Source organism: Rhodanobacter humi, from assembly GCF_041107455.1.
Lineage (GTDB): Bacteria > Pseudomonadota > Gammaproteobacteria > Xanthomonadales > Rhodanobacteraceae > Rhodanobacter_A.
Genome location: NZ_JBGBPY010000001.1, coordinates 2,953,198 through 3,065,612, shown reverse-complemented (window position 1 = coordinate 3,065,612; position 112,415 = coordinate 2,953,198). Strand labels below are relative to the sequence as shown.

General features: G+C 67.3%; 109 protein-coding genes, 4 tRNA genes and 1 pseudogene (2 of these 114 only partly in view). 19 read left to right on the top strand and 95 right to left on the bottom strand.

Annotation, left to right across the window (positions count from 1 at the left end; genetic code table 11):
* The 4 genes and pseudogenes from AB7878_RS13655 to AB7878_RS18515 all read left to right on the top strand — a co-directional run.
* Positions 1–449, top strand: partial view of a TrmH family RNA methyltransferase gene (locus AB7878_RS13655; RefSeq protein WP_369494877.1) — the 3' portion only. The gene continues 64 nt to the left of window position 1, outside the view; 449 of the gene's 513 nt are visible here — the last part of the coding sequence; the start codon falls outside the window, past its left edge; it ends in the stop codon at positions 447–449.
* A 71-nt stretch (positions 450–520) separates the two neighbouring features.
* Positions 521–937, top strand: a complete 417-nt coding sequence (locus AB7878_RS13650) for a VOC family protein (RefSeq protein WP_369494876.1) — start codon at positions 521–523, stop codon at positions 935–937.
* 129 nt (positions 938–1,066) lie between these two features.
* Positions 1,067–3,952 carry a valine--tRNA ligase gene (locus tag AB7878_RS13645; RefSeq protein WP_369494875.1) on the top strand — a complete coding sequence of 962 codons (2,886 nt, stop codon included), beginning with the start codon at positions 1,067–1,069 and terminating at the stop codon, positions 3,950–3,952.
* A gap of 109 nt (positions 3,953–4,061) precedes the next feature.
* A pseudogene (locus AB7878_RS18515) lies at positions 4,062–4,199 on the top strand (hypothetical protein); the annotation flags it as partial.
* An 81-nt stretch (positions 4,200–4,280) separates the two neighbouring features.
* Here AB7878_RS18515 and rimI read toward each other — a convergent pair.
* From rimI to AB7878_RS13625, 3 genes are read right to left on the bottom strand one after another with little or no spacing between them, the layout of a single operon-like run.
* A complete protein-coding gene (gene rimI / locus AB7878_RS13635; RefSeq protein ID WP_369494874.1) occupies positions 4,281–4,763 on the bottom strand; it encodes a ribosomal protein S18-alanine N-acetyltransferase in 483 nt (160 codons plus the stop codon).
* 5 nt (positions 4,764–4,768) lie between these two features.
* Entirely contained in the window at positions 4,769–5,260 is a 492-nt protein-coding gene (locus AB7878_RS13630) for a hypothetical protein (protein WP_369494873.1), read from the bottom strand.
* Positions 5,257–6,042: a CDP-alcohol phosphatidyltransferase family protein gene (locus tag AB7878_RS13625; RefSeq protein ID WP_369494872.1), complete on the bottom strand. Its 786-nt coding sequence runs from the start codon at positions 6,040–6,042 to the stop codon at positions 5,257–5,259. The genes AB7878_RS13630 and AB7878_RS13625 overlap by 4 nt, the downstream gene beginning before the upstream one ends.
* 131 nt (positions 6,043–6,173) lie before the next feature.
* On the opposite strand from AB7878_RS13625, the gene AB7878_RS13620 reads away from it, so the two are divergent.
* The 3 genes from AB7878_RS13620 (at position 6,174) to AB7878_RS13610 (ending at position 9,028) form a co-directional block, all read left to right on the top strand.
* The gene (locus AB7878_RS13620; RefSeq protein ID WP_369494871.1) at positions 6,174–6,602 is read left to right on the top strand and encodes a DUF4124 domain-containing protein; all 429 of its coding nucleotides are present in this window, start codon (positions 6,174–6,176) and stop codon (positions 6,600–6,602) included.
* Between the two features lie 158 nt (positions 6,603–6,760).
* A complete protein-coding gene (locus AB7878_RS13615) occupies positions 6,761–8,458 on the top strand; it encodes a proline--tRNA ligase (RefSeq protein ID WP_369494870.1) in 1,698 nt (565 codons plus the stop codon).
* A gap of 249 nt (positions 8,459–8,707) precedes the next feature.
* A complete protein-coding gene (locus AB7878_RS13610) occupies positions 8,708–9,028 on the top strand; it encodes an H-NS histone family protein (RefSeq protein WP_369495772.1) in 321 nt (106 codons plus the stop codon).
* Positions 9,029–9,229: 201 nt separating this feature from the next.
* Here AB7878_RS13610 and AB7878_RS13605 read toward each other — a convergent pair whose 3' ends face one another.
* The 26 genes from AB7878_RS13605 to AB7878_RS13480 form a co-directional block, all read right to left on the bottom strand.
* The gene (locus tag AB7878_RS13605) at positions 9,230–10,507 is read right to left on the bottom strand and encodes a threonine/serine exporter family protein (protein ID WP_369494869.1); all 1,278 of its coding nucleotides are present in this window, start codon (positions 10,505–10,507) and stop codon (positions 9,230–9,232) included.
* Positions 10,504–10,953 carry an NfeD family protein gene (locus AB7878_RS13600; RefSeq protein ID WP_369494868.1) on the bottom strand — a complete coding sequence of 150 codons (450 nt, stop codon included), beginning with the start codon at positions 10,951–10,953 and terminating at the stop codon, positions 10,504–10,506. The genes AB7878_RS13605 and AB7878_RS13600 overlap by 4 nt, the downstream gene beginning before the upstream one ends.
* A 218-nt stretch (positions 10,954–11,171) precedes the next feature.
* On the bottom strand, positions 11,172–12,116 hold the full coding sequence (locus tag AB7878_RS13595; RefSeq protein WP_369494867.1) for an SPFH domain-containing protein: 945 nt from the start codon (positions 12,114–12,116) through the stop codon (positions 11,172–11,174).
* Positions 12,117–12,297: 181 nt separating this feature from the next.
* On the bottom strand, positions 12,298–13,683 hold the full coding sequence (locus AB7878_RS13590; protein WP_369494866.1) for a sensor histidine kinase: 1,386 nt from the start codon (positions 13,681–13,683) through the stop codon (positions 12,298–12,300).
* A 31-nt stretch (positions 13,684–13,714) separates the two neighbouring features.
* Complete coding sequence (locus tag AB7878_RS13585) at positions 13,715–14,023, bottom strand: hypothetical protein (RefSeq protein WP_369494865.1); 309 nt, start codon at positions 14,021–14,023, stop codon at positions 13,715–13,717.
* A 75-nt stretch (positions 14,024–14,098) separates the two neighbouring features.
* The gene (locus tag AB7878_RS13580; RefSeq protein ID WP_369494864.1) at positions 14,099–14,407 is read right to left on the bottom strand and encodes a hypothetical protein; all 309 of its coding nucleotides are present in this window, start codon (positions 14,405–14,407) and stop codon (positions 14,099–14,101) included.
* A gap of 61 nt (positions 14,408–14,468) precedes the next feature.
* Positions 14,469–15,803: a sigma-54-dependent transcriptional regulator gene (locus tag AB7878_RS13575; protein ID WP_369494863.1), complete on the bottom strand. Its 1,335-nt coding sequence runs from the start codon at positions 15,801–15,803 to the stop codon at positions 14,469–14,471.
* An 88-nt stretch (positions 15,804–15,891) separates the two neighbouring features.
* Positions 15,892–17,109, bottom strand: coding sequence for an ABC transporter permease (locus AB7878_RS13570; protein ID WP_369494862.1), 1,218 nt, complete (start codon positions 17,107–17,109; stop codon positions 15,892–15,894).
* Positions 17,106–18,416: an ABC transporter permease gene (locus AB7878_RS13565; RefSeq protein WP_369494861.1), complete on the bottom strand. Its 1,311-nt coding sequence runs from the start codon at positions 18,414–18,416 to the stop codon at positions 17,106–17,108. Before AB7878_RS13565 ends, AB7878_RS13570 begins: the two co-directional genes overlap by 4 nt.
* A gap of 125 nt (positions 18,417–18,541) precedes the next feature.
* Entirely contained in the window at positions 18,542–19,795 is a 1,254-nt protein-coding gene (locus AB7878_RS13560; RefSeq protein ID WP_369494860.1) for an ABC transporter permease, read from the bottom strand.
* Between the two features lie 63 nt (positions 19,796–19,858).
* Positions 19,859–21,172, bottom strand: a complete 1,314-nt coding sequence (locus AB7878_RS13555) for an ABC transporter permease (RefSeq protein ID WP_369494859.1) — start codon at positions 21,170–21,172, stop codon at positions 19,859–19,861.
* A 179-nt stretch (positions 21,173–21,351) separates the two neighbouring features.
* Positions 21,352–22,557, bottom strand: a complete 1,206-nt coding sequence (locus AB7878_RS13550; RefSeq protein ID WP_369494858.1) for an ABC transporter permease — start codon at positions 22,555–22,557, stop codon at positions 21,352–21,354.
* A 10-nt stretch (positions 22,558–22,567) separates the two neighbouring features.
* Complete coding sequence (locus tag AB7878_RS13545; RefSeq protein WP_369494857.1) at positions 22,568–23,875, bottom strand: ABC transporter permease; 1,308 nt, start codon at positions 23,873–23,875, stop codon at positions 22,568–22,570.
* A 163-nt stretch (positions 23,876–24,038) separates the two neighbouring features.
* A complete protein-coding gene (locus AB7878_RS13540; protein ID WP_369494856.1) occupies positions 24,039–25,268 on the bottom strand; it encodes an ABC transporter permease in 1,230 nt (409 codons plus the stop codon).
* 10 nt (positions 25,269–25,278) lie between these two features.
* On the bottom strand, positions 25,279–26,586 hold the full coding sequence (locus AB7878_RS13535) for an ABC transporter permease (protein WP_369494855.1): 1,308 nt from the start codon (positions 26,584–26,586) through the stop codon (positions 25,279–25,281).
* Between the two features lie 131 nt (positions 26,587–26,717).
* Positions 26,718–27,935 (bottom strand): ABC transporter permease, encoded by a 1,218-nt coding sequence (locus tag AB7878_RS13530; protein WP_369494854.1) that lies wholly within the window; start codon positions 27,933–27,935, stop codon positions 26,718–26,720.
* A gap of 11 nt (positions 27,936–27,946) precedes the next feature.
* Positions 27,947–29,248 carry an ABC transporter permease gene (locus AB7878_RS13525; protein ID WP_369494853.1) on the bottom strand — a complete coding sequence of 434 codons (1,302 nt, stop codon included), beginning with the start codon at positions 29,246–29,248 and terminating at the stop codon, positions 27,947–27,949.
* Positions 29,249–29,400: 152 nt separating this feature from the next.
* Positions 29,401–30,660, bottom strand: a complete 1,260-nt coding sequence (locus AB7878_RS13520) for an ABC transporter permease (RefSeq protein ID WP_369494852.1) — start codon at positions 30,658–30,660, stop codon at positions 29,401–29,403.
* 205 nt (positions 30,661–30,865) lie between these two features.
* Positions 30,866–32,182 carry an ABC transporter permease gene (locus AB7878_RS13515; RefSeq protein ID WP_369494851.1) on the bottom strand — a complete coding sequence of 439 codons (1,317 nt, stop codon included), beginning with the start codon at positions 32,180–32,182 and terminating at the stop codon, positions 30,866–30,868.
* Positions 32,183–32,350: 168 nt separating this feature from the next.
* A complete protein-coding gene (locus AB7878_RS13510) occupies positions 32,351–33,589 on the bottom strand; it encodes an ABC transporter permease (RefSeq protein ID WP_369494850.1) in 1,239 nt (412 codons plus the stop codon).
* A 10-nt stretch (positions 33,590–33,599) separates the two neighbouring features.
* A complete protein-coding gene (locus AB7878_RS13505) occupies positions 33,600–34,910 on the bottom strand; it encodes an ABC transporter permease (protein ID WP_369494849.1) in 1,311 nt (436 codons plus the stop codon).
* A 164-nt stretch (positions 34,911–35,074) separates the two neighbouring features.
* Entirely contained in the window at positions 35,075–36,421 is a 1,347-nt protein-coding gene (locus AB7878_RS13500; RefSeq protein WP_369494848.1) for a TolC family outer membrane protein, read from the bottom strand.
* Between the two features lie 49 nt (positions 36,422–36,470).
* A complete protein-coding gene (locus AB7878_RS13495) occupies positions 36,471–37,196 on the bottom strand; it encodes an ABC transporter ATP-binding protein (RefSeq protein ID WP_369494847.1) in 726 nt (241 codons plus the stop codon).
* Between the two features lie 272 nt (positions 37,197–37,468).
* Complete coding sequence (locus tag AB7878_RS13490) at positions 37,469–38,740, bottom strand: efflux RND transporter periplasmic adaptor subunit (RefSeq protein WP_369494846.1); 1,272 nt, start codon at positions 38,738–38,740, stop codon at positions 37,469–37,471.
* Positions 38,741–39,126: 386 nt separating this feature from the next.
* Entirely contained in the window at positions 39,127–41,694 is a 2,568-nt protein-coding gene (locus AB7878_RS13485; protein ID WP_369494845.1) for a TonB-dependent receptor, read from the bottom strand.
* 43 nt (positions 41,695–41,737) lie between these two features.
* Positions 41,738–43,759, bottom strand: coding sequence for a tetratricopeptide repeat-containing sulfotransferase family protein (locus AB7878_RS13480; RefSeq protein WP_369494844.1), 2,022 nt, complete (start codon positions 43,757–43,759; stop codon positions 41,738–41,740).
* A gap of 291 nt (positions 43,760–44,050) precedes the next feature.
* Between AB7878_RS13480 and AB7878_RS13475 the strand changes: the two genes are divergently transcribed.
* From AB7878_RS13475 to AB7878_RS13465, 3 genes are read left to right on the top strand one after another with little or no spacing between them, the layout of a single operon-like run.
* Positions 44,051–45,121, top strand: a complete 1,071-nt coding sequence (locus AB7878_RS13475) for an aromatic ring-hydroxylating oxygenase subunit alpha (protein ID WP_369494843.1) — start codon at positions 44,051–44,053, stop codon at positions 45,119–45,121.
* The gene (locus AB7878_RS13470) at positions 45,118–46,497 is read left to right on the top strand and encodes an APC family permease (protein WP_369494842.1); all 1,380 of its coding nucleotides are present in this window, start codon (positions 45,118–45,120) and stop codon (positions 46,495–46,497) included. Before AB7878_RS13475 ends, AB7878_RS13470 begins: the two co-directional genes overlap by 4 nt.
* Entirely contained in the window at positions 46,494–48,599 is a 2,106-nt protein-coding gene (locus tag AB7878_RS13465; RefSeq protein ID WP_369494841.1) for an oxidoreductase, read from the top strand. Before AB7878_RS13470 ends, AB7878_RS13465 begins: the two co-directional genes overlap by 4 nt.
* Positions 48,600–48,694: 95 nt before the next feature.
* Here AB7878_RS13465 and AB7878_RS13460 read toward each other — a convergent pair whose 3' ends face one another.
* From AB7878_RS13460 to AB7878_RS13450, 3 genes are all read right to left on the bottom strand, one after another.
* On the bottom strand, positions 48,695–49,147 hold the full coding sequence (locus AB7878_RS13460; RefSeq protein ID WP_369494840.1) for a hypothetical protein: 453 nt from the start codon (positions 49,145–49,147) through the stop codon (positions 48,695–48,697).
* Positions 49,148–49,328: 181 nt separating this feature from the next.
* A complete protein-coding gene (gene hemP, locus AB7878_RS13455) occupies positions 49,329–49,556 on the bottom strand; it encodes a hemin uptake protein HemP (RefSeq protein WP_369494839.1) in 228 nt (75 codons plus the stop codon).
* A 91-nt stretch (positions 49,557–49,647) separates the two neighbouring features.
* Complete coding sequence (locus tag AB7878_RS13450; protein WP_369494838.1) at positions 49,648–50,616, bottom strand: potassium channel beta subunit family protein; 969 nt, start codon at positions 50,614–50,616, stop codon at positions 49,648–49,650.
* 222 nt (positions 50,617–50,838) lie between these two features.
* Here AB7878_RS13450 and AB7878_RS13445 point away from each other — a divergent pair, with 222 nt between their 5' ends.
* Complete coding sequence (locus tag AB7878_RS13445; RefSeq protein WP_369494837.1) at positions 50,839–52,317, top strand: alpha-L-fucosidase; 1,479 nt, start codon at positions 50,839–50,841, stop codon at positions 52,315–52,317.
* Positions 52,318–52,367: 50 nt separating this feature from the next.
* Here AB7878_RS13445 and AB7878_RS13440 read toward each other — a convergent pair whose 3' ends face one another.
* Both AB7878_RS13440 and thiL read right to left on the bottom strand, forming a co-directional pair.
* Complete coding sequence (locus AB7878_RS13440) at positions 52,368–52,877, bottom strand: phosphatidylglycerophosphatase A family protein (protein ID WP_369494836.1); 510 nt, start codon at positions 52,875–52,877, stop codon at positions 52,368–52,370.
* 112 nt (positions 52,878–52,989) lie between these two features.
* The gene (gene thiL, locus AB7878_RS13435) at positions 52,990–53,952 is read right to left on the bottom strand and encodes a thiamine-phosphate kinase (protein WP_369494835.1); all 963 of its coding nucleotides are present in this window, start codon (positions 53,950–53,952) and stop codon (positions 52,990–52,992) included.
* A 236-nt stretch (positions 53,953–54,188) separates the two neighbouring features.
* Between thiL and AB7878_RS13430 the strand changes: the two genes are divergently transcribed.
* Positions 54,189–54,548 carry a nuclear transport factor 2 family protein gene (locus AB7878_RS13430; RefSeq protein ID WP_369494834.1) on the top strand — a complete coding sequence of 120 codons (360 nt, stop codon included), beginning with the start codon at positions 54,189–54,191 and terminating at the stop codon, positions 54,546–54,548.
* 3 nt (positions 54,549–54,551) lie between these two features.
* Here the strand turns inward: AB7878_RS13430 and AB7878_RS13425 are convergent, their stop codons facing one another.
* The 8 genes from AB7878_RS13425 to AB7878_RS13390 form a co-directional block, all read right to left on the bottom strand.
* Positions 54,552–55,097: a GNAT family N-acetyltransferase gene (locus tag AB7878_RS13425; RefSeq protein ID WP_369494833.1), complete on the bottom strand. Its 546-nt coding sequence runs from the start codon at positions 55,095–55,097 to the stop codon at positions 54,552–54,554.
* Positions 55,097–55,543, bottom strand: coding sequence for a transcription antitermination factor NusB (gene nusB, locus AB7878_RS13420; protein WP_369494832.1), 447 nt, complete (start codon positions 55,541–55,543; stop codon positions 55,097–55,099). The genes AB7878_RS13425 and nusB overlap by 1 nt, the downstream gene beginning before the upstream one ends.
* A complete protein-coding gene (ribH, locus tag AB7878_RS13415) occupies positions 55,543–56,004 on the bottom strand; it encodes a 6,7-dimethyl-8-ribityllumazine synthase (protein ID WP_369494831.1) in 462 nt (153 codons plus the stop codon). The genes nusB and ribH overlap by 1 nt, the downstream gene beginning before the upstream one ends.
* A gap of 101 nt (positions 56,005–56,105) precedes the next feature.
* Positions 56,106–56,465: an HVO_A0114 family putative DNA-binding protein gene (locus AB7878_RS13410; protein WP_369494830.1), complete on the bottom strand. Its 360-nt coding sequence runs from the start codon at positions 56,463–56,465 to the stop codon at positions 56,106–56,108.
* Between the two features lie 3 nt (positions 56,466–56,468).
* Positions 56,469–56,762, bottom strand: a complete 294-nt coding sequence (locus AB7878_RS13405; protein WP_369494829.1) for a toxin-antitoxin system TumE family protein — start codon at positions 56,760–56,762, stop codon at positions 56,469–56,471.
* Between the two features lie 152 nt (positions 56,763–56,914).
* Positions 56,915–58,354, bottom strand: a complete 1,440-nt coding sequence (tldD, locus tag AB7878_RS13400) for a metalloprotease TldD (protein WP_369494828.1) — start codon at positions 58,352–58,354, stop codon at positions 56,915–56,917.
* A gap of 179 nt (positions 58,355–58,533) precedes the next feature.
* Positions 58,534–58,782, bottom strand: a complete 249-nt coding sequence (locus tag AB7878_RS13395) for a hypothetical protein (protein WP_369494827.1) — start codon at positions 58,780–58,782, stop codon at positions 58,534–58,536.
* 2 nt (positions 58,783–58,784) lie between these two features.
* The gene (locus AB7878_RS13390; protein WP_369494826.1) at positions 58,785–60,989 is read right to left on the bottom strand and encodes a tetratricopeptide repeat protein; all 2,205 of its coding nucleotides are present in this window, start codon (positions 60,987–60,989) and stop codon (positions 58,785–58,787) included.
* A gap of 217 nt (positions 60,990–61,206) precedes the next feature.
* On the opposite strand from AB7878_RS13390, the gene AB7878_RS13385 reads away from it, so the two are divergent.
* Positions 61,207–61,860 (top strand): hypothetical protein, encoded by a 654-nt coding sequence (locus AB7878_RS13385; RefSeq protein ID WP_369494825.1) that lies wholly within the window; start codon positions 61,207–61,209, stop codon positions 61,858–61,860.
* Between the two features lie 85 nt (positions 61,861–61,945).
* Here the strand turns inward: AB7878_RS13385 and AB7878_RS13380 are convergent, their stop codons facing one another.
* Together AB7878_RS13380 and rng are read right to left on the bottom strand one after the other, a co-directional pair.
* Positions 61,946–65,980, bottom strand: a complete 4,035-nt coding sequence (locus tag AB7878_RS13380; RefSeq protein WP_369494824.1) for a YhdP family protein — start codon at positions 65,978–65,980, stop codon at positions 61,946–61,948.
* A gap of 27 nt (positions 65,981–66,007) precedes the next feature.
* Positions 66,008–67,492, bottom strand: coding sequence for a ribonuclease G (gene rng / locus AB7878_RS13375; protein ID WP_369494823.1), 1,485 nt, complete (start codon positions 67,490–67,492; stop codon positions 66,008–66,010).
* Between the two features lie 147 nt (positions 67,493–67,639).
* Between rng and AB7878_RS13370 the strand changes: the two genes are divergently transcribed.
* The 4 genes from AB7878_RS13370 (at position 67,640) to AB7878_RS13355 (ending at position 71,156) form a co-directional block, all read left to right on the top strand.
* On the top strand, positions 67,640–68,305 hold the full coding sequence (locus AB7878_RS13370) for a response regulator transcription factor (RefSeq protein ID WP_369494822.1): 666 nt from the start codon (positions 67,640–67,642) through the stop codon (positions 68,303–68,305).
* Positions 68,306–68,537: 232 nt separating this feature from the next.
* Positions 68,538–69,938: a sensor histidine kinase gene (locus AB7878_RS13365; RefSeq protein ID WP_369494821.1), complete on the top strand. Its 1,401-nt coding sequence runs from the start codon at positions 68,538–68,540 to the stop codon at positions 69,936–69,938.
* Positions 69,935–70,648: a Dph6-related ATP pyrophosphatase gene (locus AB7878_RS13360; protein WP_369494820.1), complete on the top strand. Its 714-nt coding sequence runs from the start codon at positions 69,935–69,937 to the stop codon at positions 70,646–70,648. The genes AB7878_RS13365 and AB7878_RS13360 overlap by 4 nt, the downstream gene beginning before the upstream one ends.
* Complete coding sequence (locus AB7878_RS13355) at positions 70,632–71,156, top strand: mismatch-specific DNA-glycosylase (RefSeq protein ID WP_369494819.1); 525 nt, start codon at positions 70,632–70,634, stop codon at positions 71,154–71,156. The genes AB7878_RS13360 and AB7878_RS13355 overlap by 17 nt, the downstream gene beginning before the upstream one ends.
* Positions 71,157–71,169: 13 nt before the next feature.
* Here AB7878_RS13355 and AB7878_RS13350 read toward each other — a convergent pair whose 3' ends face one another.
* A complete protein-coding gene (locus AB7878_RS13350) occupies positions 71,170–71,868 on the bottom strand; it encodes a c-type cytochrome (protein WP_369495771.1) in 699 nt (232 codons plus the stop codon).
* A gap of 182 nt (positions 71,869–72,050) precedes the next feature.
* Between AB7878_RS13350 and AB7878_RS13345 the strand changes: the two genes are divergently transcribed.
* Together AB7878_RS13345 and AB7878_RS13340 are read left to right on the top strand one after the other, a co-directional pair.
* The gene (locus AB7878_RS13345; protein WP_369494818.1) at positions 72,051–73,652 is read left to right on the top strand and encodes an amidase; all 1,602 of its coding nucleotides are present in this window, start codon (positions 72,051–72,053) and stop codon (positions 73,650–73,652) included.
* 16 nt (positions 73,653–73,668) lie between these two features.
* A complete protein-coding gene (locus tag AB7878_RS13340) occupies positions 73,669–73,956 on the top strand; it encodes a hypothetical protein (RefSeq protein WP_369494817.1) in 288 nt (95 codons plus the stop codon).
* 10 nt (positions 73,957–73,966) lie between these two features.
* On the opposite strand, the gene AB7878_RS13335 is transcribed toward AB7878_RS13340, so the two are convergent.
* From AB7878_RS13335 to ychF, 50 genes are all read right to left on the bottom strand, one after another.
* A complete protein-coding gene (locus tag AB7878_RS13335; protein WP_369494816.1) occupies positions 73,967–74,779 on the bottom strand; it encodes a hypothetical protein in 813 nt (270 codons plus the stop codon).
* A gap of 90 nt (positions 74,780–74,869) precedes the next feature.
* Complete coding sequence (locus tag AB7878_RS13330; RefSeq protein WP_369494815.1) at positions 74,870–76,240, bottom strand: class II 3-deoxy-7-phosphoheptulonate synthase; 1,371 nt, start codon at positions 76,238–76,240, stop codon at positions 74,870–74,872.
* Positions 76,237–76,758: a disulfide bond formation protein B gene (locus AB7878_RS13325; protein ID WP_369494814.1), complete on the bottom strand. Its 522-nt coding sequence runs from the start codon at positions 76,756–76,758 to the stop codon at positions 76,237–76,239. Before AB7878_RS13325 ends, AB7878_RS13330 begins: the two co-directional genes overlap by 4 nt.
* A 154-nt stretch (positions 76,759–76,912) precedes the next feature.
* Positions 76,913–77,299 (bottom strand): 50S ribosomal protein L17, encoded by a 387-nt coding sequence (gene rplQ / locus AB7878_RS13320; RefSeq protein ID WP_077481344.1) that lies wholly within the window; start codon positions 77,297–77,299, stop codon positions 76,913–76,915.
* A gap of 305 nt (positions 77,300–77,604) precedes the next feature.
* The gene (locus AB7878_RS13315; protein ID WP_369494813.1) at positions 77,605–78,603 is read right to left on the bottom strand and encodes a DNA-directed RNA polymerase subunit alpha; all 999 of its coding nucleotides are present in this window, start codon (positions 78,601–78,603) and stop codon (positions 77,605–77,607) included.
* A 15-nt stretch (positions 78,604–78,618) separates the two neighbouring features.
* The gene (rpsD, locus tag AB7878_RS13310; RefSeq protein WP_077481340.1) at positions 78,619–79,245 is read right to left on the bottom strand and encodes a 30S ribosomal protein S4; all 627 of its coding nucleotides are present in this window, start codon (positions 79,243–79,245) and stop codon (positions 78,619–78,621) included.
* A gap of 11 nt (positions 79,246–79,256) precedes the next feature.
* Entirely contained in the window at positions 79,257–79,643 is a 387-nt protein-coding gene (gene rpsK, locus AB7878_RS13305) for a 30S ribosomal protein S11 (protein WP_007513384.1), read from the bottom strand.
* Positions 79,644–79,724: 81 nt separating this feature from the next.
* A complete protein-coding gene (gene rpsM / locus AB7878_RS13300; protein ID WP_369494812.1) occupies positions 79,725–80,081 on the bottom strand; it encodes a 30S ribosomal protein S13 in 357 nt (118 codons plus the stop codon).
* A 137-nt stretch (positions 80,082–80,218) separates the two neighbouring features.
* Positions 80,219–81,541 (bottom strand): preprotein translocase subunit SecY, encoded by a 1,323-nt coding sequence (gene secY, locus AB7878_RS13295; RefSeq protein WP_369494811.1) that lies wholly within the window; start codon positions 81,539–81,541, stop codon positions 80,219–80,221.
* 5 nt (positions 81,542–81,546) lie between these two features.
* Positions 81,547–81,984, bottom strand: coding sequence for a 50S ribosomal protein L15 (rplO, locus tag AB7878_RS13290; protein WP_369495770.1), 438 nt, complete (start codon positions 81,982–81,984; stop codon positions 81,547–81,549).
* Positions 81,984–82,181, bottom strand: a complete 198-nt coding sequence (gene rpmD / locus AB7878_RS13285) for a 50S ribosomal protein L30 (RefSeq protein WP_077481332.1) — start codon at positions 82,179–82,181, stop codon at positions 81,984–81,986. The genes rplO and rpmD overlap by 1 nt, the downstream gene beginning before the upstream one ends.
* Entirely contained in the window at positions 82,174–82,683 is a 510-nt protein-coding gene (gene rpsE, locus AB7878_RS13280) for a 30S ribosomal protein S5 (RefSeq protein ID WP_077481330.1), read from the bottom strand. Before rpsE ends, rpmD begins: the two co-directional genes overlap by 8 nt.
* Positions 82,684–82,821: 138 nt before the next feature.
* Complete coding sequence (rplR, locus tag AB7878_RS13275) at positions 82,822–83,175, bottom strand: 50S ribosomal protein L18 (RefSeq protein WP_369494810.1); 354 nt, start codon at positions 83,173–83,175, stop codon at positions 82,822–82,824.
* A gap of 111 nt (positions 83,176–83,286) precedes the next feature.
* Positions 83,287–83,814 carry a 50S ribosomal protein L6 gene (gene rplF / locus AB7878_RS13270; protein ID WP_369494809.1) on the bottom strand — a complete coding sequence of 176 codons (528 nt, stop codon included), beginning with the start codon at positions 83,812–83,814 and terminating at the stop codon, positions 83,287–83,289.
* Positions 83,815–83,824: 10 nt separating this feature from the next.
* A complete protein-coding gene (gene rpsH / locus AB7878_RS13265) occupies positions 83,825–84,220 on the bottom strand; it encodes a 30S ribosomal protein S8 (protein ID WP_369494808.1) in 396 nt (131 codons plus the stop codon).
* 220 nt (positions 84,221–84,440) lie between these two features.
* Positions 84,441–84,746, bottom strand: a complete 306-nt coding sequence (rpsN, locus tag AB7878_RS13260) for a 30S ribosomal protein S14 (RefSeq protein ID WP_077481324.1) — start codon at positions 84,744–84,746, stop codon at positions 84,441–84,443.
* 17 nt (positions 84,747–84,763) lie between these two features.
* Positions 84,764–85,303, bottom strand: a complete 540-nt coding sequence (rplE, locus tag AB7878_RS13255; protein WP_077481322.1) for a 50S ribosomal protein L5 — start codon at positions 85,301–85,303, stop codon at positions 84,764–84,766.
* A gap of 11 nt (positions 85,304–85,314) precedes the next feature.
* Positions 85,315–85,629: a 50S ribosomal protein L24 gene (gene rplX / locus AB7878_RS13250; RefSeq protein ID WP_077481320.1), complete on the bottom strand. Its 315-nt coding sequence runs from the start codon at positions 85,627–85,629 to the stop codon at positions 85,315–85,317.
* A gap of 14 nt (positions 85,630–85,643) precedes the next feature.
* Positions 85,644–86,012, bottom strand: coding sequence for a 50S ribosomal protein L14 (gene rplN, locus AB7878_RS13245; protein ID WP_007513359.1), 369 nt, complete (start codon positions 86,010–86,012; stop codon positions 85,644–85,646).
* A gap of 15 nt (positions 86,013–86,027) precedes the next feature.
* Positions 86,028–86,303 carry a 30S ribosomal protein S17 gene (gene rpsQ / locus AB7878_RS13240; protein ID WP_369494807.1) on the bottom strand — a complete coding sequence of 92 codons (276 nt, stop codon included), beginning with the start codon at positions 86,301–86,303 and terminating at the stop codon, positions 86,028–86,030.
* A gap of 12 nt (positions 86,304–86,315) precedes the next feature.
* The gene (gene rpmC / locus AB7878_RS13235; protein WP_369494806.1) at positions 86,316–86,501 is read right to left on the bottom strand and encodes a 50S ribosomal protein L29; all 186 of its coding nucleotides are present in this window, start codon (positions 86,499–86,501) and stop codon (positions 86,316–86,318) included.
* Position 86,502: 1 nt separating this feature from the next.
* Positions 86,503–86,916 carry a 50S ribosomal protein L16 gene (gene rplP, locus AB7878_RS13230; RefSeq protein ID WP_077481314.1) on the bottom strand — a complete coding sequence of 138 codons (414 nt, stop codon included), beginning with the start codon at positions 86,914–86,916 and terminating at the stop codon, positions 86,503–86,505.
* An 11-nt stretch (positions 86,917–86,927) separates the two neighbouring features.
* On the bottom strand, positions 86,928–87,689 hold the full coding sequence (gene rpsC, locus AB7878_RS13225; protein WP_369494805.1) for a 30S ribosomal protein S3: 762 nt from the start codon (positions 87,687–87,689) through the stop codon (positions 86,928–86,930).
* Positions 87,690–87,701: 12 nt separating this feature from the next.
* Positions 87,702–88,037, bottom strand: coding sequence for a 50S ribosomal protein L22 (gene rplV / locus AB7878_RS13220; RefSeq protein WP_077481310.1), 336 nt, complete (start codon positions 88,035–88,037; stop codon positions 87,702–87,704).
* The gene (gene rpsS, locus AB7878_RS13215) at positions 88,037–88,309 is read right to left on the bottom strand and encodes a 30S ribosomal protein S19 (RefSeq protein ID WP_077481308.1); all 273 of its coding nucleotides are present in this window, start codon (positions 88,307–88,309) and stop codon (positions 88,037–88,039) included. The genes rplV and rpsS overlap by 1 nt, the downstream gene beginning before the upstream one ends.
* Positions 88,310–88,321: 12 nt before the next feature.
* A complete protein-coding gene (gene rplB / locus AB7878_RS13210; RefSeq protein WP_077481304.1) occupies positions 88,322–89,143 on the bottom strand; it encodes a 50S ribosomal protein L2 in 822 nt (273 codons plus the stop codon).
* A gap of 17 nt (positions 89,144–89,160) precedes the next feature.
* A complete protein-coding gene (gene rplW, locus AB7878_RS13205; RefSeq protein ID WP_077481302.1) occupies positions 89,161–89,454 on the bottom strand; it encodes a 50S ribosomal protein L23 in 294 nt (97 codons plus the stop codon).
* A complete protein-coding gene (gene rplD, locus AB7878_RS13200; protein WP_369494804.1) occupies positions 89,451–90,053 on the bottom strand; it encodes a 50S ribosomal protein L4 in 603 nt (200 codons plus the stop codon). Before rplD ends, rplW begins: the two co-directional genes overlap by 4 nt.
* 11 nt (positions 90,054–90,064) lie before the next feature.
* The gene (gene rplC, locus AB7878_RS13195; protein WP_369494803.1) at positions 90,065–90,706 is read right to left on the bottom strand and encodes a 50S ribosomal protein L3; all 642 of its coding nucleotides are present in this window, start codon (positions 90,704–90,706) and stop codon (positions 90,065–90,067) included.
* A gap of 20 nt (positions 90,707–90,726) precedes the next feature.
* Positions 90,727–91,038, bottom strand: a complete 312-nt coding sequence (gene rpsJ, locus AB7878_RS13190; RefSeq protein WP_014402136.1) for a 30S ribosomal protein S10 — start codon at positions 91,036–91,038, stop codon at positions 90,727–90,729.
* Between the two features lie 437 nt (positions 91,039–91,475).
* Positions 91,476–92,666: an elongation factor Tu gene (tuf, locus tag AB7878_RS13185; protein WP_077481275.1), complete on the bottom strand. Its 1,191-nt coding sequence runs from the start codon at positions 92,664–92,666 to the stop codon at positions 91,476–91,478.
* Between the two features lie 120 nt (positions 92,667–92,786).
* Positions 92,787–94,916, bottom strand: coding sequence for an elongation factor G (fusA, locus tag AB7878_RS13180; RefSeq protein ID WP_369494802.1), 2,130 nt, complete (start codon positions 94,914–94,916; stop codon positions 92,787–92,789).
* A 135-nt stretch (positions 94,917–95,051) separates the two neighbouring features.
* Positions 95,052–95,519: a 30S ribosomal protein S7 gene (gene rpsG, locus AB7878_RS13175; RefSeq protein ID WP_192105773.1), complete on the bottom strand. Its 468-nt coding sequence runs from the start codon at positions 95,517–95,519 to the stop codon at positions 95,052–95,054.
* Positions 95,520–95,586: 67 nt separating this feature from the next.
* Positions 95,587–95,961 (bottom strand): 30S ribosomal protein S12, encoded by a 375-nt coding sequence (gene rpsL, locus AB7878_RS13170; protein WP_077481292.1) that lies wholly within the window; start codon positions 95,959–95,961, stop codon positions 95,587–95,589.
* A 178-nt stretch (positions 95,962–96,139) separates the two neighbouring features.
* Positions 96,140–100,354 carry a DNA-directed RNA polymerase subunit beta' gene (gene rpoC / locus AB7878_RS13165; RefSeq protein WP_369494801.1) on the bottom strand — a complete coding sequence of 1,405 codons (4,215 nt, stop codon included), beginning with the start codon at positions 100,352–100,354 and terminating at the stop codon, positions 96,140–96,142.
* 89 nt (positions 100,355–100,443) lie between these two features.
* Positions 100,444–104,604: a DNA-directed RNA polymerase subunit beta gene (gene rpoB, locus AB7878_RS13160; RefSeq protein ID WP_369494800.1), complete on the bottom strand. Its 4,161-nt coding sequence runs from the start codon at positions 104,602–104,604 to the stop codon at positions 100,444–100,446.
* A gap of 349 nt (positions 104,605–104,953) precedes the next feature.
* Complete coding sequence (gene rplL, locus AB7878_RS13155; protein WP_369494799.1) at positions 104,954–105,325, bottom strand: 50S ribosomal protein L7/L12; 372 nt, start codon at positions 105,323–105,325, stop codon at positions 104,954–104,956.
* A 47-nt stretch (positions 105,326–105,372) separates the two neighbouring features.
* Entirely contained in the window at positions 105,373–105,894 is a 522-nt protein-coding gene (gene rplJ, locus AB7878_RS13150) for a 50S ribosomal protein L10 (RefSeq protein ID WP_077481284.1), read from the bottom strand.
* 342 nt (positions 105,895–106,236) lie between these two features.
* Positions 106,237–106,944 (bottom strand): 50S ribosomal protein L1, encoded by a 708-nt coding sequence (rplA, locus tag AB7878_RS13145; RefSeq protein WP_369494798.1) that lies wholly within the window; start codon positions 106,942–106,944, stop codon positions 106,237–106,239.
* A 3-nt stretch (positions 106,945–106,947) separates the two neighbouring features.
* On the bottom strand, positions 106,948–107,376 hold the full coding sequence (rplK, locus tag AB7878_RS13140) for a 50S ribosomal protein L11 (protein WP_077481280.1): 429 nt from the start codon (positions 107,374–107,376) through the stop codon (positions 106,948–106,950).
* Positions 107,377–107,751: 375 nt separating this feature from the next.
* The gene (gene nusG, locus AB7878_RS13135; RefSeq protein ID WP_369494797.1) at positions 107,752–108,312 is read right to left on the bottom strand and encodes a transcription termination/antitermination protein NusG; all 561 of its coding nucleotides are present in this window, start codon (positions 108,310–108,312) and stop codon (positions 107,752–107,754) included.
* A 10-nt stretch (positions 108,313–108,322) separates the two neighbouring features.
* The gene (secE, locus tag AB7878_RS13130) at positions 108,323–108,712 is read right to left on the bottom strand and encodes a preprotein translocase subunit SecE (protein WP_369494796.1); all 390 of its coding nucleotides are present in this window, start codon (positions 108,710–108,712) and stop codon (positions 108,323–108,325) included.
* Positions 108,713–108,793: 81 nt separating this feature from the next.
* Positions 108,794–108,869 (bottom strand) — tRNA-Trp (locus AB7878_RS13125).
* 88 nt (positions 108,870–108,957) lie between these two features.
* Positions 108,958–110,148, bottom strand: coding sequence for an elongation factor Tu (tuf, locus tag AB7878_RS13120; RefSeq protein WP_077481275.1), 1,191 nt, complete (start codon positions 110,146–110,148; stop codon positions 108,958–108,960).
* Positions 110,149–110,209: 61 nt separating this feature from the next.
* A tRNA-Thr gene (locus tag AB7878_RS13115) sits at positions 110,210–110,285 on the bottom strand.
* 23 nt (positions 110,286–110,308) lie between these two features.
* A tRNA-Gly gene (locus AB7878_RS13110) sits at positions 110,309–110,382 on the bottom strand.
* A 76-nt stretch (positions 110,383–110,458) separates the two neighbouring features.
* Positions 110,459–110,544 (bottom strand) — tRNA-Tyr (locus AB7878_RS13105).
* A gap of 82 nt (positions 110,545–110,626) precedes the next feature.
* A complete protein-coding gene (locus AB7878_RS13100; RefSeq protein ID WP_369494795.1) occupies positions 110,627–111,127 on the bottom strand; it encodes an acyl-CoA thioesterase in 501 nt (166 codons plus the stop codon).
* A gap of 34 nt (positions 111,128–111,161) precedes the next feature.
* Positions 111,162–111,659: a GNAT family N-acetyltransferase gene (locus AB7878_RS13095; RefSeq protein ID WP_369494794.1), complete on the bottom strand. Its 498-nt coding sequence runs from the start codon at positions 111,657–111,659 to the stop codon at positions 111,162–111,164.
* 81 nt (positions 111,660–111,740) lie between these two features.
* Positions 111,741–112,415, bottom strand: the 3' portion of a protein-coding gene (ychF, locus tag AB7878_RS13090) for a redox-regulated ATPase YchF (RefSeq protein WP_077481269.1). It continues 417 nt past the right edge of the window; 675 of the gene's 1,092 nt are visible here — the last part of the coding sequence; its start codon lies off the right edge, out of view; it ends in the stop codon at positions 111,741–111,743.

Sequence of the window (112,415 nt, the reverse complement as noted above, 5' to 3'; positions counted from 1 at the left end):
TGCTGGCGCACAACGTGCGGCGACCAGCGAACGTGGGCAGCCTGTTCCGCCTTGCGGATGCGCTGGGCGTGGAAAAGCTCCTCCTCGCCGGCACGACCTGCACGCCGCCGCATCCCAAGCTGCACACCGCCGCCCGCCACACCGAGCAGCACGTGCCCTGGGAGTACGCCAGCGATCCCCTGCCCGTGGTGGTCGCGCTGAAGGCTGCCGGCTACCGCATCGTCGGCCTCGAACTCACCTCCGCCAGCATCGCATTGGGGCAACTGCGGGTTGCCCCGGGCGACCGGATCTGCCTGGTGCTCGGCAACGAGAGCGTCGGCATCTGCCAGGCCCTGCTCGACGCCACGGACGCCACCGTGCACATCCCGATGCGGGGCCACAATTCGTCGATGAACGTCGCCAGCGCCTGCGCCATCGCCACTTACGTGATCACGCAGAAGTTGGGATGATCCCCGGGCGGGGCATCAGGCCTCGCCGCCCGCACCCTGCATCGGGCAGGCAGTGGCATGGAGATCCGCTCATGCGCAGCAATCGATCCATCCCGAACGCCACCATCATCCCCGTGCTCGGCTACGCCGACGTGCCCGCGGCGGCCGACTGGCTGTGCCGGGCGTTCGGGTTCCGCCCACGGCTGCGCATCGGCGACCACCGCATCCAGCTCGCCTATGGCGATGGCGCGGTGGTCGTGAGCGATGCCGGCCCGGAAAACGGCGAACATTTGCCGCGTCAGTCCGTGATGGTGCGGGTGGACGATGCCGACGCGCACCATGCGCAAGCCGTTGCCGCGAGAGCACGCATCGTCAGCGAGCCGACCAGTTGGCCCTACGGCGAGCGCCAGTATTCGGCGATGGACCCCGGCGGCCACCTGTGGACGTTCACGCAGACCGTCGCCGACGCCGATCCCGCCAGTTGGGGCGGCGAGCTGGTCGAACCCTGAGCCGCCCGTGGCCGCCTGGCGGCAGGGCTGCCGAGGCGCCCGCGTTTTGTCAGCCCTGCCCCTGCCGTACAATTCCAAGCTTTGACGCCAGATCCCGCACCCGACCGGTGCGCGCCATCGCGAGCCCCCATGGAAAAGAGTTTCGAACCCGCCCAGATCGAGTCGACGTGGTACGCCCGCTGGGAAGCCAGCGGCGCGTTCAAGCCCACGGGCTCGGGCGAGCCCTACTGCATCCTGCTGCCGCCGCCGAACGTCACCGGCACGCTGCACATGGGCCATGCGTTCCAGCAGACCGTGATGGACATGCTGGTGCGCTACCAGCGCATGCGCGGCATGAACGTGCTGTGGCAGGTGGGCACCGACCACGCGGGCATCGCCACCCAGAAGATCGTGGAGAACCAGCTCGCCGCCGAAGGCAAGACCCGCCATGACCTGGGCCGCGAGCCGTTCGTGGAACGCGTGTGGCAGTGGAAGGAGGAATCCGGCTCCACCATCACCAACCAGATGCGCCGCATCGGCGCCGCCGCCGACTGGTCGCGCGAACGCTTCACCATGGACGAGGGCCTCTCCGCCGCGGTACGCAAGGTGTTCGTGGAGTGGTACCGCGCCGGCCTGATCTACCGCGGCAACCGGCTGGTGAACTGGGACCCGGTGCTGGGCACGGCAGTGTCGGACCTCGAGGTGAACAACGTCGAGCGCGACGGCCACATGTGGTCGATCCGCTATCCCGTGACCGGCAGCGACGAATCGCTGGTGGTCGCCACCACGCGCCCGGAAACCATGCTGGGCGACGTCGCCGTGGCCGTGCACCCGGAGGACGAGCGCTATGCCCACCTGGTCGGCAAGACGCTCACCCTGCCGCTGAGCGGCCGGCAGATCCCGGTGATCGCCGACGACTACGTCGACCGCGAGTTCGGCACCGGCTGCGTGAAAATCACCCCGGCGCACGACTTCAACGACTACGCGATCGGCCAGCGCCACAAGCTGGCGCCGATCACCATCTTCACGCTGGACGCGAAGGTCAACGACAACGCGCCGGAAACCTATCGCGGCCTCGACCGCTACGACGCCCGCAAGCGCGTGCTGGCCGACCTCGAAGCCGCCGGCCTGCTGGTCGAAACCAAGGCGCACAAGCTGCAGGTGCCGGTGAGCCAGCGCTCCGATGCGGTGATCGAGCCCATGCTCACCGACCAGTGGTTCGTCGACCTCACTTCGGACGTCCAGACGGATGGTCGTCCGGGCGGCCGCAAGGCGATCACCGAACCCGCGCTGGACGCCGTGCGCTCGGGCGAGATCAGGTTCGTGCCCGAGAACTGGGCGACCACGTACACGCAGTGGCTGGACAACATCCAGGACTGGTGCATCAGCCGCCAGCTCTGGTGGGGCCATCGCATCCCCGCGTGGTACGACGAGGCCGGCAGCATCTTCGTGGGCGAGGACGAAGCCGATGCGCGCGCGCATGCCGCCGTCGCGCCGGTGGGCGCGTTGAAGCAGGACGAGGACGTGCTCGACACCTGGTTCTCCTCCGCGCTGTGGCCGTTCTCCACCCTGGGCTGGCCGCTGGACGGTGCGGTGAAGGACGCGGACGGCAATGTCGTCGCCGACTGGTCGCACGACCGCATCTACCTGCCCAGCGCGGTGCTGGTCACCGGCTTCGACATCATCTTCTTCTGGGTCGCCCGCATGGTGATGGCGACCAAGTACTTCACCGGCCAGGTGCCATTCCGCGAGGTGTACATCAACGCCATCGTGCGCGACGCCGAAGGCCAGAAGATGTCCAAGTCCAAGGGCAACACGCTGGACCCGCTGGACCTGATCGACGGCATCGAGCTGGAACCGCTGGTGGCGAAGTCCACCAGGTCGCTGCTGATCCCGCAGGTGCGCGAGAAGGTGGAGAAGCGCATCCGCAAGGAATACCCCGACGGCATCAAGCCCATCGGCACCGATGCGCTGCGCTTCACCTTCGCCGCGCTGGCCAGCTACAGCCGCACCATCAACTTCGACCTCAAGCGTGCCGAAGGCTACAAGGCGTTCTGCAACAAGCTGTGGAATGCGGCGCGCTTCGTGCTGATGAATGTGGAAGACCCGCCCGCGGATGCGCCTGTAGGAGCGGTTTCAGCCGCGACACCGGCGCTCGAAATCGCGGCTGAAGCCGCTCCTACAAAACCGGCGACCGAGGCGGAACGGTGGATTCTCACCCGCCTCACGCAGACCTTGGCTGAAGTCGAGCAGCACTTCGTCTCGTATCGCTTCGACCATCTCGCACAAGCCTTGTACGAGTTCGTGTGGAACGAGTATTGCGACTGGTTCCTGGAGCTGTCGAAGCCAGCACTCAACGGCGGCGACACGGCCGCCGCGGCGTCCACGCGGCACACGCTGCTGGTGGTGCTGGAAGCGGTGCTGCGTGCGCTGCACCCGGTGATTCCGTTCATCACCGAAGATATCTACCAGGAGGTATCGCCGCGCCTCGGCCTCGCCGAAACCAGCGTATATGCGCGGCCCTATCCGCAGGCGTCGGACTTCCCGGCCGACGATGCGGCCACCGCCGAGATCGAATGGTTCAAGGCCGTGCTTTCCGGCATCCGCAGGATCCGTTCGGAAATGAACATCGCACCGGGCAAGACCATTCCGCTGCTGCTCGCCGGCGGCGAGGCCACCGATCGCGCCCGCGCCGCGAAGTTCGCCGCGCAGATCGCCTTCCTCGCCCGCACCGAGGCGCCGCAATGGATCGAGCCCGGCACCGCGGAACCGGCCGCCGCGGCCGCCGTGGTCGGCTCGCTGCGCGTGTTGATTCCGCTGGCCGGGCTGATCGACCTCGGTGCCGAGCAGGCGCGCCTCGCCAAGGAAATCACCCGTGTCGAAGGCGAGATCAGGAAGTGCGAGGGCAAGCTCGGCAACGCGAACTTCGTGGCCAATGCACCCGCGGAAGTGGTGGCACAGGAACGGCAGCGCATCGTGGACTGGAATACCCAGCTCGCGGCATTGCGGGAGCAGGCGGAAAAGCTGAAAGGCTGAGCTTCTGTTCCCCTCTCCTGCTTGCGGGGGAGGGGCTGGGGAAGAGGGGCTCTCGTCGCAACAAGAGCAGAGCGCCCCTTACCTATTTCTCGATATCGCCTGCGGCGATATCGAGGGCAAGCTTGGCAACGCGAACTTCGTGGCCAACGCCCCCGCCGAGGTGGTGGCGCAGGAACGGCAGCGCATCGTGGACTGGAATACCCAGCTCGCGGCGATGCGCGAGCAGGCGGGGAAGCTGGGAGGCTGAGCAACTTGCTCCCCTCCCCCGCTTGCGGGGGAGGGGTTGGGGGAGAGGGTGCTTGGCAGGAAGAGCCAGAGCGTCCTTTGCCTATTTCTCAATATCGCTTCCAGCGATATTGAGGGCCATCACGATCGCATCCTCGCGCCCGTCCTTCGCCGGGTAATAGCGCGGCCTGCGGCCGATCTCGCGGAAGCCCACTGATTCGTACAAGGCCTTCGCCAGCGGGTTCGACGGCCGCACTTCGAGGAACACGCGCTGCGCGCCGCTCCAGCGCGCCACGTCCAGCAGGCGGCCGAGCAGGTGCCGGCCCAGGCCCTGGCCGCGGTACGCGGGAGCGATGCAGATGTTGAGCACGTGCGCCTCGCCCGCGCCCACCGACAGCACGCCGTAGCCGGCGACATCCTCGTCGACGCACAGCACCCAGCACGGATGCCCGGCCTTGAGGCAGTCGGCGAAGATGCCGCGCGTCCACGGGAAATCGTAGGAGGCCTGTTCCACCGCCGCGACCTCGTCGAGGTCGTCCATGCGCATCAGGCGCATGTGGCTGGCCGGCCGGGCGACCGCGACCATGGCGCTCAGTGCCCCGTCGTGGCCAGGCTGCGGCGCAGAGTGCGCAGGGCGATCCACAACCGCCGCTTGGCGGCCGCATCGCCCAGCAGGCGGCCTGGCTCGTCCACCAGCACGATCTGCGCCTGCGCGGTCGCCTGCATCGGCAGGCTGCGACCCAGCGCGTGCGCCTGCGCCTCGCCGCAGGCCAGGTAGGCGCGCGCCTGCGGCACGGCGATCTCCGCTTCGCCGGGCTGCACCCGCACGCGTCCGGCACGCGCCAGGGCGGCGCCGGCGGAGTTCAGGGCACGGCCCAGCAGATCCAGCTCGCGCGTGCCGCACGTCGCCGGCAACAGCACCACGCAATCGGCGTTGGTGGTGGCCGGCAACGGCTCGTCGTCCAGCGGCGACATCGCGCCGTCCCCCGCCGCCTGCCGGCGCTGCCATGGCGTCAGGCCCAGCGCACGCAGCACGCGGGCACGGTGCGAGGCACCGCCGGGCGCGACAGCCTGCGCGTTCACGCCACGCCCCCGCGCCGTCCACGGCGGCGGTGCGCAGCCAGCCCCCACAGGGTCAGCACCGGGCCCGACAGCAGGTAGACCGTGAACCCGGCCAGCAGCACGCGCGGCGGATCGAGGTAGAGCAGCACGAGGATCAGCAGCGCCGCCACGATCCACACGAAGGGCACGAGCTGGCGGTCGCCCAGCGGCAGCGACTTGAAGCTGAAATAGCGGAAGCGGCTGACCATCAGCAGGCCGGTGATCGCCGCGATCCACGGCGTGATGAAGCACAGCTCGGCGCCGGTGATATCCGACTTGTCCATGCTCCACACGAAGGACATGCACACCGCCGCCGCGGCCGGACTGGCCAGGCCCTGGAAATAGCGCTTGTCCGCCACGCCCACCTGGGTGTTGAAGCGCGCCAGCCGCAGCGCGGCGCAAGCGGCGTAGATGAAGGCCGCAGCCCAGCCCAGCTTGCCCCACAGCGGGCCGAAGTCGCGCAGCGTGGACAGCGACCACGTGTACATCACCAGTGACGGCGCCAGGCCGAAGCTGACCAGGTCGGACAACGAGTCGTACTGCACGCCGAATTCGCTCTGTGTGCCGGTGAGCCGCGCCACCCGGCCGTCCATGCCATCCAGCAGCGCGGCGATGAACACCGCCACCGCCGCGTCGCCGTAACGGCCGCCGATGCTGGCGACGATCGCGTAGAAACCGGCCGCCATCGCCCCAGTGGTGAACAGGTTCGGCAGCAGGTAGATGCCGCGATGCCGGGGCGGGCGTACAGGCAGGGAGTCGCTCATGAATCAATCCGTGACAGGATGCCTGAAGTGTAAACCATCACCCGCTTGTGTCCGGACGATGCGGGCGGTTAACTAATGCGGTGCACCGGGGTGGGGAACTCCGGCCCATCCGCGTTGCCCTGGAGAACTCCATGTCCCGCTCGCTGATCGTCGTGGCGCTGCTGCTGGTCGCCCCGCTGGCCGTCGCCCAGCAAATCTACAAGTGGACGGACGCCAAGGGCACGGTGCACTACTCGCAATCGGCGCCGCCCGAGGGCACCCGTTTCCAGCAGGTGAAGCTGGCCGGCGGCGTGGAGTCCCCCGCCACCCCGGCCGCGCAACCGGCCGCCGAAACCGCGCCGGCGCCCGCCACCGCACCGACCCCGGCGGGTCCGGTGGCCGACACCCCGGACAACCGCGCCAAGCTGTGCGCCACGCTGAAATCCAACCTCGCCACCCTGCAGGGCAGCGGCCCGGTGGTGATGCAGGAGAACGGCAAGCCCGCGCTGCTGGACGACGCCCAGCGCAAGCAGCAGGTCGAAAGCGCCAATGCGCAATACCAGCAGTTCTGCGCGGGGTAGTAACGGGGCGTTTCGAGGCTGTAGCTCGTTTCCCGCAAGAACAGCTTCTGTCGTTAGCTTGATGACCAGAGCCAGAGCAAGCCATGCCTGTTTGCGGAACCGTCGAGACGGTTCCGCGCGGCTATAATCCGGATTCTTTCAGTCCGGAATCGCCCTGCATGCGCCTCAGCCAATTCCATCTGGCCACCGTCAAGGAAGTGCCCGCCGACGCCGAGATCGCCAGCCACCAGTTGATGCTGCGCGCCGGCATGATCCGCAAGCTCGCGTCCGGCCTGTACACCTGGTCGCCGCTGGGCCTGCGCGTGCTGCGCAAGGTGGAAAACGTGGTGCGCGAGGAAATGAATCGCGCCGGCGCCGTCGAAATGCTGATGCCCACGATCCAGCCGCGGGAACTGTGGGAGGAAACCGGCCGCTGGCAGAAATTCGGCCCCCAGCTGTTGAAGATCAAGGACCGCAAGGAGCAGGAATTCTGCTATGCACCCACCGCCGAGGAAGTGATCACCGATTACGCGCGCAACGAGCTCAACAGCTACAAGCAGCTGCCGGTGAATTTCTACCAGATCCAGACCAAGTTCCGCGATGAGATCCGCCCGCGTTTCGGCGTGATGCGCGCGCGCGAATTCCTGATGAAGGACGCTTATTCCTTCCACCTCGGCCAGGATTCGCTGGCGGAAACCTACCAGGCGATGTACGACGCCTACGCGCGCATTTTCACCCGGCTGGGCCTGAAATTCCGCGCAGTGCAGGCCGACACCGGCGCGATCGGCGGCAATGCCAGCCACGAATTCCAGGTGCTCGCCGATTCGGGCGAGGATGCCATCGTGTTTTCCGACGGCTCCGATTACGCCGCGAATGTGGAAAAGGCCGAGGCATTGGCGCCGATCACGCCGCGCCCCGCTCCCGCCGCCGCCCTGCAGCGTGTGGATACGCCCACCCAGAAAACCATAGCTGAAGTCAGCGCGCTTCTTGGCGTTTCACCCACGCAATGCGTGAAGACCCTGCTGGTGAAAGGCCGCGACGGACTGGTGGCGCTGTGCCTGCGCGGCGACCACGAACTCAACGAGGTGAAGGCCGGCAAGCTGGCGGAATTGCCCGATGAATTCGCACTCGCCGACGAGGCGGAAATCCTCGCCGCCACCGGCACGCGCCCCGGCTTCATCGGGCCGGCCGGCCTGCCCGACACCATCCCGGTGATCGTGGACCGCAGCGCTGCCGTGCTGGCCGACTTCGTCTGCGGCGGCAACCGTGACGGCACCCACCACACCGGCGCCAACTGGGAGCGCGATGCGCGCATCACCCGCGTCGAGGACATCCGTCAGGTGGTCGAGGGCGACCCCTCGCCCGACGGCAAGGGGATGCTGCACCTCGCCCGCGGCATCGAGGTGGGCCATGTATTCCAGCTCGGCCTCAAGTACGCCGAGGCGCTGGGCGCCACCGTGCTCGACGACCAGGGCAAGGCCCAGGTGATGCTGATGGGCTGCTACGGCATCGGCATCAGCCGCATCGTGGCGGCCGCGATCGAGCAGCGCCACGACGAGGCCGGCATCGTCTGGCCGGAGGCGATGGCGCCGTGGCGCGTGTCGGTCTGCATGATCAATCCGAAGGGCAATCCGGAGGTCGCCGCCGCCGCCGAATCGCTCTACCAGGAACTCGCCGCACGCGGCATCGAGACCGTGCTGGACAACCGCGGCCTGCGCCCCGGTGCGATGTTCGCCGACATGGAACTGATCGGCATTCCGCACCGCGTGGTGGTCAGCGAACGCGGCCTCGCCGCCGGCACGCTGGAATACCGCGCCCGCGTTGATGCGGAAAGCCGCGCCGTGACCCGCGACGAACTGCTCGGTCTGCTCGATTAAAACCGGTCGCCAATGCCACGACAAACGGCCGCCATGCGCGGCCGTTTGTTTTCACGGCCGGGGCGTTTCTCCGGGCGATTATCCCGGTTAATGGCCAGGCGCAATACCACCACGCCACCATGGTTTTTTTGTGAAACCGCTCGCTTTGCAAAGGCGGTTTATTTGCGCAAGAATGGCCATCGCGCCGGCAATGCCATTTGTCCTGCATTGATCCGAGCCACCACCATTTCATCGTTCCGGGAGCCTCCGATGGCCGTCGATATCAAGAATCTCAACCACAATCAGCTCAATGACCTGATCAGCAAGGCGCAATCGCGCCAGCATGAATTGCGCAAGGAAAAGGTGGTCAAGCTGCGCGAAAAGGTCCACGCCTTGATCAAGGCCGAAGGTTACAGCTTCGACGACATCTTCGGTGGCGCCCGCGGCAAGCGCCGCAGCGGCGGCACCGTGCCCCCGAAATACCGCAACCCTGCGAATGCCGAGCAGACCTGGTCCGGCCGTGGCAAGCGCCCGCGCTGGTTCAATGAGGCGCTGAAGGCCGGCAAGAAGGAAAAGGATTTGCTGATCTGATTGGGTGGTATCCGCCTGGAATGAAAACGCCGACCTGCGGGTCGGCGCTTTTTTGTGGGGGGTTCACAAGCGGGTTTCGCGAGCGTGCCCCCTCTCCCCAACCCTCTCCCGCAAGCGGGAGAGGGGGCGAACGTGCCGAGCGGGCTCGCCATCTTCCAGGGCCCTGCGATCTGAAGTCCGGGACTTCGGCAATCACCTTTTTCAAAGGGAGCGGCGGGGGGATACCAGCAGTTCGCCGAACAGCAGGCCGGCCACCAGCGACACCAGCAGGGTGAGCAGCAGCAGGGCGGTATCCATGCCCAGGCTGGTGTCGCGCTCCAGCAGGAAGGAGACGCTGCGGAAGCCCACGCTGCCCGGCACCAGCAGCAGGATGCCCGGCTCGCGGATCACCGCGCCCGGCCGCTTTGCCACGCGCGCGTAGAGGTTGGCCAACGCGCTGACCAGCAGGCCGCCCACGAACACGCCAAACGGCGCGCTGGGCAGGCGCCCGGAGAACTCGCCGCCCCAGCGCGTGGCGAGGTAACCGGCGATCACCGCCACGACCACTGCCGGCCAGTCGCGCCGCGCGGCGCGGAACAGCATCGCGAACGCCATCGCCGCCACCAGCAGTGCCGGCCAGTCGGTCCAGCCCGGCAACGGCGGCAGCGCGAAATCGCGCGCATGGATGCCGAACGCGGCGCAGACCTCAGTGGCCGCCACCGTGCCGAAGACCAGCTTGAGCAGGGTCGCCATGGCGCCGCCCAGGCGCGCCATGCCGGAGACCAGGTGCCCGCTGGACACCTCACGCACCGCGGTGGTGAGCGACATGCCCGGCACCAGGATGATCAGCGCCGCCAGCACCACCGACTTGATCGCCAGCGGCACCACGAACGCGCTGACCAGGATCGCCACCGCGGTCGCCACCACCGCGCTGATCGCATCGCTGGCCACCGCCAGCCGCGGCCGCGTGGCGGACAGGAGAGTGATGCAGCCGATCAGCGAACCGATCACCCCGGCGACCACCAGATCGACCCAGGAGCTGTGCAGGAACAGCGCCGCGAGGCTGGCGGCGGACAGGCCGTAACTGGCGACGGTGTTGATCTTCGCCTTGCGCGTGTCCGGCGCGCCCAGCGCACGCAGCAGGCGAGAACCCTCGCGCAGGCCCAGCTCGCCCGCGATCACCCGGTCGGCGATGGCGTCCGCCTCGCACAGGCGTGCCAGGTTCACGTCGCCGGGGGCCAGCCGCATCACCTGGGTAGTCTGTGCCACGCCCTCGTCGCCCTGCCCCAGGTCGGCGAAGGAAATGATGATCGCGGTGGGGCTGGACCACACGTCGGCCTGCAGGCCCAGCCGCCGCGCCGAGAGATCGATCGCCATCTCCAGCCGCGGCGCCGAGGTGCCGTACTGGTGCAACCGCCGTGCCAGCTCCAGCAGGAAGGCGATGCGCGTGTTCAGCGCGGCGGTGACGGAAGGCTGGCTGCCCGCGGCGGGTGCACTCATGCGGCGGCGCGCACCTTGAGCGTGGTGCCGTCCACCGCGACCACTTCCACCGTGCTGCCCAGCGGCAGGTCCGGACCGCTCACCAGCCACTGGCCGTCGCCCACGCGCACCTTGCCGCGACCATTGACGATGGACTCGATCAGCTCGTAGCGCTGGCCGATCATCTGCTCGGCACGACGGTTCAGGCGCTCGTCGCCGGGCGCGCGCCGCTCGATCCGCGGCCGCAGCCAGCGCGCGTAGGCGAAGCAGGCAGCCAGCGCCAGCAACGCGAACAACACCGCCTGCACCAGCAGGCCCATGCCGGGAATCAGCCACAGCAGCACGCCCATCGCGGCCGCGGCGATACCGATCCACAGCAGGAAATAGCCAGGCATCATCACCTCGCCCGCGATCAACAGCAGGGCGAGAATCCACCACAGGTAATGCGTTGCGATCTGTCCGAGCATGGGAGATTCCTTGTCCAGTACCTGTCTCAAAATCGAAACCCGTTCGTGTCGAGCCTAGCGGAACGAAGTTCCGCGAAGTCGGAACAGTTCATTGGCCGGATTCCCTGCCCTTCGACTTCGCGCCTTCGGCGCTACGCTCAGGGTGAACGGATGTCGAGATGGCTTCCACGAACGCCCACTTCTGCACCTTTCAAAGCATTGAAGAGGCGAGCAAGGCGTCAGCGCGGCGGCGGCACGGCCTTGACTGACGCCTGCTGCTGGCCCAGCGACTCCTTGGCCAGCTCCGCGATGCCGGCCATCGCGCCGATCACGCCGGTGGCCTCGATCGGCAGCAGCAGCATCTTCTGGTTCGGCGAGGCGGCCATCGCCTTCAGCGCATCGATGTAGTTGTTGGCGACGAAGTAGTTCAGCGCGTTGACGTTGCCGCTGGCGATCGCGTCGGACACCATGGTGGTGGCCTTGGCTTCGGCCTCTGCGGTGCGCTCGCGCGCCTCGGCGGCGCGGAACGCGGCCTCTTTCTCACCCTCGGCGGCGAGGATCACCGACTGCTTCTCGCCCTCGGCCTTGAGGATCGCCGCCTGGCGGAAGCCCTCGGCGTCGAGAATGTTCGCGCGCTTCTCGCGCTCGGCCTTCATCTGCCGCGCCATCGCGTCGATCAGGTCGCGCGGCGGGGCGATGTCCTTGATCTCGATGCGGTTGGCCTTGACGCCCCAGGGGTGGGTGGCCTCGTCCACCACGCGGAGCAGCTTGGCGTTGATCGCGTCGCGCTGGCTCAGGCTTTCATCCAGGTCCAGCGAGCCGAGCACGGTGCGGATATTGGTCATGATCAGCGCCAGCGTGGCCTGTTCCAGCTGGGCTACTTCATACGCCGCCTTCGCCGCATCCAGCACCTGGTAGAACACCACGCCATCCACGCGCACCACGGCGTTGTCCTTGGTGATGACGTCCTGCGAGGGCACGTCCAGCACCTGCTCCATCATGTTCATCTTGCGGCCGACGCCCTGGTAGACCGGGATCAACAGATGCAGGCCCGGCGTGAGCGTGCGGGTGTACTTGCCGAAGGTCTCCACCGTCCATTCGTAGCCCTGCGGCACGATGCGCACCATCTTGAGCAGGGTGACCACCACCAGCACCACGATGACCAATGCAAGAAACTGTCCCATGACCCGCTCCATTCCCCAGTGAGAGCTTCAGTATAGGCGAGCGCATCGGTTGTCGTAGGAGCGGCTTCAGCCGCGACCGGCGTGGTGAGGATCGCGGCTGAAGCCGCTCCTACTGCCGCTCCTACTGCCGCTCCTACTGCCGCTCCTACAGCCGCTCCTGCGGCCGCTCCGGCAACCGCATCTAGCGCGAACCGATCTGCGGCAGGCGCAGGCTCACGCGCAGGCCGCCGCCTTCGCGGTTGGCCAGCAGCACGCGGCCGCCATGCGCCTCGGCGATCTCGCGCGCCAACGCAAGGCCGAGGCCGGTGCCGGAGCGTTTGGTGGAATAGAACGGCAGCAGCGCCTGTGCCAGCACGGTCTCGCTCATGCCGGGGCCGCGGTCGGCCACCTCGATGCGCAGCTCGCTGCCGGCATCGAGGAGGGTCAGACTTACCTCGTCCTCCGCGCCACCGGATTCGTGCGCGTTCTTGATCAGGTTGATCAGCACCTGCTCGATCTGCACCGGGTCGAAACGGCCGGGATGCGCAGGTGCCGGCGCGGCAAGCCGGTAATGGCAATGCAACGCCAGTGAGGCAAGGAACGGTTCCCACTCCACCGTCTGCAGCTGCGGTGCCGGCAGCTTGGCGAAGCTGGCGTAGCCGGCGATGAAGCCGTGCAGATGCTTGGCGCGCTCGCCGATGGTGGCGAACACGCCGGGCAGGCGCTCCAGGTTGCCGCGCCGCGCCAGCTCGGCGCCGGAATGCGCCAGCGAAGAGATCGGCGCCAGCGAGTTGTTGAGCTCATGGCTGATCACCCGGATCACCCGCTTCCAGGTCGCCACTTCCTGCCGCGACAGCTCGCGCGTCATGCGCCGGAACAGGTGCAGCCGGTGCGGCCGTCCCTGCAGGCGGAACGCGCGCTGCGACAGGTGGAAGGTTTCCTCGCTGCCGTCCATCTCCACGCTGAGCAGCGCGTCCTCGCCGCCCTGCACCGCGCGCGACAACGCCTCCGGCGCCTCGGTCAGCAACTCGGCGAAGTCCAGCCCGTTGAGGCTCTTGCCCTCGTTGAACAAGTGGCGCGAGGCAATGTTGGAATAGACCACGCGGCCGTTGCCGTCGGTGAGCACCAGCGCCACCGGCGTGTTCTGCACCACCGTCTCCAGCAGCAGCTCGCGCTGCACCAGGTGCTGACGCTGCTCGCGCAAGGTCTGGCCCAGCGCGTTGTGCATGCGGATCAGCTCGCCCAACTCGTCGCTGCGGCGTGCCGCGATGGAGAAACTGAAATCGCCGTCGCGGTAGCTCGCCACCGCGCCTTCCAGCGCGCGCAGCAGGCGGCTCAGCGGCGACATCACCAGATATGCCAGCCACCAGGCCAGCGGCAGCAGTACCAACGCGCTGACCACGAGGCCACCGTACATGCCCAGTTGCGCCGGCGTGCGCAACGACACCGACAAATCCTTGTGCAGCCAGTCGAACAACTGCGGCAGCGGCCACTGGGTGAGGCCCACGTAGACCAGCGCGCCGGCCACCGCGGCCACCGCCAGCAGCAGGGTCAGCCGAAACTGCAGCGAATTCAGGCGGCGCCACATCAGCGGCGACCCTGCTTGGGCGTGGCGAGGCTCAACGGCATGCCGGATCGTGCGGCGTCTGCGCGCAGCTCACCGGCGGCTGGCCGTTCTGCCAGGCGCGCCCGGTGCCCATCACCGCGTTCTGGTCGTTCGCGCGCGGCGGCGGCGGCTCCTTCTCCCAGGTCTTGCGCGATTCCTTGAACTTGAACGGCGAGGGCTTGTCCGCGTGCACGGCATAGTCGTGCGGAGCGGCGGCACTGGCGGAAGGCGCGACGCGCGCCCACTGGTCGGGCGCCGTCTGCGCCACGGCTGCGAAGGCCAGCAGGCACAGCGGCAGGGCAACGAGGCGTGAAGTTCGCATGCGGGCTCCTGGGCGACCGGTTCGAGTCAAAGTGACGCTATGGCTATCGCTGTTACGGTGCGTACCGCCGGACGCCTACGGGCACTCCGGCTTCATGGCCGAGACCTTGCACTCCACGCCGGGGCGTCCGTACTGCACCAGCGTGTGGTTCGTCATCTTGTGATCCTGCGCCACGACGCGCGCCGCGCCCTGCCCCATCTGCCTTGCCCAACGCATGCCGGGGCTGTCGCCGTCCTTGAAGTGGAACTGGACCTTGTCGGCCACCGCGCCCGCCGTGGCTCCCGGCAGGCGCGGATGCTGCGCAACCGGCGCAACTGCCGATTGCGCGCATGCACCCGCGCAAAACAGGGAAAGGAGCAACGCCGGCAACGTTCGATGATCCATGTCTGTTCCTTGTGGCGACCTGCGAATGACCCGCATCCGATCGCCCGCAGTTATACCGTAACTACGCCGTCAGCCCGTAACGCTCCATGCGCCGGTACAGCGCCTGGCGCGACAGGCCCAGCACCTGCGCGGCGCGACTGACCACGCCTTCGGCCTGGTGCAGCGCGCCCTCCACCGCCTCGCGGCTGGGTTCGTCGAGGTTGCGCACGACGGCCGGTGCGACTTGCGGCAGGTTGAGCAGCTCCGGCGTGATCGGCTTGCCGCCAGTCAGCAGCGCGGCGCGCTCGATCGCGTTCTTCAGCTCACGCACGTTGCCCGGCCACGGATAAGTCATCAGCGCCTCGCGCGCCGCGTCGCCCAGCGTGGCGCGCCCGGCGAGGAAGTGCTCGGCCAGCGGCAGGATGTCGTCCGTGCGCTCGGCCAGCGGCGGCAGGTTCACCTCGATCACGTTGAGGCGGTAGTACAGGTCCTCGCGGAACGTGCCGGCGCGGATCATCGCCTTGAGATCGGCGTTCGTCGCGGACAGCACGCGCACCTTCGCCTGCCGCGTCTTGCCCGAACCGAGGCGCTCGAACTGGCCGGTCTCCAGCACGCGCAGCAGCTTCATCTGGCCCGGCAGCGGCAGGTTGCCGATCTCGTCGAGGAACAGCGTGCCGCCGTCGGCCAGCTCGAAGCGGCCCTCGCGCGCCTTGTTCGCGCCGGTGTACGCGCCGGCGTCGGCGCCGAACAGCTCGGCCTCGATCAGCTCGCCCGGCAGCGCGCCGCAGTTCACCGCCACGAACGGGCCCTTCTTCACCAGCGAGTTCGCGTGCACGATCGCCGCGATGCGCTCCTTGCCCGCGCCGTTCGGCCCGGTGATGAGGATCGGCACCTCGGCGCGCGCCACCTGGCAGGCCAGCTCCAGCGTGCGCGCCATCGCCTCGGAGGCGAACACCAGGCTGTCCAGGTCGTAGGTGCTCTGCAGCACCTCGCGACGGCGACGGCGCTCGCGCCGCGCGCGGCTCACCTCGCGGGTGGACTCGGAGAGTTCCAGCAGGTTCTCCACCGTGGCCAGCAGCTTGTGATCGTCCCAGGGCTTGGCGAGATAGTCGGCGGCGCCGGCCTTCACCAGCTCCACCGCGGTCTCCAGGTGGGTCCAGGCGGTCAGCAGGATCACCGGCAGGTCGGGGTGGCTCTCGCGGATCGCGCGGAACAGCTCCACGCCCTCCTCGCCCGAGGTGGTGTCGGCGGTGAAGTTCATGTCCTGGATCACCACGTCCACCCGCTCGCGCTCCAGCGTGGCCAGCCCTTCGGCCTGGTTCAGCGCCACCAGCGGGCGGATGTCGTGCAGCGACAGCAGCAGCGACAGCGCCTCGCCCACGGCAGGGTTGTCGTCGACGATCAGTACGGTACGCATGGGTTTCCTGCACATGTCCGCATGGATGCGGCTCCGGTTGAAAAGGTTGCCATGACCACTGGCCTACGTACATGAAAATTTCCGCGCATCACACGCTGCGCGTCGCCACCACCGGCGGCACCGCCGCTGCGCGCAACGCGGGTCCGAGCACGGCGAGCTGGCCGAGCAGCCACAGTGCCAGTGCGCCGACCACGAGGTAATGCGACGGCAAATGCGCCAGCTCGAAGCGGTGCATCAGGAACAGGTTCAGCGCATAGGCGAACAGCGCACCCAGCAGCACGCCACCGCTGACGATGAGCAGGTTTTCCATCTGGAAGTAGTGCAGGATGTCGCCGCGGGTGGCGCCCAGCGCGCGGCGCATGCCGATCTGCCTTCTCCGCTGCTGCACCCAGAAGCTGGCCAGCCCGCTCACGCCCAATGCGGTGACCACCAGCAGAATGAAGATGATCGCCACCAGCATGCGGCCGGCGGCGAGGTCGCTCTTGAAATAGTTTGCACGCAGCTCGGCCATGGTGAACAGCTTGCTCTGCACATGGCCGGGGTTGGCCTTCTGCAGGGCGGCGGCGGCGGCACGCAGCACTCGCGGCAGCTGCGCGGGATCCTTGACGCGTATCATGAAACCTCCGCCAAGGTTCTGCGCACCCACCAAGTATTCGGCCACGATGGAATAGTCGTCGTTGGTGCGCCCGGTGATGCCGCCTCGCAGGTGATCCACGATGCCAACGATGCGCATGGGATTGCTGCCACCGTCGTAGATCAAGTGGCCGAGCGCGCCGCCAGAGGGAAACAGATGCGCGGCCAGCGCTTGGGTCACCAACACCGGAAACTCCGTGCTGTCGGTAATTTTGGCCGCTACCGGCAATTGGTCTTGCTGCAGCAACTGCCCACGGATTACGCGCAGGCCCAGCGTGCTGACCAAACCCTGGCTACCTTGGAACTCGTAGGCCTGCGCCGCCGCCTGCTTGCGCGCGGGGTCGAGGAAAATCGGATTGGCGCCCGCGTACCAAAGCGGTGGTCCGCCATAGGCCGCCTCCATCACGCCGGGAACGGCACGCAGCACGGCTATATTGCCGGCGGCCGTGCCGGGATTGTCCTGGCCGATCACGCCAATGCTCTGGATGACGCCGATCTGACTTTCCGCCACACCCGTCGGCGTATGCGAGCGCTGCATGGTGCCGTACACGATGAACACCAGGTTGCCGAGCACCGCCATGGTCAGCGCGATCTCCAGCACCAGCAACAGCACCGCCGTCTTGTGGCTGCGCAGCGCGGCAAGAATGGGGCGGATCTGGAAGAGGATCCTCATAGCGATTTCACCTGCAGGGCGGGGGCCACGCGCGAGGCGCGCAGGGCGGGCCACACGCCGGCGGCGAGTGCCGACAACACGGCCAGCGCCAGCGCAATGCCCAGCATGGAAGGATCGAAATGCGCGGACGCGGCAAAGCTCACCGGCTGCTGGCGCACCATCCACAGGCCCAGCCAAGCCAGCGGCAGACCGAGCAAGCCGCCGGCCACACCCACCACGCCGGCCTCGACCAGGCACTGCAGGAACACCGCGCGACGCGAGGCGCCCAAGGCGCGGCGCACGCCGATCTCACCCGACTTGCGCAGGAACTTCGCCACCATCAGGCCCACCGTGTTGACCATGCAGATCAGCAGCACGCCGAAGGCGATCCAGGTCTGCATCCGCACGGTCACCGGGATCACGTGCTTGACGTCCAGCCAATCGAGCAGGCTGTGCAGGCGCACGTTGGGTTCGCGCTGGTAGCGGCCCAGCTGGTGCTGCTGCGCGCTGTACTGGGTGAGCGCCGCGCGGTAGTCGGCCACCTGCGCCGGCGTGTCCAGTTGCACCCAGAACTGCGCCCAGGTGCATTGCTTGGCCTTGGGGTCGTGCGTGCCCGCGTTCGGATCGTTGCCCCAGCAGCGCATGGGACCGTAGCCGTAATCCTGCGGCAGATCGAGCCAGGTAAAGAACGGCAGATACATCTGCTCGGCGTCGGCGAAGGGACCGTCATTGATGTCGTAGAAGCGCGGCTGCGGGTTCCAGTCGTCGATCACGCCCGCCACGCGGAAAGTCTTGGTGGCGATCACCAGGATCTTGCCCACGCTGTTCTCGCCGCCGAACAGCTTCTGGTTCATCGCCCGCGACAGCACCACCAGCTGCGCGTGGTTCGCATCGTCCTGCGCCGACCAGGCCGAACCGTAAAGGAAGGGCACGCCGAACATCGCGAAGAAGTCGGCGGTGGTGGCGCGATCGGTGAACATCGCCAGCGGGCTGTCCGGCGCATCCTTGCGCACCGGCAGCCAGTTGCTGCTCATCACCGCGCGACGTGGCGCGATGCCGAGCTGGTAGAGGTTCACCGCATCGACATAGGTGAGATCGTCCAGCGGCTCCTCCGTCGCACCCGGCAGGTCCGCCGGCCGCGGATCGACCTGCGGGTGGAACAGCACGTCGCTGCGCCCCGGCAGCGGGTTGCCCGACAGGTTGTGCAACACCGCCAGCATGGTGACCGATGCACCGATACCCAGCGCGATCGCCAGCATCATCAGGCCGGCGAGGATGGGCGTGCGCTTCAGGCTGCGCAGCGCGAGGTCGAGGTAATAGCCGAACATTCCACGTACTCCTTATTCAATGCCTCATTCCTGTAGGAGCGGCTTCAGCCGCGATGCTTCTTGCCTTTTCGCAGTGCCGTACAAGAGCATCGCGGCTGAAGCCGCTCCTACAGAGCCTCCGTTCGTCATATTGACCGTGTGGCCACCACCGGCGGCACCTGCGCGGCGCGCAGCGCCGGCGACAGCACCGAGAGCTGCCCCAGCGCCCACAGCACCAGCGCACCAACCGGCAGGTACCACAGCGGCAGGCGCGGCAACTCGTAGTGCGTCATCAGCAGCAGATTGAGCAGCACCGCTAGCAACACGCCCAGCACGATGCCGGCGGTGACGATCAGCAAGTTCTCGGTCTGGAAATAGCGCAGGATGTCACTGCGCGTGGCGCCGATGGCACGGCGGATGCCGATGCTGCGCGTGCGCTGCTGCACCCAGAAATTCGCCAGCCCCGCGATGCCCAGCGCGGTGACGAACAGCAGGCCCAGCGCGGAGGCGATCAGCAGGCCGATCATGGTGGTGTCGCGCTGGAAGTAGTCGTGGCGGATCTGGGTGTAGGTGCGCACGCCATCCGGCGGTATCAAGCGATTGGGATCGAGCCGCGTCAACGTTTCAACCGCCGACGCGAGCACGCGCTCGCGATCCTGCGGCGCGCTGCGCAGCACGTAGGCCACCGCATGATCGCCGGGAACCGAGGGCAGCAACACGCTGTATTGATTGACACCGGGCTCGCGCAGGCGCGGGCGCAACAAGTTTTCCACCACACCGACGATGCGCATTGGCGAGCGCCCGCCCATGTAGAGGCTCTGCCCCAGCGCGTCCCGTCCGGGGTACAACTTCGTCGCCAGACTGCGGGTGATGATGGCGCTGGGTACGTTGGCTGCGACGTAGCCGGGTTTTGCCTGTGCGTATTCGTCCGGTAGGAAATCGCGCCCGGCGGCCAGTCGCAGGCCCAACGCACTCAACTCGCCCGGCGAGCCGCTGTAGACGCTTGGATTCACGCAGCCGTCCACGCCATTGAGCGAGCGCACCGCCATCGCGTGGTTCCACGCCTGCTGGCTGCCACAGGTGCCATAGGTGGAATCGTCGCGGCCGAGCGGCAGGCTGTCCACCGCCACCGCCGTTTGCACGCCGGGAATCGCACGCAGGACCGCCAGATCCATCGCATGTCGCGCCTGCGGATTCTCCCCCTGGTCGATCCCGGCAACTTTCAACACCGACAGCTCGCTCTCGGCGAGTCCACTCGGCAGGCTTACCTGGCGCACCCGATTCACCACCATGAAGGCCACGTTGCAGACGATGGCGCAGGTGAAGGCCACCTGCAGCGTCAGCAGGCTGGCAGTGAGCTTGTGGTGACGCAGGGTGGAAAGAATCGGTCCGATTTGCATGATCGTGCCTGTCTCCAAAGCAGAAGCCGGCGACGCCGGCTCCATCGCGCGCAGGGCGCGCTCCTACATGGCTTTCAACTGCAGCGCCGGCGGCACCCTGCAGGCACGCCACGCTGGCAGCAGGCCGGCCAGCACGCCGGCGAGCACAGCCAGCACCAGCGTGCCAAGCAACATTGATGCGTCCATCTGCGCCAACTTCGCGTAGTCGTCCGGGCGCTGGCGGATGCTCCACAGACCCAGCTGGGCGATGGCAAGTCCCAAGGCGCCACCAGCCACGCCGATCAGCGCGGACTCGATGCCGAGCTGCAGGAAGATGTCGCGCCGCTTCGCCCCCAACGCGCGGCGCACGCTGATCTCGCCGCTGCGGCGCAGAAACTTCGCCAGCAGCAAGGCCACGATGTTGAGCATGCAAACGAACAGGAAGCCCAGCGCCAGCCACAGTTGCAGGCGCACATCGTTCGGCACCAGGTTCTCGTGCGCCAGCCAGCCCATCAGGCCATACAGCTTCGCGCTCGTCGGCGGGCGCTGGAAGCTGCCCAGCGCCTTCTGCTGCGCGGAATAGTCGATCAGGTATTGGTGATAGGCCGCCACCTGCGCAGGGGTGTCCAATTGCACCCAGAACTGCAGCCAGCTGGTGGTCGGGCTGACCATGCGCGTTTCGGCATGATCCTCGCCCCAGCCGCTGAAGTTGCCGTTGACATCCAGCTTCTGGGCCACGGCGGTCGACAGCGGCAGGAAGAACTTGTCGCCATCGCTGTAGCGCTTGGCCGAGGCATCCGCGTAAAACATGGGCGATGGCTGCCAATCCTGCGTCACTCCGATCACGCGGTAGTCGTGCTCGCCCAGCCGCACCATGCGCCCCACCGCATTCGCTGCGCCGAACAACTTGCGTGCCAGCGTGTCGGCCAGCACCACCACCGGCGCACTGGCCGCATCGTCCGCCGCGCTCCAGCCGCTGCCGCGTTCGAACGGCACGCCGAACAGCGCGAAAAAATCCGCCGTCGCATAGCGGCCATCCACATTAAACGGTCGCAGTCCTGCGCCTGCCGGGCGCAGCAGCAGCGAGCCGCCCGCCATCGCCGCCTGCCGCACGGCGCGATGCGCCTTGAGCAGCGCCATCGCATCGGGCCAAGTGAGGTTGTCGCTGGCATCGGGGCCGTCGCCGCCCTGTTTGTAGTCGAGCGGCAAGGGATCGAGATGCGGCGTGTACAGCTGCGCGCTGCGCCCCGGCAGCGGATCATCCGTCATCACATGCAGCACGGTCAGCATCGTCATCGACGCGCCGATGCCCAGGCCGATCGCCAGCACCATCAGGCCGGTGAGGATCGGCGTGCGCTTGAGGCTGCGCAGCGCGAGGTCGAGGTAGTAGCCGAACATCCCATCTCTCCTTGATTGAACTCCCCTCTCCCGCTCGCGGGAGAGGCCATGCCTTGCTCCCCCCTCCCGCCCGCGGGAGAGGGGTTGGGGGAGAGGGTTCGGCCAGCGCGCAACGCCACGCTCCGCCCGTACCCTCTCCCGCCCTTGCGGGCACCCTCCCCCGGAGGGGGAGGGGAAAATCAAACCGACCGCGTCGCCACCACGGGCGGCACCGCCGCGGCGCGGCGAGCGGGGCCGAGCACGGCGAGTTGGCCGAGCAGCCACAGTGCGACGGCGCTGACCGGCAGGTAGTACCAGGGCATGCGGCTCATCTCGTAGCGGCTCATCAGGTACAGGTTGATGCCGAACGCCAGCAGCATGCCGAGCACCACGCCGGCGGTGCTTAGCAGGAAGTTCTCGGTCTGGAAGTACTGCATGATGTGGCCGCGGGTGGCGCCCACCGCGCGGCGGATGCCGATCTGCTGCCGCCGTTGGCCGACCCAGAAACTGGTGAGGCCGACGATGCCGAACGCAGTGACCGCCAGCATCACCACGCACACCAGCATCAGCATCCACACCATGCTGCGGGTGTCGGCGAAATAGTCGCCGCGCATGCCGGCATAAGTCGCACCCTGCAGCACCGCGCCCGGTTCCAGCTTGCTCAGCGTGTCCATCGCCTCGCGCAGAACGCGCGCGCGATCCTGCGGCGCGCTGCGCAGCACATAGTCACCCATCGCCCCATCCGGTTGCAGCGGGAAGAACACGGTGGAATAGCGCCCGCCCGGCCCGCTGAACTTCGGATCCTGCGCCAGCACGTCGGCGACCACGCCAACCACCGTCCAGCTGCGACCATTGGTGTACAGGACCTTGCCCAATGCGTTCTGGTTCGGCCACAGGCGTTGCGAGTCGCTTTGCGTGACCAGCAGCACGTGGCCGGTGGAGTTGAAGCCCTTGAAGCCGCTGTCGGCATATTCGTCGTCGTTGAAGAAGCGCCCTTCCAGCAGATGCAGGCCGAGCGCCTGCGGGCCGCCGCGGCCGAGGAAGTAGATCGAGCTGTTCACCGTGGTCTTGCCGTCCGGCGTGGTGGTGAAGCCTGACAGCGCCGGATTCTGGTCGAGCGGCATGCTGGTGCCCGCCGCCACCGCCGTGACCCCGGCGATGCCGCGCAGGGCGGTGAGGTCGCGCGGAATGTCGCTGGCGGCGTGCCCGGGGTCGGTGCCGTTCACCGTAATCACCGAGATGCCCTGCTCGTCGATCGCGTTCGGCCAGTGGATGTCGGCCATGCGTTGGCCGATCATGAACACCGCGTTGCACAGCACCGCGCAGGCCAGCGCGATCTCCAGCACGATCAGGGTGGCCGGGATGCGGTGCTTGCGCAGGCTGGCGAGTATCGGTCGGATTTCCATGCTCATCTCCTCAACTCGCTTTCAACTGCGGAGCCGGCGCCACCACGCAGGCGCGCCATGCAGGCAGCAGGCCAGCGACCAGGCTGGCTGCCAGCGCCACCACGAAGGTGAACGCGAACATCGACAGGTCCAGGTGCGCGAGGCTGGCGTACTGCGCCGGCTGATGGCGGATGCCCCACAGCCCCAACTCGGCGAAGACGAGGCCCAACACGCCGCCTGCCACGCCCACGATGGCGGCCTCGACCATGAACTGGGCGAAGATCGCACCGCGCGAGGCGCCCAGCGCGCGGCGCACGCCAATCTCGCGCGAGCGGCGCAGGCACTTGGCCAGCAGCAGGCCCACCGTGTTCACCACGCAGATCAGCAGGAAGCCGAACGCCAGCCCCGCCTGCAGACGCGCGTCGTCCGGCACCACGTGCTCGCTACGCAGCCACTCCATCAAGCCCGACAGCGCCGTATCGGATTTCTGGAAGCGACCCAGCGCCACCTGCTGCTTCGCGTAGTGGCCCAGGTACTCGCGGTAGGCCTCCGCCTCCGCCGCCGTGGGCAGTTGCACCCACAGGCCCAGCCAGATGGCCTGCGCGCTTTCCAGGTGCTGCATATCGATCGACGACCCATAGCCCATCATGGTGCTCGGTGAAATGCCGTCGGCACGCGCACCCTGCAGCGGCATGAACACCCCCTCGCCCTTGCCGTAATCGCGCCCGCCCAGATGCAGCGCGTAGAAGCGCGGCTGCGGCGCCCAGGGCCGGAGCACGCCGATGATGCGGAAGTCGTGGTCCTCGATGCGGATCATGCGGCCCACACTGTTGGCGCCGCCGAACAGCTTGTCGTTGAGGTAGCTCGCGATCACCACCACCTGCGCACGGCTGTCGTCGTCCGCCGCGGACCAGCCCGCGCCGTACTGGAACGGCGCGTCGAACATCGGAAAAAAGTCCGCCGTGGTCATCACGCCGTCCGCATAGAACGGTTTGCCCTGCTGCGTCTGCGGCGTCAGCTTGACCTGCGACAGCGCCACCGCCGCCTGATGCGGCGCCTTGCCGGCATGCAGCAGGTTCATGGCGTCGACGTAGCTCAACAGGAACGGTACCCGCTTGCCGCTGCGCGAGAACGGGCGGTTCGCGGGATAGGGATCCAGCTGCGGGTAGAACAGCTGCGCGCTCTTCTGCGGCAGCGGGTCGCCGGACAGCAACCGCAACACGGCCAGCGTGGTGATCGTGGCGCCGATGCCCAGCGCGAGCGCCAGCACCATCAGCAGCGTGAGCACCTTGTTGCGCTTCAGGCTGCGCAAGGCGAGGTCGAGGTAGTACGCGAACATTCCATGCCTCCTTGGTTGGACTCCCCCTGCGGGAGAGGCCTTTCATCACTCCCCTCGCCCGCTTGCGGGAGAGGGGTTGGGGGAGAGGGCACTTCCGGCACCGAGGCCAGCCCGTACCCTCTCCCGCCCTGCGGGCACCCTCCCCCGATGGGGGAGGGGAAAATCAAACCGCCCTCGTCGCCACCACCGGCGGCACTCTGGATGCACGCAGCGCGGGCCCCAGCACGGCGAGCTGGCCGATCGCCCACAGCGCCAGCGCGCCGACCGGGAAATAGATCGCCGGCAACCTTGGCAATTCGTAATGCAGCATCAGAAACAGGTTGATGCCGTAGGCCAGCACCATGCCCAGCACGATGCCGAAGGTGGCGAGCAAAAAATTCTCGGTCTGGAAGTAGCGCAGGATGTCGCCGCGGGTGGCACCCAGAGCGCGGCGAACGCCAATGGTGCGGCGGCGTTGCCCCACCCAGAAGCTGGCCAGGCCCACGATGCCCAGCGCGGTCACCGTGAGCAGCGCCACGATCACGCCGATCAGGATGCCGGCCATCGCGCGGTCGTTCTCGAAGAATTTCTCGCGCAGCTCGTCGTAGGTGCGCTGCTTGGTCACCACCCGTTCCGGATCGGCCTTCTTCAGCGCGGCCACCGCGGCCTTGAGCACGGCTTCGCGATCCTGCGGGCGGGTGCGGATGACGTAGCTCTGGTCCTTGTCCGCTCCGAAGAACAGCGGCAGGATCATCGAGTAGTGCGCGGTGGCGTCGTCGTAGGCATTGGCGCGCGCCAGATCCGCCAGCACGCCGACCACCCGCACCGGGACCGGGCCGATATAGAAGCTCTTGCCCAGCGGATTCTGCCCTGGCCACAGGCGCTGCCCCATGGCTTGCGTGATCACCGTCACCGCCGGCAGCCGTTTCGTGTCGCCGGTGGCCAGCGCCTTCAACACGATGTCCGCATGCATGAACTCGTCGGGTTGCAGGTAACGCCCCGCCACCAGCCGCGCACCCATGGTCTGCGGCAGGTTCTCGCCGAAATAGGTGCCGGCGCTGAGCGTGGGCTGGCGTTGCGCGATATCCAGCTTGATCCCGGCGTTCGACGAGGAACCCTGCAGCGGCAACTGGTTGGTCAACGCCACCGCCTGCACGCCCGGTATCTGGCGCAGCACGGCGAGATCCTCCTCGGCCCGCGCGTAGACGTCGGGCGAGGGCACGATCTCCGCCAGTTGGACCTGCACCAGATCGTGCTCGGCGATGCCGGTGGACATGTGCATGTGCTGCAGCCGGTGGCCGATCATGAATACCGCATTGCAGACGATCGCGCAGGTCAGCGCGATTTCCAGGATCAGCAGCCAGGCGGTGGTCTTGTGCCGGCGCAGCGTGGAAAGTATCGGTCGCAGTTCCATGGCTGTCCCCTCAATTACTTTTCAATTGCAGGGCGGGTGCGATCTGGCAGGCACGCCACGCTGGCAGCAGGCCGGCCAGCAGGCTCGCACCCACCGCCAGCAGGAAGGTGGTGAACAACATGGTCGGGTCCAGGTGCGCCAGCGCGGCGTAGTCCGAAGGGCGGTGCCGCACCACCCACAGGCCCAGCAGGGCCAGCAGCAGCCCCCCGATGCCGCCCACCAGGCCCACCACCCCGGACTCGACCAGCAACTGCGCGAACAGCGCCCGCTTCGACGCGCCCAGCGCACGGCGCACGCCCAGCTCGCCCGCGCCACGCAGGAACTTCGCCAGCATCAGGCCCACCGTGTTGACCAGGCACACCAGCAGGAAGCCGAACGCCAGCCCGGTCTGCAGGCGCACGTCGTCGGGCACCACCATTTCGTAGGAAAGCCACTGCATCACGTTGCGCAGGCGCACGTTCGGCGCCTTCACGAAACGCCCCAGCGCCTTCTGCTGCTCCGAGTAATGGATCAGGAATTCCTGGTACTCAGCCGCCTTGGCCGGGGTATCCAGCTGCACCCAGAACTGCATCCACACGCAACTTGCCGCCGGATAGATATGGCCCGCGCCGCCAGCGCCGTTGCCCCAGCAGTCGGTGGAACCGTTGTGATCCATGTGCAGGTCCAGCGCGGTCAGCAGCGGCATGAACACTTGTTCCGCGTAGCCGTACGAACCGGTGTTGAGATCGTAGAAGTGCGGACTGGGCGCCCAGTCGTCGAGCACGCCCGCGATGCGGAACGTGGTGTCCCCGATGCGCAGCGTGCGACCCACGCTGTTGGCGCCCCCGAACAGGCGTTCGTTCAGCTCGCTGTTGATCACCACTTCGCGCGCCTTCGCCTCGTCGTCCGCCGCGTTCCAGCCCTGGCCGTAGCGGAAGCGCGTGCCGAACATCGGGAAGAAGTCGGCGGTGGTGTAGCGCGCCTCCACGTAGAACGGATCGAGCTCGGCCGAGTCGGGCTGGATCGGCACCGCACCGCCGGTCATCAGCGCCTGGCGATCCGCCCGCTTCGCATGCAGCAGGTTGAGGCCGTCGATGTAAGTGAGCTGCTCCGGCGGCTCCTTGCCCGGCAGCAAGCCGCCGTTGTCGCGCGGATCGATCTGCGGGTAATACAGCGTGCCGCTGCGCCCCGGCAGCGGGTCGCCGGACAGCACGTGCAGCACGGTGAGCGTGGTCATCGACGCACCGATGCCCAGCGCGATCGCCAGCACCATCAGGGCGGTGAGCGCCTTGTTGCGCTTCAGGCTGTGCAAGGCGAGATCGAGGTAATAGCCGAACATGTCATGCCTCCCTGATTGCACTCCCCTCTCCCTTCGGGAGAGGGGTTGGGGGAGAGGGCGCTTTCGGCACTGAGGCCAGCCCGTACCCTCTCCCCCGGCCCCTCTCCCGGAGGGAGAGGGGAGCAAGCACCTCACACGCTCCGCGTCGCCACCACCGGCGGTACCGCCGCGGCGCGCAGCGCGGGGCCAAGCACGGCGAGCTGGCCCAACCCCCACAGCGCCAGCGCGCCCAGCGGCAGGTAATACAAAGGCAAATGCGGCAGCTCGTAGAACTTCATCAGTACCGCGTTGAGCACGAAGGCCAGCAGCATGCCGAGCGCGATGCCGAACGTGACAATCAGGAAGTTCTCGGTCTGGAAGTAGCGCAGGATGTCGCCCCGCGTCGCGCCGATCGCACGGCGGATGCCGATCTGCTTGCGCCGCTGCGCCACCCAGAAGCTGGTAAGGCCGACGATGCCCAGCGCGGTGACGCCGAGCATGAGGACCACCACGCCGAGCAGCAGGCCGATCATGATGCGGTCGGTCTTGAAGTAGCTCGCGCGCAGGTCACCCAGGGTCTTGCTGTTGTCTTGGTCCAGCACCACGTCGGGGGCGATCTTCGGCACGGCGGCACGCGCTGCCTGCAGCGCGCGCTGCACATCCTGCGGCGTGGCCCGCAGCAGATAGGTACCGGCCAGCGAGCCGCCCGGCACGACCGGCGTGAACACCGTCCACTCGCCCTGCTGCATGTTGTATTGGCTGGGCTGCGCGCGGGCGAAATGGTCCACCACGCCCATGACGCGGAAGTGCATCTTGTCGCACCAAAAATCCTTGCCCAGCGGGCTTTCGCCCGGCCACGCGTGTTCCGCCAGTGCGCGGGTGACCAGTACCTGCGCATCCTCGGGAGCGAAACTGGTGGCAGGTCGGTAGTCATCGGGCTGAGGCAGCCGCCCTTCGATCAGCTTCAGACCCAGCGCCTTGTACGTGCCCGGCCCGGCCAGCACGAAATCCACCACACCGATCAGGTTCTTGAAACTTTCCGCGTCATGCGAAATGCCTGCTGCACCGGTTTGCGGCCCGAACGGCACCTCGCTGATGAGGGTGGCCGACTGCATACCCGGAATGGCCTGCAGGCCAGCCAGCATTCGTGCGTTTACATCGGCGGCCTGGTTCGGTTCGAAGCCGTTGACCGTCAGTACCGCCAGCGAACTCTCGTCGACACCGCTGTTGATCTCGATCATCGTCCAGCGCCGCGCCACCAGGAAGCAGGCGTTGCACAACACGGCGCAGGCCAGTGCGATTTCCACCGCGATCAGCAAGGTGGCCAGGCGATGGCGGCGCAGCGCCGCAAGTATCGGTTTGATCTGCATGGTCGGCCTCCTCACAGCGCCTTGAGTTGCCAGCCGGGGACCACGCGGCTCGCGCGCAGCGCAGGTACCAGCCCGGCGAGCAGGCTGGTGCCGACCGCCAGCACGAACGTGACGAGGAACATGGCGGTGTCCAGGTGTGCGAGATGGGCGTAGTCCACCGGCTGCTGCCGCACCAGCCACAAGCCGATCAGCGTCAACAGCCAGCCAAAGAAGCCGCCGAGCAGACCAATCAGGCCGGCCTCGACCAGGCACTGCGCGAAGATCGCGCCGCGGCTGGCGCCCAGCGCGCGGCGCACGCCGATCTCACCGCTGCGACGCAGGAACTTCGCCAGCAGCAGGCCCACCGCGTTGAACAGGCAGATGACGAGGAAGGCCGACGCCAGCCACGCCTGCAAGCGCACGTCGCCCGGCACCTGGCCGCGGTAGGTCAGCCAGGTCATCAGGTCGCGCAGCCGCGCATGCTCGCTGCCCACGGCGAAGCGGCCCAGCGACTTCTGCGTGTTCGCGTAATCGTTCACGAAGCGCGCGTAGTCGCGCACCTTGGCCGGGCTATCCAGCTCCACCCACAGCCACACCCACATGCAATCGGCGTTCTGCAGGTCGCCCATGGATGGCGGCACATGCCAGCAGGTATAGGCCTGGAAGTTGCCCTTGTTGATTTCCAGGCTGCTGGTGAACGGGGCAAAGACGTCTTCCGACTTGCTGAAGTTCTGGTTCCACGGGTCGTAGAACAGCGGCGTGGGGCGCCATGGCTTCAGCACGCCGACGATGCGCATGTCGGCATCGCGCACGCGCAGGATACGGCCCACGCTGTTGGCGCCGCCAAACAGTTTCTGGTTGAGGTCTGCCGAGATCACCACCACGCGTGCGTGGTGCGAATCGTCGTCCGCGCTCCAGCCGGAGCCGTACTGGAACGGCACGTCGAACATCGGAAAGAAATCCGCCGAGGTGGAAAGCATGCTCGGCATCAACGGCGGCTGGCCGCTGTTCGGCAGGCGCACCTTCACGGGGCTGCTGGTAATGATCGCCTGGCGGTCGGCGCGATGCGCGCTCCACAGGTCCATGGCCGAGCGGTAATCCATCGCCGGACGCGGCTCGGTGACTCCCTCCATGATGGGATTCTCCGGGTCCACCTGCGGGAAAAACAGCACGCTGCTCTTGCCAGGCAGCGGATCGCCGGAAAGCAGATGCACCACCGTCAGCGTGGTCATGCAGGCGCCGATGCCCACCGCGATCGCCAGCACCATCAGCACGGTGAGCACGCGGTTGCGCTTGAGGCTGCGCAGGGCGAGGTCGAGGTAGTAGCCGAACATTCCCAATCTCCCAATGGCCAGGACTTGCTCCCCTCTCCCGCCGGGAGAGGGGTTGGGGGAGAGGGTTCGGCCAGCGCGTGACGCTGCGCTTCGCCCGTGCCCCCTCCCGCCCATGCGGGCACCTCCCACGCAAGCGGGGGAGGGAAAAAGCGTCACGCCGCGCGCGTGGCCGTCACCGGCGGCACGTTAGAGGCGCGTCGGGCCGGCACGAACACGGCGCACTGGCCCAGCACCAGCACCGCCACCACGCCGATCAGGGTGTAGACCACCGGCAGGCGATCCATCTGGTAGAGGCGCATCAACCACAGGTTCAAACCGATCGCCATGACGATGCCGATCACCGCGCCGCTGCCCGCGATCAGCAGGTTCTCCAGCTGGAAGTAGTGCAGGATGTCGACCTTGCGCGCGCCCAGCGCGCGGCGCACGCCGATCTGCCGGTGGCGCTGGCCGACCCAGAAGCTGGTGAGGCCCACGATGCCCGCCGCGGTGACGCTGAGCAGGACCAGGCAGATCACGCCCATCAGGATCGCCATGCCCACGTCGGCGCGGTAGGCCTCGGCGCGGATGTCGGCGAACGACTTGACGCTGTCGTCGTCGAGCACGCGCAGCGGGTTCACCTTGTACAGCGTGGGCGCCGCCGCCTTCATCGCCGCTTCCAGCTGGCCCGGCTTGGTACGCACCGCGTAACGCGCGAAGCCCGCATTCAGCCGCGTGGGCACCAAGGTGGCATTCCAGGTGAAGCCGTTGACCCAGGTGCCGGTGGAAGGCACCTGCAGGCGCGCCACCACGCCGACGATGGTGCTGGGCGAGCTGCTGCCGTCGACATAGATCGGCTTGCCCACCGCGTCGCCCTGCGGGAACAGCTTGTCCGCCAGTGCCTTGGTGACCATGATGATCGGTCGCGGGGGATTGTCGCGGAAACCCTGATGCTGCACGTCACCGGCGTTGAACGCACGGCCGGCCACCAGCTTCAGGCCCAGCGTCGACATCACCTGCTCGTCGGTGAAGTAGTACGTGGTGCGCACGTTGTCGCCCTTGTCGCTGAACTTCCGGTCCGGCTTGGTCGAAACCGCGCCGTTCCAGGACGAATTGAGCAGCGGCAGCGAGTTGATCGGCGTCACCGAGGCCACGCCGGGCAGGTTGCGCAGCGCGGCGAGATCCTCCTTCTGCATCGCGTCGAGCTTGGCCACGCCGTTGGGCGTGTCGGCGCTCGGTGCGCCCACCCACTGCTGGGTGACCAGGAACAGGTTGCTCTCGTCCAGTCCGGTGGGGCGGTTCACCCGGTCGATGCGCTGGCCGATGATGAAGATGGCATTGCAGACGATCGCCAGGGTCAGCGCGATCTGCAGCGCGATCAGCACCACGCCCGCCTTGTGCTTGCGCAATGCCGCGATCATGGGGTGCAGTTTCATGGCGCGCTCCTCGACAAGGTATGGCCAACACAACGTTCCACCGCCCCCGACCGTTCGCCCTGAGCGTAGCGAAGCGAAGTCGAAGGGCGTGGGGCCATCGGCTGGTATGCAATGCCCTTCGACTTCGGCGCTGCGCGCCTACGCTCAGGGCGAACGGGGAAGTTGTATGGCACGGAATGCGCGACGGAGGACGACATGATTGGCCTCAGTTCGATTTGAGCTGCCACGCGGGTTGCACCCGCGAGGCACGGTAGGTGGGATACAGGCCCGCCAGCATGGTGGCGATCACCGCCACCAGCAGGGTCAGCACCAGCAGCGAGACGTCCAGCCGTGCGAGGGCGGCGATGTCCTTGGGCATCACCCAGCCCACGCTGGCCACGCCGGCGCAGGTGAGCAGCAGGCCGAGCACGCCGCCGGCCGCGCCGACGATGCCGGCCTCGGTGAGGAACTGCGCGTAGATCGCCATGCGCGGCGCGCCCAGCGCGCGGCGCACGCCGATCTCGGCGCTGCGACGCAGGAACTTCGCCAGCAGCAGGCCGATGGTGTTGACCAGGCACACCAGCAGCAGGCCCAGCGCCACCAGCAGCGAGACCTTGGTGTCGCTGGGCACCACATGCTGGTTGTCCAGCCACGCCGGCAGGTTGCGCAGGCGGTTGTTCGGCGCCCAGCCGAAGCGCCCGTTCTGCTGCTGCTCGCGGGCGTAACCCTGCAGGTAGTTGCGGTAGGCCGACACCGCCGAGGCGTCGTCCAGCTCGGCCATGTAGGCGATCCACACGCACTCGGAGTGCTGCAGGCCGACGAAGCCGGATTCCTTGGGCACCGCATTGCAGTTGGTGTTGCCATCGTTCTGCATGTTCGCCTGGATGGCGGTCAGGAACGGCAGGAACACATCGTCGGTCTGGCTGTTGAAGCCGCCCGAATTGACCACGTCGTAGAAGCGCGGCTGCGGGTTCCAGTCGTTCAGCACGCCCACCACGCGGTAATCGTGGCCCTCGATGTTGACGCTCTTGCCCAGGCTGCTGGTGCCGCCGAACAGCTTCTGGTTGAGCTTGCTGCTGATCACCACCACCTGCGCCCGGTTGGCGTCGTCGCTGGCGCTCCAGCCGCTGCCGTACAGGAACGGCACGTCCAGCATCGGGAAGAACTCGCCGTACACCGCATGGCCGCTGACGTTGATCGGATGCTTGGTGGCCTCCGCGGGTACGACCGAGGGCGAGATCTGGTACATCGCCGACTGCAGTTTGGCGCGGTGGTCGCGCATCAGCGCCGTCGCGTCGGTGTAGTCCATCGCGTTCGGCGGATCGCCGTCGGGATCGCGGCCGTTCGGCCCCCAGTTGTCGACCTGCGGCACGAACAGCTGTGCGGATTTCCACGGGATCGGGTCGCCCGACACGGCGCGGAACACCGACCACGAGGTCATCGAGGCGGCCACGCCGAAGCCGATCGCCAGCACCATCAAGGCGGTGAGGCCGGGGCTGCGTTTCAGGCTGCGCAATGCGAGGTCGAGGTAGTAGGCGAACATTTCGTTCTCTCCGTTGTTTGAGCGCCTCTCCCGGCGGGAGAGGCCAATCGCCGCTCCCCTCTCCGCATTGCGGGAGAGGGGTTGGGGGAGAGGGTGCTCGGGCGTTGTTGCAAATCCCGCCCTCTCCCCCGGCCCCTCTCCCACAAGTGGGAGAGGGGAGCAAAGCAGTCACACGCTGCGCGTGGCCTCCACCGGCGACACGCGCGAGGCGCGCAGCGCCGGCGCCAGCACCGCGGCTTGTCCCAGCAGCAGCAGCACGATCACGCCGACGCCCACGTAGGCCAGCGACATGCGATCCAGCGCGAAACGGGTCACCGTCCACAGGTTGAAGGCGAACGCCAGCACGATGCCCAGCGTCACGCCCGCCGCACTGATCAGGAAGTTCTCGGTAAGGAAGTAGGCGAGGATGTCGCGCTGCTTGGCACCCAGCGCCCGGCGCACGCCGATCTGCTTGCGGCGCTGACCGACCCAGAAGCTGGTGAGGCCCACGATGCCCGCGGCGGTGATCGCCAGCAGCACCACACAGATGATGCCCATCAGGATCGCCATGCCGCGATCGCCGTCGTACACCTTGTGGCGGATCGTGGCGTAGTCCTGGATGCCGTCCTTTGCATCGATGATGCGCAGGCGGCTCTGCGCGTACAGCGCCTTCGGCGCCTCGCGCATCGCGGCGGCGAGCTGGCCGGGCTTGGCACGCACGATGTAGTAGAGGCCGCGCGAATCGGCCGACCGTATCGGCCAGATCAGCGACTGCCCGGCATAAGCCTTGTTCCACTGACTCACGCCCTGGCGATGCAGCGGATCGACGATGCCGATGATGGTGCTGGGCGTGGCGCCCATCGCGTAGAAGCTCTTGCCCAATGCGTCGCCACCGGGGAACAGCCGATCGGCCAGCGCCTTGCTCACGATCACCGTCGGTGGGGTGACCGCCTGCTGGGTGCCCATCACCATCACATCGTCGGGGCGGAAGTTGCGTCCCGCGACCAGCTTCACCCCCAGCGTGTCGATGAAATGCTCGTCGCCGGTGTACACCGCGGAATCGGTGGTCGGCTGAGTCTGTTCGGGGGTCAACGTGACGAAGTTGTCCCAACCGCCTCCCTGCAATGGATAACCGTTGGCCGGCGAGGCGTCACGCACGGCGGGCAACTGCCGCAGCGCGAGCAGGTCGGCCTGCACCTGCGCGTCGACCTGCGCCGTCGGCCATTCGGTCGCCCACTGGTTCTTGATGACGAAGACGCTGGATTCGTCCACGCCGCTGACCTCGGACAGGCTGGCCAGTCGCGCGTGGATGATGAACAGCGCGTTGCACACGATGGCCAGGGTCAGCGCGATCTGCAACGTGATCAGCACGGTGCCCGCCTTGTGACGGCGCAGCGCGGTGAGGATGGGGCGGATCTGGATGCTCATCGTCCTCTCCTCAGCTCGACTTCAACTGCCAGGCCGGCTGCACGTGCGCCGCGCGCCACGCCGGGTAGAACGCCGCCAGCACGGTGGCGACGATGGCCACGACCAGGGTAAGCCCCACCAGGGAGACATCGAGCTCCGCCAGCTGCGCGATCTGCGGCGGAAACAGCATGCCCACCCCGGACACGCCCAGCGCGGTGAGCAGCAGACCCAGCACGCCGCCGACCAGGCCCACCGTGGCCGCCTCGATCAGGTATTGGGCGTAGATCTCCCTGCGCGTGGCGCCCAGCGCGCGGCGCACGCCGATCTCGCCGGCGCGGCGCATGAACTTGGCAAGCAGCAGGCCGATGGTGTTGACCAGGCAGATCAGGAAGAAGCCCAGCGCCACCACCAGCGAGATGCGGCTCTCGGGCGGCACCACATGCTCGTGGTCCAGCCACTGCACCACGTCGCGCAGGCGCACGTTGGGCGCCCAGTTGAAGCGGCCGGCGTGCTGCTGGTCGATGGCATAGTTGGTGAGGAAACTGCGATAGCTCGCGACTTCGGCCGGGGTGTCCAGTTCCACCCAGGGCGTGATCCACACGCAATTGCTCTGGGTGTAATCCGTCCAGTTGGTGAAGCTGAGCTGGCCACGGCAGCTGTTGCGACCGCTGGGATACATCTTCAGGTCCATCGCGCGGGTGAACGGCAGGTAGATGTCCGGTTCATCGGCGAAACCGTCAGTGCTGAACAGGTCGTAGAAACGCGGGCGCGGGTTCCAGTGACTGGTGACGCCCACCACGCGGTAGTCGTGGCCGCCAAGGTCGATCGTGCGACCCACGCTGTTCGCGCCACCGAACACCTTCTGGTTGAGCTCGCCGCTGATGACCACGTCGGCGGCGCGCGCCGCATCGTCCTGCTCACTCCACCTGCCGCCATAGCGGAACGGCACCTCGAACATGGCGAAGAAGTCGCTGCCCACGGCATAGCCGTTGACGGCGATGGGCAGTTCGCGGTCGCCGCCCGGCATCACCGACATCAGCACCTGGTACAGCATCGTCTTGCGCTTTGCCTCATGTGCCCGCAGCAGCGCCATCGCGTCGATGTAACTCACCGCTTCCGCCGGCTCGCCCTTGAGGTTCTGCTGCGGGCCCCAGCCGTCGATCTGCGGAATGAACAGCTGCGCCGACTTGTCGGGTATCGGGTTGCCCGACACCGCGCGGAACACGGAGTAAGTGATCATCGATGCGGCCACGCCGAAGCCGATCGCCATCACCATCAACAAGGTGAGGACAGGATTGCGGCGCAGGCTGCGCAGGCCGAGCTGGAAGTAGTAGGCGAACATCGTTCAGCTCTCCGCATTCAAGCCCTTCTCCCTGTGGGAGAGGGGTTGGGGAGAGGGTTCGGTCGAAGTGAGGCGCCACGCTCCGCCCGCACCCTCTCCCGCCCCATGGGCACCCTCTCCCGGAGGGAGAGGGGAAAAAGAACCGGACCTGGTGCGTGCGTCGCTCATTGCAGCAACCCGTTGACCGCTTCCAGGTCGCGCATGTCGATCGTCCCGGCGGCCTGCTTGAGCAGCAGTTTGTTGAGCACGAACTGGTGGCGCACCACGGTGTATTCGCTCTGCATGTTGGCGAGGTACTGGATCGCGAACACCACGTTGGTCAGCGACTGCGTGCCGATGGTGTAGCCCGCCCGCATCGAGGCCACGGTCTTCTGCGCGGCCTCGACCGAATCGCGCGCGCTGTCCACCTGCTCGATGCCGTCCGTCACCAGGTTGAAGTAGTTGGCGGCGTCGCGCGCGGCTTGGCGGCGCTGGGTTTCCAGCACGCCCTGGTCGGCATCGCGCTGGTACAGCGCCTGCTTCACCTGCGCATGCGTGAGCCCGCCGCTGAACAGCGGGATGGTGAGCGTCAGGCCCACCGTGGTAGTGGCCGGCCCGTAGGCGCCCGTGCCCGGCATGGTGTTCGACCACTGGCCGAACTTGTTGTAGCCCACGCCCGCGGTGAGCGTGGGCAAGTGGCCGGCGCGTGCCGCCGTCACTTTGTGCTCGTCGCTGGTCACGGCGTAGCGCGCGGCGAGCACGGTGGGGTTGGTCTTCAGTGCCGCGTCCACCCAGGCCTGCTCGTTGTCCGGCTGCGGCGCCTGCATGGGCAGGTCGTCGCGCAGCTTCTTCAACTCGCCCACCGGCTTGCCGGTGATCTGCTGCAGTGCGCGGCGCGCATCCTTGAGGGCATCTTCAGCACTGATCCGCTGCGCCTTGATGAACAGGTACAACGCCTTGGACTGGCTGACGTCCGCGGCCATCGACAAGCCGTTCTTGAAGCGCGAGGAGGTCTGGTCGTACTCCTGTTTGTAGGCGTCCTCGTAGGCGCGGTTGATGTCCACCATGTCCCGCGACACCAGCACGTTGAAGTACGCGTTGGCCACACGCACGTACAGGTTCTGCAACGCGGCCTGGTAGACCTGCTCCTGCGCGTCGCGGGCGGCGTGCGCCGCGCGCAGGTTGGCGATGGCGGACAGGTCGATGATCGGCTGGCTGAGGTTGCCGGTGAGGCTGCGGTCGCGCACGTGGCCACCGCCGCCGGTCTGCACGATGTTGCCGTTGCCGGACGTGGTCTGGGTGCTGCCGCCGCTGTGGATCTGGTCCATCTCCAGCCCCGCGGACAACTGCGGCAGCAACGCGGCGCGGGCCACCGGGACGCCCTCGGCCACCAGCAGGCGATGCGCGTCGGCGGTGGCCAGCACCGGGTCGTTGGCGACGGCCTGACGGTAGGCATCCATCAGGTCCTCGCCGTGCCCCGGGAACGGGGCAACGGCGAGCAGGAGCAGCACGGGCAGCAGCTTCACACGCATGGACTGGACTCGCAGTGGGCGGGCATGGGGGCGACGGAGGCGGAAGACATCAGGCCGGACTGGCGTTGCCGCGCGCCGCGACCACGCTGTTGTGGAAACGCGGATCCTCGGCGAGATCCACCACCTGGCCATCGATGATGTGCACGTTGCGCTGCGCGCGCGCGGCCAGCTCGGGATCGTGGGTCACCATCACGATGGTGGCGCCTTCGCGGTGGATCTCCTCCAGCAGCTCCAGCACGCCGCGGGCCATCTGCGTGTCCAGGTTGCCGGTGGGTTCGTCGGCGAGCAGCAGGCGGGGCGAACCGGCCAGCGCGCGGGCGATCGCCACGCGCTGCTGCTGGCCGCCGGAGAGTTCGGCCGGGTAATGCTTGAAACGCGAGGCCAGGCCCACGCGCTCCAGCGCGTCCATGATGCGCTGCTTGCGCTCCGGCGCCTTCATGCCGCGGTAGCGCAGCGGCACTTCCACGTTGTCGAACACGTTGAGGTCGGGGATCAGGTTGAACGCCTGGAAGATGAAGCCGATCTTCTCGTTGCGGATCTTCGAGCGCGCGTTGTCGTTGAGGTTGCTCACCTCGATGCCGTCGAGGTGGTACTCGCCGCCGGTGAACGTTTCCAGCAGGCCCGCGATGGTGAGGAAGGTGGTCTTGCCCGAACCGGACGGCCCGGTGACGGCGACGAACTCGCCCTCCTTCACGTCGATGTTGAAGTCGCGCAGCGCGTAGGTCTCCACCACTTCGGTGCGGTAGACCTTGGACAGGTGGGTCATCTTGAGCATGGTTCACGTTCCTCGGTGGTGGTGGATCTGTGGAGCCCCTCTCCCGTCGGGAGAGGGGTTGGGGTGAGGGTTCGGCCAAGGCGAGTGTCTCGCTCCGCCCGGACCCTCTCCCGCCCTTACTCGCGACATCCCTGTCGCTCGCCCCTTCGGGGCCAGCTTTGCTGTTTCGCAGTCGCATCCTGCGCCTGCAGGTCGGGCACCCTCTTCCTCGCTCCTCAAAGCAGGGCCATCCATGGCCCTGCTCCGCGTCCAAAGGGAGAGGGGAAAATCTCTTACCGCGCGATGGCAACTCGCTGCGCACCCTTGAAGCTGTCGGTACCGGAGATCACGATCTGGTCGCCTTCCTTCAGGCCCTGCAGGATCTCCACCTTGTCGATGCTGCTCACGCCCACGCGGATCGGCGTCTTGGTGGCGATGCCGCCCTTGACCACGTAGGCGTAGCTGCCGCCGGATTCGTCGACGAAGGAGCCGCGCTGCACGGTGAGCACGTTGTCGCGCTTGTCGAGCAGGATGCGCACGGACAGGCGCTGGTTCTGGCGCAGCTGCTTCGGCGTGCTGCCCTCGAAGCGCACGCGGGCAGCCACTTCGCCGTTCACCACCTCGGGCGAGATCGCGCTGACCAGGCCCTTCCAGGTGTTGCCGTTGCCGCTGATCTCGCCGGTCATGCCGATCGCGAGGTCGCGGGCGAAGCTCTCGGGCACCTTCACTTCCACTTCCAGCGCGGTGAGGTCGATCACGCTGAGCAGTTGGACATCCTTCGCCACCGTGGCCACCGGCGCGATGAACAGCTGGCCGACCTGGCCGTCCACCGGCGACTTCACGTTGAGGTCGTCCACCTGCCGCTGCAGGTCCTGCACCACCAGCATCTGGTTGTCGTGCGCCAGCTTCTTCGCCTGGATGTTGAAGTTCAGGCTGTCGTTGCTCATGCCGAGATCGGCCTTGGCATGCGCGAGGGTGATCTTCGCCTTCTCCAGGTCGTCCTTGGCCTTGTCGACCGCGACCCCGGTGGAGGCGCCGGCGGCGTAGGCCTTCTGCTCGCGGTCGAGGTTGTTGGCAGCGCTCTTGGCGTCGATCTGCGCGTCGTCGTAGGCCTTCTGCAGGGCGCCGCGCTTGGTGCGCGCATCCACTTGCGCCTGCAGGTAATCCACCTTCATCGCGTCGGCCTTGGACTGCTCCTGCGCCAGCTTGTTGCGCAGCTCGGGGCTGTCGATCACCGCGAGCACCTGGCCCTTCTTCACCGCGTCGCCGGCGCGCACCTTCAGCACCGCCGCGCCGCCGTAGGTGGCATAGAGCGTGGGGCTGTTCGCCGCCACCACCTTGCCCTCGGCGGCGATGTCGCGCACGAACAGCCCGCGCTCGACGGTGGCGAAGGCCAGCCGCGACGCGCTCACCGAGGCGTCGGCGGAGAACAGGCGGAGGATGCCGGGCATGGCGATCGCCAGCACCACCAGCAGCGCCACGCCGCCACCGATGAAGAGCAGGCGGCGCTTGCGGTTGGGTTTGGCTTCGACCAGGCGGTCTTGAGCGGAAGTGTCGCGGATCATCGAGCGTTCCCCGGCCGCGGACAGTGCGGCCCTGCCCTCTGCTCAGCAATCCGCGTGCCAAGCCGACGCGCCGGGAAAACACCATGCCTTTCCGCAACTTGCAATCACCGCATCGCGGGAACCCGGTGTCCGCGGACACTGGGCGGACAGTGGACAGGGCGGCGACGGCGCACATGAAAACTCCGGCGGGTGCCGGGGCGGGGCTCGGGGTGGCGGTGGATCAGGGCAACAGCCGCTTGCCTGATGTCCGGAAAGACTGTCCTGCACTTTCCGGACTCGCTTCACCCGAACGCAGTTCGGGTGAAGCTCCGTCAATCGAGCGCTTGCGCTCGATTGACGCGCGAGCCGTCCGTGGCTCGCCCTGACCGGCGACCTGCGATCGGCGGTCAGAATTCCTGCTTGAAGCGGACACCAATCGTGCGCGGCTGACTGACGCCGGTGTAGACCTGCCCGTTCGGATACTGCGGCGCCACGCCGTGCGCACCGCAGTTCGTCACGCCGCACTCGGTGAACTTGTACTGCACGGCACGTTTGTCGAACGCATTGTCGACGTAGGCGTCCAGCGACCAGTTGCCCTTCTGGAAGCCCGCGGACAGGTCGACCGTGTTGTACGCGGGCAGGTCGCCGAGCAGGCTGCGTTCCTCGAGCCGCAGGTCGGTGGTGCGCCGGCCCACGTGCACCAGCGCCGCCTGGACGAAGCCTTCGTTCCCGCCCATGTCGAAGGTGTAGCGCGCCACCAGGTTGCCCTTGAAGCGCGGAGTGATCGGCAGTTGGGTGCCCTTTGGCGCCTGGGGCCCGCTCACCGCCGCGCCCGTCTGCGGATTGATCGTGCCTGCCGGGCAATAGGCGACCGGGTTGCCGGAGTTGTCCACGAAGCCGCAGTAGGGGGCAGTGAGCTTGGCGTCGTAGAACGCGACGCCGGCGCTCAGATTGAGATTGTAGGTGGCCTGCCATACCAGCTGCGATTCCAGGCCGTCGATGCGCGCCGAATTGGCGTTCTTGATGATGGTCAGTCCGTTCGGACCCAGGATGTTGAACTGGAAGTGGTTCCAGGTTTCGCGGAACACCGCGCCGTTGAACGACAACCGGTTGTCGAGCCAGGAAGTCTTCCAGCCGAACTCCAGGTTGGTCAGGAAGTCCGGCTGGTAGGGCGGGATGTCGCCGGCGCGGTTGATGCCGCCAGGCCGATAGCCTTCCGAACGGGTGACGTAGATCATCTTGGTGGGCGAGATGTTCCAGGTCAGGTTGGCCTTGCCCAGCGTGCCGCTGTCCTTCACCGACCGATTGAAGTCCGAGCACGGCGCACCGAGGAAGGGCGTGGCGTCCATGCAGCCCGCCTCGCCGTAGAGCGAACTGGACGAGTAGCCCTTGCTGTAGCCGTAGTAGCCGTAGAGGTGGTTCTCGTTGCGGTAGTAGCGCCCGCCGACCGTGGCGGTGAGCGTGTCGGGGATGATGTCGTAGGACAGCTCGCCGAACAGCGCCTTGTCGTAGTCGTAGCGCATCTGCCGAGTCAGCCAGATCGTGTTCGGCCAACCGGTGACCGATAGGTCGGTGGCCAGGCCGTTGATCTGGTAGTTCTGCAGGATGTCGTGCCTCTGCTTCTGCCAGAACACGCCGGCGGTGAGCCGCAGCCGGTCGTCGGCGGGCGAGACGATGCGCAGCTCGTGGCTGGTGTTGCTGTAGTGGTCGCGATCGGTGATGTACTCGGACGGGTTGACCTTCGCGCCGTTGTTGTCGACGAAATAGTTGCCATAGGAAAGCAGCGTGTCGTACCAGAACGAGTAGTCGTTGTAGTCGGTCTGCTCCTCCTGGTTGCGCTTGAGATGCGCGTAGGCATAGGTCAGGTCGAAGTTGCCGATCTTGCCCTGCACGGTCAGCGCGCCTTGCCACCAGCGGTCGTCGACGCGCTCGGGGTAGAAGTGGGTCACCGCCAGCGGCCCGACCACGGGGTCGGCGGCAAAGCTGCCGTGGGTGATGGTCTGCTGCCCCATCAGGGTCGGGCTGATCGACCAGTCGTCGTTGAGGTCGACCTTCAGCGCCGCGCGCGCGCCGTTGGTGGTGGCGTCGTTGTAGTGGTTCCGGGCATGCCCGAAGCACTGGAACGACGCCGTCGGCCCGCTGCCGACCGGAGTGCAATTGTCCGCATTGCTGACGGTGATGCCGGACGACGGAAAGGTACGCGAGCCGGCCTTGTTGTCGATGTAGCCCGCATCGTGTTCGTGCCAGCCTACGAACCGCACCGCCGCACTCTTGCTGAGCGGCAGATTGAGCATGCCCTCGAACGTGCTGCCGATGCCGCCATGATTGACCTGGTCGACGCCCAGCGTGTAGTTCGCCGCGAACCCGCTGGGGTCGGGCTTGTTGGTGATGATGCGCAGGGCGCCCGACTCGGCGCTGGCGCCGTACAGCGTGCCTTGCGGCCCGGCCAGCACCTCGATGCGGGCGATGTCGTACATGTGGATGTCGAGCGGACCCTGGATCGTGGTGACCGGCTGGTCGTCGAGGTACACGCCCACACTGGGCTGCGAGCCGGAATGGTTGGTGTTGCCGCCGCTGGCCACGCCGCGCATGTAGATGGTGGCGAAGCCCGGCCCGGTGGCGATGCCGCCGCCGCCCTGCTGGAAGGTGACGCTGGGCAGGTACTTCACGTAGTCGTTGAAGTTCTGCACGTGCAGCGCCTCGAGCTGGTCGTTCTCCAGCACGCCGATGCTGATCGGCACCTTCTGCAGGTTCTCGGTGCGCTTCTGCGCGGTCACCGTCACCACGCCCAGCGTCGTGGTCTTCGGCTTCGTTGCCGGCTTTGTCGCCGGCGTTGCGGTGGTTGCCGCGGCCTGTCCCGCATCCTGCGCCAGCACCGGCGCGGCGATGGCCAGGCAGATCGCCGCCGCCAGCGGCAACCTGGCCAGTCCCCTGCGCGACGTCCCCGCGATCCGTTTCAGCTTATTCGTGTGCATAAACCCTCCCCAGGCAAGTCCACGATCATCGATCGGTATCGAACTACTGATCCCCTTCCGCTGCGCCGGGCCAACTCGCCAGCGCCGGCCCCAATGCCGATGCCAGCGGCTCCAGCCACGCCGCGTAATGCCGCCAGTGATCCAGCCCCTCGCGATAGATCGGCTGGCGCACCTGCTCCGAACTGGCCGTGCGCACCGGCCGCGTGTTCTCGAAGAAGCGCAGGCAGGCCGCTTCGAACGGCAGGCCGCAGTAGTCGAGCAGCCGGCGCACCTCGCCCTCGGTGTCCTCGACCATGCGCTCGTACACCACGCGGTGGACGCGCCCGGGCAGCACGGCGTCGAAATGCGCCATCAGCGCCATGTAGTCGCGGTAGTAGCGGCCGATGTCCTCCAGCCCGTAGCTGAAGCCCTGGCCGCGCGCGAAATGCTGCTTGAACACCGAGAAGCCGCAGGCCAGCGGGTGCCGCCGCGCGTCGATGATCTTCGCGTTCGGCAGCATCAGGTGGATCAGGCCGACGTGCATGAAGTTGTTCGGCATCTTGTCGATGAACAGCGGCGCCGAGGTCTTGCGCTGGATGCGGGTGTGCGCGAGGTAGCGCTCGCCCAGCGCGCGCAGGGCATCGGCATCGAGCGCCGCCAGCGCGTCGTGGTAAGGCATCGCGCCGTCGGCGCCGCCCTGCTCGCGCAGCAGGCGCGCGATCGAGGTGACCTCGGGCAGCTCCATCGTGCCTTCGACCAGGCTGTGGCTGGACAGGATCTGCTCGATCAGGGTGGAACCGGCGCGCGGCAGGCCGACCACGAAGATGGGATCCGGCGCAGTGCTGCCGGCGCCGGCGCGCGCCGCGAAGAACTCGCGCGTGTACTGCGCGCGGATGTGGTGCACGCGCGCGCTGGTGTCGTCGGCGTCGTAGCCCAGCTGCGCGTGGCGGATCGCGTTGCCGCGCGCGTAGTGGCGGAACGAGGGTTCGTACTCGCCGGCATCCTCCAGCGCCTTGCCGACGGCGAACTCCAGGTGCAGGCGGTCGTCCTCGCCCAGGTCGGCGCGTGCCAGCTGCCCGCGCATCGCGGCCAGCTCGTCGGCGCCAAAGCGGAAGGTCTTGAGATTGGCCAGGCTCCACCAGACTTCGCCGAACGAGGGCTCGAGCTCCAGGCTGCGGCGGTACGCGGCGATCGCGCGCCCGGTGTGCCCGGCGGTCTTCAGCGCATGACCCTGGCTCACCCACAGTTTCGGATTGTCCGGGTGTCGCTCCAGCAGCGCGGCGTAGATCCCGATCGCCTGCTCGTAATCGCCCGTGCGGCACAGCACCGCCGCCTTGAGGTTGCGGCTGCCGGCATCCTCCGGATCGGCCGCCAGCAGGCGCTCGATCTCGGTCAGCGCCGGTTCCGGCCGGTTGGCGCGATGCAGGACCAGCGCGTAATTCCGGCGCGCTTCGTGGAAACCGGGCGCCAATTCCAGGCAGCGTTCGAGCAGGTGCAGGGCGTCCTCGTTGCGGCCCAGCCGGGCGGCGACTTCGGCGAACATGCGGATCGCCGCCACGTCGGTCGGCGCCTGCTTCAACTGCTCGCGCAAACGCGCCTCGGCCTCGGGAATGCGGTTCTCGGCCAGCGCGACGGCGGCCGCCATCAGTTGCGGGTCGCGGGTGGCATGGCACACGTGGCTGACGTAGGCCGCGTCGGCCGCCGCCAGCTCGCCCGCCGCCAGCAGGCCGTCGCCCAGCGCGCGCCAGGCCTGCGGCAGGTCGGGTTGCAGCGCCACCGCGCGGCGCAACGCCTCGATGGCCTCCGCCCCGCGCCCGCAGCGCTGCAGGGCCAATCCCAGGTCATGCTGGACCAGCGCCCAGTCCGGGCAGGCCTGTGCCAATGGCACGAGAATGGCGAGTGCGCCGGACAAGTTTCCCTGCAGCGAGTGCGCCGCCGCCAGCAATCGCAGCGCGGTGGGGTGACCCGGAGCCGCCTGCAGGATCTCGGCTAGCTGTTCGATCGCCAGCGCCGGCTCGCGCTCCAGCAGTCGCGCGGCGCGGGCCATGGCCTGTTCCAGCGTGCCGGCGACGGCTGCCTCCGTCATGCGCCGGCCCGCCGCGACGACGCCGCCGATCCGGGCAGGTCGAATTCCGGACGGCACGGCAAGGGCACGGCACGTGGCATGGTTGGCGACGGCTCCTCACGGGGACTCACGGCAATCTAGCACCCGAATCCGGCCGGCAGGTAGTGGGCAGGCTGGCGCAGGCAGGAATGGTGCCCGAGGCGATGGACAAGCGGGCGGCGATCGGACATACACTGCCCGAACGCGCTGGACAGGGGTGTTCACGATGACGACGGCCCGTCGCGCCATGCCAACCGGGGAGCGCATCCTTACATGTCAGCCGACACCAGGGTCGAGGAACTCAACCGCGCACACGCATTGGCGGCGCGCTACTACTTCGGCGACGCGATGCTGGCGATGGAGCAGCGCGCGGTGTTCGCGCGCAGCTGGCAGCTGGTGGCCCAGCAGGGGCAACTGGCCGAACCCGGCGACCACGTGGTCGAGCAGGTCGCCGGCGTGCCCGTGCTGCTGGTGCGCGGACTGGACGGCGTGCTGCGCGCCTTCCCCAACGTCTGCCGCCATCGCGCCGGGCCGCTGGCGCTGTGCGACGGCAAGGGCGTCCGCGCCCTGCACTGCAAGTACCACGGCTGGACCTACACGCTCGAAGGCCAGCTGCGCAGCGCGCCCGAGATGCAGGACGCCTGCGACTTCAAGGTGGAGGACATCCGCCTGCCGCCGCTGCGCGTGCACGAATGGCAGGGCCTGGTGTTCGTGGCGCTCGGTCCCGAAGTACCGGCGTTCGACGAGGTCTACGGCGGCATCGCCGAGCGCATCGCGCCGATCGACCTCGCGGCGATGCGCTACCTGCGCCGCGACGTCTACGACATCGACTGCAACTGGAAGGTCTACGTCGACAACTTCCTCGAGGGCTACCACCTGCCGCACGTGCATCCCGGCCTGTCCCGCGTGCTCGACTACCGCGCCTACGACACCGAGCTGTTCGCGTGGCATTCGCTGCAGTCCTCGCCGCTGCGCGACAGCGACGCGATCTACGGCACGGGCCAGGCGTACTACTACTTCGTCTACCCCAACGTGATGCTCAACATCATGCCGGGGCGGCTGCAGACCAACCGCATCCTGCCGCTGGGGCCGGGTCGCTGCCGCGTGGTGTTCGACTACTACTACGCGCAGGACGAGGGCGCCCAGGCGCGCATCGCCGCCGACCAATCCTTCAGCGACGAAGTGCAGAACGAGGACATCGCGATCTGCGAGGCGGTGCAGAAGGGCCTGGCCTCCGGCCATTACGTGCCCGGCCGCTTGAACCCGAAGCGCGAGAGCGGCGTCTGGCATTTCCAGAACCTGCTGCGCACGGCCTACGCCGGCCCCGCCGGGGAGTCCGCGTGAGCCTGCCCCCGGCCGGCCCTTCCCCCGCCGAACCGGAACCCGCAGCCACCGGCGCGCACGGCATCCAGCGCATCGGTTTCTGGACCTGCACCGCGCTGGTGGTGGGCAACGTCATCGGCATGGGCATCTTCGTGCTGCCGGCGTCACTGGCGCCGTTCGGCTTCAACGCGCTGATCGGCTGGGTCATCGTGCTGGCCGGCTGCCTGGCGCTGGCGCGGGTGTTCTCGCACCTGGCCCACGCGCTGCCCGCCGCGGGCGGGCCATACGGCTACATCCGCCAGACGCTGGGCGAGCCGTCGGCCTACCTCGCGCTGTGGGCCTACTGGGTGTCGATGTGGCTGACCAACGCCGCGCTCGCCACCGGCGTGGTCGGCTACATGGCGGTGGTGTTTCCGCCGCTGGGCGCGCTGCCGCCGGCGCCGTTTGCGCTGGGCTTGCTGGCGGCGATCGTGGTGGTCAACCTGTTCGGCGTGCGCACCGGCGGCGGCGTGCAGATCGTCACCACCGCACTGAAACTGCTGCCGATGCTGGCGATCGCCTTGCTCGGCGGCTGGCTGCTGCTCACCGCGCCGGCGAGCTACACCGCACATCCGCCGACCACGCCGATCACCCTGGGCAGCGTGACGGCGGCCGCCACCATCGCGCTGTTCGCGATGCTCGGCATCGAGTCGGCCAGCCTGCCGGCGGCGCGCGTGGACGATCCCGCGCGCACGATCCCGCGCGCGACCATGACCGGCACCGTGCTGGCCGCGACCGTCTACATCATCGTCTCGGCCGTGCCGCTGCTGCTGATCCGCCAGCACGAACTGGCCGAGGCGAACGCGCCGTTCGCGCTGCTGATGGACCGTTACGCGGTCGCCGGCGCCGGCCGCTGGCTGGCGCTGTTCGTGGTGGTCAGCGGGCTGGGTGCGCTGAACGGCTGGACCCTGCTGTCCGGCGAGCTGACCCGGACGATGGCCGAGCGCGGCGTACTGCCGGCGGTGCTCGCGCGCAACAACCGCCACGGCGCGCCCACGATGGCCTTGCTGGTCACCGGCGCGCTCGCCGCGGCGATGATCGCGATGAGCTACAGCAAGTCGCTGGTGGCGGCATTCACCTTCATCACCCGCGTGGTGACCGCGGCCAACCTGCCGCTGTACCTGTGTTGCGCGCTCGCGCTGCTGGTGCTGTGGCGGCGACGCAGCGCCGGCTGCGCGACGTGGCGGGTGCTGCTGGTCGCCAGCACCAGCCTGCTGTTCGTGCTGCTCGCCTTCGTCGGCATCGGCCGCGAACCGTTCGTGTACGCGCTGGGACTGATCGCGGCGGGCCTGCCGCTGTATGCGCTGATGCGCCTGCGGCGCCGCGCCGATCCATCCGTCCAGGTGCTGCCGCCATGAGGGACCCGCGCTACGACCTCCTGTTCGAACCGCTGAAGATCGGCCCGGTCACCGCGAAGAACCGCTTCTTCCAGGTGCCGCACTGCAACGGCATGGGCCACGCGATGCCGCTGGCGCACGCGGCGATGCGTGAGGTGAAGGCCGAGGGCGGCTGGGCGGTGGTGTCCACCGAGGAATGCGAGATCCACCCCAGCGGCGACCTCACGCCCTACGTCGAGGCGCGGCTGTGGGACGACCGCGACATCCCCGCGCTGGCGCTGATGTGCGACAAGGTGCATGCGCACGGCGCGCTGGCCGCGCTGGAGCTGACCCACAACGGCCCCACCGCATCGAACCTGTACTCGCGCGAGGTGCTGATCGCGCCGTCGGCGCAGCCCACCAAGTACGGCTACCCGCACCAGGCGCGTGCGATGACGCTGCACGACATCCGCGAATATCGACGCTGGCATCGCGAGGCGGCGCTCCGTGGCAAGCGCGCCGGCATGGACATCATCTACGTCTACGCCGCGCACGACCTGTCGCTGGCCATGCACTTCCTGCAGCGCCGGCGCAACCAGCGCAGCGACGACTACGGCGGCCCGTTGGAGAACCGCGTGCGCCTGCTGCGCGAAGTGCTGCAGGACACGAAGGACGCCGTGGGCGACCGCTGCGCGGTGGCGCTGCGCTTCGCCGTCGAGGAAGGGCTGGGCCCCGGCGGCGTGGAGCTGGCCGAGGCGAAGGACATCGTCGGCATGCTGGCCGAGCTGCCGGATCTCTGGGACGTGAACCTGGCCGCCTGGTACAACGACTCGGTGCCTTCGCGCTTCGCCGCCGAGGGCGCGCAGGAGCCGTTCATCGCCTTCGTGAAGAAGACCACCGCGAAGCCGGTGGTGGGCGTGGGCCGCTTCACCTCGCCCGACACCATGGTGTCGCAACTCCGGCGCGGCGTGCTGGACCTGATCGGCTGCGCGCGCCCGTCCATCGCCGACCCGTTCCTGCCGAGGAAGATCGAGCAAGGCCGCGTCGACGACATCCGCGAATGCATCGGCTGCAACGTCTGCGTCTCCGGCGACATGACCATCTCGCCGATCCGCTGCACGCAGAACCCGAGCATGGGCGAGGAATGGCGCAAGAGCTGGCACCCGGAACACATCGCACCGAAGCGCACAGCGGCGCGCGTGCTGGTGGTCGGCGGCGGGCCGGCCGGGCTGGAGGCCGCGCGGGCGCTGGGCCAGCGCGGCTACGACGTCAGCCTGGCCGAAGCGCGCAAGGAGCTGGGCGGCCGCGTCACCCGCGAGGCCCGCCTGCCCGGCCTCGCCGAATGGGCGCGCGTGCGCGACTGGCGCGTCGGTCAGATCCACAAGCTCGCGAACGTGTCCGTCTATCTCGATTCGATGCTGAGCGCGCAGGACGTGCTCGACTTCGGCGCCGAGCACGTGGTGCTGGCGACCGGCTGCCACTGGCGCCGCGACGGCCACGGCCGCAGCCACGGCTTCGACATTCCGGGCTTCGCCGACGGCGCGCGCATCCATACGCCCGACGACCTGATGGATGGCCGGATACCCGAAGGCCGCGTGGTGGTGTACGACGACGACGGCTACTACCACGCCAGCGTCGCCGCCGAACTGCTGCGCCTGCGCGGCTGCGAAGTGATCCACCTCACGCCCGAGGACAGCCTCGCGCCGTGGACGCTGAACACACTTGACTACCGGCATGTGCGCAAGCGCATGGCCGAACTCGGCATCGAGGCGCTGGTGTCGCACGACATCGTCGGCTACGACGGCAGCACGCTGACCGTCGAGGACGTGTGGACCCACCAGCGCCGCGAGCTGGCCTGCGACGCCGTGGTCACCGCCACCGCCCGCCTGCCCGATGACGCCCTGTACCAGTCCCTGCTGCAGCGCGAAGCGGAATGGGCCGATGCCGGCATCCGCACGCTGCGCTGCATCGGCGACGCCGAGGCGCCGGGCCTGATCGCGCATGCGGTCTACGCCGGCCACCGCTACGCACGCGAACTGGAGGAACCGGCCAGCGGCGAGGTGCCGTTCAAGCGGCATTTCCATGGTGACAATGCCGCCGATCCATTGCGCAAGTATGGAAATCGCCTGCAGAACACCGACTAGGTCGGGGCAACGTCAAAGATCAAGGTGATCTGCTTGATCACCGCTCTCGCATTCTCTTGACGGGTTCCGCGATCGGTAGCCCACCCGCCGGCAAATCAGTTCAACCCCAAGCCATCAAGGGCCATGCCATCACGAGCATCATAAGCGGCCGCGGTCTCATGAAATACCTTGGCTGCTCCGTTGAAAAGCTGGTAGTCGAAATGGTGGAAGGGATACATCCGCCCGTTGGTTTCTACCTCGTGAATCATCTGCCCGAGCACTAAGAGCAAGGCGTTGTGTGTTGCTTCATCCATACCTTCCTCCGGCCCGAACTTGACACCGAGCGCAGCGGAAATAGCTGCAGACGCCAATTTATGCGGGCGAGGGCCTGTCTTACCGTCCATCTCGGCCCCACGCGCGGCCCAAACGCGCGCCACCAACTCGTTGCTCAGAGCACGTGGATCGCAATCGAACAATCCTTGCTCACGCTGTTTGGCCAAAAAATCTATGAGCAGCGTGGCAGCTTCCGCCTTGTGCCAAGCACTTCCAATCGAACCAAACAAACCCACAGCGAGCACTCCTTCATAACCTAGGTACAAGTTACTAACCATCATCGCAAGAAAATGCGGATATCGTAAGGGGTGAATTCAACTGAACACCATCCGTCTGTTGCGACGCATACAAGAAATCAGCTATCCCTGCATGGTCGGGTGGCACCGCTGCCCGGCGTACTCGGAACATCAGCACGCCCTACTTGGTGAGGATCAGCTTGTCGTTGCGGGTGAGCCGCAGGTGGTACTCGCTGCCCTGGTGCTGGATCACCAGTTCGCGCTCGCCATCCAGCAGCGACTGGCTGCTGATGCGCCGCGCCGCTGCCGGCGTCGTTTCGGTGGAACGGGGACGCAGCGACGGGCGCGACAGCGGATGGGCAAGCCGGCTGACAGTCGCCGGCAGGCTCAAGGTGGTGGCAATCGACATGGACGACTCCGCGTGGTTTTCAGGCGGAGTTGATGATAATGATTCTCATTAAACTGTCAATCGACGCGATAGCCGGCATCTGTCGCCGCCCTCACTCCACCGCCTCTGCGACGCGCCGGCGCATCGCCTCGTCCAGCTTCGGCAGCACATCGAGCGCGCCGAGGTTGTGTTCCAGTTGCTCCAGCCGGCTCGCACCCAGCATCACCGTGGACACGTGCGGATTGGCCGCGCACCAGGCGATCGCCAACTGCGCGGTGCTGCAGCCCAGCTCGTCGGCGATCGGCTTGAGCTTGCGCGCCTTCGCCACGCGCTCGCCGTGTTCGCCCAGCACCTTGTCCTGCAGCCAGGCGTAGTCGGGATGCGCCAGCCGCGAGTCGGCCGGCACGCCGTCGTCGTACTTGCCGCTGAGCAGGCCCGAGGCCAGTGGCGACCAGATCGTGGTGCCCATGCCGAACTTGTCGTACAGCGGCGCGTACTCCACCTCGACCCGCTCGCGGTGCAGCAGGTTGTATTGCGGCTGCTCCATCACGGGTGCGGCGAGATGGTTTTCCTTCGCCACCCGGTGCGCCTCGACGATGGCATCGGCCGGCCATTCGCTGGTGCCCCAGTACAGCACCTTGCCCTGGCGCACGAGCAGATCCATCGCCGCCACGGTTTCCTCGACCGGCGTGTCCTCGTCGGGACGATGGCAGAAGTAGAGATCGAGGTAATCCACGCGCAACCGCGCGAGCGCCTGGTGGCAGGCCTCGATCACGTGCTTGCGCGACAGGCCGCGCTGGGTCGGTTTCGGATGATCGTAGGGACCGAAGTAGACCTTGCTCGACACGCACCAGCTGTCGCGCGGGAAGCGCAGGTCGGCCAGCACGTCGCCCATCAGCGACTCGGCCACGCCGTTGCCGTAGGTCTCGGCGTTGTCGAAGAAATTCACCCCGCGATCCCAGGCCAGCGCCAGCAGGTCGCGCGCCTGCGAACGACCCACGCTCTTGCCGAACGTGGCCCAGGCGCCGAAGGAAAGGACGGAAAGCGGCAGGCCGGAACGGCCGAGGCGGCGGTATTGCATGGGGAACTCCATCGGCAAGCAGGGGCGATCGGCACGAACCGATCCTTCGCATGCTGCGTCGACGCATCCGGTCGATGCAAGCCTTGCGCATCCGCTCCCCGCCACGCGTGGGCGATGCCATCGGGCAGGCAAGACGTGCGGCCGTGCCGATGACTTCATATTTGAATATAGTGTTCATACCTGACATCAACATCACGACCCCCACCCGCAGAGGTTCGCCCCATGGATCGTCGCCGCTTCCTGCTCGCCGGCTCGGCCACTGCCGCCTTGGGCGCGTTCGGCCTGCCCCGCCTCGGCCGCGCCGATGCCGCGCCCCTGCCTGTCGCCGGGCCGCGCCCTCGCCCCACGCCGCAGCAACTGCGCTGGCAGCGCGACGAGCTGGCGATGTTCGTGCATCTCACGGTGAACACCTTCACCGGCAAGGAATGGGGCGACGGCACCGAATCGCCGACCATCTTCAATCCACGCAAGCTGGACGCGCGGCAATGGGCGCGCACGGCGAAGCAGGCCGGCTTCCGCAGCATGATCCTCACCGCCAAGCACCACGACGGCTTCTGCCTGTGGCCCACCGCCACCACGCAGCACTCGGTGAAAAACAGCCCGTGGAAGAACGGCCACGGCGACGTGGTGCGCGAGTTCACCGACGCCTGCCGCGCCGAGGGCTTGGGTGCGGGCCTCTACCTGTCGCCGTGGGACCGCAACGCGCCTAGCTACGGCAGCGGCGCGGCCTACAACGATTTCTACATCACCCAGCTCACCGAGCTGCTCACGCACTACGGCAAGATCGTGGAAGTGTGGTTCGACGGCGCCAACGGCGAAGGCCCGAACGGCCGCAAGCAGGCCTACGACTGGCCGCGCATCCACGCCACCGTGCGCAAGCTGCAGCCCGACGCCGTGATGTTCTCCGACGCCGGCCCCGACGTGCGCTGGATCGGCGACGAGCAAGGTACGGCCGGCGAAACCTGCTGGTCCAGCGTCGACCCCGCCAGCGTGCCGTACCCCGGTTACGACCGCCCGTGGGCGGGCGACCTGCTCGGCCACGGCGACCCGCACGGCAGCACGTGGCGGCCCGGCGAATCGGACGTCTCGATCCGCCCCGGCTGGTTCTGGCACGCGGAGCAGAACGACCAGGTGCGCACGCCGGACGGCCTGATGGAGCTGTACTTCAGTTCGGTGGGCCGCAACAGCAAGCTGCTGCTCAACGTGCCGCCGAACCGCGACGGCTTGTTCGAGCCCGAAGACATCGCCGCGCTGCAAGGCTTCACCAAGCTGCGCACGCAACGCTTCGCCACCGACCTGCTGCAAGGCGGCACGGTGCGCGCCAGCAGTGGCGATGCCACGCAAGCCGTGCTTGATCCCGATCCCGATACGCACTGGAGCGCCGCGCCCACTGCGCGCAACGGCTGGCTGGAAATCGCCCTGCCCCGCGCGATCGAGTTCGACACGCTGGAACTCGGCGAAGCGATCGCGCTGGGCCAGGGCATCGCGAACTACCGCGTCGAGCACTGGGACGGCAGCGCGTGGCAGCCGCTCACCTGGGGCACCACGATCGGCCACAGGAAACTCGCCCGCTTCGATCCCGTGCGCACGAGCAAGTTGCGCGTGCTGCTGGAGTTCGCCTACGCCACGCCGCGGCTGGCGCGCGTGGCCGCGTATCGTGGCCCGGACCGCAGGTATGGGCCAGGGCACGACGAGAAATAGGCTGCCTGGCTAGTAGAGCCTTCTCCCGAAGGAAGAGGGGAGCGGCTAAATCAGTGCAGGAGGTGCCGCACGACTCCAAGCACCACTGCGGCGAACACGCCAGCGACCACGTCGTCCACCATCACCCCGAGGCCACCCTTGAGCCGGCGATCGAACACGCGGATCGGCCACGGCTTCCACACGTCGAACAGGCGGAACAGCGCGAAGCCGATGACGACCGCCCACCACGGCGCCAGCAGCGCGGGCAGCAACGCGATCCACAGGCCGACGAATTCGTCCCACACCAGCGCGCGGTGATCGTCCACACCCAGCGCGCGGCCAGCCATCCCGCAGGCCCACACGCCCAGGGCGAAGCCCAGCACGATGATGACCAGATTCATGGGCAGCGACACCTCGCGCAGCAGCAGCCACGGCAGGATCGCCGCCAGCGAGCCGAACGTGCCCTGCGCCACCGGCGCGAGGCCCGAGCCTAGGCCGCAGGCGATCCAGCCGGCGGGCGTGGCGAGCAGCGCGCGGCGTTGCGCGGTGGTGAGGGTCTTGCGTTCGACGGAAGCAGTCATGAGGTGTCCCAACAAGGGCGCAACGAAACGTGCATGTGGGCCGAGCGCAGGCCGGGCTTCAGCCCGACTTGGCGGAGTGTCGGGCTGAAGCCCGACCTGCAACCGATCCACGCTACGCCGGGAAATGATCCCAGCCTTGCCGCCCCTGTTCCAGCCAGCTGCCGTCCGCATCGCGCACGCGCACACCCTCGCCCGCCACGATGCGGCCGATGCGCGTGGCGCCGCAGCCCAGCCGCGCCAAGTCGGCCTGCACCTCGGCCACGCGTGCGGCGGGCACGGTGAAACACAGCTCGTAATCGTCGCCGCCGGCCAGCGCGAAATCACGCGCTGCGACTTCGTCGAACAGGCCCAGCAACGCGGACGAGCGCGGCAGCAGCGCCGCGTCGATCTCCGCGCCCACGCCGTTGGCCTCGCAGAGATGGCCGAGGTCGGCGAGCAGGCCGTCGGAAACGTCGAGGCAGGCACTGGCGCGACCGCGCAACGCCAGTCCCGCCGCCAACCGCGGAGTCGGACGATTCAGGCGCTCGACCAGCGCAGCGTGCATGGACGTCTGGACGTCCATCTGCGCTTGCAGGCAGCGCAAACCAGCCGCCGCATCGCCCAGCGTGCCGGTGACCAGCACCGCATCGCCCACGCGCGCGCCGGCGCGGGTCAAGGCCTGCCCCGGCGGCACGAAACCGTGCACGGCCACGCTGAGCGTGAGCGGGCCGCGCGTGGTGTCGCCGCCCACCAGCGCCAGCCGGTGCTGCCGTGCGAGTTGCGCGAAGCCGTCGGCCAGACCGTCGACGAAAGCCGCGTCGGGTCGCGGCAGGGTCAGCGCCAGCAGCGCCCACGCCGGCGTGGCGCCCATCGCGGCAAGGTCGGACAGGTTCACCGCCAGCGCCTTCCAGCCGATGTCGGCCGGCGCGGTGCCCACCGGGAAATGCACGCCCTCGACCAGGGTGTCGATCGCCACCGCCAGCTCCTGCCCCGCGGGCACGGCCAGCAGCGCGGCGTCGTCGCCGATGCCCAGGCGCACGTCGTCGCGCGCCTGCGCGGTGCGCTCGCGGATGCGGTCGATCATGCGGAATTCCATGGCGATCCTGTGGTGCAAGCGGTCCCAGAGCAGAGCATCCGCGCGCGCGCGGCGCAAGCCCATGACCTGCGGCGCATGCGCGGGCGCCGCACGCGTGCAAGGCTGGCGACACTTCCCTTCCGGAGCTTGCCGTCATGCGCCGTGCCCGTTCCCGCTCCGCCGCCTTATCGTTCGCCCTCGTTGCCGCCGCGCCAGTGCTCGCTACACCATCGGCTCCCGCGGCCGGCGACACGGTCGTGCTGGCACCGGTCCAGACCTTCTTCGCGGCGATGTCGCGCTATGACCAGGCCGGCATGCGCGCGCAGGTGTTGCCCACAGGCATGGCCACGCTGATGCGCCAAGGCAAGCCGGTGCAGCTCACGCTGGGCGACTTCGTCGACCACGTGAAGCCCGGCAAGGCCCGCATCGAGGAACGCATCCACGATCCGCAGGTGCGCGTGGACAACAACATCGCGGTGGTATGGGCGCCCTACGTCTTCCTGCTCGACGGCAAGCCGCACCATTGCGGCACCGATGTGTTCAATCTGGCGCGGGTGGACGGACGCTGGCTGATCACCGGCATCGCCGACAACAGCCGCGACTGCCCGGCGAAGTGAATCTCACGCCCCGCGGGCGAACACCAGGGCGGGCTCGCCGTGGTAGGTGGTGCGCCGCCATTCGCGGAAACCGGCCTTTGCGGCCACGCGGATGGAGGCGGCGTTGCGTTCATCGATGAGGCACACCGCGCACATGCCCGGCAGCTGCGCGTCGGCCCAGGCGGTGGCCGCGGCGATCGCTTCGCTCGCGTAGCCGCGCCCATGCACCTCGGGCGACAGCACCCAGCCGAATTCCAGCATGCCCACCAGCGAGGGCTCGATCTCGCGACGGAAATCGCCGAAGCCGACATCGCCGACGTAGCGCCCACTGGCCTTTTCCTCGACGGCCCAGTAGCCGTAGCCGAGCATGCTCCACAGTCCGCGCGAGGCCAGCATGCGGCGCCAGGTTTCCTCGGCGGTGAACGGGCGGCCGCCGATGTAGCGCACCACGGCCGGGTCGGCCCACAGTGCGGCGCAGCCGGCATGATCATCGGGACGATGCGCGCGCAGGCGCAGGCGTGCGGTTTCCAGCACCGGCACCCGTTCTTCCGTCCGGACGCCGGCGTCCATCAACCCCGCTTCTCGGCGCCGCGCAGCTCGCCGGCCAGCTTGTCCAGCACACCGTTGACGTAGCTGTGGCCATGGTCGGCGCCGAAGCGCTTGGTGACCTCGATCGCCTCGTTGATGACCACGCGGTACGGCACGTCGGGGCGGTGCTTCAGCTCATACGCGGCGAGGCGCAACGCGGCGCGCTCGATGGGGTCGACCTCGGCCACTTCGCGATCAAGGTAGGGGCGCAGGGAGGCATCCAGCGCGTCGACGTTTTTTTCGACGCCGTGCAGCAGGTCCTCGAAGTAGTCGAGGTCGGCCACTTCCATGTCCTGCTCGTGGCGGAACTGCTCGATCACCGCGTTCATGTGGCTGCCGGAAAGCTGCCACGCGTACAGCGCCTGCAACGCACGGCGACGGGCACGCGAGCGGGCGGCGAGATCGATGCCCTCGGGCCGAGCGTGCATCACAGCCGGCCGTACAGGTTGACCATCTCCAGCGCGGCGATCGCGGCGTCGGCACCCTTGTTGCCGGCCTTAGTGCCGGCGCGCTCGATCGCTTGCTCGATGCTGTCGGTGGTGAGCACGCCGAACGCCACCGGCACGCCCGAATCCAGCGCGGCCCTGGCCAGGCCCTTGACGCATTCGCCAGCCACATAGTCAAAGTGCGGCGTAGAGCCGCGGATCACCGCGCCCAGCGCGATCACCGCCGCGTACCTGCCGGACGTCGCCAGCTTGTGCGCGGCCAGTGCGATCTCCCACGCACCGGGCACGCGCACCAGGTCGATGCTGTCGTCCTTCACGCCGTGGCGCAGCAGCGCGTCGCGCGCCCCGGCCACCAGCGGCTCCACGACGAAACCGTTGAAACGGGCCGCCACGATGGCAAAACGGCCCTTGGGCGTGGCGAAATCGCCTTCGATGGTGTTCATGCTCGGAGTGTTCCTTGACGGGCCGGGCGGCCGTGCGAGGTGGGTATTTTACGGGTTTGGGGACGGGGACGCTTGGTGTCTTCCGCTTGCAATCTTCCGCATCACGCCGCCCTCGCACCCAGCGGCACGTGGATTTCCAGCTCGTCGAACGGCACCCGCACGCCGTCTTCGTCGCGCTCGACCAGGCCCAACGCCATCAGACGCTGCACATCCTGATGCACATTGCTGTAGTTGCGACCCAGCGCCTTGGCCAGCGCGTAGATGCTCTGCGCTCCCTCGCGCCGCAAGGTTTCCAGCGTGCGCAGCCGTTCGGCGCTGAGTTCGGCAAACACCTGCGCGGCATTCTCGAAACCGATGCGGAAGTCGGTGGCCTTCGCCTTGCCGGCGGCGAGTGCGCGGACCGCATCGACGGCGCGACGGTGCATGTCGGCGTTACTGGCGATTTCGATGATGGCTTTCATGGCTCACTCCTGCGTCAGTCGGATTACGTCGGCCTGAAAGTCTTCGAGCAGGACTTCCAGCGTAGTGAAGGCGTACGGCTCTTCGCGATCGCCGTAGTGGCGATGGTCGCCCTTGCCTGCCTCGTTGTCGTAGCGCACCAGGCAATGCTCGGCGTCGCCGCAGAACAGGCTGTACTTCAGACCGTGCGGACGCTCAGCACCGGCTTCCGGAAGTGCCCAGATCTTGCGCTGGACGATCCAGCGGCCATGAAGCGCCTTGGAGTGGACGATGAGGACTGCCTCGGCCATGTATTGCATGATATGCAATACATGGCTTCATGTGCAATAGCCATCAGGGCAGACATATCGACTGTATTGATGCCGGCCAATTCGCGGCGCCAAGATCAAGAGCCCCTCTCCAGCCCTGCAGGCAGCCTCTCCCACAAGCTGGAGAGGCGAAGGCGCGGGTTTTACGCAGCCGTCCCGCCCACCGTCATCGCATCGATCTTCAGCGTGGGCTGGCCCACGCCCACCGGCACGCTCTGGCCGTCCTTGCCGCAGACGCCCACGCCCTCGTCGAGCTTCATGTCGTTGCCGATCATGGAGACGCGGGTGAGCACTTCAGGACCCGAACCGATCAGCGTGGCGCCCTTCACCGGAGCCGTGATCTTGCCGTCCTCGATCAGGTAGGCCTCGCTGGCGGAGAACACGAACTTGCCGTTGGTGATGTCGACCTGGCCGCCGCCGAAGTTCGGTGCGTAGAGGCCCTTCTTCACCGAGCGGATGATTTCCTCGGGGTCGCAATCGCCGCTGCGCATGTAGGTGTTGGTCATGCGCGGCATCGGCAGCGCGGTGAAGGATTCGCGGCGGCCGTTGCCGGTGGGCGCCATGCCCATCAGGCGCGCGTTGAGCTTGTCCTGCATGTAGCCCTTCAAGATGCCGTCCTCGATCAGCACGGTGCAGTTCGTCGGCGTGCCTTCGTCGTCCACGCTGAGCGAGCCGCGCCGGCCGGGCAGCGTGCCGTCATCGACCACGGTGACACCGGGCGCAGCCACGCGCTGGCCCATGCGGCCGGCGAAGGCGGAACTGCCCTTGCGGTTGAAGTCGCCTTCCAGGCCGTGGCCGATCGCCTCGTGCAGCAGCACGCCGGGCCAGCCGGGGCCGAGCACCACGGTCATCTGGCCGGCGGGCGCGGCTACGGAATCCAGGTTCACCAGCGCCTGGCGCACCGCCTCGTCGGCGAAGGCCAGCGCGCGGCCGTTCGCTATCAGTTCGCGGTAGCCGTAGCGGCCACCGCCGCCGGCGTAACCCTGCTCACGGCGGCCGTTCGCCTCGGCGATCACCTGCACGTTGATCCGCACCAGCGGGCGCACGTCGGCGGCCAGCGTGCCGTCGGAGGCGGCGATCAGCACGGTGTCGATGGTGGCGGCCATGCTCACGATCACCTGGGCGATGCGCGGATCGCGCGAGCGCGCATAGGCGTCCACCTCGCGCAGCAGGGCGATCTTGTCGGGATTGGGCAGGCTCTCCACCGGATCGATGGCGGGATACAAGGCGCGCGTGTTGCCCAGCGCCAGCGGCTGGCCGGCGCCGCGGCCGTCCTGGGCGATCGCGCGCGCGGCCTTCGACGCTTCCAGCAATTGCGGCAGCACGATCTCGTCGGAATAGGCAAAGCCGGTCTTCTCGCCCGAGATCGCGCGCACGCCGACGCCCTGCTCGATCGAGTGGCTGCCGTCCTTGACGATACCCTCTTCCAGCGTCCACGACTCGCTGCGCGAATGTTGGAAATAGAGATCGGCCGCGTCGATGGACGGCCCCATCAGCTGCGAAAACACGCGTTCGAGATCGCCGGGGGCGAGGCCGCCGGGGGTCAGCAGCTTGCTTTCGGCGAGGGTGATCAGGGAATCCATGGAAGAGCTCATGCAATGTGTCGAATCCGTAATGGTGGCATACCGTGCGGTTTCAACGCGCAACCCCACACAAGAAGGCCCGGCAACTGGCCGGGCCCAAGGGGTTTCAAGCTTGTGAACGGGGCGAGCCGCCCAACCGTCGCTTGCAGCCTACACGGAACTCACCCCATGTTTGCTCATCATCCGTTCGAGCGGCCCGGGTTCGGCTTCGGCGGGTTCACCACGATGGTGAAGCAGAGGGGGTCGCGCTCGATGATGATGCTCTGGATGTTGGCGAAGTCGAAACGATAGGTCACTTGTTCGCGTTCGGGCTTGGGAGCTTTCCGCTTGGTTTCGCGAGTTTCGCGCCGCCGTGTTGCAGAGGCCTGCTTGCCCATGGCGGGCGCATTGGCGACACGCAGTTGTTCACGCTTGAGCTTGGTGGCCATGATCATCCTCCGACTGGATGCCCCGCACTCGCGGGCGGGGCGGGTGGTTCCGTGCCCCCGGACGTGCCCGCCGGCGTCGGCGGAGACAACAGGCCCAGGCGACGGAAGGTGTAGTTGCTTGAAATCTGGGTTTCAGCGATGCCGGCGGCACGCGCAGCCCGCAGCCGCTGGCGTGCCGCCCCGAGGTCGCCCAGCAGCGCCAGCGTCTCGGCATCGAGCAGAGCCACTTCGCCGGACTGGCCGCCCAGCGCTTCAGCGCGCGCGACCAGTTGGCGGGCCTCGACCGTGTCGCCCAAGGTCGCCCGATAGCGGCCAAGCTCGGCGACGGTCTGGGCATCATCGGGCTGGACCTGCAGGAAGCGTTCGGCTCGCGAGGCGGCAGCCTCGAACGCCTTGCGCGTGTCGGCGGGGTTCGATGCCGGGTCTGCCTGCAGGGCCACGCCCAGGTTGCCCCAAACCCTGAAATCGTCCGGCCACAGGGTCGTGGCTTGGCGCTCCAGCGCCACCGCCGCAGTGTAGTCGCCGTGCTGGTATCTCAGCATGCCGAGATTGGTCAACGTGTCCATCGACGGACTGATCTCGATGGCGTGCTGGAGCGCCTGCGCCGCTGCGGCGTCGTTGCCCGCCGTCATGTACAGCGCACCCAGCGTGCCCCAATTTTCCGCGTTCCGCGGGTCCAGCTCGACGGCGCGGCGGTACGAAGCCACGGCCTGGGGAATCTTGCCGTCGAGGTACTGCTGGTAGCCGATTGCGGCATGGATGTAGGCGACCTCGGGATGGAGCTTCAGCGCCTGCTGGAACTCCGCCAAGGCGAGGTCGCCGTGCCCCTGCGCCGCATAGACCTTGGCCATGCCCACATGCGCGTTTACCGCCTGGCCCGGTGCCTGCGCGCTTTTGCGATAGTGCAGCAGCGCGCGCTCGGGATCACCGGCGACGCTGTACAGGTCACCCAGCGCCTGGTCCACCTCCGCCATGCCCGGATCCATCTGCTCGGCTCGCTGGCAGGCCGCCTTGGCGTTATCCAGCGCGGCCGGACTGTGCTGGCTCTGGAAGCGCCAGATCTCGGCGCGACAGATGCCCGCCTGGGCCTTGGCGAACCCGCTGTCCTGCTTCAAGGCTTGGCCGAAACGCGCGATCGCCTGGTTGGCGGCATCCGGCTGGTCGGCATGGTGCAGCAACTGCATGCCCTGCAGGTAGGTATCGAAGGCCGCCTCGTTGCGGGTGGTGGTCAGGCGTTTCGACAGCGCGCTTTCCTCACCGGGGATCGCACCCAGCAGCGCATGCACCACCGCTTCGGCGATATCGCTCTGGGTACCGAAGACATCGGAAAGCTCGCGGTCGTAGGTGTGGCTCCACAGGGTGAATCCGGTGACGGTGTCGGTCAGCCGCGCCGTGATGCGCAGGCGCGCGCCTTCGCGGCGCACGCTGGCGTTGAGGATCGAGGCCACGCCCAGCCGGTCGCCCAGCGCCCTGGCGTCGACGGCATCCTTGCTGGCGGCGGAGGACACCGAGGCGGCCACCTTCAGACCCTTCACGCCGGCCAGTGCGTCACGCATTTCCTCGGCCAGCCCTTCGGCGAAGTAGTCGTCGCCGGTCTTGCCGCTGAGGTTGACGAACGGCATCACCGCCACGGAGGCCGCGACATGCCGGGGCGGCGCGCGTGGCTGGATGACCAGCCATGCGACCAGCCCCGCCAGCAACGCGATAGCGCCCAGCGTCAGCCAGCGCACCGGCCCCGCATGGGCAGGCGCGGTTGGCTCCGCGGCGCTCCATACCGGCGGCGACGCTTCCGGCGACGGAGTGGTTGGCGGTGGCGCAAGTTCGGCGGCGGCCTCGGTTGGTCGCGGCAGGATGGCGGCTGGCAGGGTGGCGGCCGGCGATTCGCCGCCCTCCGCCGGTGCCGCGGCCGCAGCGAGGCCCGTGGCGTCCTCCAGCTGCCCGATGAAGCTGTAGCCCAGCGCGTGTCGCGTCTGGATGCAGTGCGGATGCTGGGGGTCCTCGCCCAGCGCATGGCGCAGCTGCACGATGGCGCGGGTCAGCACGCCGGGGGTGACATGGCGGTGGCCCCATACCTGGTCGAGCAGGTCGTCGCGACCGATCAGTTCGCCGGGGTGCTGCAGCAGCACCAGCAGCACGGCGAAGGCCTTCGGCTCCAGTGGCTGCAAAACGCCGGCCCGCACCAAGGTGTGCGCGGCCGGGTCGACCACGACATCACCGAAACGATAAGGCGCAACTCCCCTGCTGCGCGCGCCCGAATCCATCCGGTCCATCGGGAAACCCTCAGGCGGTCACACAAACTTCAGCACTCGCTCGTGCAAACCTCGCCCGTTCATCATGACTCAAAACGACCCTGGGGTGGAATCTGGCCCTGCGCCGCAAGCCGCGTCGCATCACTCAAGCCATCACCCAAGGGAGAAACACACCATGAACGCCCAGCTCGTCATCCTGCCGCCCCTGCCCGCCGCCCTGCAGTCGCCCGTGTGGGCGGCCCCGCACCGCCCCGCCCGGCGGCGTTTCATCGGCCATTTTCCGATCCGGGCCGAGGCGCTGGCCCGCTTCAACCGCCTGCTGGCCCGACTGCAGCATTTCCCGCTGGACCGCGACCAGTTGGCCACGGCCTCGCGCGAACTGGCCGGCCGCTCGCCCGGCAACCCCTGCCCGGCCAGCATCGCGCAGCGCCTGCGGCTGGCCGGCGCGGTCGAGCGGATGCTCCACGACGCGACCTGGCAGCCGGCCAGCGAGGCGATCGCGCCCGCCCGCGTGGTGGTGGACTACGTGCGCGGCGCGCATGAGCTGATCCCGGAGCAGGCGCCCCGCGTCAACCATCTCGACGACGCGATCCTGCTCGACGCCGCGTGGCCGAAGCTGGCCGGCGAGGTGGACAGCTACCTCGACTACTGCCGCCTGCGGAAGATCGAGGCCAGGTTGCGCGGCTGCGCAGTCGGCGACTTCAGTTTCAGCCGCAAGGACTGGGAGCAGGCCCGTTGCGCCGAGGCCGGACTGCTCGCGCATTGCCGCCGGGTAGGCGCCAGCAGCTACCTGCCCGAGCCCGGCCCGGCCTGCTTCCGCGTGTACTGAACGCGTCGTCGCCTCATGCGCCGCACCATCACGGGACCGGGTTCGCTCCGCCATCCGGCGAGCGACCCGGCCCCTGCGGCAGGCCTCAGCGCGACGACGAGCTGGCGCCAGCCGGATAGGACTCGCGCAGCGGTATCGTGACGGCCGGGCTGGACGACGATGCAGCGGGCAGCAACGGCGGCTCGGTGACCGTGGCAGAGGCGACAGGCACTTCGTGCTTCTCCACCAGGGTCATCACCGGTTTGTCCCAGCTGCCGGTGACGTGGTAGCGCGCGCCGATGGTCTTGTTGAGGCCGTGGCCCAGCAGACCCTGCACGGCGAGGCCGGCGGCGGCGCCGACCGGGCCGCCGACCACTGCACCGATCACCGGCAGGCTGTTGCCGACGTGCGGGACCACCAGCACGTACTGGTCGTAATCCTTGGCGCGCAGGCCGGTGCGACCGGTGATGCTGATCTGCGCGGCCGGGCCCTTGATGACGAGGTTGTTCGTGGTGGCGCTGCCGTCGGCGAGGCGGAAATCGCCGTTGATCGAGTCGAAGCCCAGGCCCTTGCCGAACACGTCGCCGAAATCCAGCGTCAGGCGGCGCGGCAACTCGGCCAGCGAGACCAGGCCGAACAAGCGCCCCACACCCGGCCCCATCTCTGGGATGCGGCCGTCGTTGACGTGGATGGCCAGCGTGCCGGTGGCGTTGACGAGGCTGAAGGCGGACGGCGCACCGGGCCAGCTGGCGTCCAGCTGGTCCTCGGTCTTGCCGCCGTTGACGAGGCCGGTGTAGCCGAATGCGGTGAGCATCTTGCCGAGGTCGTCGGCGGCGAAGCCGATGCGCATGCGGGTGTGGCTGTCGGCGGGCGTGCCGGTCCAGTCGCCGCTGCCGGTGACCTGCACGCTGGACGACAGCGCCCGCAACTGGTCGATGTGCATGCCCTGCGCGGTGGGCCAGGTCTCCAGCCGCGCCTCGCCCAGCTTCGCGTCGCCGAAGCTCAGGTCGCCCACCCACAGGTGGAACGGCGGCAGCGAGGCGGGATTGATGCCGGTGTTGGCAGGATTCTCCTCCGGCTGGCTGGCAGCCGCCTTGCCGCTCGGTGCGGGCGGATTGCCGGGCCAGTGCAGGTGCGCGAGGCGCGCGGTGATGCCGCGCTTGTCCAGCTCCTTGTCGGGCACGCTGAAGCGCCCGGCCATCGCCGGACCGTTCACGTCCATCTGCAGGTGGTCGACCGTGGGCGTGGCTTGCAGCGTCATCGCGCCCAGCGGACGGCCGAACCACTCGGCGTGGTCGGTGCCCACGTCCACGCTTTCCAGCGTGGGGCCGCTGCTCGTGCTGCTCGTGCTGCTCGTGCTGCTCGTGCTGCTCGTGCTGCTCGTGCTGCTCGTGCTGCTCGTGTTGCTCGTGTTGTTCGTGTTGCTCGTGCTGCTCGCGTTGTTCGTGTTGCCCGCGGCGCCGTTGCTGCCCGCCGTCAGCGCGATCGCCTGCTGTACCCAGCCGGTGACGTCCAGTTTCGCCGCATGGCCGCGGATGCGCAGTCCTTGCGCGGGCAGTTCCATGGGCATCTGCGTACCGAACGCCAGCGTGCCGGCCAGCGGCTTGCCGCCGTCGGCCAGACGCAGGTGGCCGCGCGCCTCTTCGCCCAGCGCCAGCTTGAGGTCGGCGCCTTGCAGCGGCAGGGTCAGCACGAGGTGCAGCGGCAAGGTCTCGGCGGCGGACTTCTTCAGCGGCACCGGCACGTCCAGCGCGATGCCGGCCAGGGTGGAGTCCAGGGTCAGCGTCTGCACCAGGGCGCCGCCGTTCGCCGGCTCGGTGAGGCTGAAGCCGATGTCGAAGGGGCTGCGCCCGCCGCCCAGCGGAGCCAGCCAGTCCAGCGCGGGGATGCCCTCGGTGAGGTCGGCGAAGCTGTAGCTGCCGCTGAGCCTGGCCGCCAGCACGGTGGCCGGATCGCCGGTGGCGCCGGCGATCGCCAGGTCCAGCGTGGACGGCTGGCCGTGGGCGCTGCCGCCCAGTGGGCCGGCGTGGAAGCCGTGGCCGTCGAACGTGGCCGGACCGCTGAGCTGGTCCAGCTTGAGGTTCCAGTCCGGTTCACTCACGTCCACGTTCTTCAGCTGCGCATTGCCGGCGAGGGTGAAGTTCTCGGCCGCACCCAGCGGCAGCGAGAGATGGAAACCGAAACTGCCGCTGCCACCCAGCTTCAGCTTGGACAGCAGGTCGGCCTGCTTGCTCGCGATCGGGCTCTTCAGTACGAAGCCGAGCAGGCTGGCGCCGCTGCCGCTGCCGTCGACGTTGAGGTCGAGCGTGCCGTCGGCGAACTGGGGAATCAGCGCCACCACCTTGTCCGCCTTCACGCCCAGCGAGGAACCGCCGTCCGCCTGCACCAGCATGCCGCTGTTGATGAAGCTGGCGATGGCATGGATGCCGGTGGCCTCGGGCCAGTCGGGCGAGTAGCGGAACGTGAGGTTGCTGATCTCGGCGCGCGCCTCGAAGCGGCCCTCGTTGTGCTGGAACGGCCAGTCCTTGAGATCGCCGCGCACCACCACCTCGGCGTGGTCGATGTCGCCACCCACCAGCGCGCGATCCAGCCACGCCACGGTGGGCGGCGGCATGGCGTTGATCGGCCAGAACAGCTTGGCGGCGGTGACGTCGCCGTGGCGCAGTGCGGCGTACAGGTCCAGGAACGGCGGGCCGCCGGCGTCGTGCAGGGCGATCTCGCCGCGCAACTGGCCGCCGTAGCCCTGGCCCTCGAAATCCAGTGGATCCAGCCCCAGGTGCCAGTCGCCGTCGGCATGCCAGAACGCCAGCGTGCCGGCCAGCTTCGACATCACGAACGGCTGGCGGAAGCTGTGCGGCGCGCGCACCGTGGTCGTCTGCACGGGCAGTTCCAGCGACACCGCCTCGCCATCGCCGCGCAGCGTGCCCCTGATGCCGTCCACGCCGGGCAGCGCGCCGGCCGGATCGATGCCGAGGTCGCTGAAGTCGGCGGCCAGTCGCTGCAGTCCGCCGGCCTGGGTCCAGGCCAGCGCCACGTCGTCCAGCTTGCCGTGCGGATGACCCGCACCCAGCCACGTCGCCAGCGCGGGCGGCAGCTTCGGCGCGAGGCCCAGCCACGGCAGCAGCGGCGCCAGCTGCAGGTCGCGCGCCGCCGCCTGCACGGCCAGTTGCGGCGTGCCGGGCTGGTGCAGCCAGACCGCCAGCGCGCCCTGGTCATCGCCGGCCCAGCGCAGCTCGTAGCCGTCGACGCTGCGGCTCAACTCGGCCTCGCCATGCAGCGCAGGCACCTCGACCCGTCCGTTCGCGCCAATGACGCGCAGGCCGTCGAGATCCAGCCGGCTGAAGTTGCGCACCACCTTGCCCTGCTTCCAGTCCAGCCATGCCGCCACGCTGCCGTGGCCGCCCTGCACGGCGTAGCCGCCCAAGTCCACGCCGGCGAGCAGGGCACCCAGGTCGAGGTTCTGCCCGGACAGCCACAGCCGCCCGCTGCTGCCGTCGTCGCGGAAGCGTCCCGCGCCGCGCAGCTCGCCCGGTGCGCCTTCGCGGCGCAGCAGCGCGCCCACGCGGATATGGCTGCCCTGCCGGCTCAGGCGCAACTGGTCGGCGATCAGGCTGTAATGCTTGCCGCTGGCCGCATCGGTGATGTTCAGCTGCAGGTTGTCCAGCCACAGCGCCACCGAGAGCTGGCCGAAGCCGGGCTGCTGCTCGGCGCCGCCGCCGGTGCCGAGGCCGTTGACGTGCCAGCGGCCTTCCGCGTCATGGCTCAGGTCCAGTTGCAGGCCGCGCGTGCGCAGGTTCAGCAGGTGCCGCGACGGCAACCAGCCGCCGAAGTCCAGCCGCAGCTCGGATTCGGGGATCTCGATCGGCGTGCCCGTGCCGCCCGGCGGCACGCCCACGGTGACGTCGCGCAGCACGAACAGCGGACCGGAACCGGTCCACTTGCCCTGCAGCGAGGCGAAGCTCACCGGGCGATGCAGCTTCGCGGAAAGCTCTCGCGCCACCCATTCCGGATGCCGCGCCAAGAGCGGCAGCAGCAGCTGCGTCAGCGCCATCAGCACCGCCAGCGCGATCACCGCGATACCGGCTATCCAGCCCAGCGCACGCGCGCCGAGGTGCAGCCGACGCAGCCAACCCGCGTTCATAGGGATGCAACCGGCCGACAGGCCGATTTACAGCAGCACCACATCAAACTGTTCCTGCGAATAATGTTCCTCGGCCTGGAAGCGTATGCTCTTGGAGATGAACTCCTCCAGTTCAGCCACCGCGACGGATTCCTCCTCCAGGATGCGGCCGACCACGGCGGGGCTGGCCATCACCAGCAGCTTCTCGGCGTTGAACTGGCGCACTGCGCGGGTGATCTCGCGGAAGATCTCGTAGGTCACCGTCTCGGCGGTCTTCAGCGTGCCGCGCCCGCCGCAGGCCGGGCACGGTTCGCACAGCTGGCGCTCCAGGCTCTCGGTGGTGCGCTTTCGGGTCATCTCGACCAGGCCCAGCGAGGACATCGGGTACACCGTGGTCTTGGCGTGGTCGCGCGCCAGGCCCTTGGCCAGCATGCGCAGCACCTGGCGCTTGTGCTCCTCGTCGACCATGTCGATGAAGTCGATGATGATGATGCCGCCGAGGTTGCGCAGCCTGAGCTGCCGCGCTGCCGCCTGCGCCGCCTCCAGGTTGGTGCGGTAGACCGTCTCCTCCAGGTTGCGCGTGCCGAGATAGGCGCCGGTGTTCACGTCGATCGTGGTCATCGCCTCGGTCTGGTCGACCACCAGGTAGCCGCCCGACTTCAGCGGCACCTCCTTCCGCAGCGCGTGCTGGATCTCGTCCTCCACGCTGTACAGGTCGAAGATCGGCCGCTCGCCGTCGTAATGCTCCACCCGGTCGTCCAGGCTGGGCATGAACTTGTGCACGAACTTCACCACCTTCTCGAAGGTCTCGCGCGAGTCCACGCGCACCTTCTCGATGTCGTCGGTGAGCATGTCGCGCAGGCTGCGCAGCGGCAGCGAGAGCTCCTCGTACACGCGCTCGCCCACGCGGGACTTGACGATGTTCTCCTGCACCACGCGCCAGACCTTGCCGAGGTAGGTCACGTCGAAGGCCAGCGATTCGGCGCTCTGCCCCTCCGCGTTGGTGCGCACGATGTAGCCCAGCGGGTTCTCGCCGACCAGGCTGCCCATCACCTCGCGCAGGCGCGTGCGCTCGGCCTCGTCCTCGATGCGCGCCGAGATGCCCAGGGTGTGCGCATGCGGCAGCAGCACCAGGTAGCGCGAAGGGATCGACAGGTGCGCCGACAGCCGCGCGCCCTTGCTGCCGATCGGGTCCTTCACCACCTGCACGACGATCTCCTGGCCTTCGTGCACCAGTTCGCTGATCGACGGCGTATGGCCATTGCCGTTGCCATGGACCGCCGGCTCCGCACCCTCGGTGGCGGGCGGGCGCACGATGTCCGAGGCGTGCAGGAAGGCCGCACGGCCCAGCCCGATCTCCACGAACGCGGCCTGCATGCCCGGCATCACCCGCTGCACCCGGCCCTTGTAGATGTTGCCCACGTAGCCGCGCTTCGACGCGCGCTCGACATGCACTTCCTGCAACATGCCGTTCTCGACCACGCCCACCCGCGTCTCGCGCGGGGTCACGTTGATCAGGATTTCTTCACTCACGGCCCACTCCCCGAATAGACGATCTTTATAGCGGTTGCCCGCGCCGACTGTCGATGCGCGGTGCACGGTGCGTAAAGACGAATGTTTTGCTAAGCCGCTCCGGCCACAATAGGCAGGCTCGCCCATGGCTCTGACAAGGGAAACAGCATGAAATTGCTGCTGGTGGAGGATTCCGAACGCTTGCGCCAGACCCTGCGCCACGGCCTCGAGGGCGCCGGCTTCACCGTGGACGCGGCCGGCGACGGCGTGGAGGCCTGCGGCTTCCTGTCCGGCTACGACTACGAACTGGTGGTGCTGGACCTGATGCTGCCCCGGCTGGACGGCATCGGCGTGCTGCGCAGCCTGCCCGCGGGCGGACGCCGGCCGCGGGTGCTGGTGCTGTCCGCCCGCGACCAGGTGCCCGACCGCATCGAGGCGCTGAACGCCGGCGCCGACGACTACCTGGTCAAGCCCTTCTCCTTCGACGAACTGGTGGCCCGCCTGCACGCACTGGCCCGGCGCCCTCAGCAGGCCCAGCCCACCGTGCTGAGCCATGGCGCGCTGTCCTGGGACCCACGCTCGCACAGCGTGAGCGTGGACGGCCAGCCGCTGGCGCTCACCCCGCGCGAATTCGCGGTACTGGGCCTGCTGTTGCGCCACCGCGGCCGCGCGTTCAGCCGGCAGGAAATCCTCGACCGCACCGCCGGCAGCGACAGCGAGGTCTCCGACCGCAGCGTGGAGGTGCTGGTGTTCGGCCTGCGTCGCAAACTGGACGGGGCGGGGGTGCCGGGCCTGATCGAGACGCGGCGCGGGGCGGGGTATTTGATCCCATGACGGCTCCCGCTTTCCCGCTGTCACCGGACTCACTGCGCTGCCGCGCGCCTTGCCGCCCCTCTCCCGCCGGCGGGAGAGGGGGCGGGGGAGAGGGGCCCTTTGTCCGATCATGGCCAGCAACAAAGCAGTTTCGGGCCGCGGCAGCGGCTCGAAACCGCTTTGAAACTGGCAAGAGCAACAGCCCCTCTCCCCCGCCCCTCTCCCGCCAGCGGGAGAGGGGGGGCAGGTGCCCGTGAGGCCCGCTTCCCTCTCCGCCCGCGTCACCGTGCTGCTGGCCATCGTCTGCCTGCTGGTGCTGGGCGGCGGCGCGAAGCTGATGGATTGGCGGATCGACCACGAGATGGCCAGCCGCTTCCGCGCGGACCTGCTGAGCCAGGCCCGTACCCTGGGCAACATGGTCGCGCTGGAGCAGGACGCGCCCACCAGTCGCCTCGCCGCCGGCCTGCCCGGTGGCGACGGCGACAGCTGGTACGAGCTGCGTTGCGACGGCGCCGCGCCCCGGCGCAGCGATCCGCCGCCGCCGGCCGTGCCGAAAGGCTGGCCCGACGACACCGGCCCGCAGCCGCGTTTCGCCCGGCTCGGCCACCACGAGCATCATCTGGATTCGGTGCGGCTGAGCTTCCCCCGCCCGGTCGGCGAGGACGACGAAGGCCACATCGCGGCCAACGCCGCGCCCGCCACCTGCCGCCTGCTGTTCCTGCAGGATCGCCACTCGCTCGACCAGTTGCTGCTGGCGATCGACTGGATCCTCGCACTGGGCCCGCTGCTCGCCGCGGTCTTCGCGCTGATCGTGGTGCCGCTGGTGGTGCGCCGCGGCCTGCGCCCGATCGGCGCACTGGTGGAGCGCATGCGCGGCATCGGCCCCAATGCGCCCGGCCAGCGGCTCGCCGCGATCGGCCTGAAGGAACTCGACCCGCTGGTGGCGCGCTTCAACGACGTGCTCGGCCGCATGGACGACGGCCTCGCGCGCGAGCGCCAGTTCGCCAGCGGCCTCGCCCACGAGACGCGCACCCGGCTCGCCGAACTGCGCGTGCTGGCCGAGGTGGAAGCGCGCTACCCCAGCGGCCGCAGCACGCCCGAACTGCTTGCCGAGATCGGCAGCATCGGCGCCGAGCTGGAAGCCACCGTCACCGCCCTGCTGCTGCTCACCCGCCTGCAATCCGGTCTGGAGCAGCCGCAATGGCAGACGCTGGCGCTGGCGCCGTGGCTGGAACGCCAGTTGCAGCGCCAGCACGCCACCGCCGCGGCGCGCGGCCTCGTGCTGAGCTGCGAAGGCACGCCGCCGGAGGGCTTGCACACCGACCCGGCCCTGCTGGAGGTGATCGTGGGCAACCTGCTGGGCAATGCCTGCGCCTACGCGCCTGTGGGCGACACCGTGCGCCTGCGCGTCGACACGCGGGGGCTTTCCATCGACAACGCCGCGCCCGGCCTCACCGACGCCGATCTCGCCAGCTTCGGCCAGCGCTTCTGGCGCAAGCAGTTGCCGCACGCGGGCCACGCCGGGCTGGGCCTGGCGCTCACCACCGCCGCGGCGCAGGCGCTGGGCCTGGCGCTGGATTTCCGGCTCGATCCGCAGCAGCGTCTGCATGCGACGCTGGACTGGCGCGCCGCCATCACTTCGGAGACGCCATGAGCGACACTCCCACGCCCATCCTGCTCGCCTGGAGCGGCGGCAAGGATTGCCTGATGGCGCTGCAGCGCCTGCGCGCCGACCAACACTGGCAGGTTGTCGGCCTGCTCACCACGATCAACCGCAACTACCAGCGCATCGCCATGCACGGCGTGCGGCAGGACGTGCTGCACGCCCAGTCCACCGCGCTCGGCCTGCCGCTGGTCGAGGTGCTGCTGGACTGGCCCGGCAGCAACGAGGCCTACGAAGCCGCGCACGCGCAGGCGCTGACCGAGGCGCGCAGGCGCTGGCCCGGCATCCGCCACTGCGCGTTCGGCGACCTCTTCCTCGAAGACGTGCGCGACTACCGCGTGCGCCAGCTCGGCCGCGACAACTGGCGCGCGGTGTTCCCGCTGTGGGGCGAGGACACCACCGCACTGTCGCGCCGCTTCGTGGCCGAAGGCCATCGCGCGATGCTGTGCTGCGTGGACACCCAGCAACTCGCCGCGGATTTTTGCGGCCGTGCCTACGATGCCGCCCTGCTCGACGCCCTGCCCACCGGCGTCGATCCCTGTGGCGAGCGCGGCGAGTTCCACACGCTGAGTTACGGTGGTCCGCTGTTCAAGCAAACACTCAAGCTCAAGCGCGGCGAATCGGTGCTGCGCGACAACCGCTTCCAGTTCACCGATTTCCTGCTCGATCACGGCCGGCTGGACGATGGTCCGCAAGCCTGAAGCCCACGTGCTGCCCGACGTGCTCCAGCCCGGCCTCGCCCTGGTGTTCTGCGGCACCGCGGCGGGCAAGCGCTCCGCTGCCGAGCGCGCCTACTACGCCCACCCCGGCAACCTGTTCTGGCGTGCGTTGCACGAAGCCGGTCTCACGCCGCGCCTGCTCGCGCCCGCCGAGTTCCCGCTGCTGCCGCAATTCGGCATCGGCCTCACCGACCTCGCCAAGCGCCACAGCGGCAACGACGACGAACTCCCGCGCGATGCTTTCGACGCGTCTGCGCTGCGCGCGAAGATCGAGCGCTACACGCCGCGCCTGCTCGCCTTCACCAGCAAGAACGCGGCACGCGCTGGACTGGGGCATGCCGTCGCTTATGGCTTGCAGTCGGAACGCATCGGCGCGACGCGCGTGTTCGTGCTGCCGTCGCCGTCGGGGCAGGCGCGCGGGCATTGGGATCTCGCGCCGTGGCGTGCGCTGGGCGCGCTGTATCGCGTCGAACTGCAGACAAGTCCTTAGGCGAGCGACTTCTTCATGTGCCAGCCCCGTCGCCCGCCAGCACACCGCAGCGCAGCGGCGGCTGCACGCTGCCGGCCGCTTGCGCGTGCATGTCGGCCGGCAGTTCGCGACCGGCCAGCCAGGCCGCCACCGCGGTGATGTCGGACTCGCTCAGGTGACCGGCGATCTCGGCCATGCAGTCCGGCGCCACAGTGGCGCGGGTGTGCGTGCGCCAGGCGCCGAGCTGGGCGCTGATGTAGTCATACGGCAGGCCGACCAGGCCGGGGATGTCGGGCTGCACGCCGGTGAGCTGGCTGCCGTGGCAACGCTCGCAGGCAGGAATGCCGCGCGCGGGGTCGCCCGCGCTCACCAGTTGTTCGCCACGCTGCAGTGTCGCGGCGGATACCGCGGGCCGCGGCGAGCGCGCATAAGGCACCTGCTGTGCCGCGAAGTACTCGGCGATCTCGCTGAGGTAGGCCGGGTCGAGCCCGCGCACGGTGTATTCCATCGGCGCGTACTTGCGCAGGCCGTTCTGGAAATCCTGCAGCTGTCGCACGAGGTAGCCGGCCGGCTTGCCGGCGAGGCGCGGGAAGAAGCCGCTGCCGGGCGAACCCTCGCCGCGTTCGCCATGGCAGGCGGTGCAGGCCGCGATGCGCTGCTGCAAGGTGTCGGGCGCCGACGGTGCGGCCGACGACGAAGACGTCGCGGGTGCGGCGGCGAACGCGGGCGCCATCAGCAGCGACAAGGCCAGGGACGACAGGCGCCGGGCGATACGTCCGGCAGCGACACGCGGGGAGCCATGCATGCGTAGATTCATCCGTCGAGTATAGGCAGGTTCACTGCCCAGCCGTGGGGTGGACCGGCGGGCTATGCTCCGCCGGGCACGACACCATGTCGCACCAGCCGGGGGATGCCATGACGCGCCAACTGTTCGCCCGTTCGTTGCTCGCCGCCGCCCTGCTCGCCAGCGCACCACTGGCCGCGCAGGAGCATGACACCGCCCATGCGTCCATCGCCCAGCTGCAGCAACGCATGGATGCCGGCAGCCTGAGCAGCCAGACCCTGACGCAGGATTTCCTCGACCGCATCCAGCACATCGACCGCAGCGGCCCGAACCTGCACGCGGTGCTCGAAACCAATCCCGATGCGCTGAAGATCGCCGGCACGCTCGACAAGAAACGCCGGAAGACGCACGGCCCGCTGTACGGCATCCCGGTGCTGCTGAAGGACAACATCGACACCGGCGACCGCGAACAGACCACCGCCGGTTCGCTGGCGCTGGCCGGCGCGCCGGCGCCGCGCGACGCCACCGTGGCCGCGAAGCTGCGCGCTGCCGGTGCGGTGATCCTCGGCAAGACCAATCTCAGCGAATGGGCCAACTTCCGCTCCAACCACGCCAGCAGCGGCTGGAGCGGCGTGGGTGGGCAGACGAAAAATCCGTATGCACTGGACCGCAACCCCTGCGGCTCCAGCGCCGGTTCCGGCGCCGCCTTGGCGGCCGGCCTCGCCACGGTGACGATCGGCACGGAGACCGACGGCTCGATCATCTGCCCCGCCTCGATGAACGGCCTCGTGGGCATCAAGCCCACCGTGGGTCTGGTGAGCCGCGCCGGCATCGTGCCGATCAGCCACAACCAGGACACCGCCGGCCCGATGGCGCGCGACGTGGCCGATGCGGCCGCCCTGCTCGCGGTGATCGCCGGCAGCGACCCGCGCGACCCGGCCACGGCGGAGGCCGACAAGCACGCCACCGACTACACGAAGTTCCTCGACCCGAACGGCCTCAAGGGCAAGCGCATCGGCGTGGTGCGCCAGCTCGCCGGCGCCGAGCCGAACGCCGACCGCGTGCTCGACGCGGCGATCGCCACGATGAAAGCGCAGGGCGCGATCATCGTCGACCCGGTGAAGCTGCCGCATCTGAACGAACTGGGCGATGCGGAAATGACCGTGCTGCTATACGACTTCAAGCACGACATCAACGCCTACCTCGCCACGCGTACCGGCCTCTCGGTGCACACGCTGGCCGACCTGATCGCGTTCGACACGGCGCACGCCGCCGAGGAGATGACCTGGTTCGGGCAGGAGTTGTTCGAGCAGGCCCAGGCGAAGGGGCCGCTCACCGACAAGGCTTACCTCGACGCGCTGGCCAAGGCGAAGCGGCTGGCCGGCCCGGAAGGCATCGACGCGGCACTCGCTGCGCAGCACCTCGACGCGCTGCTAGCGCCGTCGTGGGGACCGGCCTTCATGACCGACCCTGTGCTGGGCGACCACATCGTCAGCGGCGATCCCACCGTCGGCGGCGCCTCGCAGCCCGCCGCAGTGGCGGGCTATCCATCGATCACCGTGCCCGCCGGCTGGGCGCACGGCCTGCCGGTGGGCATCGTGCTGTTCGGCGCGAAGTGGAGCGAACCAGCGCTGATCTCCATCGCCTACGGCTTCGAGCAGCACACGCAGGCGTGGCAGCCGCCGAAGTTCCTCGACACGGTTGACGGCACGCCGCTGGCACCGGGCCGCTGATACCGGGAACGACGCCATGCCGCCGAAGGAACGCCAGCCGCACATCCACTGCCCGCTCTGCAGTTGGGAGCCGCGGCCGGACAGCCGCTGGAAATGCACCTCGCGCGAGCCGGGCTCCGGCTGCGGCATGGTGTGGAACACGTTCTGGACCGCCGGCTGCTGCCCCGGTTGCGGGCATGACTGGGCAATGACCCAATGTCTGTCGTGCGGGCGGACCTCGCCGCACGAGCAGTGGTACCACTTCCCGCCATCCGAGGATGGCGAGACCCGCGAGACGAAGAAATCGCTGGAAACGACGCGCTGAGCGCCCTCGCTCAGCGCAGATACAACGTGGGCCCCAAGACCATGGCAAACGCCAGCGTCACGATCACGCCCAACACCAGCAGCACAAGATGTCGGCCAACGCGGAACTCCGCCGGCTCCCCGTCCCGCACCGGCCGATAGGCCACGTTGAACAAGCCTGCGGTGCCGCCGAACGTCGAGGCCACCGCGGACAGCAGCACGATCACGAAGCCGTGCGGATTCATCAAGCCCACCAGCAAGGCGCTGGCACCACCCACGAGGTAGACCGTCATCGCCACCTGCCGGCGCGTGCGTGCCGCGGGTTCGCCGCCGCCCAGCATCGCGTCCAGCGTGCGGATCGCCAGCTTCACCACGCCGATGTAGGCGATCAGCCCCACCACGGCGAGCACTATCCGCCACAGCCACGGCGCCGGCAGCGGGCCGATGCCGCCGCCCGCGCCCGGCCCCCAATCGCCGAAACCGCTGACACCGGAGAACAGCCAGTAGCCGGCGGCCACCATGCCCTTCACCACGAACACGATCCACAGCGCGAGCTTCGGCAGCGGTCGCTGCACCCGACGCCAGGCGAGGAAGGCCAGTATCGCCACCAGCACGTCCATGCCGGTGCCGGCCATCGCCACCACGCGCCCGGCCCAGCCGGTCGCGCCGGGACATTCGATGTAGTACGCGCCCAGCTCGGTGGGCCGCTGGCCCAACGCCACGCAGGTCAGCGCATGGCCGCCCAACTCGTGCGCCATGGTCAGCAGCGGCAACAGCAGCAGGCTCAGCCCGACCAGCGTCCAGCGATCGATCGACGGCGACGGCGTGGCATCGTGCGTGGCCATGATGGCTCCCCTTGCGCAAATGGGGATCATCCTGCGCGGTCACGCGCCTGCACACAACGGCGACGCGTCAGGCTTGCCGCATGACGATGGTCACGCGGCTGCGGCGCCCGCCGACTTGCGCACGATCAGCATCGCCAGCTCCAGCGACTGCTCGTAGTTGAGGCGCGGATCGACCATCGACTTGTAGGCGCGCGCGAGGTCGGCCTCGGTGAGGCCGCGCGCACCGCCCACGCATTCGGTGACGTCCTCGCCGGTGAGCTCCAGGTGCACGCCGCCCAGCCGCGTACCCGCGGCGGCATGGATATCGAAGGCCTGTTCCAGCTCACCGCGGATGTTCGCGAAGCGACGCGTCTTGTAGCCGTTCGACGTGCTCTCGGTGTTGCCGTGCATGGGATCGGCCACCCACAGCACGCGCCGCCCTTCGCGCTTCACCGCCTGCAGCAGCGGCGGCAGCGCTTCCGCGATCTTCGCGTGGCCCATGCGATGGACCAGGGTGAGCCGGCCCGGTTCGTCCTGCGGATTCAGCGCGTCGATCAGCGGCAGCAGCTGCCCGGCGGTGACCGAGGGACCGACCTTCACCGCGATCGGATTGCGGATGCCGCGGAAGTACTCCACGTGCGCGCCGTCCAGCGCCGCGGTGCGCATGCCGATCCACGGGAAGTGGGTGGACAGGTTGAACCAGCCCGGATGCCGCGGCACCTGGCGGGTCATCGCCTCCTCGTAATGCAGCAGCAGCGCCTCGTGCGAAGTGAAGAAATCCACCTTGGTGAAGCCGGCGATCGGCCCGGCCAGGGTCTCCATGAAGCGCAGCGAATCGCCGATGCCCGCCACCATGCGGCGGTATTCGGCGGCCAGCGGTGAATGCTCGACCCAGGCCAGGTCCCAGTACTCCGGGTGATGCAGGTCGGCGAAGCCGCCGTCGATCAGCGCGCGCACGAAGTTCATCGTCAGCGCGGAATGCGCATGGGCGCGGATCAGCCGTTGCGGATCAGGCCGACGCGCCGCAGCCGTGAACTCGGGGCCGTTGACCACGTCGCCGCGAAAGCTGGGCAGCGTCACGCCGTCGCGCGTCTCGCTGTCGGCCGAACGCGGCTTGGCGTACTGGCCCGCGAAGCGCCCCACCCGCAGCACCGGCTGCTTCAGTCCGTGCACCAGCACCAGACTCATCTGCAGCAGCACCTTGAGCCGGTTCGAAATGATCGGGCTGCTGCAGTCGGCGAAGCTCTCCGCGCAGTCGCCGCCCTGCAGCAGGAAACGCCGACCCTCCTGCGCCTCGGCCAGCGCCTGCTTCAGTGCCAGCACCTCCCACGAAGTCACCAGCGGCGGCAGTCCGGCCAGCTGCGTGGTGGCCTGCGCCAGTTCGGCGGCATCCTCGTACTGCGGCTGCTGCAGCGCCTTGTGCTGCTGCCACGACGACGGCGCCCAGTCCGCCGCGAACACGCTGGTCGCGGTGCCGTTCATCGCCGCGCCACCGTCGGGCGGCGCGCGCCGGTCAGTGCCGCCCACAGGCCCAGCAGCACGAACCAGATCAGCGACCACCACGGCATCGACAGGCCCAGGATAGTCTGCACCGCGGCGCATTCACCGGAGCCGCTGAGCACCTTGAGCAGCACGCGGACCAGGCCGCCGTTGCTCGCCCGGGTTTCCAGCAGGTAACCCAGCGGCGCGCCACAACTCGGTATCTGGTCGGGCGGCAACGACTGGATCCACAGGTGGCGCGCGGCGATGCCGATGCCGACCAGCGCAACCAGCACCAGCAGCCCCACATAGGCCCAGCGTCCGCCGCCGCGTGGCGCATGCAGGCCGCCGACCAGGAACACCAGGCCCAGCGCGATGAACACCACGCGCTGCAGGATGCACAGCGGGCACGGGTCCATCTGCAGCACGTACTGCGCGTACAGCGCGAAACCGATCAGGCCGGCACAGACGAGGAAGCCGGCGAGCAGGCTGACGCGGAACGACCAACGCAAGGGATTCATGGAGAGTACGGCAGGGAGCGAAGACACGACATTACCCCCTTGCCGGCAGGCTGTCAGCATCGGCTTGCCGACCGCCTGCCGCACAAACGAAAACCCCGGCCTTTGCCCGGCCGGGGTTTCGTTTGGACGTCTGGATGTCCGACTGCGGCGGCGCTTACTCGGCGTCGGCGGCCTCGGCAGCCTGCGGGCGGCCGACCAGTTCGACGTAGGCCATCGGCGCGTTGTCGCCGTCGCGGAAGCCGCACTTCAGGATGCGCAGGTAGCCGCCGGGACGCTCGCGGTAACGCGGGCCCAGTTCGACGAACAGCTTGCCCACCGCTTCCTTGTCGCGCAGGCGCGCGAACGCAAGGCGGCGGTTGGCAACGCCGTCGGTCTTGGCCAGCGTGATCAGCGGCTCGGCGACGCGGCGCAGTTCCTTGGCTTTCGGCAGGGTGGTACGGATCAGCTCGTGCTTGAACAGCGACGAAGCCATGTTCTTGAACATCGCTTCACGATGGGCGCTGGTGCGGTTGAGCTTGCGACCGGATTTCATGTGGCGCATGGCGAATACTCTCTACAGGTCTGTTGTTATGAAAAGCCGGCGATTGTGTCCGGCTTCCCGCGGTTGCCCGCTGATGAAAGCCCTTCTTGGTACGGGCTCTTGTTGAGCATGACGGCCAGCGGCCGTCCGGGGCGTCTGCAAAATCCGAGGCTTGCGCACTCGTCAGATCGCCAAAACCGGGCGCCAAGCATGTCGCCCGAAACAGCGTGCGGCCCCGAAGGGCCGCCTTGCCAACCGGCGCGCGCACCTGAGTGCACTCGCCAGTTTGCCGGTACCGCCGGCGGTCGCGAGCGACCGCCCGAAAATCAACCCAACTGCATGCCGTGGGAGAGGCCGGCCGGCGGCCAGTTCTCCAGCTTCATGCCCAGGGCCAGACCGCGCGAACCAAGCACGTCCTTGATCTCGGTGAGCGACTTCTTGCCCAGGTTCGGCGTCTTCAGCAGCTCGACCTCGGTCTTCTGCACCAGGTCGCCGATGTAGTAGATGCTCTCGGCCTTCAGGCAGTTCGCCGAACGCACGGTGAGCTCCAGATCGTCGATCGGACGCAGCAGCAGCGGGTCGAAACCGCTCTTCTCCGCCTTGTCGGTGGCGCTCTCGCGACGCGAGAAATCGCCGAACACCGACAGCTGGTCGTTGATGATCTCGGCGGCCTTGCGAACCGCGTCCTCGGCGCCGATCGTTCCATTCGTCTCGATATCGAGAACCAATTTATCGAGATTCGTGCGCTGCTCGACGCGAGCGGCATCCACCTCGTAAGCCACACGCAGCACCGGCGCGAACGACGCGTCGAGCTGCAGGCGACCGATCGGGCGTGCCTCATCATCCGGATGCTGGCGCGTGCTGGCCGGCTGGTAGCCCACGCCGCGACGCACCTTCAGGCGCATGTTGAGCGCGATGTCCTTGGTCAGATGGCAGATCACGTGCTCGGGGTTGATGATCTCCACCGAGTGGTCGACGACAATGTCGCCGGCCGTGACCACGCCCTTGCCCTTCTTGGACAGGGTGAGGGTAACCTCGTCGCCGGTGTGCTGGCGGATCGCCACGTCCTTGAGGTTCAGCAGGACTTCGATCACGTCCTCCTGCAGGCCCTCGAGCGTGGTGTATTCGTGCAGCACGCCGTCGATCTCGACCTCGACGATGGCGCTGCCGGGGATCGAGGAAAGCAACACGCGACGCAGCGCGTTGCCCAGGGTATGACCGAAGCCACGCTCGAGCGGCTCGACCACCACCTTGGCGCGATTGGCTCCGAGCTGTTCGACGCTGAGGCCGCGTGGCCGCAGCACGCTAGTTGACGAAACTGCCATGCAGAGCTCCGGTGATTACTTCGAGTAAAGCTCGACGATCAATGCTTCATTGATGTCGGACGGCAGGTCGCCGCGATCCGGCACCGTCTTGAACGTGCCTTCGAATTTCTTGCTGTCGACCTCGACCCAACCCGGACGCAGGTCCATGGTGTCGAACACGGTCGCCGCTTCCTGCACGCGCAGCTGGCTGCGGGCGCGCTCGGTCAACGCAATCGCGTCGCCCGGCTTGACCTGGTAGGAAGGGATGTTGACCTTCTTGCCGTTGACCAGGATCGCCTTGTGGGCGACCAGCTGGCGGGCCTGGGCGCGGGTGACCGCGAAGCCCATGCGGTAGACGACGTTGTCCAGGCGGCTTTCGAGCAGGCGCAGCAGGTTCTCGCCGGTGTTGCCCTTGAGGGTCGACGCCTTCGAGTAGTAGTTGCTGAACTGGCGCTCGAGCACGCCGTAGATGCGCTTGACCTTCTGCTTCTCGCGCAGCTGGACGGCGTAGTCGGACATGCGCATGCGCTTGTTGGCGCCATGCTGGCCGGGCTTGTTCTCCAGCTTGCACTTGGAGTCGATCGCGCGGGCCGGGCTCTTGAGGCTCAGGTCGGCGCCTTCGCGGCGGGCGAGCTTGCAGGTAGCTCCACGATAACGTGCCATGGTTGTGCTCCTTAGACTCGACGCTTCTTGGGGGGACGGCAGCCGTTGTGCGGAATCGGCGTGACGTCGATGATGTTGAGCACCTTGTAACCCAAGGCGTTCAGCGAACGCACGGCCGACTCGCGACCCGGGCCCGGGCCCTTGATGCGCACTTCCACGGTCTTCACGCCGTAGTCGCCGGCGGCACGGCCAGCCTTCTCGGCGGCGACCTGGGCGGCGAACGGGGTCGACTTGCGCGAACCGCGGAAACCCGCGCCGCCGGCAGTCGCCCACGACAGGGCGTTGCCCTGGCGATCGGTGATGGTGACGATGGTGTTGTTGAAGGAGGCCTGCACGTGGGCCACGGCATCCGTGACAACGCGCTTGATCTTCTTCTTTGTCTTGACTGGCTTTGCCATGTTCAAAGGCTCTTTTTAATCGGTGCGGCCACGGAAGGCCGCTTCGTGATCTTCGCGATCAGGGACGATCGCACTGGCAAATCACTTCTTGATGGCGCGACGCGGGCCCTTGCGGGTGCGTGCGTTGGTACGCGTGCGCTGGCCGCGCACCGGCAGGCCGCGACGATGGCGCAAGCCGCGGTAGGTGCCCAGATCCATCAGGCGCTTGATCGCCATGCCCACTTCGCGGCGCAGGTCGCCTTCCACGACGTACTTGGCGATTTCCGCGCGAAGCTTTTCCACTTCGCCTTCACTCAGCGACTTGATCTGGGTGGTGGGAACCACGCCAGCGTCCGCACAGACCTTCCTGGCCCGGCTGCGGCCGATGCCGTAAATGCTCTGCAGGCCAACCCAGACATGCTTCTGGACCGGCAAATTGACACCCGCGATGCGCGCCATGATGTACTTTCTCCGATGCGTTTCGTGCGCGGTAAACGCGCAATTCTAACTTGAATCAACTTGTCAGGAAAGCCCTGCGGCGCCCAACGCCGCCCGGCCCTCCGGGTTTTCGACCCATCTCCCGCGCCCAGCAGCCACTAGTTGCGACGGAGATTGGCCTTCTTGAGCAAACTTTCGTACTGGTGGCTGACCAGGTGCGCCTGGATCTGCGCCGTGAAGTCCATCACCACCACCACCACGATCAGCAGCGACGTACCGCCGAAATAGAACGGCACGTGCCAGAACTTCTGCATGAACGACGGCACCAGGCAGACCAGCACCAGGTACAGCGCACCGACGCCGGTCAAACGGGTCATCACGCCATCGATGTAGCTGGCCGTGGCGCGACCCGGACGGATGCCCGGAATCAGCGCGCCGGAGCGCTTGAGGTTGTCCGCCGTCTCGTCCGCGTTGAACACGATCGCGGTGTAGAAGAACGCGAAACCGATCACCAGCACCGAATAGACGATGTCGTACAGCGGCTCACCCGGGTTCAGCGCCTGGGTCAGATCCTGCAACCAGCGCGCCTGGTGGCCGGTGCCGAACCAGCTCACCGCGGTCGCCGGGAACATCAGCAGGCTGGACGCGAAGATCGGCGGGATCACGCCCGACATGTTGATCTTCAGCGGCAGGTTCGAGCTCTGGTTCTGGTAGGCCCGCTGGCCGCCGGAACGCCGCGCATAGTTGACGGTTATCCGCCGCTGCGCGCGCTCCATGAATACGCAGAACGCGGTGACGCCCAGCACGATCGCGAACACGATCAGCAGCATCAGCACCGACAGCTCGCCGTTGCTGGACATGCCCAGGGTGTGCACCACCGCGCCCGGCAGGCCGGCCACGATGCCGGCGAAGATCAGCAGCGAGATGCCGTTGCCGATGCCGCGCTCGGTCATCTGCTCGCCCAGCCACATCAGGAACATGGTGCCGGCAGTCAGACCCACCACCGAGGCCAGCACGAACCCGAAGCCCGGGGTGTACACCACCGGCGCACCGCCCGCCGCGACCTGCTTCTGCAGCGCCACCGCGATGCCGAAGGACTGGAACAGCGCCAGACCCACGGTGCCGATGCGGGTGTACATCGTCATCTTGCGCTTGCCGGACTCGCCTTCCTTGCGCAGCGCCTGCAGGCTCGGGATCACCGAACCCATCATCTGGATCACGATCGACGCCGAGATGTACGGGATCACGCCCAGCGCGAACACCGAGAAGCGCGCCAGCGCGCCGCCCGAGAACATGTTGAACATGTCCATCAGGCCGTTGCCGTTGACCAGGTTGCTCATCGCGTCGGGGTTCACGCCCGGCACGGGGATGAACGAACCGAGACGGAACACCACCAGCGCACCGATCACGAAGAAGATGCGCTGACGCAGTTCGGTCAATTTGCCGAGCTTGCCGAGTGCGTTGCCCTTGGCTTGAGCCACCGTGATTACTCCACGCTGCCGCCGGCCGCCTCGATGGCTGCCTTGGCGCCAGCCGTGGCCAGCAGACCCGACAGCTTCACCGCACGACCGATTTCACCCTTCAGCACCACCTTCACCTTCTTGGCGCGGCTGTCGATCAGGCCGGCCTGGTGCAGCACGATGGCGTCGATCACGTCGGCCTTGAGGCTGGCCAGCTGGTACAGGAACACCTGCTGGCTCTCGGCCTTCAGCTTGGAGCGGAAGCCGACCTTGGGCAGGCGACGCTGCAGCGGCATCTGGCCGCCTTCGAAGCCGTACTTGTGGGTGCCGCCGGCGCGGGCGTGCTGACCCTTGTGGCCGCGACCGGCCGTCTTGCCGAGGCCCGAGCCGATGCCGCGACCCACGCGCAGCTTGGTCTTGCGCGAACCGGCGGCGGGCTTGATGTCGTTGAGACGCATGATGATTACTCCTCGACCCGGACCAGGTAGTAGACCGTGTTGATCAGGCCACGCACCTGCGGGCTGTCCTTCAGCTCACGGACGTCGTTGGTCTTGTTCAGGCCCAGCGCCTTGACGCTGAGACGATGCCGCGCCTGCACGCCACGCAGGCCCTTCACCAGGCGCACGCGCACGGTGCCGGCGGTTTCGTTCTTCTTAGCCATTGCCAAGCACCTCGTCCACGGTCTTGCCACGCTTGGCGGCGATCTGCTTCGGCGAGGCAACCGCCTGCAGGCCCTTGATGGTGGCGCGCACCAGGTTGATCGGGTTGCGCGAACCGACCGCCTTGGCCAGCACGTTCTTCACGCCCACCACTTCGAGCACCGCGCGCATGGCACCGCCGGCGATCACGCCGGTACCTTCGGAGGCCGGCTGCATGTAGACGCGGGCCGCGCCGTGGTTGGCCTTGATGGCGTACCACAAGGTGCCGTTGTTCAGGTCGATGCTCACCATCTGGCGGCGGGCACGCTCCATCGCCTTGGAGATGGCGACCGGCACTTCACGCGCCTTGCCATAGCCGAAGCCGACCTTGCCCTCGCCGTCGCCGACCACGGTCAGCGCAGTGAAGCTCATCTGGCGGCCACCCTTCACGGTCTTGGCCACGCGGTTGACGGCAATCAGCTTTTCCAGCAGGCCGTCGGAATTTTCGCGATCGTTGGAAGACATTTCTCGATTCCGTGTGCCCGGACCATCCGGGACTTTTGCTTGCGGCTGCGCCGCTTGTAGTTGTGGTGTTGCTGGAAGCGAAGGGCTCGGATCTCGCGAGACAGGATCTCTCGAATCCCGCATCCCCAATCCCTGCTCTTAAAACTTCAAGCCAGCCTCGCGCGCCGCATCGGCCAGTGCCTTGATGCGACCGTGGAAGCGGAAGCCGGAGCGGTCGAACGCCACCGACTCCACGCCGGCAGCCAGTGCACGCTCGGCGACGGCCTTGCCCACCGCGGCGGCGGCGGTCAGGTTCTTGGTGCCCTTCAGGCCCTCGGCCACCGACTTCTGCACGGTGGAGGCAGCCGCCACCACGTTGACGCCGGAGGCATCGAACACCTGGGCGTAGAGGTGCTGACCGGTGCGGTGCACCGACAGGCGCGCCACGCCGAGCTTGCGGATGTGCGAACGCGTGGACTTGGCGCGACGCAGGCGGGATTCGTTCTTGTTCATCTGTCTGTTCCTCGAAAGCGGATCGGCTTGCATGAGCGGACTACCCTGCCTTTTTGAGGAGTGCGGCCACGGATGGCCGCTTCCACACGCAGGGAAAGCGTACTAACTCATTTACGCCTTCTTGGCTTCCTTCAGGGTGATCTTCTCGCCGGCATAGCGCACGCCCTTACCCTTGTAGGGCTCCGGCGGACGGAAGCCGCGGATCTTGGCGGCCACCTGACCCACGGCCTGCTTGTCGGCGCCCTTGATCAGGATCTCGGTCTGCGAAGGGGTTTCCAGCGTGATCCCCGCCGGCGCCTCGAACACCACCGGGTGCGAGAAGCCCAGGCTCAGGTTCAGCGCCTTGCCGGCCATCGACGCGCGGTAACCCACGCCGACCAGCTCCAGCTTGCGCTCGTAACCCTCAGACACGCCCTTGACCATGTTCGCCAGCAGCGCGCGGGCGGTGCCGCCGAACTTGTCGTCGGCGCCTTCGGCCAGCTGGATGTTGACGGCTTCGCCGTTCACCGCGAGCGACACGCCGGGCAGCGCGTGGATCGCCAGCGTGCCCTTCGGGCCCTTCACGGTAACGCTGTCGGCCGCGGCCTTCAGCTCCACGCCCTTCGGCAGGTTGATCGTCTTTTTGGCTACACGTGACATCGTCGGCTCCTTAGGCGACCTGGCCGATGACTTCGCCGCCCAGCCCCTTGGAGCGGGCCTGCGCGTCGGTCAGCAGACCGGCGGACGTCGAGATGATCGAGATGCCCAGACCACCGAGCACCTTCGGCAGTTCATCCTTGCCGCGGTAGATGCGCAGGCCGGAACGGCTGACGCGGGAGATGGCTTCGATGGCCGGGCGGCCTTCGAAATACTTCAGCTTGATCTCGAGCACCGGCTTGCCCTCCGCCTGGGAGGACTGCGCGTCGAGAATGTAGCCTTCGTTCTTGAGAAGGTTGGCGATCGCCACCTTCAGCTTGGACGACGGCATGCTCACCGTCGGCTTGCCCATCAGCTGGGCATTGCGGACACGCGTAAACATGTCGGCGATGGGATCAGTCATGCTCATGAAAACATCCTTCAGAGTGCACCGATATCCGATAAAACCGGAAATCTTCTAGATTGTGATGCCGACAAGGCGTCAGCCTGCGTTGCGCAGACCGCCGACTATAGCAGCTTTTCCCGGCTTTGCGAATATCGGCGCTGGAATTACGCCGACGGCGGCAGCCCTCAAGGTCTGCCGCCGCATCGGGTCGGGCGGATTCGTCCGCCCTGCCCCAGCTTGGGTCTTACCAACTGGCCTTGCGCAAGCCGGGCACGTCGCCACGCATGGTGGCTTCGCGCAGCTTGTTGCGGCCGAGGTTGAACTTGGCGTACACGGCGCGCGGACGGCCGGTCAGCGCGCAACGGGTGCGCTGGCGGGTCGGGCTGGCGTCGCGCGGCAGCTTCTGCAGCTTGCTCTGCGCTTCCATCTTCTCCTCGTAGGAGGCGGTGGGGCTCAGCACGATCGCCTTCAGTTCGGCGCGCTTGGCGGCGTACTTCTGGACGAGCTTGGTCCGCTTGATGTCGCGGTTGACCATCGAGGTCTTTGCCATGTGTTTCTCTCGCGTTATCAGTTACGGAACGGGAAGCTGAAGGCTTCCAGCAGCGCCTTGGCCTCGGCGTCGGTCTTCGCCGTGGTGGTGATGGCGATGTCCATGCCGCGCATCGCGTCGACCGCGTCGAAGTCGATTTCCGGGAAGATGATCTGCTCCTTGATGCCGAAGTTGAAGTTGCCACGGCCATCGAAGGCGCGGCCCGAGACGCCGCGGAAGTCGCGGACGCGGGGCAGCGAGATGTTGATCAGGCGATCCAGGAACTCGAACATCTGCGCGCGGCGCAGGGTGACCTTGCAGCCGATCGGCCAGCCGTCGCGGATTTTGAACGAGGCCACGGAAACGCGCGCCTTGGTCGTGATCGGCTTCTGGCCCGAGATCTTGGCCATGTCGGCCACGGCGTTCTCGAGGATCTTCTTGTTGCCGGCCGCTTCGCCCACGCCCATGTTCAGCGTGATCTTGGTGATGCGGGGAACCTGCATCACGTTCTGGTAGCCGAACTTCTCGGTGAGCTTCGGCACTACCTGCTCTTTGTAAAACGTCTCAAGGCGCGTCATGTCATTAATCCTTACGCGTCCACGACCTCGCCAGTCGAACGGAACACGCGGACCTTGCGCCCATCAGCGAGCGTCTTGGTGCCAACGCGTTCACCCTTGTTCGAGGCGGGGTTGAACAGCTGCACATTGGAGAGATGGATCGAGGCTTCACGCTCGACGATGCCGCCGGCCTGGTTGGCCTGCGGATTCGGCTTGGTGTGGCGCTTGACCAGGTTCACGTTGGAGACGTAAACGCGGTCGTCCGCGACACGCAGCACTTCGCCGCGCTGGCCCTTGTTCTTGCCGGTGATCACGAGGACCTGATCACCCTTGCGGATACGATTCATGTTCTTGACTCCGCTCAGAGCACTTCGGGCGCGAGCGAGACGATCTTCATGAACTTCTCGCTGCGCAGCTCGCGGGTGACCGGCCCGAAGATACGGGTGCCGATCGGCTCGAGCTTGTTGTTGAGGAGCACCGCTGCATTGCCGTCGAAACGGATCAGCGAGCCATCGGGACGGCGCACACCCTTGGCGGTACGGACCACCACGGCGTTGTACACCTCGCCCTTCTTCACCTTGCCGCGGGGGATGGCATCCTTCACGGTGACCTTGATCACGTCACCGATCGCGGCGTAACGGCGCTTGGAGCCGCCGAGCACCTTGATGCACATCAGTTCCTTGGCGCCGCTGTTGTCCGCCGCGGAGAGCGTGCTTTGCATCTGGATCATGTCTGCACCCTCCTTTTAGACGGCCGCGCGGACGACGATTTCGACCACGCGGTGATGCTTGGTCTTGGACAGCGGACGGCACTCGGCGATGCGCACCAGGTCGCCCTCGTTCGCACCGAGGTCGTCCTGCGCGTGCAGCTTGGTCGACCGGCGCACGATCTTGCCCAGCAGGCCGTGTTGCACCTGGCGCTCGATCAGGACGGTGACCGTCTTGTCCATCTTGTTGCTGATGACGCGGCCCTCGAGGGTGCGCGCCCCGCTCTTGACAGCGGTGTTCTGGTTGTCGCTCATCTCGGCGCTCCCTTACTTCTTCGCGCCGAGCACGAACTTCGTGCGGGCGATGTCACGCCGGACGCGGCGCAGCTGATGCGGCTGGCTGAGCTGGCCGGCACCCTTCTGCATGCGCAGGTTGAACTGCTCCTTGCGCAGGTCCAGCAGGTGCTGCTTGAGCTCGTCGGCCGACTTGGTGGTCAGATCTTTGATGGCCATATCACATCACCGCCCGGGTCACGAACTGGGTCTGCACCGAGAGCTTGGCGGCCGCCAGGCGGAACGCCTCGCGCGCCGACGTCTCGTCGATGCCCTCGATTTCATAGAGCATGCGGCCGGGCTGGATCGGAGCCACCCAGAATTCCACGCCGCCCTTGCCGGCGCCCATACGCACTTCGATCGGCTTCTTGGTGATCGGCTTGTCCGGGAACACGCGGATCCACAGCTTGCCGCCGCGCTTCACGAAGCGGGTGATGCAACGACGACCGGCCTCGATCTGGCGCGCGGTGAGCGCGCCGTGGGTGGTCGCCTTCAGGCCGAATTCGCCGAAGCTGACGAGGTTGGCGCACTGCGCCAGCCCGTCGTTGCGGCCCTTGAACTGCTTGCGGAATTTGGTTCGCTTGGGTTGCAACATGGCAACTCTCCTTACTTCGCCGCGCGCTCGCGACGGCCTTCGCCATCACGGTCACGACGCGGTTCACGATCACGACGGCCTTCGCCACCCTCGCGGCGCGACGGCGCCGGGGAGTCGTCCTTCGGCTCCTGGCCGATCTGGGCCACGTCGAAGATCTCGCCCTTGTAGACCCACACCTTGATGCCGATGATGCCGTACTGCGTCTTGGCCTCGGCGGTGCCGTAGTCGATGTCCGCACGCAGGGTGTGCAGCGGCACGCGACCTTCGCGCGCCCACTCGGAGCGAGCGATCTCGGCGCCGTTCAGACGGCCGGAGACGTTGATCTTGATGCCCAGCGCGCCCAGGCGCATCGCATTGCCCACCGAGCGCTTCATCGCGCGGCGGAACATGATGCGACGCTCCAGCTGCTGCGCGATCGACTCGGCCACCAGCTGGGCGTCCAGCTCGGGCTTGCGCACTTCGTTGACGTTGATGTGCGTCGGGACGCCCATCAGGTCGCTGACTTCCTTGCGCAGCTTCTCGATGTCCTCGCCCTTCTTGCCGATCACCACGCCCGGACGGGCGGTGTGGATCGTCACGCGCGCGGTCTTGGCCGGACGCTCGATCTGGATCTTCGAGATGCCGGCGGCAGCCAGCTTCTTCTTCAGCATCTCGCGGACCTTGATGTCCGCCACGAGATACTTCGCGTAGTCGCCCTTGTTGGCGTACCACTTGGCGTTCCAGTCCTTGGCGATGCCGAGGCGGATGCCGGTGGGATGAACTTTATGACCCATCGTCTTCTCCTCTTACTCGCCGACGACCACGGTGATGTGGCTGGTGCGCTTCAGGATGCGGGAACCGCGACCCTTGGCCCGGGCATACATGCGCTTCATCGCGGGACCTTCGTCCACGAAGATGCGCGCGACCTTCAGCTCGTCGACATCGGCGCCGAGGTTGTTCTCGGCGTTGGCGACGGCCGACAGCAGCACCTTGCGGACAAGGGTTGCGGCCTTCTTGTTGGTGAACTGGAGCACGTCGCTGGCTCGGCCGACGGGCATGCCGCGGACCAGGTCAGCCACCAGGCGTGCCTTCTGCGCCGAAATGCGGGCGCTGCGCAGGATCGCTTTGGCTTCGGTGCTCATCACTTGCCCTTCTTGTCGCCGACGTGGCCCTTGAAGGTGCGCGTCACCGCGAACTCGCCGAGCTTGTGCCCGACCATGTTCTCGTTGACGAGCACCGGCACGTGCTGGCGGCCGTTGTGGATGGCGATGGTCAGGCCCACCATTTCGGGCAGGATCATCGAGCGGCGCGACCAGGTCTTGATCGGACGCTTGTTGTTGGCGGAAACCGCGGCTTCCACCTTCTTGGCGAGGTGAAGGTCGACGAACGGACCTTTCTTCAGAGAGCGTGGCATGTCGGGTTCCTGTTACTTGCGGCGACGCACGATGAACTGCTGCGTGCGCTTGTTGTTGCGGGTCTTGTAACCCTTGGTCGGCGTGCCCCACGGGCTGACCGGGTGACGGCCGCCGGAGGTACGGCCTTCACCACCACCGTGCGGATGGTCGACCGGGTTCATCACCACGCCGCGCACGGTCGGGCGGATGCCCAGCCAGCGCTTGGCGCCGGCCTTGCCGAGCTTCTTCAGGCTGTGCTCGCCGTTGCCGACCTCGCCGATCGTGGCGCGGCACTCGACCGGCACGCGGCGCATTTCGCCGGAGCGCAGGCGCAGCGTGGCGTAGCCGGACTCGCGGGCCACCAGTTGCACCGAGGCGCCGGCGGAACGAGCGATCTGCGCACCCTTGCCCGGCTTCATCTCGATGCAGTGGATGGTGGAACCCACCGGGATGCTGCGCAGCTGCAGGCAGTTGCCGGCCTTGATCGGCGCGTCGTGGCCGGACAGCAGGCGGTCGCCCACCTGCACGCCCTTCGGCGCGATGATGTAGCGGCGCTCGCCGTCGGCGTAGCACAGCAGCGCGATGTGCGCGGTGCGATTCGGGTCGTACTCGATGCGCTCGACCTTGGCGGCAATGCCTTCCTTGTCGCGCTTGAAGTCGATGATGCGGTAATGCTGCTTGTGACCGCCGCCGCGATGACGCGTGGTGATGCGACCGAAGTGGTTGCGGCCGCCGGTCTTGGACTGCGCCTCGGTCAACGCCGCGTGCGGCGCGCCCTTGTGCAGGCCTTCCGTGCGGACGCTGACCGCGTCACGGCGACCCGGCGAGGTCGGCTTGTGGGTGATTAGTGCCATCTCGAAGAACTCCTGGCTCAGGCCTTGGCCGACACGTCGATGGACTGGCCATCGGCGAGACGCACATAAGCCTTGCGCTTGCCCTGGCGGCTGCCAGCGCGGAAACGGAAGGACTTGACCTTGCCCTTGCTGTTGACGAGGTTCACCTGCTCGACCTTGACGTCGAACATCTGCTCCACCGCCGCACGGACATCGGCCTTGGTCGCCTCGGGGGCCACCACGAAAACATACTGGTTGTGCTCGCCGACGCGAGCCGACTTCTCGGAGATGTGCGGCGCGCGCAGCGTGTCGAGAATGCGTTCGTTGCTCATGCCAGCCACTCCTCGATCTTCTTCACCGCGTCGACGGTCATGACGATGTGGTCGGAACCGACCAGGCTGACCGGGTTCAGCGCCATCACGTCCAGCACATGCAGGTAGGGGATGTTGCGCGCGGCCAGGTACAGCGCCTCGCTGGCATCCTCGGAAACCAGCAGCACGCGACCGGACACCTCAAGCTCGGCGAGCTTGGCAATCATCGCCTTGGTCTTGGGCTGGTCGACGCCGAAGCTCTCGACCACCTTGATGCGACCCTGGCGGTTCAGTTCGGCCAGGATCGAGCGGATCGCCACGCGATAGGCCTTGCGGTTGACCTTCTGCTCGAAGCTGCGCGGCTTCGCGGCAAACGTCACGCCGCCGCCCACGAAGATCGGGGCGCGGTAGTCGCCGTGACGGGCACCGCCGCCCTTCTGCTTCTTGAACTTCTTGGTGGTGCCCGACATCTCGCCACGCGACAGCTGCGCCTTGGTACCGGCGCGGGCGCCGGCCTGGTACGCAACCACCACCTGGTGGATCAGGGCCTGCTTGAACTCGCCGCCGAACACTTCGTCCGACACGCTGAGCGGCTTGGCGCCAATGACATTCAGTTCCATGGCGTCTCTCCTCAACCCTTGGTGGTCGGACGGATCACGACGTCGCCACCGGTCGCACCGGGGACAGCGCCCTTCACCGCGATCAGATGACGCTCGGCGTCGACCTTGACCACTTCCAGACCCTGCTGGGTACGATTCACGTTACCCATCTGGCCGGACATCTTCTTGCCGGGGAACACGCGGCCCGGCGTCTGGCGCTGGCCGATCGAACCCGGCGCGCGGTGCGACAGCGAGTTGCCGTGCGTTGCATCGCCCATCTTGAAGTTCCAGCGCTTGATGGTGCCCTGGAAGCCCTTGCCCTTCGACACGCCGGCGACGTCGACGATCTGGCCGACCGAGAACAACTCGTCCGCCTTGATCTCCGCGCCCACGCTGTACTTGCCGAGATCCTCGGCGGCCACGCGGAACTCCCACAGGCCGCGGCCCGGCTCCACCTTGGCCTTCGCGTAATGACCCTTCAGCGGCGCCGTCAGCAGGCTGGCGCGCTTCACGCCCGCCGCGACCTGCACGGCGCTGTAGCCATCGTTGTCTTCCGTCTTCAGCTGGGTGACGCGGTTCGGGGTGGCCTCGATGAGGGTCACCGGGATCGAACGCCCGTCTTCAGTGAAGAGCCGGCTCATGCCGCACTTGCGGCCTACCAGTCCGATACTCATGTTCGTATCCTGTCTGTCGCTCAACCGAGCTTGATCTGAACATCGACGCCAGCGGCGAGATCAAGCTTCATGAGCGCGTCCACGGTCTTGTCGTTGGGGTCGACGATGTCGAGCACGCGCTTGTGGGTACGGGTCTCGTACTGGTCGCGGGCATCCTTGTCGACGTGCGGCGACACCAGAATGGTGTAACGCTCGATCTTGGTCGGGAGCGGAATCGGACCGAGTACCGTGGCACCGGTGCGCTTGGCCGTCTCGACGATCTCGCTGGCCGAACGGTCGATCAGACGATGATCGAACGCCTTGAGGCGGATGCGAATCTTCTGGTTCGCCATAAAACCGTGTCCTGTTATCAAAAGAACTTGACTGTGCAACGAGGCGGCTTCTCACCGCATCGCACTGCTCTCTGGAACCATCGGGGCCGCACCTGGCGATCCCGACCTGAAAAACGCCAAGCGAGCACGTAGTGGCTCGCTTGGCGCAAATCCTGCTGCGCAGTGGCGTGGCGGCGGGATTGACCCGAAACTACGCCGAATGCGATGGCCGTCCACGGCCTGCGAACTCGAAGCACTTCCTGCGCCTCATTTCGCTGTGAGCCAGTCGAAGATCATCCGTCTGGCAAGTGAGCTGCAAAGTATAACGGTAAATCTGGATTTAGTGAAGGGGGTCGAGATCGACGCGACCCGCCCTCCTTTCCCCGGCGTGATCCGACCCATCGGGTCGGGTCAACGACGGAAGTTGTCCCGGCAGCAAGCCGCCGGGGCAACGGTACTTACTTGATGACCTTGGCCACCACACCGGCGCCGACGGTGCGGCCGCCTTCGCGGATCGCGAAACGCAGGCCTTCGTCCATCGCGATCGGGTGGATCAGGCTCACCACCATCTTCACGTTGTCGCCCGGCATCACCATCTCCACGCCGTCCGGCAGCTGGCAGGCGCCCGTCACGTCGGTGGTGCGGAAGTAGAACTGCGGGCGGTAGCCCTTGAAGAACGGCGTATGACGGCCGCCTTCGTCCTTCGACAGCACGTACACCTCGGCCTCGAAGTCCGTGTGCGGGGTGATCGTGCCCGGCTTCGCCAGCACCTGGCCACGCTCCACGTCGTCACGCTTCAGGCCGCGCAGCAGCAGACCCGCGTTGTCGCCCGCCTGGCCCTGGTCCAGCAGCTTGCGGAACATTTCCACGCCGGTCACGGTGGTCTTCTGGGTCGGACGGATGCCGACCACTTCGATTTCGTCACCAACCTTGATCACGCCGCGCTCGATACGGCCGGTCACCACGGTGCCGCGGCCCGAGATCGAGAACACGTCTTCCACCGGCATCAGGAACGGCTTGTCGATCGCACGCACCGGCTCCGGGATGTAGCTGTCCAGCGCATCCACCAGCTGGATGATCGCCGGCACGCCGATCTCGCTCTGGTCGCCTTCCAGCGCCTTCAGCGCCGAACCCTTGATGATCGGGGTGTCGTCGCCCGGGAAGTCGTACTTCGACAGCAGCTCGCGCACTTCCATCTCGACGAGCTCCAGCAGCTCGGCGTCGTCCACCATGTCGGCCTTGTTCAGGAACACCACGATGTACGGCACGCCCACCTGGCGCGACAGCAGGATGTGCTCGCGCGTCTGCGGCATCGGGCCATCGGCGGCCGAGCACACCAGGATCGCACCGTCCATCTGCGCCGCACCCGTGATCATGTTCTTCACGTAGTCGGCGTGGCCCGGGCAGTCCACGTGCGCGTAATGGCGCACCGGCGATTCGTATTCCACGTGCGCCGTCGAGATCGTGATGCCGCGCGCCTTCTCTTCCGGCGCCGCGTCGATCGCGTCGTAGGCCTTGAATTCGCCGCCAAAACGTTCCGCACCAACCTTCGTCAGCGCCGCCGTCAGCGTCGTCTTGCCGTGGTCCACGTGACCGATCGTGCCCACGTTCACGTGGGGCTTGGTGCGCTCGAACTTGCCCTTTGCCATGACTTGAGACCTCTAGATAGAACTTGCTGTCAGTGCGGCGATTGCCGCGTCGTTTCAATTACGCGACCTGGGTAGGCCGCACTGTTTTTTCCGAAACACAAAAGCGAAAGACCGCTGCGGTTAAGCCTTCTTGACCACCTGCTCGGCGATGTTGTTCGGCGCCTCGGCGTAGTGGTCGAACTCCATCGTGAAGGTGGCGCGACCCTGGGTCAGCGAACGGATGGTGGTGGCGTAGCCGAACATCTCGCCCAGCGGAACGAACGCGTCGATGGTCTTGCCCGACGGCGTGTCTTCCTGGCCGCGCAGGATGCCGCGGCGACGGCTCATGTCGCCCATCACGTCACCCACGTAATCCTCCGGCGTCACCACCTCGACCTTCATGATCGGCTCGAGCAGCACCGGCGAGGCCTTCGCGAAGCCCTGCTTGAACGCCATCGAGGCGGCCAGCTTGAACGCCATTTCGGACGAGTCGACGTCGTGATAGGAGCCGAACACCAGCTTCACCTTGACGCCCACCACCGGGAAGCCCGCCAGCGGACCGCTGGTGATGGTTTCACGCAGACCCTTCTCGACCGAGGGGATGAACTCCTTCGGGATCACGCCGCCGGTGATGTCGTTGATGAACAGGAAGTCGTCCTTGATCGCCGCGGACAGCTTCTCGTCGGCGCGGTCGGCATCGCTGATCGGCGACATCTCGATCACGACGTGACCGTACTGGCCCTTGCCGCCGGACTGCTTGGCGTGCTTGTAGTCGGACTTGACGTCGCTGGAGCGGATCGTCTCGCGATACGCCACCTGCGGCTTGCCGACATTGGCCTCGACGTTGAACTCGCGCTTCATGCGGTCGACGATGATGTCGAGGTGCAACTCGCCCATGCCCGAGATGATGGTCTGGCCGGATTCCTCGTCGGTACGCACGCGGAAGGACGGATCCTCGGCGGCCAGGCGGCCCAGCGCGACGCCCATCTTTTCCTGGTCGGACTTGGTCTTCGGCTCCACCGCCATCGAGATCACCGGCTCCGGGAACGTCATGCGCTCCAGGGTGATCACGTGATCCTGCGCGCACAGCGTGTCGCCGGTCGTCACGTCCTTCAGGCCGACCGCGGCGGCGATGTCGCCCGCGCGGACTTCCTTCAGTTCGTGGCGATCGTTCGCATGCATCTGCAGGATGCGGCCGATGCGCTCCTTCTTCGACTTCACCGGGTTGTAGACGGCATCGCCGGCATTCAGCACGCCCGAGTAGACGCGGAAGAAGGTCAGCGAACCGACGAACGGGTCGGTCATGATCTTGAACGCGAGCGCGGAGAACGGCGCGGCGTCATCCGCCTTGCGGGTCGCCTCGTGGTCGTTCTCGTCCATGCCGGTCACCGGCGGACGATCCACCGGCGACGGCAGCAAGTGCACCACCGCATCCAGCATCGCCTGCACGCCCTTGTTCTTGAAGGCGGTGCCGCAATAGACCGGAATGATCTCGCTGGACAGGGTGCGCTGGCGCAGGCCCGCGATGATCTCGTCCTCGCTGAGGGAACCCTCCTCGAGGTACTTGTTCATCAGCTCTTCGGTGGCCTCGGCCGCGGACTCGACCATGAAGCCGTGCGCTTCATCCGCCTTGTCCTTGAGGTTCGCCGGGATGTCCGCGTACTCGAACTTCATGCCCTGGGACGCCATGTCCCACACGATCGCCTTCATCTTGAGCAGGTCGACCACGCCCTCGAAGTTGTCCTCGGCACCGATCGGCACCACCATCGGCACCGGGTGCGCGCCCAGGCGCGACTTCAGCTGGCCGACCACCTTGTCGAAGTTCGCACCGGTGCGGTCCATCTTGTTGACGAACGCGAGGCGCGGCACCTTGTACTTGTTGGCCTGGCGCCACACGGTCTCGGACTGCGGCTGCACGCCGCCGACCGCGCACAGCACGAACACCGCGCCGTCGAGCACGCGCAGCGAGCGCTCCACCTCGATGGTGAAGTCGACGTGTCCGGGGGTGTCGATGATGTTGAAGCGGTACTGGTCCATCGAGCCATCCATGCCCTTCCAGAACGCCGTGGTGGCGGCGGAAGTGATGGTGATGCCGCGCTCCTGCTCCTGCTCCATCCAGTCCATCGTGGCCGCACCGTCGTGCACCTCGCCGATCTTGTGCGAGACACCGGTGTAGAACAGGATGCGCTCCGTGGTCGTGGTCTTGCCGGCATCGATGTGAGCCATGATGCCGAAGTTGCGATAGCGCTCGATGGGAGTGGTGCGTGCCATGGTCGTATCCGACGGAGATCCATCCCCGAATGGGCAATGGCGGCCATCCGGGCCGCTCTGGTCATGAAAAAATCCGGCACGTGTGCCGGCTTGTCTGGCGCCGCCCGCATCAGCGGGCGGCGCAACCACCGCCGATTACCAGCGGTAGTGTGAGAAGGCCTTGTTGGCTTCCGCCATGCGATGAGTTTCCTCACGCTTCTTGGCGGCACCACCACGGCTCTCGGAAGCTTCCTGCAACTCGGCGGCCAGCTTGCGCGGCATCGAGGTTTCGCCGCGCTTGCGCGCAGCCTCGATCACCCAGCGCATCGCCAGCGCCATGCGGCGACCCGGACGCACTTCCACCGGCACCTGGTAGGTGGCACCGCCGACGCGACGGGACTTCACCTCGACGGCAGGCGCGACGTTGTTCAGCGCCTTCTCGACCAGAGCCACCGGCTCGGCGTGCTTCTCGCCCAGATGCTCCAGCGCGCCGTAGACGATGCTCTCGGCCACCGACTTCTTGCCGCTCTTCATCACCATGTTGATGAAGCGGGCGATCAGCTGGCTGCCGTGCTTCGGGTCGGGCAGCACCACACGGGCGGGATGGGAACCTTTACGCGACATAGTTATTGTCTCTTTGAATAGGCATCCATGCCCCAAGAAAAGCGGCCGTCCTGACCGCGCTCCTCAATTAGGCCTTCGGACGCTTGGCGCCGTACTTCGAGCGCGACTGGCGACGCTTGGTGACGCCGGCGCAATCAAGGCTGCCGCGCACCGTGTGGTAGCGCACGCCCGGCAGATCCTTGACGCGACCGCCGCGGATCAGCACCACCGAGTGCTCCTGCAGATTGTGGCCTTCGCCACCGATGTAGCTGATCACCTCGTAGCCGTTGGTCAGGCGCACCTTGGCGACCTTGCGCAGGGCCGAGTTCGGCTTTTTCGGGGTGGTCGTGTAAACGCGCGTGCAGACGCCGCGACGCTGCGGGCTGTTCTGCAGAGCAGGCGAATCGCTCTTGTAGCTCTTCGGGCTGCGGGATTTGCGCACCAACTGGTTGATAGTCGCCATGCGAAGCCTTTCCTGAAAACATAAAGGCAGCCCGAACAAGCTCGGTCTGCCAAGAAGCGGGAATATAACACGGACGGCCTGTCACAGACAAGCCAGCGTCCCGCCTTCCATGACCCGAACACGAGGTGCGTCCGTGCACCTCATTTCGTATGTCTAGCGAGCAGCGCCCGGAACGGGCTTACTCGGCACCACTTTCACTGCCGGCCGGCGCCTCGGCAAACGAGACGGCGGAAGCGGTACCGGAGAGCGTCTCCAGTTCCGAGGCGGTCAGGCCGCCCTGGCTGCGACGCGAGGCGTGATACGCCAAGCCGGTACCCGCGGGAATCAGACGGCCGACGATAACATTTTCCTTCAGACCCCGCAAGGTATCGCGCGTGCCGCGGACCGCCGCCTCGGTGAGGACGCGGGTGGTTTCCTGGAACGAGGCCGCCGAGATGAACGACTCGGTGGCCAGCGAGGCCTTGGTGATGCCCAGCAGCACCGACTGGTACTCTGCCGGACGCTCGCCCTTGCCTTCCGCCCGCTCGTTCTCGGCGTTGATGCGCACGCGCTCCACCTGTTCGCCGCGCAGGTAGTGGCTGTCGCCAGCGTCGATGATCTCGACCTTGCGCAGCATCTGGCGAATGATCGCCTCGATGTGCTTGTCGTTGATCTTCACGCCCTGCAGACGGTAGACGTCCTGAATTTCCTTGACCAGGTACGAGGCCAGCGGCTCCACGCCCAGCAGGCGCAGGATGTCGTGCGGGCTGGGCTCGCCGTCCACCACGGTCTCGCCCTTCTCCACGTGCTCACCTTCGAACACGATGACCTGGCGCCACTTCGGAATCAGCTCCTCGTGCTCGTTGCCGTCGACGTCCTTGATGATCAGGCGCTGCTTGCCCTTGGTGTCCTTGCCGAAGCTGATCACGCCCGAACGCTCGGCCAGCACCGCCGGTTCCTTCGGCTTGCGCGCCTCGAACAGGTCGGCCACGCGGGGCAGACCGCCGGTGATGTCGCGGGTCTTGGAGGTTTCCTGCGGGATACGTGCGACCACGTCGCCCACGCCCACCGCGGCGCCATTCTGGATCGACACGATCGCGCCGGCCGGCAGGAAGTATTGCGCGGCGATGTCGGTGCCCGGCAGTTTGAGCTCGCGGCCCTTGGCATCTTCCAGGCGCACGATCGGGCGCAGATCCTTGGCCTGAGTGCCGCGGCGCTTCGGATCGGTGACCACCGCCGACTCCAGGCCGGTCAGTTCGTCGGTCTGGCTCTGCACGGTGACGCCATCGAGGAAGTCGATGAAGCGCACCACGCCGGCCACCTCGGTGACGATCGGGTGGGTGTGCGGATCCCAGTTCGACACGGTCTGGCCGGCCTTCACCGGTGCGCCGTCCTTCACCGCGATGGTGGCACCGTAAGGCACCTTGTAGCGCTCGCGCTCGCGGCCGTTGGCGTCGAGCACCGACACCTCGCCCGAACGCGACACCGCGACCAGGTGTCCCTGCGCGTGCTGCACGGTCTTCAGGTTGTTGAACTTCAGCGTGCCGGTGGTCTTCACCGTCACGTTGTCCACCGCCGCGGCACGCGAAGCGGCGCCGCCGATGTGGAAGGTACGCATGGTCAGCTGGGTGCCGGGCTCGCCGATCGACTGCGCGGCAACCACGCCCACGGCCTCGCCCATGTTGACCAGGTGACCCCGGGCCAGGTCGCGGCCGTAGCACAGCTTGCACACGCCGTGGCTGGCGGCGCAGGTGATCGGCGAACGCACCTTGATCGACTGCACGCCGGCCTTGTCCAGCTTCTCGACCAGCGCCTCGTTCAGCAAGGTGTCGCGCTCGACGATCGGCTGGTCGTCGTTGCCGGGGGCGTAGACGTCCTCGACCACCACGCGGCCCAGCACGCGGTCGCGCAGCGGCTCGACCACGTCGCCGCCTTCCACGATCGGCTGCATCACCAGGCCTTCCTCGGTGCCGCAGTCGTCCATGGTGACGACGACGTCCTGCGCCACGTCCACCAGACGGCGGGTGAGGTAACCGGAGTTCGCAGTCTTCAGCGCCGTGTCCGCCAGGCCCTTGCGGGCGCCGTGGGTGGAGTTGAAGTACTGCAGCACGTTCAGGCCTTCGCGGAAATTGGCCTTGATCGGGGTCTCGATGATCGAGCCGTCCGGACGCGCCATCAGGCCGCGCATGCCGGCCAGCTGGCGGATCTGCGCCACCGAACCACGGGCGCCGGAGTCGGCCATGATGTACAGCGAGTTCATCGACTTCTGGGCGACCTGCTTGCCCTCGTTGTCGGTCACCGTCTCGGTGCCGATGCCGTCGATCATCGCCTTGGCGACCAGCTCGTTGGTGCGCGACCAGATGTCGACCACCTTGTTGTAGCGCTCGCCGGCGGTGACCAGGCCCGACTGGTACTGCTGCTGGATCTCGACGACTTCCTTCTCGGCCTCTTCCAGGATCGCCTTCTTCTCGGCCGGGATCTTCATGTCGTCAATGCCGATCGAGATGCCGGCGCGCGTCGCGAAGCGGTAGCCGGTGTACATCAGCTGGTCGGCGAAGACCACGGTTTCCTTCAGGCCCAGGCGACGGTAGCTGGCGTTGATCAGGCGCGAGATCGCCTTCTTGGTCAGCTCGGTGTTGGCAAGCTGGAACGGCAGGCCTTCCGGCAGGATCTCGGCGAGCAGCGCGCGACCCACGGTGGTCTCGACCAGCTTGATTTCCTCGCTGCGGGCGCCATCGGCGGCGATATGCACCTGCCTCAGGCGCACCTTGATCTTGGCGTGCAACTCGACCGCGCGGTTGTCATAGGCGCGGCGCACCTCGCTGATGCCGGAGAACACCATGCCGGTGCCTTTCACGTTCACCAGTTCGCGGGTCATGTAGTACAGGCCCAGCACCACGTCCTGGGTCGGCACGATGATCGGCTCGCCGTTGGCGGGGCTGAGGATGTTGTTGGTGGACATCATCAGCGCGCGCGCTTCCAGCTGCGCCTCGATCGACAGCGGCACGTGCACCGCCATCTGGTCGCCGTCGAAGTCAGCGTTGAACGCGGTGCAGACCAGCGGATGCAGCTGGATCGCCTTGCCTTCGATCAGCTTCGGCTCGAACGCCTGGATGCCGAGGCGGTGCAGGGTCGGCGCGCGGTTCAGCAGCACCGGATGCTCGCGGATCACCTCTTCCAGGATGTCCCAGACCTGGCCTTCCTCGCGCTCGACCAGCTTCTTGGCCGCCTTGATCGTGGTGGCTTCGCCGCGAGCCTGCAGCTTGGCGAAGATGAAGGGCTTGAACAGCTCCAGCGCCATCTTCTTCGGCAGGCCGCACTGGTGCAGGCGCAGGGTCGGGCCCACGGTGATCACCGAACGGCCGGAGTAGTCCACGCGCTTGCCGAGCAGGTTCTGGCGGAAGCGGCCCTGCTTGCCCTTGATCATGTCGGCCAGCGACTTCAGCGCGCGCTTGTTCGTGCCGGTGATGGCACGACCGCGGCGGCCGTTGTCGAGCAGCGCGTCGACCGATTCCTGCAGCATGCGCTTCTCGTTGCGCACGATGATGTCGGGCGCGTTGAGTTCGAGCAGGCGCTTCAGGCGGTTGTTGCGGTTGATGACGCGACGGTACAGGTCATTCAGGTCGGAGGTCGCGAAGCGGCCGCCATCCAGCGGCACCAGCGGGCGCAGGTCCGGCGGCAGCACCGGCAGCACGGTCAGCACCATCCACTCCGGCTTGTTGCCGGATTCCAGGAACGCCTCGATCAGCTTCACGCGCTTGGTGAGGCGCTTCAGCTTGGTCTCGGAATTGGTGGAGGCGATCTCTTCCTTCAGGCGGATCACTTCACCCGGCAGATCCAGCGACTTCAGCAGCTCGTACACCGCCTCGGCGCCCATGCGGGCGTCGAACTCGTCGCCGTGCTCTTCCACCGCTTCCAGGTACTGGTCTTCGCTGAGCAGCTGGCCGCGCTCGAGCGCGGTCAGGCCCGGATCGATCACCACGAACGCTTCGAAGTACAGGATGCGCTCGATGTCGCGCAGGGTCATGTCCAGCATCAGGCCGATGCGCGAGGGCAGCGACTTGAGGAACCAGATGTGCGCGGTCGGGCTGGCCAGCTCGATGTGGCCCATGCGCTCGCGGCGCACCTTGGCCAGCGTCACCTCGGTGCCGCACTTCTCGCACACCACGCCGCGGTGCTTCATGCGCTTGTACTTGCCGCACAGGCACTCGTAGTCCTTCACCGGGCCGAAGATCGCGGCGCAGAACAGGCCGTCGCGCTCGGGCTTGAAGGTGCGGTAGTTGATCGTCTCCGGCTTTTTCACTTCGCCGTACGACCAGGAGCGGATCAGTTCCGGCGAGGCCAGCGCGATCTTGATCGCGTCGAAATCGCGCGTTTCGCGCTGCTGGTTGAAGAGGTTGAGCAGGTCTTTCATGGATGTCTCCGAAGATCGGAAATAGGGAATGGAGAATCAAGAATCGGGAGTGCGCAGAGCGGCGGTTCGCTCCGCGCCTCCTCCTCAACTCACTTCACTTCTTCCAGATCGATATCGATACCGAGCGAGCGGATTTCCTTCACCAGCACGTTGAAGGATTCCGGCATGCCCGCCGCCATCTCGTGGTTGCCGTCGACGATGTTCTTGTACATCTGGTTGCGGCCCTGCACGTCGTCGGACTTCACCGTCAGCATTTCCTGCAGGGTGTAGGCCGCGCCGTAGGCTTCCAGCGCCCAGACTTCCATTTCGCCGAAACGCTGGCCGCCGAACTGCGCCTTGCCGCCCAGCGGCTGCTGGGTGACCAGCGAGTACGGGCCGGTGGAGCGCGCATGCATCTTGTCGTCGACCAGGTGGTTGAGCTTCAGGTAATGCATGTAGCCCACGGTGACCGGACGGTCGAACGCCTCGCCGGTGCGGCCGTCGTACAGCGTGGTCTGGCCCGACTCGGGCAGATCCGCCAGCTTCAGCATCGCCTTGATCTCGGTTTCCTCGGCGCCATCGAACACCGGCGTGGCCATCGGCACGCCCTGCTGCAGGTTGTTCGCCAACGCGAGGATCTCCTCATCGGTCAGCGACTTCAGATCGACGTGCTGCACCGCGCCGGCGACGTGGTGGTTGTAGATCTGGTCGAGGAACTCGCGCACCTGCTTGACCTTGGCCTGCGCCTCCAGCATCAGCTGGATCTTCCGGCCCAGACCCTTCGCGGCCCAGCCCAGGTGCACTTCCAGGATCTGGCCGATGTTCATGCGGCTCGGCACGCCCAGCGGATTCAGGCAGATGTCCACCGAGTTGCCGTCGGCCATGTACGGCATGTCCTCGACCGGCACCACGTTGGAGACCACACCCTTGTTGCCGTGACGGCCGGCCATCTTGTCGCCCGGCTGGATGCGGCGCTTCACGGCCAGGAACACCTTGACCATCTTCAGCACGCCCGGCGCAAGGTCGTCGCCCTGGGTGATCTTGCCCTGCTTCTCCTTGAAGCGCTTGTCGAACTCCTCCTTGTGGCGCTTGACCTGCTCGGCCGCGCGCTCGAGGAACTCGGTGACCGCCTCGTCCTTGACGTTGATCTTGAACCAGTCGTCCTTCTTCAGGCCGTCCAGGTAGGCGTCGGTGATCTCGGCGCCGCGCTTCAGGCCGCCCGGGCCGCTCATCGCGCTCTGGCCGACGAGCTGGGTGCGCATGCGGTTGTAGATCGCGCCTTCCAGGATGCGGAACTGGTCGTCGAAGTCCTTGCGGATGCGCTTGATCTCGGTTTCCTCGATCTGCTTGGCGCGCTTGTCCTTCTCGATGCCGTCGCGGGTGAACACCTGCACGTCGATCACGGTGCCGTCCATGCCCGGCGGCACGCGCAGCGAGCTGTCCTTCACGTCGCTCGCCTTCTCGCCGAAGATCGCGCGCAGCAGCTTCTCTTCCGGCGTCAGCTGGCTCTCGCCCTTCGGCGTGACCTTGCCGACCATGATGTCGCCGGCCTTCACCTCGGCACCGATGTAGACGATGCCGGACTCGTCCAGACGCGCCAGCGCCTGCTCACCCACGTTCGGGATGTCGGCGGTGATTTCCTCGGCGCCCAGCTTGGTGTCACGCGCGACGCAGGCCAGCTCCTCGATGTGGATCGAGGTGTAGCGGTCTTCCTGCACGACGCGCTCGGACAGCAGGATCGAGTCCTCGAAGTTGTAGCCGTTCCACGGCATGAACGCGATCAGCATGTTCTGGCCGAGCGCGAGCTCGCCGAGGTCGGTCGAGGAACCGTCCGCCAGCGTGTCGCCCTTCGCCACCACGTCGCCCACGTTCACCAGCGGGCGCTGGTTGAGGTTGGTGTTCTGGTTGGAGCGGGTGTACTTGGTCAGCGTGTAGATATCGACGCCGGCGTCGTTCTCGCCCACCTCGGCCTCGTGCACGCGCACCACGATGCGGCCGGCGTCGACCTGGTCGATCACGCCGCCGCGCCTGGCGGAAACGGTGACGCCGGAGTCGCGCGCCACCGCGCGCTCGATGCCGGTGCCCACCAGCGGAGTCTGCGAACGCAGCGTCGGCACGGCCTGGCGCTGCATGTTCGCGCCCATCAGCGCGCGGTTCGCGTCGTCGTGCTCCAGGAACGGCACCAGCGCCGCCGCCACCGACACGGTCTGCATCGGCGAGACGTCCATGTAGTCGACTTCGGCGGCCGGGCGCAGCTCGGACTCGCCGCGGAAGCGGCAGGAGACGAATTCCTCGACGAAGGCGCCGTGCTTGTCCAGCGGCGAGTTCGCCTGCGCGATCACGTGGTCGCCTTCCTCGATCGCCGACAGGTAGTCCACCTTGTTGGTGACCTTGCCGTTCGCCACCTCGCGGTACGGCGTCTCCAGGAAGCCGTACTGGTTGGTGCGCGCGTACACGGCGAGCGAGTTGATCAGGCCGATGTTCGGGCCTTCCGGCGTCTCGATGGTGCAGACGCGGCCGTAATGGGTCGGGTGCACGTCGCGCACCTCGAAGCCGGCGCGCTCGCGGGTCAGGCCGCCCGGCCCCAGGGCCGAGACGCGGCGCTTGTGCGTCACTTCCGACAGCGGGTTGTTCTGGTCCATGAACTGGCTGAGCTGCGAGGAGCCGAAGAACTCCTTCACCGCGGCCGCCACCGGCTTGGCGTTGATCAGGTCCTGCGGGGTGAGGCCATCGGCCTCGGCCAGGCTCAGGCGCTCGCGCACGGCGCGCTCCACGCGCACCAGGCCGATGCGGAAGGTGTTCTCGGTCATCTCGCCGACCGAACGCACGCGGCGGTTGCCGAGGTGGTCGATGTCGTCCACCGTGCCGTGGCCATTCTTGATCTCGATCAGCACCTTCAGCACGTCGAGGATGTCGGAGGTTTCACCCTGCTCCTTGACCAGGCGCTGGGACTCCTCTTCCTTGCGGTCGCCGAAGTACTTGTGGTCGTACAGCACGCCCGGACCGAGGATCTCCTTGCGGCCCACGCGGCGGTTGAACTTCATCCGGCCGACTGCCGACAGGTCGTAGCGGTCGAAGGTGAAGAACAGGTTGAAAAACAGGTTCTGCGCGGCGTCCTTCGTCGGCGGCTCGCCCGGGCGCATCATGCGATAGATCTCCACCAGCGCCTCCAGCGGGGTGCGGGTGTTGTCGATGCGCAGGGTGTGCGAGATGTAGGCGCCACGGTCGAGGTCGTTGACGTACAGCGTCGGCACGACGTCGATGCCGGCCTTGCGGAAGTTCTCCAACTGCTCGGCAGTGATCTCGTCGTTGGCCGAGGCCAGCAGCTCGCCGGTCTTCGGGTCGACGATGTCGATCGCCAGGATGCGGCCGACCGGGTAGTCGTCCGGCACTTCCAGCGCAGTGATGTTCTCGGCCGCGAGCTGGCGCACGTGGCGCGCAGTGATGCGCTTGCCGGCTTCCACCAGCACCTTGCCGCCGATCGCCAGGTCGAACGAAAGCGTCTCGCCGCGCAGGCGCTCGGCGACCAACTCCAGCGTGGTGCCGCCCTTGGCGCCCAGGTGGAACACGTTGTGCTCGAAGAAGATGGCCAGCATCTCCTCGTTCGAGTAACCCAGCGCGCGCAGCAACACGGTCACCGGCAACTTGCGGCGACGGTCGATACGGGTGAACAGCGCGTCCTTCGGGTCGAACTCGAAGTCCAGCCACGAGCCGCGGTAGGGGATCACGCGGGCCGAGAACAGCAGCTTGCCCGAGCTGTGCGTCTTGCCGCGGTCATGGTCGAAGAACACGCCCGGCGAACGGTGCAGCTGCGAGACGATGACGCGCTCGGTGCCGTTGATGATGAAGGTGCCGGTATCGGTCATGAGCGGGATCTCGCCCATGTAGACCTCCTGCTCCTTGACGTACTTCACGGCCTTCTTCGAGGCCGGGCTGTCCTTGTCGTAGATCACCAGGCGCACGGTGACGCGCAGCGGCGCGCCGAAGGTCATGCCGCGGTTGCGGCACTCGCGCTCGTCGAAACCGGGCTCGCCGAGGCGGTACTCGACATACTCCAGCGCGGCGTTGCCCGAGTAGCTCACGATCGGGAACACCGACTTCAAGGCGGCATGCAGACCCCTGTCCTCGCGTTTCTTGGGCGCGACGTGCTCCTGCAGGAATTCCCGGTAGGAATCGGTCTGGATGGTCAGCAGGTTGGGCACGCCCAGCACGGGGGGCCGCTTGCCGAAATCCTTGCGGATGCGCTTCTTCTCGGTAAACGAGTAGGTCATGGGTTGACGCCTCGGTTCGCAGTGACGCCGGTGGTGCACGCACCGGCTGAATGGGGGTGCTTGGATCTGCGGGATCGCGGTTGTCGACTCTTGGCGAATCGACAGCCGCGATGCCTCAGAGCAAGAGCGTCCGTGCTCGATGAGCAAGCAATGGGCTCCTGCCCATTGCTTGCTCGCCCGCCGGAGGCGGGCTCCGCTGGATCAGGCGCGAGCGCCTGATCCACGGCGGGCCATCCTGACCCGCGGCGGCGCTTCACGCCGCCCGCTCTTGAAGCGGCCAAAGCCCGGGAGCTTTCGCCCCCAGGCTTGGCTTGCGCTAGGTCTGACTGACGGCGCGCAAGAGCGCCGATTACTTCAGTTCGACCGTGGCGCCAGCAGCTTCCAGGTCCTTCTTGAACTTCGCGGCGTCTTCCTTCGAAGCGGCTTCCTTCACGACGCCACCGGCCTCGGTGAGGTCCTTGGCTTCCTTCAGGCCCAGGCCGGTGATCGCGCGGACGGCCTTGATCACATCGACCTTCTTGTCGCCGGCGCTCTTCAGGATCACGTCGAACTCGGTCTGCTCTTCGGCGGCCGGGGCGGCACCACCACCGGCGGCGGCCACAGCGACCGGGGCAGCAGCGGACACGCCAAACTTCTCTTCGATGGCCTTCACCAGCTCCATCACTTCCATCAGCGACTTGGCGGCGACGGCTTCAACGATCTGTTCGTTGCTCAGGGACATTTTGATTTACCTCTGGAAATGGATTCGTTACGGATACGTCGTCGGGATCAGGCGGCCGCAGGGGCTTCGGCGGCTTCGCCACCGCCCTGCTTGTCGGCCACGGCCTTGACGGCGCGGGCGAACATCGCGGCCGGCTCGGCCAGCACGCGGGCCAGCATGGCCAGCGCCTCGTCACGGGTCGGCAGCGAGGCCAGCACGTCGACGTGCGCGGCCGGCAGCAGCTTGCCTTCCACCGAGACGACGCGCGCCTTCAGCTTGTCGTTGCTCTTGGCGAATTCCTTGATCAGGCGACCGGCAGCGCCGGGTTCCTCGGTCGAGAACGCATACAGCAGCGGACCGGTCAGGACGTCCTTGACGACCTCGAACCCGGTGCCCGCCACGGCGCGCGATGCCAGCGTGTTCTTGACAACCTTCAGAAACACGCCGGTCTCGCGGGCCTTCTTGCGCATCGCGGTCATCTGCTCGACCGTGGTGCCCGCGTACTCGACAGCGACCAGGGAGTGGGCCTTCGCGGCGACTTCTGCCAGCTCGGCGACTACTTCTTGCTTCTGGGACAGATTGAGAGCCATTGCACTCCTCCAAATGAACTCCGCTCACGGCTCCTGCCGCTTGCGGTCCTGGGCGACGCCGTCCGTGACGTCGGGGACGCGGGGCGTCCCGGGTGGTGGCCTTTCCAGAACGACGAATCATTCCAGTGGGGGCGTCACCATCTGCGCAGGCCGGATGGCGGGCATCCGATTAAGCGGCCGGGCTGGCGACGACGGCGATTCCCTGCCATGAGCGAGCTCCCTGCCCGTCGTCGTCGCGCGCTGACCGCGCCTGCGGTCTTTGACGGCTGCCTCGACCATGCGATCGGGGCTGCCCTCAAAAACGACCCGCGCGGCAACCGGCCGCGCGGGAAAAACACTTCCTTACTTGGTCGCGATGTTCAGCGACGCGGTATCCACGGCAACGCCGACGCCCATCGTGGACGACAGCGCCACCTTCTGCAGGAACTGGCCCTTGGCCGTGGCCGGCTTGGCCTTCAGCAGGTCGGCGACCAGCGCGTTGAGGTTGTCCGCGAGCTGCGCGGCCTCGAATGTGGCCTTGCCGATGGTGGCGTGGATGATGCCCGCCTTGTCGTTGCGGAACTTCACCTGGCCGGCCTTGGCGTTCTTGACCGCGGTGACGACGTCGGCGGTGACCGAGCCGTCCTTCGGGTTCGGCATCAGGCCACGCGGGCCGAGCAGCTGGCCCAGCTTGCCGACCACGCGCATCGCGTCCGGCGTGGCGATCACGCGACCGAAGTCGAGGTCGCCGCCCTGCATGCGCTCGGCCAGGTCATCCATGCCGACCGCGTCGGCGCCGGCGGCCTTGGCGGCCTCGGCCTTCTCGCCGGCCGGGCAGAACACGGCGACCTTGACGGTCTTGCCGGTGCCGTGCGGCAGCAGCGAAGAACCGCGCACGCCCTGGTCCGACTTCTTCGCGTCGATGCCGAGGCGCACGGCCACGTCGACGGATTCGGCGAACTTCGCCTTGGCGTTGTCCTTGACGATCTTCAGGGCCTCTTCCAGGCCGTAGACCTTGCCCGGCTGCACCGCGGCCTGGGCGGCCTTCATACGCTTGGTGATCTTTGCCATGTCTTAACCCTCCACCACCAGGCCCATGCTGCGCGCGCTACCGGCAATGGTGCGCACCGCGGCGTCCAGATCGGCAGCCGTCAGATCCGGCTCCTTCTGCTTGGCAACGTCTTCGAGCTGCTTGCGGGTGATCTTGCCGACCTTGTCGGTGTTCGGCTTCGACGAACCCTTGGCGACGCCGGTAGCCTTCTTGATCAGGATCGTGGCCGGCGGAGTCTTGGTGATGAAGGTGAAGCTGCGATCGGAATACGCGGTGATGATCACCGGAATCGGCAGACCCGGCTCCATCTTCTGCGTGGCGGCGTTGAACGCCTTGCAGAATTCCATGATGTTCAAGCCGCGCTGACCCAGCGCCGGACCGACCGGCGGGCTGGGGTTGGCCTGACCGGCCTTGACCTGCAGCTTGATGTAGCCAACTACTTTCTTTGCCATTGGATTTTCCTCGCGAGTTCAGGCGCCTTGCGGCTCCTCGCCATGCAACGTCCCTGGTTGAGAGGGGAAACCGCGCTCCCGCGGATTCCTGAAACACGGACACGCCGGGTCGAAAGACCCCGGCGGGAACCGTGCAGTATAAGGATTGACCAGCCTTCTAGCAAGCCCCGTGCCGAACGCTCTTCTCCCTGCCCTGCGGAGAGAAGCTGACCCGAAGAACCGGATGAGGGACCAGGCTGGCCTGACGTCCAGACCGGAGAGCGCTTCGAATCAATCCTTGCGCAAGCCCCGGCCCCTCACCTCAATCCTCTCCCCGGAGGGGAGAGGAGGCGAACGTGCGATGCAATGCCGCTCCGCCCGAACGCCTCAGCCAGATTAAGCCTTCTCGACCTGGCCAAACTCCAGTTCTACTGGAGTAGAGCGGCCGAAGATCAGCACCGCCACACGCAGGCGGCTCTTCTCGTAGTTGACTTCCTCGACCACGCCGTTGAAGTCGTTGAACGGGCCCTCGGTGACGCGCACCATCTCGCCCGGCTCGAACAGCACCTTGGGCTTGGGCTTTTCCACGCCCTCGCGCACGCGGCTGAGGATGGTGTCGGCCTCGCTGTCCTTGATCGGCAGTGGCTTGTCGGCGGTGCCGCCGATGAAGCCCATCACCTTGGGGGTTTCCTTCACCAGGTGCCAGCACTCGTCGTCGATGCGCGGCGCCTTGCCCTCGGTGTTCGTCTCGATCTGCACCAGCACATAGCCGGGGAAGAACTTGCGATCGCTGCGGCGCTTCTGGCCGCCTCGCATCTCGATCACTTCTTCGGTCGGCACCAGCACCTCGCCGAACTTCTCCTCCATCCCGGCGCGCACGATGCGCTCGGAGAGCGCCCGCTTCACCTGGTTCTCGAAGCCCGAATAGGCGTGCACCACATACCAACGCTTGCTCACGGCTTTGACCTCACAGCTTGAGCAGCCAGTCGAGAATGACCGACTTCAGGATCAGGTCGATCAGGCCCAGCAGCAGCGACAGGATGATGACCACGACGAGGATGATGCCGGTGGTCTTGATCGTCTCGTCGCGAGTCGGCCAGACCACCTTGCGCATTTCGAACTGCGATTCGGCGAGGAAGTGCCGCACGCGACGTCCCAGCGCGGTGAACGCGGCGATCGCCAGTGCGATCACCAGCGCCGCCAGCACGCCCAGCAGGCGCACCACCGGCGGCACGTTGGCGTCATTGCTGAACCAGGAATAGGCGACGACGCCGGCCACCAGGATCACGGCGGCCAGCACCAGTTTGCCGATATCGGCGACGCTCGTGCCCTTGGGCTGTTCTGCCTTGGTGTTCATGTGCAGTCTGCGGATGTCATCGGTCACCGGAACCTGGAAAGCGTCCGGTACGCCGTCATCCGTCATCGATCCTCGGGAAGATGGCACGCCAGGAGGGACTCGAACCCCCAACCTGCGGTTTTGGAGACCGCTGCTCTGCCAATTGAGCTACTGGCGTATCTGAAACGGGAAACGGGATCCGGCCCCCAGGACCCGAAAGCGCGTTGTCACGCTTCCGAATCCCGTCACCCGGATCCCGCAGGGTATTACTTGATGACCTTGGCCACCACACCGGCGCCGACAGTGCGGCCGCCTTCGCGGATCGCGAAGCGCAGGCCTTCGTCCATCGCGATCGGGTGGATCAGACTCACCACCATCTTCACGTTGTCGCCCGGCATCACCATCTCCACGCCGTCCGGCAGTTGGCAGGCGCCCGTCACGTCGGTGGTGCGGAAGTAGAACTGCGGGCGGTAGCCCTTGAAGAACGGCGTATGACGGCCGCCTTCGTCCTTCGACAGCACGTACACCTCGGCCTCGAAGTCCGTGTGCGGGGTGATCGTGCCCGGCTTCGCCAGCACCTGGCCACGCTCCACGTCGTCACGCTTCAGGCCGCGCAGCAGCAGACCCGCGTTGTCGCCCGCCTGGCCCTGGTCCAGCAGCTTGCGGAACATTTCCACGCCGGTCACGGTGGTCTTCTGGGTCGGACGGATGCCGACCACTTCGATTTCGTCACCGACCTTGATCACGCCGCGCTCGATACGGCCGGTCACCACGGTGCCGCGGCCCGAGATCGAGAACACGTCTTCCACCGGCATCAGGAACGGCTTGTCGATCGCACGCACCGGCTCCGGGATGTAGCTGTCCAGCGCATCCACCAGCTGGATGATCGCCGGCACGCCGATCTCGCTCTGGTCGCCTTCCAGCGCCTTCAGCGCCGAACCCTTGATGATCGGGGTGTCGTCGCCCGGGAAGTCGTACTTCGACAGCAGCTCGCGCACTTCCATCTCGACGAGCTCCAGCAGCTCGGCGTCGTCCACCATGTCGGCCTTGTTCAGGAACACCACGATGTACGGCACGCCCACCTGGCGCGACAGCAGGATGTGCTCGCGCGTCTGCGGCATCGGGCCATCCGCGGCCGAGCACACCAGGATCGCACCGTCCATCTGCGCCGCACCCGTGATCATGTTCTTCACATAGTCGGCGTGGCCCGGGCAGTCCACGTGCGCGTAATGGCGCACCGGCGACTCGTATTCCACGTGCGCCGTCGAGATCGTGATGCCGCGCGCCTTCTCTTCCGGCGCCGCGTCGATCGCGTCGTAGGCCTTGAATTCGCCGCCAAAACGTTCCGCACCAACCTTCGTCAGCGCCGCCGTCAGCGTCGTCTTGCCGTGGTCCACGTGACCGATCGTGCCCACGTTCACGTGGGGCTTGGTGCGCTCGAACTTGCCCTTTGCCATGACCAGAATCCCGGTGGAGTCAATGAGAGGAAAACCGCCCGGAACGGGCGAGCAACAATGATGGTGCTCATGACAGGAATCGAACCTGTGACCTCTTCCTTACCAAGGAAGTGCTCTACCGACTGAGCTACATGAGCAAAATTTCAAACGACGGGATCAATGGAGCGGGAGACGGGAATCGAACCCGCACCATCAGCTTGGAAGGCTGAGGTTCTACCATTGAACTACTCCCGCCCTGCGCGGAGCCCGTTGCCGGATCGGCCAGGCCGACTCGACGAACCAGCCCAATCGCAATCTTTCGCGAGTCGACTGGTGGAGGGAGGTGGATTCGAACCACCGAAGGCGTAAGCCAGCAGATTTACAGTCTGCCCCCGTTGGCCGCTTGGGTATCCCTCCAACAAAGAACGCGTATTGTGTGGATCGACCCGTCGACTGTCAACACCCTTCGGCGCGCGCAAGCGCGATTCGCAACGGGTTTTCAGCCCTGATCGCGACGGTTTTCGCCGCCCCGCGCATCCACCAGTTGCCCCATCTCGCGCGACAGCTCCTGCAACCGCCGCGCATGCGCCTGCAGCTGGCGTTCGGCGTCGTCGCGCGGCTCCCAGCGCGGCACCGGGGTGGGCTTGCCGTCCGGCGCGTCCAGCGCCACGAACACCATCACGCAGCTGGTCGCCAGGCGCCGCTCGTCCTTGCGCAAGTCGCTGGCCAGCACGTCCACCGCCATGTGCATGCTGCTGCTGCCGGTGTGGATCAGCCGCGCACGCACCGTGACCAGGTCGCCGATCAGGATCGGCGCCACGAACTGGATGCCGCTGACCGAGGCGGTGACGCAGTACGCCCCGCTCCACGCCACCGCGCAGGCGTAGCCGGCCTGGTCGATCCACTTCATCGCCATGCCGCCGTGCACCTTGCCGCCGAAATTGACGTCGGTGGGCTGGGCGAGGAAGCGGAACGTGACTTCGTGCTGCTGGCCTGGCATGCGCGCCTCGGTTGCTGAAACTGGGGAAGCAGCATTATGCCCGCTGGCATCGGGCTGGCGCGCATTCCAGCAACATCGGCGTGGTGAGCACGCCGTTCGGCGAAAACCGCTCCGGCCCGGTGGCCACGAAACCCAGCCGGCGATAGGCCGGCACCGCGCAGCGCGAGGCGTTGAGCGTGAAGCGACGCGTGCCGGCGCGACGCACCGCGTCGGCCATCGCGCGTTGCCACAGGCGCCGCGCGATGCCGCGCCCGTGGTGGCGGGTGCCGACGAAGAGCTGGGTGAGATGGCTGTCATCACGCATGGCCACCACGCCCACCAAGGTGCCACCGAGCCAGGCGAGATGGAAACGATGGCCTTCGGCCATGCGTTGTCGCTGGTCCGCCGTCCCCTGCCGCGAAAGCAGCGCCAGGCCCGCCTCGCGCGGCTGGTCGGGCACGATCCAGCGCCGCGTCACGCGGCGCACCAGCACACTCACCGCGCGGGCGTCTTCGGGACGTCCCAACCGAATCCGCAGCAGCATTTCCGCCATGCGCCACTCCGCATTGCCGAGTGGCGCGCATCCTCGCATGGATCTCGCGGCAACGCAGCGTGCCGCCCGTGCAAGATCGACTCAGACGTTGAACAGGAAGTGCAGCACGTCGCCGTCCTTGACCACGTAGTCCTTGCCTTCCTTGCGCAGGCGGCCGGCCTGCGCCGCGCCTTGCTCACCCTTGTACTGGATGAAATCGTCGTAGCCCACCGTCTCGGCACGGATGAAGCCGCGCTCGAAGTCGGTGTGGATCACGCCTGCGGCCTGCGGCGCGGTAAAACCGCGCTTGATCGTCCAGGCACGCACTTCCTTCACGCCGGCAGTGAAGTAGGTCTGCAGGTCGAGCAGCTTGTAGCCGGCACGGATCACGCGGTTGAGGCCGGGCTCGTCCAGGCCCAGGTCCTTGAGGAACTCGTCGCGGTCGGCGTCGTCGAGCTGGGCCAGCTCCTCCTCGATGGCGGCGCACACCGGCACCACCTCGGCACCCTCTTCGGCGGCACGGGCACGCACGGCATCGAGGTGCGGATTGTTCTCGAAGCCGTCTTCCAGCACGTTCGCGATGTACATCAGCGGCTTCAGGGTGAGCAGGAACAGGTCGCGCACCAGCGCCTTTTCCTCCTCGTCCAGCTTCGCGCTGCGCGCGGACCGGCCCTCGTTGAGCGTGGCGGCGAGCTTCTGCAGCACCGGTTTCTTCGCCAGCGCTTCCTTGTCGTTCGCCTTGGCGGCGCGCTCGGCGCGGTTCAGCGCTTTCTCCAC

What these genes read in the sequence shown, in the direction of transcription:
- rpmD (WP_077481332.1), bottom strand. Translation starts at nt 82,181, where the DNA reads ATGGCTAAGAAGAACGAAACCGCCGGCACCGTGCGCGTGCGCCTGGTG.
- AB7878_RS13335 (WP_369494816.1), bottom strand. Translation starts at nt 74,779, where the DNA reads ATGGCCACGCACGATGCCACGCCGTCGCCGTCGATCGATCGCTGGACG.
- AB7878_RS13425 (WP_369494833.1), bottom strand. Translation starts at nt 55,097, where the DNA reads ATGGACGCCGGCGTCCGGACGGAAGAACGGGTGCCGGTGCTGGAAACC.
- AB7878_RS13345 (WP_369494818.1), top strand. Translation starts at nt 72,051, where the DNA reads ATGACGCGCCAACTGTTCGCCCGTTCGTTGCTCGCCGCCGCCCTGCTC.
- AB7878_RS13540 (WP_369494856.1), bottom strand. Translation starts at nt 25,268, where the DNA reads ATGGAACTGCGACCGATACTTTCCACGCTGCGCCGGCACAAGACCACC.
- AB7878_RS13370 (WP_369494822.1), top strand. Translation starts at nt 67,640, where the DNA reads ATGAAATTGCTGCTGGTGGAGGATTCCGAACGCTTGCGCCAGACCCTG.
- rpsJ (WP_014402136.1), bottom strand. Translation starts at nt 91,038, where the DNA reads ATGGCGAACCAGAAGATTCGCATCCGCCTCAAGGCGTTCGATCATCGT.
- AB7878_RS13480 (WP_369494844.1), bottom strand. Translation starts at nt 43,759, where the DNA reads ATGACGGAGGCAGCCGTCGCCGGCACGCTGGAACAGGCCATGGCCCGC.
- AB7878_RS13380 (WP_369494824.1), bottom strand. Translation starts at nt 65,980, where the DNA reads ATGAACGCGGGTTGGCTGCGTCGGCTGCACCTCGGCGCGCGTGCGCTG.
- AB7878_RS13615 (WP_369494870.1), top strand. Translation starts at nt 6,761, where the DNA reads ATGCGCCTCAGCCAATTCCATCTGGCCACCGTCAAGGAAGTGCCCGCC.
- secE (WP_369494796.1), bottom strand. Translation starts at nt 108,712, where the DNA reads ATGAACACCAAGGCAGAACAGCCCAAGGGCACGAGCGTCGCCGATATC.
- AB7878_RS13650 (WP_369494876.1), top strand. Translation starts at nt 521, where the DNA reads ATGCGCAGCAATCGATCCATCCCGAACGCCACCATCATCCCCGTGCTC.
- rpsS (WP_077481308.1), bottom strand. Translation starts at nt 88,309, where the DNA reads ATGCCACGCTCTCTGAAGAAAGGTCCGTTCGTCGACCTTCACCTCGCC.
- AB7878_RS13490 (WP_369494846.1), bottom strand. Translation starts at nt 38,740, where the DNA reads ATGATCCGCGACACTTCCGCTCAAGACCGCCTGGTCGAAGCCAAACCC.
- rplB (WP_077481304.1), bottom strand. Translation starts at nt 89,143, where the DNA reads ATGGCACTAATCACCCACAAGCCGACCTCGCCGGGTCGCCGTGACGCG.
- rpoC (WP_369494801.1), bottom strand. Translation starts at nt 100,354, where the DNA reads ATGAAAGACCTGCTCAACCTCTTCAACCAGCAGCGCGAAACGCGCGAT.
- AB7878_RS13550 (WP_369494858.1), bottom strand. Translation starts at nt 22,557, where the DNA reads ATGGAAATCCGACCGATACTCGCCAGCCTGCGCAAGCACCGCATCCCG.
- AB7878_RS13560 (WP_369494860.1), bottom strand. Translation starts at nt 19,795, where the DNA reads ATGCAAATCGGACCGATTCTTTCCACCCTGCGTCACCACAAGCTCACT.
- AB7878_RS13555 (WP_369494859.1), bottom strand. Translation starts at nt 21,172, where the DNA reads ATGTTCGGCTACTACCTCGACCTCGCGCTGCGCAGCCTCAAGCGCACG.
- AB7878_RS13500 (WP_369494848.1), bottom strand. Translation starts at nt 36,421, where the DNA reads ATGCGTGTGAAGCTGCTGCCCGTGCTGCTCCTGCTCGCCGTTGCCCCG.
- rpsD (WP_077481340.1), bottom strand. Translation starts at nt 79,245, where the DNA reads ATGGCACGTTATCGTGGAGCTACCTGCAAGCTCGCCCGCCGCGAAGGC.
- rplC (WP_369494803.1), bottom strand. Translation starts at nt 90,706, where the DNA reads ATGAGTATCGGACTGGTAGGCCGCAAGTGCGGCATGAGCCGGCTCTTC.
- rplX (WP_077481320.1), bottom strand. Translation starts at nt 85,629, where the DNA reads ATGAATCGTATCCGCAAGGGTGATCAGGTCCTCGTGATCACCGGCAAG.
- AB7878_RS13570 (WP_369494862.1), bottom strand. Translation starts at nt 17,109, where the DNA reads ATGAGGATCCTCTTCCAGATCCGCCCCATTCTTGCCGCGCTGCGCAGC.
- AB7878_RS13545 (WP_369494857.1), bottom strand. Translation starts at nt 23,875, where the DNA reads ATGTTCGCGTACTACCTCGACCTCGCCTTGCGCAGCCTGAAGCGCAAC.
- rpsN (WP_077481324.1), bottom strand. Translation starts at nt 84,746, where the DNA reads ATGGCAAAGACCTCGATGGTCAACCGCGACATCAAGCGGACCAAGCTC.
- fusA (WP_369494802.1), bottom strand. Translation starts at nt 94,916, where the DNA reads ATGGCACGCACCACTCCCATCGAGCGCTATCGCAACTTCGGCATCATG.
- AB7878_RS13565 (WP_369494861.1), bottom strand. Translation starts at nt 18,416, where the DNA reads ATGTTCGGCTATTACCTCGACCTCGCGCTGCGCAGCCTGAAGCGCACG.
- rpsE (WP_077481330.1), bottom strand. Translation starts at nt 82,683, where the DNA reads ATGTCTTCCAACGATCGCGAAAATTCCGACGGCCTGCTGGAAAAGCTG.
- rpsQ (WP_369494807.1), bottom strand. Translation starts at nt 86,303, where the DNA reads ATGAGCGACAACCAGAACACCGCTGTCAAGAGCGGGGCGCGCACCCTC.
- AB7878_RS13620 (WP_369494871.1), top strand. Translation starts at nt 6,174, where the DNA reads ATGTCCCGCTCGCTGATCGTCGTGGCGCTGCTGCTGGTCGCCCCGCTG.
- rplJ (WP_077481284.1), bottom strand. Translation starts at nt 105,894, where the DNA reads ATGGCTCTCAATCTGTCCCAGAAGCAAGAAGTAGTCGCCGAGCTGGCA.
- AB7878_RS13645 (WP_369494875.1), top strand. Translation starts at nt 1,067, where the DNA reads ATGGAAAAGAGTTTCGAACCCGCCCAGATCGAGTCGACGTGGTACGCC.
- AB7878_RS13405 (WP_369494829.1), bottom strand. Translation starts at nt 56,762, where the DNA reads ATGCAATACATGGCCGAGGCAGTCCTCATCGTCCACTCCAAGGCGCTT.
- rimI (WP_369494874.1), bottom strand. Translation starts at nt 4,763, where the DNA reads ATGGTCGCGGTCGCCCGGCCGGCCAGCCACATGCGCCTGATGCGCATG.
- AB7878_RS13095 (WP_369494794.1), bottom strand. Translation starts at nt 111,659, where the DNA reads ATGGCGGAAATGCTGCTGCGGATTCGGTTGGGACGTCCCGAAGACGCC.
- AB7878_RS13395 (WP_369494827.1), bottom strand. Translation starts at nt 58,782, where the DNA reads ATGGCCACCAAGCTCAAGCGTGAACAACTGCGTGTCGCCAATGCGCCC.
- AB7878_RS13505 (WP_369494849.1), bottom strand. Translation starts at nt 34,910, where the DNA reads ATGTTCGCCTACTACTTCCAGCTCGGCCTGCGCAGCCTGCGCCGCAAT.
- rpsH (WP_369494808.1), bottom strand. Translation starts at nt 84,220, where the DNA reads ATGAGCATGACTGATCCCATCGCCGACATGTTTACGCGTGTCCGCAAT.
- AB7878_RS13325 (WP_369494814.1), bottom strand. Translation starts at nt 76,758, where the DNA reads ATGAATCCCTTGCGTTGGTCGTTCCGCGTCAGCCTGCTCGCCGGCTTC.
- rplD (WP_369494804.1), bottom strand. Translation starts at nt 90,053, where the DNA reads ATGGAACTGAATGTCATTGGCGCCAAGCCGCTCAGCGTGTCGGACGAA.
- AB7878_RS13515 (WP_369494851.1), bottom strand. Translation starts at nt 32,182, where the DNA reads ATGTTCGCCTACTACCTCGACCTCGCATTGCGCAGCCTGAAACGCAGC.
- rplP (WP_077481314.1), bottom strand. Translation starts at nt 86,916, where the DNA reads ATGTTGCAACCCAAGCGAACCAAATTCCGCAAGCAGTTCAAGGGCCGC.
- AB7878_RS13585 (WP_369494865.1), bottom strand. Translation starts at nt 14,023, where the DNA reads ATGCGAACTTCACGCCTCGTTGCCCTGCCGCTGTGCCTGCTGGCCTTC.
- AB7878_RS13410 (WP_369494830.1), bottom strand. Translation starts at nt 56,465, where the DNA reads ATGAAAGCCATCATCGAAATCGCCAGTAACGCCGACATGCACCGTCGC.
- rplR (WP_369494810.1), bottom strand. Translation starts at nt 83,175, where the DNA reads ATGAACAAGAACGAATCCCGCCTGCGTCGCGCCAAGTCCACGCGTTCG.
- AB7878_RS13350 (WP_369495771.1), bottom strand. Translation starts at nt 71,868, where the DNA reads ATGGCGCCCGCGTTCGCCGCCGCACCCGCGACGTCTTCGTCGTCGGCC.
- rplK (WP_077481280.1), bottom strand. Translation starts at nt 107,376, where the DNA reads ATGGCAAAGAAAGTAGTTGGCTACATCAAGCTGCAGGTCAAGGCCGGT.
- AB7878_RS13485 (WP_369494845.1), bottom strand. Translation starts at nt 41,694, where the DNA reads ATGCACACGAATAAGCTGAAACGGATCGCGGGGACGTCGCGCAGGGGA.
- hemP (WP_369494839.1), bottom strand. Translation starts at nt 49,556, where the DNA reads ATGTCGATTGCCACCACCTTGAGCCTGCCGGCGACTGTCAGCCGGCTT.
- AB7878_RS13530 (WP_369494854.1), bottom strand. Translation starts at nt 27,935, where the DNA reads ATGCAGATCAAACCGATACTTGCGGCGCTGCGCCGCCATCGCCTGGCC.
- AB7878_RS13590 (WP_369494866.1), bottom strand. Translation starts at nt 13,683, where the DNA reads ATGTGGCGCCGCCTGAATTCGCTGCAGTTTCGGCTGACCCTGCTGCTG.
- ribH (WP_369494831.1), bottom strand. Translation starts at nt 56,004, where the DNA reads ATGAACACCATCGAAGGCGATTTCGCCACGCCCAAGGGCCGTTTTGCC.
- AB7878_RS13520 (WP_369494852.1), bottom strand. Translation starts at nt 30,660, where the DNA reads ATGAAACTGCACCCCATGATCGCGGCATTGCGCAAGCACAAGGCGGGC.
- nusB (WP_369494832.1), bottom strand. Translation starts at nt 55,543, where the DNA reads ATGCACGCTCGGCCCGAGGGCATCGATCTCGCCGCCCGCTCGCGTGCC.
- AB7878_RS13340 (WP_369494817.1), top strand. Translation starts at nt 73,669, where the DNA reads ATGCCGCCGAAGGAACGCCAGCCGCACATCCACTGCCCGCTCTGCAGT.
- rpsG (WP_192105773.1), bottom strand. Translation starts at nt 95,519, where the DNA reads ATGTCGCGTAAAGGTTCCCATCCCGCCCGTGTGGTGCTGCCCGACCCG.
- rplN (WP_007513359.1), bottom strand. Translation starts at nt 86,012, where the DNA reads ATGATCCAGATGCAAAGCACGCTCTCCGCGGCGGACAACAGCGGCGCC.
- AB7878_RS13355 (WP_369494819.1), top strand. Translation starts at nt 70,632, where the DNA reads ATGGTCCGCAAGCCTGAAGCCCACGTGCTGCCCGACGTGCTCCAGCCC.
- AB7878_RS13450 (WP_369494838.1), bottom strand. Translation starts at nt 50,616, where the DNA reads ATGCAATACCGCCGCCTCGGCCGTTCCGGCCTGCCGCTTTCCGTCCTT.
- rplL (WP_369494799.1), bottom strand. Translation starts at nt 105,325, where the DNA reads ATGTCCCTGAGCAACGAACAGATCGTTGAAGCCGTCGCCGCCAAGTCG.
- AB7878_RS13525 (WP_369494853.1), bottom strand. Translation starts at nt 29,248, where the DNA reads ATGTTCGGCTACTACCTCGACCTCGCCCTGCGCAGCCTCAAGCGCAAC.
- AB7878_RS13315 (WP_369494813.1), bottom strand. Translation starts at nt 78,603, where the DNA reads ATGGCAGTTTCGTCAACTAGCGTGCTGCGGCCACGCGGCCTCAGCGTC.
- AB7878_RS13575 (WP_369494863.1), bottom strand. Translation starts at nt 15,803, where the DNA reads ATGCGTACCGTACTGATCGTCGACGACAACCCTGCCGTGGGCGAGGCG.
- rpsL (WP_077481292.1), bottom strand. Translation starts at nt 95,961, where the DNA reads ATGGCGACTATCAACCAGTTGGTGCGCAAATCCCGCAGCCCGAAGAGC.
- AB7878_RS13360 (WP_369494820.1), top strand. Translation starts at nt 69,935, where the DNA reads ATGAGCGACACTCCCACGCCCATCCTGCTCGCCTGGAGCGGCGGCAAG.
- rpsM (WP_369494812.1), bottom strand. Translation starts at nt 80,081, where the DNA reads ATGGCGCGCATCGCGGGTGTCAATTTGCCGGTCCAGAAGCATGTCTGG.
- AB7878_RS13595 (WP_369494867.1), bottom strand. Translation starts at nt 12,116, where the DNA reads ATGGGACAGTTTCTTGCATTGGTCATCGTGGTGCTGGTGGTGGTCACC.
- AB7878_RS13625 (WP_369494872.1), bottom strand. Translation starts at nt 6,042, where the DNA reads ATGAGCGACTCCCTGCCTGTACGCCCGCCCCGGCATCGCGGCATCTAC.
- AB7878_RS13610 (WP_369495772.1), top strand. Translation starts at nt 8,708, where the DNA reads ATGGCCGTCGATATCAAGAATCTCAACCACAATCAGCTCAATGACCTG.
- AB7878_RS13465 (WP_369494841.1), top strand. Translation starts at nt 46,494, where the DNA reads ATGAGGGACCCGCGCTACGACCTCCTGTTCGAACCGCTGAAGATCGGC.
- AB7878_RS13600 (WP_369494868.1), bottom strand. Translation starts at nt 10,953, where the DNA reads ATGCTCGGACAGATCGCAACGCATTACCTGTGGTGGATTCTCGCCCTG.
- AB7878_RS13535 (WP_369494855.1), bottom strand. Translation starts at nt 26,586, where the DNA reads ATGTTCGGCTATTACCTCGATCTCGCCTTGCACAGCCTGAAGCGCAAC.
- rplA (WP_369494798.1), bottom strand. Translation starts at nt 106,944, where the DNA reads ATGGCAAAGATCACCAAGCGTATGAAGGCCGCCCAGGCCGCGGTGCAG.
- rpoB (WP_369494800.1), bottom strand. Translation starts at nt 104,604, where the DNA reads ATGACCTACTCGTTTACCGAGAAGAAGCGCATCCGCAAGGATTTCGGC.
- tuf (WP_077481275.1), bottom strand. Translation starts at nt 110,148, where the DNA reads ATGGCAAAGGGCAAGTTCGAGCGCACCAAGCCCCACGTGAACGTGGGC.
- thiL (WP_369494835.1), bottom strand. Translation starts at nt 53,952, where the DNA reads ATGGAATTCCGCATGATCGACCGCATCCGCGAGCGCACCGCGCAGGCG.
- AB7878_RS13605 (WP_369494869.1), bottom strand. Translation starts at nt 10,507, where the DNA reads ATGAGTGCACCCGCCGCGGGCAGCCAGCCTTCCGTCACCGCCGCGCTG.
- AB7878_RS13475 (WP_369494843.1), top strand. Translation starts at nt 44,051, where the DNA reads ATGTCAGCCGACACCAGGGTCGAGGAACTCAACCGCGCACACGCATTG.
- tldD (WP_369494828.1), bottom strand. Translation starts at nt 58,354, where the DNA reads ATGGATTCCCTGATCACCCTCGCCGAAAGCAAGCTGCTGACCCCCGGC.
- AB7878_RS13440 (WP_369494836.1), bottom strand. Translation starts at nt 52,877, where the DNA reads ATGACTGCTTCCGTCGAACGCAAGACCCTCACCACCGCGCAACGCCGC.
- AB7878_RS13330 (WP_369494815.1), bottom strand. Translation starts at nt 76,240, where the DNA reads ATGAACGGCACCGCGACCAGCGTGTTCGCGGCGGACTGGGCGCCGTCG.
- rplV (WP_077481310.1), bottom strand. Translation starts at nt 88,037, where the DNA reads ATGAGCACCGAAGCCAAAGCGATCCTGCGCAGCGCCCGCATTTCGGCG.
- rpsC (WP_369494805.1), bottom strand. Translation starts at nt 87,689, where the DNA reads ATGGGTCATAAAGTTCATCCCACCGGCATCCGCCTCGGCATCGCCAAG.
- AB7878_RS13580 (WP_369494864.1), bottom strand. Translation starts at nt 14,407, where the DNA reads ATGGATCATCGAACGTTGCCGGCGTTGCTCCTTTCCCTGTTTTGCGCG.
- AB7878_RS13495 (WP_369494847.1), bottom strand. Translation starts at nt 37,196, where the DNA reads ATGCTCAAGATGACCCACCTGTCCAAGGTCTACCGCACCGAAGTGGTG.
- rpsK (WP_007513384.1), bottom strand. Translation starts at nt 79,643, where the DNA reads ATGGCAAAGCCAGTCAAGACAAAGAAGAAGATCAAGCGCGTTGTCACG.
- AB7878_RS13510 (WP_369494850.1), bottom strand. Translation starts at nt 33,589, where the DNA reads ATGAGCATCCAGATCCGCCCCATCCTCACCGCGCTGCGCCGTCACAAG.
- AB7878_RS13100 (WP_369494795.1), bottom strand. Translation starts at nt 111,127, where the DNA reads ATGCCAGGCCAGCAGCACGAAGTCACGTTCCGCTTCCTCGCCCAGCCC.
- rplE (WP_077481322.1), bottom strand. Translation starts at nt 85,303, where the DNA reads ATGACGCGCCTTGAGACGTTTTACAAAGAGCAGGTAGTGCCGAAGCTC.
- AB7878_RS13385 (WP_369494825.1), top strand. Translation starts at nt 61,207, where the DNA reads ATGAACGCCCAGCTCGTCATCCTGCCGCCCCTGCCCGCCGCCCTGCAG.
- rpmC (WP_369494806.1), bottom strand. Translation starts at nt 86,501, where the DNA reads ATGGCCATCAAAGATCTGACCACCAAGTCGGCCGACGAGCTCAAGCAG.
- tuf (WP_077481275.1), bottom strand. Translation starts at nt 92,666, where the DNA reads ATGGCAAAGGGCAAGTTCGAGCGCACCAAGCCCCACGTGAACGTGGGC.
- rplQ (WP_077481344.1), bottom strand. Translation starts at nt 77,299, where the DNA reads ATGCGCCACATGAAATCCGGTCGCAAGCTCAACCGCACCAGCGCCCAT.
- rplW (WP_077481302.1), bottom strand. Translation starts at nt 89,454, where the DNA reads ATGAGCAACGAACGCATTCTCGACACGCTGCGCGCGCCGCACATCTCC.
- rplF (WP_369494809.1), bottom strand. Translation starts at nt 83,814, where the DNA reads ATGTCACGTGTAGCCAAAAAGACGATCAACCTGCCGAAGGGCGTGGAG.
- AB7878_RS13445 (WP_369494837.1), top strand. Translation starts at nt 50,839, where the DNA reads ATGGATCGTCGCCGCTTCCTGCTCGCCGGCTCGGCCACTGCCGCCTTG.